General features: G+C 43.6%; 105 protein-coding genes, 1 tRNA gene, 2 pseudogenes and 1 CRISPR repeat array (2 of these 109 cut by a window edge). Of the genes and pseudogenes, 80 read left to right on the top strand and 28 right to left on the bottom strand.

Annotation, left to right across the window (positions count from 1 at the left end):
* Nucleotides 1-1,526, bottom strand: partial view of an ATP-binding protein gene (locus tag JZ784_RS14745; RefSeq protein WP_346315367.1) — the 5' portion only. It extends 1,117 nt beyond the left edge of the window; 1,526 of the gene's 2,643 nt are visible here — the first part of the coding sequence; its start codon is at nucleotides 1,524-1,526; its stop codon lies beyond the left edge, outside the window.
* A gap of 179 nt (nucleotides 1,527-1,705) precedes the next feature.
* Between JZ784_RS14745 and JZ784_RS14740 the strand changes: the two genes are divergently transcribed.
* The 4 genes from JZ784_RS14740 to rpmE all read left to right on the top strand — a co-directional run bounded on the left by JZ784_RS14740 (nucleotide 1,706) and on the right by rpmE (nucleotide 5,842).
* Nucleotides 1,706-3,856, top strand: coding sequence for an MFS transporter (locus tag JZ784_RS14740; RefSeq protein WP_346315366.1), 2,151 nt, complete (start codon nucleotides 1,706-1,708; stop codon nucleotides 3,854-3,856).
* Nucleotides 3,857-3,858: 2 nt separating this feature from the next.
* Nucleotides 3,859-4,260 (top strand): lactoylglutathione lyase, encoded by a 402-nt coding sequence (gloA, locus tag JZ784_RS14735; RefSeq protein ID WP_005008928.1) that lies wholly within the window; start codon nucleotides 3,859-3,861, stop codon nucleotides 4,258-4,260.
* A gap of 177 nt (nucleotides 4,261-4,437) precedes the next feature.
* A complete protein-coding gene (locus tag JZ784_RS14730) occupies nucleotides 4,438-5,412 on the top strand; it encodes a bile acid:sodium symporter family protein (protein WP_005008931.1) in 975 nt (324 codons plus the stop codon).
* Between the two features lie 202 nt (nucleotides 5,413-5,614).
* Nucleotides 5,615-5,842, top strand: a complete 228-nt coding sequence (gene rpmE / locus JZ784_RS14725; protein ID WP_005008932.1) for a 50S ribosomal protein L31 — start codon at nucleotides 5,615-5,617, stop codon at nucleotides 5,840-5,842.
* A gap of 144 nt (nucleotides 5,843-5,986) precedes the next feature.
* Here the strand turns inward: rpmE and JZ784_RS14720 are convergent, their stop codons facing one another.
* The 3 genes from JZ784_RS14720 to epmB are packed head-to-tail and all read right to left on the bottom strand — an operon-like array spanning nucleotide 5,987 to nucleotide 10,907.
* Nucleotides 5,987-8,149: an EAL domain-containing protein gene (locus tag JZ784_RS14720; RefSeq protein WP_346315365.1), complete on the bottom strand. Its 2,163-nt coding sequence runs from the start codon at nucleotides 8,147-8,149 to the stop codon at nucleotides 5,987-5,989.
* On the bottom strand, nucleotides 8,131-9,876 hold the full coding sequence (locus JZ784_RS14715; protein ID WP_005008934.1) for a hypothetical protein: 1,746 nt from the start codon (nucleotides 9,874-9,876) through the stop codon (nucleotides 8,131-8,133). The genes JZ784_RS14720 and JZ784_RS14715 overlap by 19 nt, the downstream gene beginning before the upstream one ends.
* 14 nt (nucleotides 9,877-9,890) lie before the next feature.
* Entirely contained in the window at nucleotides 9,891-10,907 is a 1,017-nt protein-coding gene (gene epmB / locus JZ784_RS14710; protein WP_346315364.1) for an EF-P beta-lysylation protein EpmB, read from the bottom strand.
* A gap of 332 nt (nucleotides 10,908-11,239) precedes the next feature.
* Here epmB and efp point away from each other — a divergent pair, with 332 nt between their 5' ends.
* The 17 genes and pseudogenes from efp to JZ784_RS14625 all read left to right on the top strand — a co-directional run bounded on the left by efp (nucleotide 11,240) and on the right by JZ784_RS14625 (nucleotide 33,486).
* Entirely contained in the window at nucleotides 11,240-11,809 is a 570-nt protein-coding gene (efp, locus tag JZ784_RS14705) for an elongation factor P (RefSeq protein WP_005008939.1), read from the top strand.
* Nucleotides 11,810-11,983: 174 nt separating this feature from the next.
* The gene (locus JZ784_RS14700) at nucleotides 11,984-14,083 is read left to right on the top strand and encodes a carbon starvation CstA family protein (protein WP_346315363.1); all 2,100 of its coding nucleotides are present in this window, start codon (nucleotides 11,984-11,986) and stop codon (nucleotides 14,081-14,083) included.
* 10 nt (nucleotides 14,084-14,093) lie between these two features.
* On the top strand, nucleotides 14,094-14,399 hold the full coding sequence (locus tag JZ784_RS14695) for a YbdD/YjiX family protein (protein WP_171065497.1): 306 nt from the start codon (nucleotides 14,094-14,096) through the stop codon (nucleotides 14,397-14,399).
* 191 nt (nucleotides 14,400-14,590) lie between these two features.
* Entirely contained in the window at nucleotides 14,591-15,547 is a 957-nt protein-coding gene (locus tag JZ784_RS14690; protein ID WP_346315362.1) for an AAA family ATPase, read from the top strand.
* Nucleotides 15,548-15,573: 26 nt separating this feature from the next.
* Nucleotides 15,574-16,479, top strand: a complete 906-nt coding sequence (locus JZ784_RS14685) for a DUF58 domain-containing protein (protein ID WP_346315361.1) — start codon at nucleotides 15,574-15,576, stop codon at nucleotides 16,477-16,479.
* A 2-nt stretch (nucleotides 16,480-16,481) separates the two neighbouring features.
* The gene (locus JZ784_RS14680) at nucleotides 16,482-18,515 is read left to right on the top strand and encodes a DUF3488 and transglutaminase-like domain-containing protein (protein WP_346315360.1); all 2,034 of its coding nucleotides are present in this window, start codon (nucleotides 16,482-16,484) and stop codon (nucleotides 18,513-18,515) included.
* A gap of 47 nt (nucleotides 18,516-18,562) precedes the next feature.
* Nucleotides 18,563-18,639: transfer RNA gene (locus tag JZ784_RS14675), tRNA-Val, on the top strand.
* Nucleotides 18,640-18,900: 261 nt separating this feature from the next.
* Nucleotides 18,901-19,845: pseudogene (gene cas1f / locus JZ784_RS14670) on the top strand (type I-F CRISPR-associated endonuclease Cas1f).
* A 408-nt stretch (nucleotides 19,846-20,253) separates the two neighbouring features.
* Nucleotides 20,254-23,643 carry a type I-F CRISPR-associated helicase Cas3f gene (cas3f, locus tag JZ784_RS14665; RefSeq protein ID WP_346315359.1) on the top strand — a complete coding sequence of 1,130 codons (3,390 nt, stop codon included), beginning with the start codon at nucleotides 20,254-20,256 and terminating at the stop codon, nucleotides 23,641-23,643.
* Nucleotides 23,644-23,673: 30 nt separating this feature from the next.
* The gene (gene csy1, locus JZ784_RS14660; RefSeq protein WP_346315358.1) at nucleotides 23,674-24,951 is read left to right on the top strand and encodes a type I-F CRISPR-associated protein Csy1; all 1,278 of its coding nucleotides are present in this window, start codon (nucleotides 23,674-23,676) and stop codon (nucleotides 24,949-24,951) included.
* A complete protein-coding gene (gene csy2, locus JZ784_RS14655) occupies nucleotides 24,951-25,835 on the top strand; it encodes a type I-F CRISPR-associated protein Csy2 (protein WP_346315357.1) in 885 nt (294 codons plus the stop codon). The genes csy1 and csy2 overlap by 1 nt, the downstream gene beginning before the upstream one ends.
* Nucleotides 25,836-25,862: 27 nt before the next feature.
* Nucleotides 25,863-26,879 carry a type I-F CRISPR-associated protein Csy3 gene (gene csy3, locus JZ784_RS14650; protein ID WP_346315356.1) on the top strand — a complete coding sequence of 339 codons (1,017 nt, stop codon included), beginning with the start codon at nucleotides 25,863-25,865 and terminating at the stop codon, nucleotides 26,877-26,879.
* Between the two features lie 2 nt (nucleotides 26,880-26,881).
* Nucleotides 26,882-27,496 carry a type I-F CRISPR-associated endoribonuclease Cas6/Csy4 gene (cas6f, locus tag JZ784_RS14645; RefSeq protein WP_346315355.1) on the top strand — a complete coding sequence of 205 codons (615 nt, stop codon included), beginning with the start codon at nucleotides 26,882-26,884 and terminating at the stop codon, nucleotides 27,494-27,496.
* A gap of 131 nt (nucleotides 27,497-27,627) precedes the next feature.
* Nucleotides 27,628-29,278: direct repeats of the CRISPR family, unit length 28 nt; unit sequence GTTCACTGCCATGTAGGCAGCTTAGAAA.
* 577 nt (nucleotides 29,279-29,855) lie between these two features.
* Nucleotides 29,856-30,854 (top strand): putative oxygenase MesX, encoded by a 999-nt coding sequence (locus tag JZ784_RS14640; RefSeq protein WP_346315354.1) that lies wholly within the window; start codon nucleotides 29,856-29,858, stop codon nucleotides 30,852-30,854.
* A 57-nt stretch (nucleotides 30,855-30,911) separates the two neighbouring features.
* Complete coding sequence (locus JZ784_RS14635; protein WP_005008954.1) at nucleotides 30,912-31,940, top strand: methionine synthase; 1,029 nt, start codon at nucleotides 30,912-30,914, stop codon at nucleotides 31,938-31,940.
* Between the two features lie 197 nt (nucleotides 31,941-32,137).
* A complete protein-coding gene (locus JZ784_RS14630) occupies nucleotides 32,138-32,629 on the top strand; it encodes a flavin reductase (protein WP_346315353.1) in 492 nt (163 codons plus the stop codon).
* 44 nt (nucleotides 32,630-32,673) lie between these two features.
* Nucleotides 32,674-33,486, top strand: coding sequence for a sulfite exporter TauE/SafE family protein (locus JZ784_RS14625; RefSeq protein ID WP_346315352.1), 813 nt, complete (start codon nucleotides 32,674-32,676; stop codon nucleotides 33,484-33,486).
* Nucleotides 33,487-33,813: 327 nt separating this feature from the next.
* Here JZ784_RS14625 and JZ784_RS14620 read toward each other — a convergent pair whose 3' ends face one another.
* The gene (locus JZ784_RS14620; protein ID WP_035361800.1) at nucleotides 33,814-34,275 is read right to left on the bottom strand and encodes a DUF441 domain-containing protein; all 462 of its coding nucleotides are present in this window, start codon (nucleotides 34,273-34,275) and stop codon (nucleotides 33,814-33,816) included.
* 269 nt (nucleotides 34,276-34,544) lie between these two features.
* On the opposite strand from JZ784_RS14620, the gene JZ784_RS14615 reads away from it, so the two are divergent.
* Nucleotides 34,545-35,261 carry a 16S rRNA pseudouridine(516) synthase gene (locus JZ784_RS14615; protein ID WP_346315351.1) on the top strand — a complete coding sequence of 239 codons (717 nt, stop codon included), beginning with the start codon at nucleotides 34,545-34,547 and terminating at the stop codon, nucleotides 35,259-35,261.
* A gap of 65 nt (nucleotides 35,262-35,326) precedes the next feature.
* On the opposite strand, the gene JZ784_RS14610 is transcribed toward JZ784_RS14615, so the two are convergent.
* The 3 genes from JZ784_RS14610 to JZ784_RS14600 all read right to left on the bottom strand — a co-directional run bounded on the left by JZ784_RS14610 (nucleotide 35,327) and on the right by JZ784_RS14600 (nucleotide 37,239).
* On the bottom strand, nucleotides 35,327-35,770 hold the full coding sequence (locus tag JZ784_RS14610; protein ID WP_005008963.1) for a GNAT family N-acetyltransferase: 444 nt from the start codon (nucleotides 35,768-35,770) through the stop codon (nucleotides 35,327-35,329).
* Nucleotides 35,771-35,863: 93 nt separating this feature from the next.
* The gene (locus JZ784_RS14605) at nucleotides 35,864-36,211 is read right to left on the bottom strand and encodes a type II toxin-antitoxin system RelB/DinJ family antitoxin (RefSeq protein ID WP_005008965.1); all 348 of its coding nucleotides are present in this window, start codon (nucleotides 36,209-36,211) and stop codon (nucleotides 35,864-35,866) included.
* Between the two features lie 122 nt (nucleotides 36,212-36,333).
* Nucleotides 36,334-37,239: an RluA family pseudouridine synthase gene (locus JZ784_RS14600; protein WP_346315380.1), complete on the bottom strand. Its 906-nt coding sequence runs from the start codon at nucleotides 37,237-37,239 to the stop codon at nucleotides 36,334-36,336.
* A gap of 138 nt (nucleotides 37,240-37,377) precedes the next feature.
* On the opposite strand from JZ784_RS14600, the gene tsaE reads away from it, so the two are divergent.
* From tsaE to hfq, 4 genes are all read left to right on the top strand, one after another.
* Nucleotides 37,378-37,848, top strand: a complete 471-nt coding sequence (tsaE, locus tag JZ784_RS14595) for a tRNA (adenosine(37)-N6)-threonylcarbamoyltransferase complex ATPase subunit type 1 TsaE (RefSeq protein ID WP_005008970.1) — start codon at nucleotides 37,378-37,380, stop codon at nucleotides 37,846-37,848.
* Complete coding sequence (mutL, locus tag JZ784_RS14590; RefSeq protein WP_346315350.1) at nucleotides 37,845-39,833, top strand: DNA mismatch repair endonuclease MutL; 1,989 nt, start codon at nucleotides 37,845-37,847, stop codon at nucleotides 39,831-39,833. Before tsaE ends, mutL begins: the two co-directional genes overlap by 4 nt.
* A 6-nt stretch (nucleotides 39,834-39,839) precedes the next feature.
* Nucleotides 39,840-40,784: a tRNA (adenosine(37)-N6)-dimethylallyltransferase MiaA gene (gene miaA / locus JZ784_RS14585; protein ID WP_346315349.1), complete on the top strand. Its 945-nt coding sequence runs from the start codon at nucleotides 39,840-39,842 to the stop codon at nucleotides 40,782-40,784.
* 94 nt (nucleotides 40,785-40,878) lie between these two features.
* Entirely contained in the window at nucleotides 40,879-41,406 is a 528-nt protein-coding gene (gene hfq / locus JZ784_RS14580; protein ID WP_346315348.1) for an RNA chaperone Hfq, read from the top strand.
* A gap of 100 nt (nucleotides 41,407-41,506) precedes the next feature.
* Here hfq and JZ784_RS14575 read toward each other — a convergent pair whose 3' ends face one another.
* Both JZ784_RS14575 and lptD read right to left on the bottom strand, forming a co-directional pair.
* Nucleotides 41,507-42,820 carry a peptidylprolyl isomerase gene (locus JZ784_RS14575; RefSeq protein ID WP_346315347.1) on the bottom strand — a complete coding sequence of 438 codons (1,314 nt, stop codon included), beginning with the start codon at nucleotides 42,818-42,820 and terminating at the stop codon, nucleotides 41,507-41,509.
* Nucleotides 42,820-45,264: an LPS assembly protein LptD gene (gene lptD / locus JZ784_RS14570; RefSeq protein WP_346315346.1), complete on the bottom strand. Its 2,445-nt coding sequence runs from the start codon at nucleotides 45,262-45,264 to the stop codon at nucleotides 42,820-42,822. Before lptD ends, JZ784_RS14575 begins: the two co-directional genes overlap by 1 nt.
* A gap of 120 nt (nucleotides 45,265-45,384) precedes the next feature.
* Between lptD and JZ784_RS14565 the strand changes: the two genes are divergently transcribed.
* The 28 genes from JZ784_RS14565 to pyrF all read left to right on the top strand — a co-directional run bounded on the left by JZ784_RS14565 (nucleotide 45,385) and on the right by pyrF (nucleotide 67,477).
* Nucleotides 45,385-46,398: a phosphotransferase gene (locus tag JZ784_RS14565; RefSeq protein ID WP_346315345.1), complete on the top strand. Its 1,014-nt coding sequence runs from the start codon at nucleotides 45,385-45,387 to the stop codon at nucleotides 46,396-46,398.
* On the top strand, nucleotides 46,398-47,087 hold the full coding sequence (gene murU / locus JZ784_RS14560; RefSeq protein ID WP_346315344.1) for an N-acetylmuramate alpha-1-phosphate uridylyltransferase MurU: 690 nt from the start codon (nucleotides 46,398-46,400) through the stop codon (nucleotides 47,085-47,087). The genes JZ784_RS14565 and murU overlap by 1 nt, the downstream gene beginning before the upstream one ends.
* 83 nt (nucleotides 47,088-47,170) lie before the next feature.
* Entirely contained in the window at nucleotides 47,171-47,803 is a 633-nt protein-coding gene (gene rsmG / locus JZ784_RS14555; RefSeq protein ID WP_005008991.1) for a 16S rRNA (guanine(527)-N(7))-methyltransferase RsmG, read from the top strand.
* A 25-nt stretch (nucleotides 47,804-47,828) separates the two neighbouring features.
* Nucleotides 47,829-48,611, top strand: a complete 783-nt coding sequence (locus JZ784_RS14550; protein WP_346315343.1) for a ParA family protein — start codon at nucleotides 47,829-47,831, stop codon at nucleotides 48,609-48,611.
* Complete coding sequence (locus JZ784_RS14545) at nucleotides 48,608-49,495, top strand: ParB/RepB/Spo0J family partition protein (protein ID WP_005008995.1); 888 nt, start codon at nucleotides 48,608-48,610, stop codon at nucleotides 49,493-49,495. Before JZ784_RS14550 ends, JZ784_RS14545 begins: the two co-directional genes overlap by 4 nt.
* A gap of 31 nt (nucleotides 49,496-49,526) precedes the next feature.
* Nucleotides 49,527-50,168 (top strand): MotA/TolQ/ExbB proton channel family protein, encoded by a 642-nt coding sequence (locus tag JZ784_RS14540; RefSeq protein ID WP_346315342.1) that lies wholly within the window; start codon nucleotides 49,527-49,529, stop codon nucleotides 50,166-50,168.
* Between the two features lie 9 nt (nucleotides 50,169-50,177).
* A complete protein-coding gene (locus tag JZ784_RS14535; protein WP_005009001.1) occupies nucleotides 50,178-50,600 on the top strand; it encodes a biopolymer transporter ExbD in 423 nt (140 codons plus the stop codon).
* Nucleotides 50,600-52,327: a lipid A export permease/ATP-binding protein MsbA gene (gene msbA, locus JZ784_RS14530; RefSeq protein ID WP_005009003.1), complete on the top strand. Its 1,728-nt coding sequence runs from the start codon at nucleotides 50,600-50,602 to the stop codon at nucleotides 52,325-52,327. Before JZ784_RS14535 ends, msbA begins: the two co-directional genes overlap by 1 nt.
* A complete protein-coding gene (gene lpxK / locus JZ784_RS14525; protein WP_346315341.1) occupies nucleotides 52,328-53,344 on the top strand; it encodes a tetraacyldisaccharide 4'-kinase in 1,017 nt (338 codons plus the stop codon).
* A complete protein-coding gene (kdsB, locus tag JZ784_RS14520; RefSeq protein WP_346315340.1) occupies nucleotides 53,344-54,105 on the top strand; it encodes a 3-deoxy-manno-octulosonate cytidylyltransferase in 762 nt (253 codons plus the stop codon). Before lpxK ends, kdsB begins: the two co-directional genes overlap by 1 nt.
* A 16-nt stretch (nucleotides 54,106-54,121) precedes the next feature.
* Nucleotides 54,122-55,105 carry a DNA polymerase III subunit delta' gene (locus JZ784_RS14515; protein ID WP_346315339.1) on the top strand — a complete coding sequence of 328 codons (984 nt, stop codon included), beginning with the start codon at nucleotides 54,122-54,124 and terminating at the stop codon, nucleotides 55,103-55,105.
* Between the two features lie 17 nt (nucleotides 55,106-55,122).
* A complete protein-coding gene (locus JZ784_RS14510; protein ID WP_346315338.1) occupies nucleotides 55,123-55,464 on the top strand; it encodes a PilZ domain-containing protein in 342 nt (113 codons plus the stop codon).
* Between the two features lie 31 nt (nucleotides 55,465-55,495).
* The gene (locus JZ784_RS14505) at nucleotides 55,496-56,269 is read left to right on the top strand and encodes a TatD family hydrolase (RefSeq protein ID WP_346315337.1); all 774 of its coding nucleotides are present in this window, start codon (nucleotides 55,496-55,498) and stop codon (nucleotides 56,267-56,269) included.
* A 44-nt stretch (nucleotides 56,270-56,313) separates the two neighbouring features.
* On the top strand, nucleotides 56,314-56,928 hold the full coding sequence (locus JZ784_RS14500) for a TetR/AcrR family transcriptional regulator (RefSeq protein WP_005009016.1): 615 nt from the start codon (nucleotides 56,314-56,316) through the stop codon (nucleotides 56,926-56,928).
* A 9-nt stretch (nucleotides 56,929-56,937) separates the two neighbouring features.
* Entirely contained in the window at nucleotides 56,938-57,486 is a 549-nt protein-coding gene (locus tag JZ784_RS14495) for a type II secretion system protein (RefSeq protein WP_346315336.1), read from the top strand.
* Nucleotides 57,476-57,916 carry a type II secretion system minor pseudopilin GspI gene (gene gspI, locus JZ784_RS14490; RefSeq protein ID WP_346315335.1) on the top strand — a complete coding sequence of 147 codons (441 nt, stop codon included), beginning with the start codon at nucleotides 57,476-57,478 and terminating at the stop codon, nucleotides 57,914-57,916. The genes JZ784_RS14495 and gspI overlap by 11 nt, the downstream gene beginning before the upstream one ends.
* Entirely contained in the window at nucleotides 57,916-58,638 is a 723-nt protein-coding gene (locus tag JZ784_RS14485; protein WP_346315334.1) for a type II secretion system protein GspJ, read from the top strand. Before gspI ends, JZ784_RS14485 begins: the two co-directional genes overlap by 1 nt.
* Nucleotides 58,635-59,612, top strand: coding sequence for a type II secretion system minor pseudopilin GspK (gene gspK, locus JZ784_RS14480; RefSeq protein WP_346315333.1), 978 nt, complete (start codon nucleotides 58,635-58,637; stop codon nucleotides 59,610-59,612). The genes JZ784_RS14485 and gspK overlap by 4 nt, the downstream gene beginning before the upstream one ends.
* A gap of 120 nt (nucleotides 59,613-59,732) precedes the next feature.
* Entirely contained in the window at nucleotides 59,733-60,329 is a 597-nt protein-coding gene (locus JZ784_RS14475) for a 6-carboxytetrahydropterin synthase (RefSeq protein ID WP_346315332.1), read from the top strand.
* Nucleotides 60,330-60,374: 45 nt separating this feature from the next.
* Nucleotides 60,375-61,088, top strand: coding sequence for a uracil-DNA glycosylase (gene ung / locus JZ784_RS14470; RefSeq protein WP_005009026.1), 714 nt, complete (start codon nucleotides 60,375-60,377; stop codon nucleotides 61,086-61,088).
* Nucleotides 61,085-62,209: an enoyl-CoA hydratase/isomerase family protein gene (locus JZ784_RS14465; protein ID WP_346315331.1), complete on the top strand. Its 1,125-nt coding sequence runs from the start codon at nucleotides 61,085-61,087 to the stop codon at nucleotides 62,207-62,209. Before ung ends, JZ784_RS14465 begins: the two co-directional genes overlap by 4 nt.
* Before the next feature lie 7 nt (nucleotides 62,210-62,216).
* Nucleotides 62,217-62,741, top strand: a complete 525-nt coding sequence (tadA, locus tag JZ784_RS14460) for a tRNA adenosine(34) deaminase TadA (protein WP_346315330.1) — start codon at nucleotides 62,217-62,219, stop codon at nucleotides 62,739-62,741.
* Between the two features lie 55 nt (nucleotides 62,742-62,796).
* Nucleotides 62,797-63,228: an SRPBCC family protein gene (locus JZ784_RS14455; RefSeq protein WP_219191332.1), complete on the top strand. Its 432-nt coding sequence runs from the start codon at nucleotides 62,797-62,799 to the stop codon at nucleotides 63,226-63,228.
* An 18-nt stretch (nucleotides 63,229-63,246) separates the two neighbouring features.
* The gene (gene cmk / locus JZ784_RS14450; protein WP_131277660.1) at nucleotides 63,247-63,930 is read left to right on the top strand and encodes a (d)CMP kinase; all 684 of its coding nucleotides are present in this window, start codon (nucleotides 63,247-63,249) and stop codon (nucleotides 63,928-63,930) included.
* Nucleotides 63,931-64,038: 108 nt separating this feature from the next.
* The gene (gene rpsA / locus JZ784_RS14445; RefSeq protein WP_005009040.1) at nucleotides 64,039-65,715 is read left to right on the top strand and encodes a 30S ribosomal protein S1; all 1,677 of its coding nucleotides are present in this window, start codon (nucleotides 64,039-64,041) and stop codon (nucleotides 65,713-65,715) included.
* Nucleotides 65,716-65,878: 163 nt separating this feature from the next.
* The gene (locus JZ784_RS14440) at nucleotides 65,879-66,181 is read left to right on the top strand and encodes an integration host factor subunit beta (RefSeq protein WP_346315329.1); all 303 of its coding nucleotides are present in this window, start codon (nucleotides 65,879-65,881) and stop codon (nucleotides 66,179-66,181) included.
* Nucleotides 66,182-66,205: 24 nt separating this feature from the next.
* Nucleotides 66,206-66,571 carry a lipopolysaccharide assembly protein LapA domain-containing protein gene (locus tag JZ784_RS14435; protein ID WP_005009043.1) on the top strand — a complete coding sequence of 122 codons (366 nt, stop codon included), beginning with the start codon at nucleotides 66,206-66,208 and terminating at the stop codon, nucleotides 66,569-66,571.
* A 225-nt stretch (nucleotides 66,572-66,796) separates the two neighbouring features.
* Nucleotides 66,797-67,477, top strand: coding sequence for an orotidine-5'-phosphate decarboxylase (pyrF, locus tag JZ784_RS14430; RefSeq protein ID WP_005009045.1), 681 nt, complete (start codon nucleotides 66,797-66,799; stop codon nucleotides 67,475-67,477).
* A gap of 373 nt (nucleotides 67,478-67,850) precedes the next feature.
* Here pyrF and JZ784_RS14425 read toward each other — a convergent pair whose 3' ends face one another.
* Nucleotides 67,851-68,759 (bottom strand): lysine exporter LysO family protein, encoded by a 909-nt coding sequence (locus tag JZ784_RS14425; protein ID WP_346315328.1) that lies wholly within the window; start codon nucleotides 68,757-68,759, stop codon nucleotides 67,851-67,853.
* Nucleotides 68,760-68,808: 49 nt separating this feature from the next.
* A complete protein-coding gene (locus tag JZ784_RS14420; RefSeq protein WP_346315327.1) occupies nucleotides 68,809-70,314 on the bottom strand; it encodes an NAD(P)/FAD-dependent oxidoreductase in 1,506 nt (501 codons plus the stop codon).
* A 155-nt stretch (nucleotides 70,315-70,469) separates the two neighbouring features.
* Here JZ784_RS14420 and JZ784_RS14415 point away from each other — a divergent pair, with 155 nt between their 5' ends.
* The 5 genes from JZ784_RS14415 (at nucleotide 70,470) to JZ784_RS14395 (ending at nucleotide 76,744) form a co-directional block, all read left to right on the top strand.
* Nucleotides 70,470-71,477, top strand: a complete 1,008-nt coding sequence (locus tag JZ784_RS14415) for an AraC family transcriptional regulator (protein WP_005009055.1) — start codon at nucleotides 70,470-70,472, stop codon at nucleotides 71,475-71,477.
* A gap of 85 nt (nucleotides 71,478-71,562) precedes the next feature.
* Nucleotides 71,563-72,708 carry a cell division protein ZapE gene (zapE, locus tag JZ784_RS14410; protein WP_346315326.1) on the top strand — a complete coding sequence of 382 codons (1,146 nt, stop codon included), beginning with the start codon at nucleotides 71,563-71,565 and terminating at the stop codon, nucleotides 72,706-72,708.
* 380 nt (nucleotides 72,709-73,088) lie between these two features.
* Complete coding sequence (locus JZ784_RS14405; RefSeq protein ID WP_346315325.1) at nucleotides 73,089-75,251, top strand: malate synthase G; 2,163 nt, start codon at nucleotides 73,089-73,091, stop codon at nucleotides 75,249-75,251.
* A gap of 78 nt (nucleotides 75,252-75,329) precedes the next feature.
* On the top strand, nucleotides 75,330-75,821 hold the full coding sequence (locus JZ784_RS14400; RefSeq protein ID WP_346315324.1) for a hypothetical protein: 492 nt from the start codon (nucleotides 75,330-75,332) through the stop codon (nucleotides 75,819-75,821).
* 263 nt (nucleotides 75,822-76,084) lie between these two features.
* Entirely contained in the window at nucleotides 76,085-76,744 is a 660-nt protein-coding gene (locus JZ784_RS14395) for an SOS response-associated peptidase family protein (protein ID WP_346315323.1), read from the top strand.
* Nucleotides 76,745-76,759: 15 nt separating this feature from the next.
* On the opposite strand, the gene JZ784_RS14390 is transcribed toward JZ784_RS14395, so the two are convergent.
* On the bottom strand, nucleotides 76,760-77,224 hold the full coding sequence (locus JZ784_RS14390) for a MarR family transcriptional regulator (protein WP_005009065.1): 465 nt from the start codon (nucleotides 77,222-77,224) through the stop codon (nucleotides 76,760-76,762).
* 474 nt (nucleotides 77,225-77,698) lie between these two features.
* On the opposite strand from JZ784_RS14390, the gene JZ784_RS14385 reads away from it, so the two are divergent.
* A complete protein-coding gene (locus JZ784_RS14385) occupies nucleotides 77,699-79,219 on the top strand; it encodes a TerC family protein (protein WP_005009067.1) in 1,521 nt (506 codons plus the stop codon).
* A 325-nt stretch (nucleotides 79,220-79,544) separates the two neighbouring features.
* Complete coding sequence (locus tag JZ784_RS14380) at nucleotides 79,545-80,276, top strand: hypothetical protein (RefSeq protein WP_346315322.1); 732 nt, start codon at nucleotides 79,545-79,547, stop codon at nucleotides 80,274-80,276.
* A gap of 1 nt (nucleotide 80,277) precedes the next feature.
* Here the strand turns inward: JZ784_RS14380 and thiM are convergent, their stop codons facing one another.
* The 3 genes from thiM to JZ784_RS14365 all read right to left on the bottom strand — a co-directional run bounded on the left by thiM (nucleotide 80,278) and on the right by JZ784_RS14365 (nucleotide 82,859).
* Nucleotides 80,278-81,165, bottom strand: a complete 888-nt coding sequence (gene thiM / locus JZ784_RS14375) for a hydroxyethylthiazole kinase (RefSeq protein WP_346315321.1) — start codon at nucleotides 81,163-81,165, stop codon at nucleotides 80,278-80,280.
* Between the two features lie 75 nt (nucleotides 81,166-81,240).
* Nucleotides 81,241-82,407 (bottom strand): hypothetical protein, encoded by a 1,167-nt coding sequence (locus JZ784_RS14370; protein ID WP_346315320.1) that lies wholly within the window; start codon nucleotides 82,405-82,407, stop codon nucleotides 81,241-81,243.
* A 188-nt stretch (nucleotides 82,408-82,595) separates the two neighbouring features.
* Complete coding sequence (locus JZ784_RS14365) at nucleotides 82,596-82,859, bottom strand: hypothetical protein (RefSeq protein WP_346315319.1); 264 nt, start codon at nucleotides 82,857-82,859, stop codon at nucleotides 82,596-82,598.
* Nucleotides 82,860-83,546: 687 nt separating this feature from the next.
* Here JZ784_RS14365 and pepN point away from each other — a divergent pair.
* The 3 genes from pepN (at nucleotide 83,547) to JZ784_RS14350 (ending at nucleotide 87,250) form a co-directional block, all read left to right on the top strand.
* Nucleotides 83,547-86,156, top strand: a complete 2,610-nt coding sequence (gene pepN / locus JZ784_RS14360) for an aminopeptidase N (RefSeq protein WP_346315318.1) — start codon at nucleotides 83,547-83,549, stop codon at nucleotides 86,154-86,156.
* Between the two features lie 312 nt (nucleotides 86,157-86,468).
* Nucleotides 86,469-86,684 carry a hypothetical protein gene (locus tag JZ784_RS14355; RefSeq protein WP_005009083.1) on the top strand — a complete coding sequence of 72 codons (216 nt, stop codon included), beginning with the start codon at nucleotides 86,469-86,471 and terminating at the stop codon, nucleotides 86,682-86,684.
* A gap of 116 nt (nucleotides 86,685-86,800) precedes the next feature.
* The gene (locus JZ784_RS14350) at nucleotides 86,801-87,250 is read left to right on the top strand and encodes an RDD family protein (protein ID WP_346315317.1); all 450 of its coding nucleotides are present in this window, start codon (nucleotides 86,801-86,803) and stop codon (nucleotides 87,248-87,250) included.
* 53 nt (nucleotides 87,251-87,303) lie between these two features.
* Here JZ784_RS14350 and JZ784_RS14345 read toward each other — a convergent pair whose 3' ends face one another.
* Both JZ784_RS14345 and JZ784_RS14340 read right to left on the bottom strand, forming a co-directional pair.
* A complete protein-coding gene (locus JZ784_RS14345; RefSeq protein ID WP_005009096.1) occupies nucleotides 87,304-87,750 on the bottom strand; it encodes a universal stress protein in 447 nt (148 codons plus the stop codon).
* A 97-nt stretch (nucleotides 87,751-87,847) separates the two neighbouring features.
* Nucleotides 87,848-88,291 carry a universal stress protein gene (locus tag JZ784_RS14340; RefSeq protein ID WP_346315316.1) on the bottom strand — a complete coding sequence of 148 codons (444 nt, stop codon included), beginning with the start codon at nucleotides 88,289-88,291 and terminating at the stop codon, nucleotides 87,848-87,850.
* A 263-nt stretch (nucleotides 88,292-88,554) separates the two neighbouring features.
* Here JZ784_RS14340 and JZ784_RS14335 point away from each other — a divergent pair, with 263 nt between their 5' ends.
* From JZ784_RS14335 to JZ784_RS14325, 3 genes are all read left to right on the top strand, one after another.
* Complete coding sequence (locus JZ784_RS14335) at nucleotides 88,555-89,550, top strand: alpha/beta hydrolase (RefSeq protein WP_346315315.1); 996 nt, start codon at nucleotides 88,555-88,557, stop codon at nucleotides 89,548-89,550.
* A gap of 86 nt (nucleotides 89,551-89,636) precedes the next feature.
* The gene (locus JZ784_RS14330; RefSeq protein ID WP_005009106.1) at nucleotides 89,637-89,981 is read left to right on the top strand and encodes an SMR family transporter; all 345 of its coding nucleotides are present in this window, start codon (nucleotides 89,637-89,639) and stop codon (nucleotides 89,979-89,981) included.
* Complete coding sequence (locus JZ784_RS14325) at nucleotides 89,981-90,541, top strand: TetR/AcrR family transcriptional regulator (protein ID WP_346315314.1); 561 nt, start codon at nucleotides 89,981-89,983, stop codon at nucleotides 90,539-90,541. The genes JZ784_RS14330 and JZ784_RS14325 overlap by 1 nt, the downstream gene beginning before the upstream one ends.
* A gap of 60 nt (nucleotides 90,542-90,601) precedes the next feature.
* On the opposite strand, the pseudogene JZ784_RS14320 reads toward JZ784_RS14325, so the two are convergent.
* From JZ784_RS14320 to JZ784_RS14305, 4 genes and pseudogenes are all read right to left on the bottom strand, one after another.
* Nucleotides 90,602-91,774 (bottom strand): annotated as a pseudogene (locus JZ784_RS14320) (benzoate/H(+) symporter BenE family transporter); the annotation flags it as partial.
* Between the two features lie 132 nt (nucleotides 91,775-91,906).
* Nucleotides 91,907-92,557, bottom strand: coding sequence for a leucine efflux protein LeuE (gene leuE, locus JZ784_RS14315; RefSeq protein ID WP_346315313.1), 651 nt, complete (start codon nucleotides 92,555-92,557; stop codon nucleotides 91,907-91,909).
* 69 nt (nucleotides 92,558-92,626) lie between these two features.
* Nucleotides 92,627-93,616, bottom strand: a complete 990-nt coding sequence (gene tal / locus JZ784_RS14310; RefSeq protein ID WP_005009112.1) for a transaldolase — start codon at nucleotides 93,614-93,616, stop codon at nucleotides 92,627-92,629.
* An 89-nt stretch (nucleotides 93,617-93,705) separates the two neighbouring features.
* Nucleotides 93,706-94,596 (bottom strand): LysR family transcriptional regulator, encoded by an 891-nt coding sequence (locus JZ784_RS14305; RefSeq protein WP_346315312.1) that lies wholly within the window; start codon nucleotides 94,594-94,596, stop codon nucleotides 93,706-93,708.
* Between the two features lie 130 nt (nucleotides 94,597-94,726).
* Between JZ784_RS14305 and aceI the strand changes: the two genes are divergently transcribed.
* Together aceI and JZ784_RS14295 are read left to right on the top strand one after the other, a co-directional pair.
* The gene (gene aceI, locus JZ784_RS14300; RefSeq protein ID WP_265464977.1) at nucleotides 94,727-95,152 is read left to right on the top strand and encodes a chlorhexidine efflux PACE transporter AceI; all 426 of its coding nucleotides are present in this window, start codon (nucleotides 94,727-94,729) and stop codon (nucleotides 95,150-95,152) included.
* A gap of 226 nt (nucleotides 95,153-95,378) precedes the next feature.
* Nucleotides 95,379-96,506, top strand: coding sequence for an OmpW family outer membrane protein (locus tag JZ784_RS14295; RefSeq protein WP_346315379.1), 1,128 nt, complete (start codon nucleotides 95,379-95,381; stop codon nucleotides 96,504-96,506).
* 58 nt (nucleotides 96,507-96,564) lie between these two features.
* Here JZ784_RS14295 and JZ784_RS14290 read toward each other — a convergent pair whose 3' ends face one another.
* Complete coding sequence (locus tag JZ784_RS14290; RefSeq protein ID WP_346315311.1) at nucleotides 96,565-98,106, bottom strand: acetyl-CoA C-acetyltransferase; 1,542 nt, start codon at nucleotides 98,104-98,106, stop codon at nucleotides 96,565-96,567.
* A gap of 240 nt (nucleotides 98,107-98,346) precedes the next feature.
* Between JZ784_RS14290 and JZ784_RS14285 the strand changes: the two genes are divergently transcribed.
* The 6 genes from JZ784_RS14285 (at nucleotide 98,347) to dnaX (ending at nucleotide 105,464) form a co-directional block, all read left to right on the top strand.
* Nucleotides 98,347-99,738: a 3-oxoacyl-ACP reductase gene (locus JZ784_RS14285; protein ID WP_346315310.1), complete on the top strand. Its 1,392-nt coding sequence runs from the start codon at nucleotides 98,347-98,349 to the stop codon at nucleotides 99,736-99,738.
* 156 nt (nucleotides 99,739-99,894) lie between these two features.
* The gene (locus JZ784_RS14280) at nucleotides 99,895-100,749 is read left to right on the top strand and encodes a MaoC/PaaZ C-terminal domain-containing protein (protein WP_346315309.1); all 855 of its coding nucleotides are present in this window, start codon (nucleotides 99,895-99,897) and stop codon (nucleotides 100,747-100,749) included.
* 79 nt (nucleotides 100,750-100,828) lie between these two features.
* Complete coding sequence (locus JZ784_RS14275; protein WP_346315308.1) at nucleotides 100,829-102,088, top strand: serine hydrolase domain-containing protein; 1,260 nt, start codon at nucleotides 100,829-100,831, stop codon at nucleotides 102,086-102,088.
* Nucleotides 102,089-102,168: 80 nt separating this feature from the next.
* Nucleotides 102,169-102,615, top strand: coding sequence for a copper resistance protein NlpE N-terminal domain-containing protein (locus JZ784_RS14270; protein ID WP_346315307.1), 447 nt, complete (start codon nucleotides 102,169-102,171; stop codon nucleotides 102,613-102,615).
* Nucleotides 102,616-102,668: 53 nt separating this feature from the next.
* Nucleotides 102,669-103,082, top strand: coding sequence for a hypothetical protein (locus JZ784_RS14265; protein WP_346315306.1), 414 nt, complete (start codon nucleotides 102,669-102,671; stop codon nucleotides 103,080-103,082).
* A gap of 261 nt (nucleotides 103,083-103,343) precedes the next feature.
* Nucleotides 103,344-105,464 (top strand): DNA polymerase III subunit gamma/tau, encoded by a 2,121-nt coding sequence (gene dnaX / locus JZ784_RS14260; RefSeq protein WP_346315305.1) that lies wholly within the window; start codon nucleotides 103,344-103,346, stop codon nucleotides 105,462-105,464.
* Here dnaX and JZ784_RS14255 read toward each other — a convergent pair.
* The 3 genes from JZ784_RS14255 to JZ784_RS14245 all read right to left on the bottom strand — a co-directional run bounded on the left by JZ784_RS14255 (nucleotide 105,457) and on the right by JZ784_RS14245 (nucleotide 107,557).
* Nucleotides 105,457-105,906: a thioesterase family protein gene (locus tag JZ784_RS14255; protein WP_346315304.1), complete on the bottom strand. Its 450-nt coding sequence runs from the start codon at nucleotides 105,904-105,906 to the stop codon at nucleotides 105,457-105,459. The genes dnaX and JZ784_RS14255 overlap by 8 nt on opposite strands.
* Nucleotides 105,907-106,164: 258 nt before the next feature.
* Nucleotides 106,165-106,371, bottom strand: a complete 207-nt coding sequence (locus JZ784_RS14250; protein WP_346315303.1) for a hypothetical protein — start codon at nucleotides 106,369-106,371, stop codon at nucleotides 106,165-106,167.
* Between the two features lie 25 nt (nucleotides 106,372-106,396).
* The gene (locus tag JZ784_RS14245) at nucleotides 106,397-107,557 is read right to left on the bottom strand and encodes an iron-containing alcohol dehydrogenase (RefSeq protein ID WP_346315302.1); all 1,161 of its coding nucleotides are present in this window, start codon (nucleotides 107,555-107,557) and stop codon (nucleotides 106,397-106,399) included.
* Nucleotides 107,558-107,673: 116 nt separating this feature from the next.
* Between JZ784_RS14245 and JZ784_RS14240 the strand changes: the two genes are divergently transcribed.
* From JZ784_RS14240 to JZ784_RS14225, 4 genes are read left to right on the top strand one after another with little or no spacing between them, the layout of a single operon-like run.
* Nucleotides 107,674-108,195, top strand: a complete 522-nt coding sequence (locus JZ784_RS14240) for a low molecular weight protein-tyrosine-phosphatase (RefSeq protein WP_346315301.1) — start codon at nucleotides 107,674-107,676, stop codon at nucleotides 108,193-108,195.
* A gap of 10 nt (nucleotides 108,196-108,205) precedes the next feature.
* Nucleotides 108,206-109,234, top strand: coding sequence for a UDP-N-acetylmuramate dehydrogenase (gene murB / locus JZ784_RS14235; RefSeq protein ID WP_346315300.1), 1,029 nt, complete (start codon nucleotides 108,206-108,208; stop codon nucleotides 109,232-109,234).
* Between the two features lie 26 nt (nucleotides 109,235-109,260).
* Complete coding sequence (locus JZ784_RS14230; protein WP_346315299.1) at nucleotides 109,261-110,385, top strand: YdcF family protein; 1,125 nt, start codon at nucleotides 109,261-109,263, stop codon at nucleotides 110,383-110,385.
* On the top strand, nucleotides 110,385-111,425 hold the full coding sequence (locus tag JZ784_RS14225; protein ID WP_346315298.1) for an alpha/beta hydrolase: 1,041 nt from the start codon (nucleotides 110,385-110,387) through the stop codon (nucleotides 111,423-111,425). The genes JZ784_RS14230 and JZ784_RS14225 overlap by 1 nt, the downstream gene beginning before the upstream one ends.
* A 70-nt stretch (nucleotides 111,426-111,495) precedes the next feature.
* Here JZ784_RS14225 and JZ784_RS14220 read toward each other — a convergent pair whose 3' ends face one another.
* Both JZ784_RS14220 and JZ784_RS14215 read right to left on the bottom strand, forming a co-directional pair.
* Complete coding sequence (locus tag JZ784_RS14220) at nucleotides 111,496-113,166, bottom strand: FMN-binding glutamate synthase family protein (RefSeq protein ID WP_346315297.1); 1,671 nt, start codon at nucleotides 113,164-113,166, stop codon at nucleotides 111,496-111,498.
* A 533-nt stretch (nucleotides 113,167-113,699) separates the two neighbouring features.
* Entirely contained in the window at nucleotides 113,700-114,701 is a 1,002-nt protein-coding gene (locus JZ784_RS14215) for a WYL domain-containing protein (protein WP_346315296.1), read from the bottom strand.
* Nucleotides 114,702-114,938: 237 nt separating this feature from the next.
* Between JZ784_RS14215 and JZ784_RS14210 the strand changes: the two genes are divergently transcribed.
* Nucleotides 114,939-115,343: the 5' end (the start) of a circularly permuted type 2 ATP-grasp protein gene (locus JZ784_RS14210; protein WP_346315295.1), read on the top strand. 1,158 nt of this gene lie beyond the right edge of the window; 405 of the gene's 1,563 nt are visible here — the first part of the coding sequence; it begins with the start codon at nucleotides 114,939-114,941; its stop codon lies off the right edge, out of view.

Below are 115,343 nucleotides of genomic sequence, written 5' to 3'. Positions count from 1 at the left end.
GCAATCAGCTGCATATAGGCTTGTTCATTATTTTCATTGCGCTGCAGCGTATCGGTGAAATCGGCGCGGATTTTAAAAACACTGCCTAGCTCGGGTTCAAGCTCTAAAATCTCATAATAAATTTCAGGCTCTGCTAATAAGACTACCTTGATATCTAAAGGAATGGCTGCCGGTTCAATAGAAATACTGCCGGTTAAAGTCAGCATATGCTCTAAAGATGATAATTTCAGCTGACCTGATTTTAGGGCGCGTTTTAAGCCTTGCCATGCATAAGGCTGTTCCAGCAGCTGTTCAGCCTCCAGCATTAAAAAGCCGCCATTGGCTTTGTGCAGCGCGCCGGGGCGGATTAAGGTAAAGTCTGTGGTGATGGTGCCATTTTGGGTTAACTGTTCAACATGGCCCAGCAGGTTGTAATGTGTTGGAAAATCATCAAAGATTACCGGCGCGCCTGCATTCGGCTTGTGCGTAACGACAATGTTGGCTTGGTAGCGTGAAGGCACGCGGCTGAATACACCCGGGGTAAAATCATCTTCTTCCTGCTCTAAGACAATTTCCACGTTATTGATAATGTCTTCTGCATAATATTTCAGATAATTTTCCAGGCCTTCGACATCATTATATTTGTTTTGCATTAAATCAATGCGCGGTAAAACAACCTGTTTGGCGATATCGCGATTCAATAGCTGCACCTGATCGCGGGCGTCATCTTCCAGATCGCCTAAATGCAAGCCAAGCCGTTCCAGCTTTTTGTTCATGTAGCGGATATTGGATGCGATGGCCGCACGGTCTTTGTTGTTTAAGGCGTTGATTTCATCTTTAGACATTTCTTGAATTTTATTGTCTTTCAGATGCACAGGAACAAAGCAATGCTCATCATCTTGTGAAATCAGTTTTAAATCCAGCTCTTCCCCTTCTTTTGTCAACTCTACCAGAGCTTGCTGCTGCACATCTCCAGTCTGCTGGCGGATTAACTCGATACGGTTATGATAGGTTTCTGCCGTAAATCGGCGTTCCAGCTGTTTTAAAATAATTTGCCACGTTTGATGCAGAGCCGCCTGAAATTTCGGCGCTTGGCCGGTAGGAAGCTGCAGGGCAATGGGCTGGCGTGGAAATTTAAAATTATAAACGTACACCCAGTCATTTGGCGTTTTCATGTTTTTTGCATGCTGCTGCAGCAGGCGCTTGACCATGGTGCGCTTGCCTAAGCCCGCTGTGCCGACTGCAAAAATATTGTAGCCTGAATAAGGTAAAGCAATGCCTGCTTCAACTGAGGCGCGGGCGCGGTCTTGACCTAGAAAATCATTTAAAGGCTTAATGCGCTTAGTGGATGTTGGAATTTTTTTTAAGTTTGTCGGATGCGTCAGCTGTTCGGCATTCAGTTTTGTTTTGCTTAAAGTCGTTTGAATTTCAGGGCAATCAAACACACTGTGCAAGATTGGCGCCGATTGAACATGAGTTTCGCTGTTGTTTTGTTCTGAAAGTTGGGTGGATAGTGAAGATTGAATATTTTCGAGTTTTTGCGGCACTGTTAAATCCAAAACAAATAAATGACGGCAGAATTTAAAGGTATACTGGATTCATCCGAAAGATCAAGCAAGCGCAATGCTTTTCTCGATAAATAAAACGATGATTGCGTAAATTTAGTTGAAACAAATGCTATTAAGCGTTTGAATAGCAGCAATTGTATTTAGACAAAAATAATGTGATGACAACGCAATCTTCCGGATGGAAATCGGCATTTACAGCATTTTTAGACCGCCGTGCATTAATTATGCTCTTTTTGGGTTTTTCTGCAGGTATTCCGATTCTGCTGATTTTCTCCAGCTTATCGCTTTGGCTCGGCGAAGCCGGTATTGATAAGAGCGCCGTGACTTTTTTCAGCTGGGCTGCATTGGGCTATTCCTTCAAGTTTGTCTGGGCGCCATTAATTGATGAGCTGCCGGTCCCATTTTTGACTAAAACTTTAGGCCGTAGGCGCGCTTGGCTGCTGATTGCGCAGTGTTTAATTATTTGCGCCATTTGCATTATGGCGTTTTCAGACCCGTCTTTAGGGCAAAACTACTTGTATCAAATGGCTGCTGGCGCCGTGTTATTAGGGTTTTCTGCAGCGACGCAAGATATTGTGATAGATGCTTACCGTATTGAATTGGCGGAAACCGAAATGCAGACGGTTTTAGCATCGACCTATAATGCGGGCTACCGGATCGGCATGATTGTTGCGGGTGCAGGCGCGTTATTTCTAGCGGCTTATTTAGGAACAGCCAAAGGCAATTACATTTATGAAGCATGGAAAACGACGTATTTAGCCATGGCTGGGGTCATGCTGGTCGGTATTTTTACGACGCTGATCATCCGCGAACCAAAAGTAGAACGCATTCATAAAGATTATAAGCGGGCGGACTATTACCGCTTGGTTGCTGTGTTCTTTGCCGCAGTGATCAGTTTTGTATTGAGCTATATTTATTCAGGTACAGCTGTAGATGCGCTGAAAGAACAGCTGGGCATAGAGGACTCATTTCTGCTGTTCTGTTTTGAGGCGGTTCGCTTTATTGGCTCAGGCGCTGTAGCTTTAGCTGTCGGCGCATCCCTGGTGAAAATGGGTGCGGTCAACCAGCACATGGCTTATGAAACATGGGTCAATCCTATTGCAGATTTCTTTAAACGCTACGGCATAAAGCTGGCATTGGTGTTGCTGCTGCTGATCGGTTTTTACCGTATTTCGGACATTATTGCGGGTGTGATTTCTAACGTTTTTTATCAAGACTTAAACTTTAGTAAAGAGCAGATTGCAGAAGCGGTTAAAGTCTACGGTGTGATATTCAGCCTAGTGGGCGGGTTCTTAGGCGGCTTGCTGGCGCAGCGTATGAATATTATGAAACTGATGTTTGTAGGCGCAGTGCTGGCGAGTTCTACGAACCTGATTTTTATTGGTTTGGTGAAGTCGGGTCAGCTTTTAAATGATGTTGAAATTAGTGCCGGCGGGCAAAGTTATACCGTTCATCCAGACGAAACAGGTGCATGGAAAATTAAAGTGCCTATCGACAATTTAAAAACGGCGCAAACGATTCAGGTCAAGGCCAGTTTTCAGCAAGACAATGCCGCGCCTGTAACGGTGGCAATGCCGTATCTCAATGGCGCAGATGCCAATCAAATTTTGCTGCTGCCTGTGACTGCCGATAACGTTATCAATGCCAATGAGAGCCAAAACAGCATTGTTGTGCGCGGACAGTTTGCGCATACGCTGCAAGACAATCAAAAGCTGCAAGTGCTGCTGGACGGCAAGCCTTTTGAGGCAGTACTGGATAAAGACGGTATTTTCAGCGCCGCGATTCCAGGAAAAGATCTTGCATCTTCCGCAACCCAAAAAGTGACGGCGCAGCTTCTAAATGGCCAGCAAGTGCAAGCGAGCATAGATCGATCTTATAATGTAAATACTTCGGCTAATATGGCAGGTGTGCTGGATATTGATATTCAGCCCATTAATTTAGCGGCTGCTGATCAAGGTCAAATTGAACTGAAAGGCAAGGTAATTAAATCTTACAGTTCGCTTTGGCTGTATTTTGCCATCATTGTCGATAACTTGGCTTCGGGTTTGGCCGGCGCTGCCTTTATTGCTTTCTTATCCAGCTTAACCAGTGTGTCATTTACTGCGGTGCAATATGCAATTTTCAGTTCTTTAATGACTTTAACCCCTAAGATTTTAGGCGGTTATTCGGGTACTATCGTCAGCAATATCGGTTATCCCAAATTCTTTCTGATGACCACTTTAATTGGCATTCCAATTTTATTGCTGGTGGTTTGGGTAGGAAAATTATTGCGTGATCACAACGCACAATTGAACGGAAAAGGTGAATAATTATGCGCATGCTGCATACCATGTTACGTGTAGGCAATTTAGAGCGTTCGTTGCAGTTCTATACTGAAGTACTCGGTATGGCTTTACTTCGTAAGCGTGATTATGAAGAAGGCCGTTTTACCTTGGCATTTGTCGGTTATGGCGATGAAGACAGCCATACGGTTTTGGAATTAACGCACAACTGGGACACAGACCATTATGAGCTGGGCAATGCCTATGGTCATATTGCCATTGCGGTCGATGATGCCTACAAAGCCTGTGAGGAAATTAAAGCGCGCGGCGGCAATGTGGTGCGAGAAGCTGGGCCAATGAAAGGTGGAACCACGGTCATCGCATTTGTGGAAGATCCTGATGGTTACAAAATTGAACTGATTCAGCAGGATGAGCAAGCGCGCAATAACTGATCAGTAGATCAGATTGGGTCCATTATAGTTTTACTAAATATTGAACATTGACTCTGAAAAGTAGCTTTATTGCCGCAGCCCAGTAAGATAGAACCTACCAAATGGTAAATTTATCTTACTGGGTTTTTTCTTGTTTGAAGATGACTGGTTTATTTAAAAAAGATACAGGACGTAGACATGCTTAAAATGCTGGCGCTTGACCGCTTTACAATCCTTTTATTCGTGATGGTGATTTTGGCCACCTTTGTCCCTGTTTCCGGGCATGCCGCAGATATTTTTGGGGTGATTACTACGGCCGCGATTGCAATCCTGTTTTTCCTGCATGGCGCTAAATTATCCCGTGAAGCCGTTGTTGAAGGGTTGATGCATTGGAAGCTGCATGCACTTGTCTTTGCTTTCACCTTTGCCATATTTCCCATTTTAGGGCTGGCGGCCAGACCAGTGCTGGTGCCGATGCTGGGGCAGGAGCTGTACTGGGGTTTCCTGTTTATGTGCTTCTTGCCATCCACAGTGCAATCATCAATCGCATTTACTTCAGTTGCGCAGGGCAATGTGGCCAGTGCAATCTGCAGTGCCTCTTTTTCAAACTTAGTGGGGATGTTTATTACTCCAGTTTTGGTCAGCCTTTTTATTTTAGGTGAATCCAAGCATGACTTTGACCCCACAGCATCTATTATTCAAATTACGCTGCTGCTGCTGGTTCCATTTGTGCTGGGTCAGATTTTACGTCCCTATATTTTTCCTTATCTGAAGGCTATGCCTAAACTTGTGAAAGCTTTTGATCAGGGCTCAATTTTGATGGTGGTGTATGGAGCGTTCAGCAGCGCGGTAGTTGCGGGGCTATGGCAGCAAGTCAGCGGAACAACACTGGCGCTTTTAATTCTGGCGTGTTCTGTGTTTTTAACTATTATTATGCTGCTGGCGCTGTATATTCCGCGCTGGCTGGGCTTTAACCGCGCAGATCAAAAAGCAGTTTTCTTTTGCGGCTCAAAGAAAACTTTGGCGAGCGGTGTGCCTATGGCGCAAATTTTATTCATTGGCCAGCCGTTGGGAATGATTGTGCTGCCAATTATGATTTTCCATCAGATTCAGTTGATGGTTTGCGGAGTCATTGCCAATTATTGGGCGAAGCAATCTTCGGGCGAACTGTAAGAATAGTTCGCTTTATCCGGATTTATTTCGTATAATATCGCCCACTTGTTGTGCTTAGCTCTGACGGCATCCGTCTCGGTGGGCCAAAAGAATGGTCTGTTATGGTGTTGATCTGCTGTTTTAACGGCACTTCCTCCTTTATAGGAGAGTGGTCAATTGCGATGACAGCAAAACCTTCTTAAACTTTATGGAGTAATCGACGATGCGCGCCGATATTCACCCAAAATACGAAAAACTAGTTGCTACATGTTCATGCGGTAACGTAATCGAAACTCGTTCAGCGCTTGGTAAAGAAACTGTTTACCTTGACGTATGTTCAGCTTGCCACCCATTCTATACTGGTAAACAAAAGAATGTGGACACTGGCGGCCGTATCGACAAATTCAAACAGCGTTTTGCTGGTATGTCTCGTTCTATCAAACGCGACTAATCCTCAAAATGAAAAAAACGGGCTTTTGCCCGTTTTTTTATACCTGAATTTAAGGCAGTAAGTGAAAAGGCTGAATGATGAATCATTCAGCCTTTTGCTTTAGTTGATTTATTTAATGTGAATAAAGTTTGACTAGATCTGCGATTATTGATCCTGCACATCAATAAGATGATCGAGTTTTTTCTGGAAGTAATCCCCTTGAATAAAGCGGGCATCGACATTCCATGCGTTGGCAAACAATGTCATGTCATTCAGTTCACGCAGCATAATTTGTGACGGCCGGATTTCCTGATAGGCCGCAATTTTTGCTTTCAGCTCTTCACATTGCTTATCTGAATTGAGCATTTGCGTCAGGCTTTGATGCAGCGTGAGGTGATGGATATCTACTTGGCGCAGTAAAGCCTCGCTGAACATTGAATGGCCAAAGTCACGCAGTGAAATTTCAGCGCCATTTTTGCGTAATTCCTTAATGGCTTTTTGTGCATCTGCAATATTTTGATCTATATCCAATTCGGAAAATTGCAAAATCAGTGGGTACTGTAATTTGCTTCTGATAATTGTAATGAGTTTAGAGATAAATTCAGGGAAGGTGCGGTCTTGCAGCAAAACTTCCTTATTCAAATTAATAATTAATTTGGCATCTGGATATTGGGTGATGAAATTATGCAACTGCTTGCAAGACTCTACAAGGATCCAGCGGTCTAATTTAATTGATAGTTCTGTATCTTCAGCCAGTTCACGCAGCGTGGCGATATCTTTCCATTTATTTTCAAAGATAAAACCGCTGGTGACTTCATATGTGTAAAGATTTACGTCTTCTTTGTCATACAGCTGCTGATATTTGAGATGGATTTCCCCGCGTTCTAGACAAGTGCGCAAGGCTTTTATAACAGCCGGCTCATTCAGAATCACTGCAGGTGCTTCAACTTCCGGTTTCGTGAAATTAATATTGAGCGGTATGTCTACTTCTGCTTTAGGCTTAATTTCAGGTTCCTGAATTGAAAATTGCAGTTCAGGTAAAGACAGGTCTAGTTCCGGCGCCGGCTGATTTTTTGGCAAGGCTGTAGAAAATGCTTTGGCAACATATTGGTCTAATTGCGCTTCGTCCCGTATGTCGCCCTCTAAAACGGTATAGCCAATACGAAGATTCAGTGGATAACTGTCATTATTTACCGTAATCAGCTGCGGTTTGGTTAATGAGTTTAAGCCAATGAGTTTTGAGTCAAGTTTAGCTTTGGATTCTGCTTGGAATAAACCTGCATGGATGCCGCTGTCTAATTTGAATAACGGCGCATTGGTCTGCTCTTTGAGAAAGCTATTGATCCCTTTAAAATAGGCTGAGAACGTATTCCAGTCGGCCTGCAGAATGCTTTCATCACATGAAGCTAGCGAGAAGGTGACTAATGCATTGATATCCGATGGCTGTTTGGTCATTGTACGGTTCAGCAACTGATAGGCATTGGCTTTGGCTGGCACTTTATCCCCAGAGGATTGAGCTGAGCTTTCATGGCCGATATCAATTGTAATTTGCAGGGCATCATCTTCAGTTGCTGGAATAAACTCAATTTTAAGCGGGTTTTTTACAGTGCTGCGGTTGTTGAGGGAATGGAGTTCAAAACGGCCAAAATCAAATTGGCCTTGATTAATTTTTTTAAAGCGTGTTTTGAAATCATTAAGATCCTTAGGCTGAAGGATATCCAGCAGCGGCAGACCAATGATGTCGTCATTTGATTTGAAGCCAAAGAGTTTCAAATATTCATCATTCGCTTCAAGATGTATGCCTTCTTGGATTACCGCAACAGCTTTATTGCTGTCTTCTACAAATGACTGGGCTTGGATTTGCGCTGTTTCCAATTCATCCATTAAATGCTGCTGGGTTTGCACTAGGCGGCTGAAGGAAAGCGCACGGATAAAGCCAATATAGAAGTGATCCAGATTTTCTAAACTCAGAATATCGTAGATTCCCTTATGCACATAATTGGCGTACTGGGCTTCGCTGTAATCGTCAGGTTCAATGAGGATCAGCGGCAAAGCAGGCTGTTTGGACAAACGGATTAAACTCATCGCCTGATCATATTTCAAATCATAAGCGCGCCCGAAAATAACCAAATCCCATGGTAAATTCAGTTGTTTTTCAAAATTTTGAAGGTCATCCAGCAGGGTGGCTTGAATTTGATGCTCACTGGCAGTCAAAAGGTCACGGATTTGGTTATAACGTATCTGATTATCATCGATAATCAGTAAACGTGTTTCCGTGCGTTTTAACTTTTTAGACAGTAATGGATTTCTCACTTCAATGCTTCCCATAAATCATGATTCTTGACTTCATTGACTTGTTTATTAATAAAGTCTTTCACAGTACTTTCCTGCTGATCATTTAATAATTCGTATTCAAAGCGGATAAAGCTTTGCGTGATCAGCTGTGCTTTCGTTAAATAAACTTTCAATTCTTCATTGCCTAGGCGCAAATGAATGGTTTGTTTTTCTCTAAATAGGTGAGAACCCGGTAAAATTAAGGTAGTGGCAACTTGATCCAGCTGGGACGTCTGCACCAGCAGTGCAGGCTGATAATTATGCGTATTCCGGTCTGTACGAATGTGCGCAGCGCAAGGGTACATATCTTGTGTTAAGACTTCTAAGCCAATCTCCAGACTTTTATCTGTAGATTGTTTGATCCAGCGGATCACACCGCCGCGCCATTGGCTTTGCGCATTTTCCTGCACCAGAATAAATTCACCGGTTTTAAGCTGCGCGGGGGTTTCGCCTGTCCATTTAATGCGGTAGCCATTGACACTGATATCCAAGACTTCGGCGGAGTGAATCTGCTTTGCTTCTCGGTCCAATGCTTTGGCATTGGACAGGGACGCCTGCATATTGCTGTCCATGGAATTTACAAAACTGGATTCATTGTGAATATTGTAGTTTGCTTCCAAATCCAAAGTTTCATGCAGGTTTTTGCCTTTGGATAAATAGAAGTGAGCCACAGATAGGCCAAAACAGATATTGATTTGCGCTGAGTATTCATAACGCTCATGGCGGCGTTCAGTATTATTGGTCAGTAAGTTGTGAATATGGAAATGCAGCGCGGGTGTTAAGAACAGCTTTTCATTTTTAGATAAATACTGTCCAGTTTTTGTTTGGGTTTCTGTTAAATGATCCAGCAAATTCTGTGTTGAAATATAAATATTTGGCTGATAATGGCCTGGCTGATGTGTATTAAACACAGGCGGATGATCTTTCGTTGTATCCACGGCATACCGTGAAAGTGTGGTTTCTTTCGGTAAAATTTGGATTAATTTGGCCCAGTCAGCGCTGCACAGGAACAAGCCTTGAATTTCAGCGGGGCGGATTTGATTGGTATTAAAAATATCCAGCAAAATCAGCTGTGAATAGGCTTGTGCAATTGTTGAAATTTGGTGCTGTGTACCTAAAATTTGATTGAGATTGCTTTGGTAGAAATTGTGCTGAATCGCGCAGTCAATCAGCTGATGTGTTGCCAGCCATTGCCCTGGCATAGGGGTTGTATAAAGCATTTGCTGTTGATACAGCAGCATGGTGAGCTGTTGAATAGCGTAATAGATGGACGCCATTCGAGCAGTCTGAAGGCTTTTTTTATGGCCAAAAGAGAAAATTGAAAATTTTTGCTGGTTCAGCTGCTGTTCACATCGTTTTGCGATATCAATATAAATTTTCGCAAAATGGCTGCGCAGCAGCATGGCCAGCTCAATAATCTGATCATTGCGGTCGGTGGTGATTAAGCCCTGATTGGCAAAATGCTTTTCTAAGCTGGTTAAAATATTTTCAAGCGTGGGATGCAGAATTTGAATGAGGTCAAAACGGAGCATTTCCTGGCATTTCAATTCAGAAATTTCCAGCAGCGCATTGAATAGAGATTTAGATGAAGTTCCCAGCTGCAAAATAGATACGCCAGTAAGCCATTCTTGCAAGCCTTTAGCATGGGTCGGACAAAAACTCAGTTTATCCAGCTTGAGTTCTGTCGGATTCTGAAAAATATCTGAAGTATGCTTAGTCATCTTTATTATTTAACTCAAAAAGTTGAAACCCCAAAAAGCGGTGTTTTGTTTTTTTCGCCCGCAATTTCCCGCACTAGCTTAGGTACCAAATAACCCGGAAGTCTGGCTAAAACTTCTGCATAAATTTGGCTGATGTCCTCTGGCGTACGATCAAAATGATGAGCGCCTTTAACTTTATCAAGAACATGTAAATAATATGGCATAACGCCAGCATCAAATAAGCGGTAGCTTAAATTGACCAATACATCAGCAGTATCGTTTACCCCTTTCAACAACACTGCCTGATTCAGTACAGTGATTTGTTCCTTGGCTAATTGGGATAATTTGCTGCAGGTAAAATCATCTAACTCAGATGCGTGATTTGAGTGTACCACTAGAATAATGCGCAGCCTACTGTTTTTTAATATGGAAATCAGCTCTTCGTCGACACGGTTGGGGATTACAATCGGAACACGTGAATGAATTCTCAAAAATTTTATTTGAGGCAGTGTCTCTAGGCGGTCAATCCAGAGTTTTAATTTCCGATTTGACAAAGTTAAGGGGTCACCGCCGCTTAAAATCACCTCATTAATGTCAGGCTGGCTTTGAATGTAGCGCTGAATGTTTAGCCAATCTTCACTTTTTGGCAGATTTTCCTGATAGGGGAAATGGCGTCTGAAACAATAGCGGCAATGGACTGCACATGCGCCAGTCAGTGTCAGTAAGAAACGCGATTGATATTTATGCAGCACACCGGGCTGTTGGTTAGCCTGCTCTTCGCCCAGCGGGTCTGTCACATAGCCTGCATGATCTTCGAGTTCTAAATGATGGGGAAGAACTTGCAGCAGCAGCGGATCTTGCGGATTGCCAGCCTGCATTTTTGCGGCGAAAGCGCGGGGAACACGCAGTTTGAACTGTTCAGATGCGAGAAGAGCGCCTGACAATAATTGATCAGGTGACAGCTTTAGCGTCTCCAGCAGTTCTAAAGGGTCAGTAATTAAGTCGCTGAGTTGAGATTGCCAGTTTTGCTCTTGATACAAATAGTTTATCATGCCACGTGTTAAATAATGCTAGGTTAGGGATTGCAGGCAATTCGTAACACCTAATAACGCGTTATTAGGCTAAATTGTCTCGATGGAGGCGTGAGATTAGTGAATGGCCTTGCCATTGTCAAAATTTCCGCTTTTACATAGATAGTTTACCTGCAAGCCGAAGGCGCAGGGGTATTTTTTACGTTGCTTCGCTGCGTGTTGCTCATTTAGAATACTAAACATCACAATACGCGCATTGCTTACAGTTAAAAGCCAACTGCTGCAAAGCTAACGAATTAGCAGAATTCCTTCGCATTCATAGATTAAACTAGTAAGTTTGGAGTGTGCCAGTCATGGCCTATTATTCTACAAATGATTTCAAGTCAGGCCTTAAGGTTATGCTTGACGGAAACCCATGTTCAATCATGGAAAATGAATACGTAAAACCTGGTAAGGGTCAAGCGTTCAACCGCGTAAAATTGCGCAACCTTCGTTCTGGCAAAGTGCTGGAAAAAACGTTTAAATCTGGCGAATCTTTAGAAGCTGCAGACATCCAAGAAGTAGAAATGAACTACTTGTACAATGATGGCGAAATGTGGAACTTCATGGATCCAGAATCATTTGAACAGATTACCGCTGATAAAACAGCAATGGGTGATGCTGCTAAATGGTTAAAAGACGATTCTAACGAACTTTGCACAATTATGTTATTCAATGGCGTTCCATTGAATGTAAGCGCGCCAAACTTCGTGGTATTAAAAATTGTTGAAACTGATCCAGGTGTTCGCGGCGATACTTCTGGCGGCGGCGGCAAACCGGCGAAATTGGAAACAGGTGCTGTAGTGCGTGTTCCATTATTCGTACAGCAAGAAGAAAGCGTTCGTGTAGATACCCGTACTGGTGATTATTTAGAACGTGCATAATGGTTTAGAAATAGACTATTATCGAAAGGGATGATGAAAATCATCCCTTTTTTTATGCCAAAGTATTAGATGAAAAGTAAAATATGAGGAGTAGAGTCGCAAGGGAAGAAACAGCAGTACCTCGAACAAGAAAAAATTAAAGCTGATTTATGCAAACAGATATGAGGGATTGAAATGGAATCTATTCAACAGAAGTCCGGGCCAGTGTCAAAACTGCTTTGGATTCTTGTCGCAATTGTAGGTGCAGTTTCCTTTGGGATACTCGCAGTCAGCCGCGGAGAGCATGTGAATGCCGTGTGGCTCATCTTGGCCGCAATCTGTGTATACAGCATTGCATACCGCTTTTACAGCTTATTTATTGCCGAAAAAGTTTTTGAACTGAATCCGCGGCGTTTAACGCCTGCACACCGCTTAAATGACGGCTTAGATTATGTGCCGACCAACAAAAGTGTGCTGTTTGGGCATCACTTTGCTGCTATTGCCGGCGCAGGGCCATTGGTTGGCCCTATTCTCGCCGCGCAAATGGGCTACTTGCCGGGTACGCTCTGGCTGTTGATTGGTGTGGTTTTAGCCGGTGCAGTGCAGGATTTTTTAGTACTGTTTATTTCAACGCGCCGTGATGGCCGTTCACTGGGTGAAATGGCCAAGCAGGAGCTGGGTTCCTTTGCCGGCATCATTGTCATGCTGGGCGCATTGGGCGTAATGATTATCATCCTTGCTGTGTTGGCATTGGTGGTCGTGAAGGCCTTAACCAACAGCCCTTGGGGTGTATTCAGTATTGCTGCTACCGTGCCGATTGCCATTTTCATGGGCATTTACATGCGTTATTTGCGCCCTGGTAAAATTGCAGAGGTTTCCATTATCGGTTTTGTGCTGATGATGGCTGGCATTATCTATGGCGGTGACGTTTCACAGCATCCATACTGGGGTCCATTCTTTACACTGAGCGGTACAGAGCTGACCTGGTGGCTGATTGGTTATGGCTTTATTGCTTCAGTATTGCCGGTTTGGCTGCTGCTTGCGCCGCGTGATTATTTATCTACATTCTTAAAGATCGGCGTGATTGCAGGTTTGGCGGTCGGCATTATGGTTGCAATGCCAATGCTGAAAATGCCGTCAGTGACGCATTTTGTGGACGGCACTGGCCCTGTATTTGCCGGTTCGATGTTCCCATTCCTGTTTATTACCATTGCCTGCGGCGCGATTTCGGGTTTCCATGCACTTGTTGCTTCTGGTACCACGCCTAAACTGGTGAATAGCGAAGCAGACATCCGCATGATTGGCTACGGCGGCATGCTGATGGAGTCATTTGTTGCGATTATGGCGATGGTCTGTGCAACTGTGCTTGAGCCGGGTGTATATTTTGCCATTAATGCGCCGGCAGCAGTATTGGGCACAACTGTGGAATCCGCCTCAGAGGCGGTGCGAAATTTAGGGTTTGTAGTTACTCCAGAAACGCTTAGCTTGCTGGCCAAAGAAGTGGGTGAACACTCAATTCTGTCGCGTACAGGCGGCGCGCCGACTTTTGCGATTGGCATGGCGCATATCATTACGGAAATTTTCAATGACCGTTCAATGATGGCGTTCTGGTATCACTTTGCCATTTTATTTGAAGCATTGTTTATTTTAACTGCTGTAGATGCCGGTACACGTGCATGCCGTTTCATGGTGCAGGATACTGTGGGCATTGTGATTCCAGCAGTGAAAAACTCTCACAACTTCTTTGGCAATTTGCTGGGGACGGCAGTTGCAGTTGCTGGCTGGGGTTTCTTCGTTTATCAGGGCGTCGTTGATCCGCTGGGCGGCATTAACAGTTTATGGCCGCTGTTTGGTATCGGTAACCAAATGCTGGCTGCTATGGCATTGATTTTAGGTACTGTCATTCTGTTTAAAATGAAGAAAGAAAAATATGTCTGGATCACGATTATTCCGACCATTTTCTTATTCATTACCTGTATGACGGCGGGCTGGCAAAAAATCTTCCATTCAAACCCGAAAATTGGTTTCTTGGCGCAGGCAGACCGTTTCAATGCAGCGATTGCTAAAAATGAACTTTTGGCTCCGGCAAAAACCATGGCTGAAATGCATACGGTTGCATTCTCTAATCAAATTAACGCCGTACTGTGCGGCTTCTTTATGATTGTTGCGGTTGTGATGGTGATTGCGGCGATTGGCGTGATCCGCAGAGCTTTGGCTAGCCCAGTGCCAACGGTGCATGAGTCAGAAGCGGTTTACCGCGATCCTGAAGATATTGTCGCATCAAATCAGCATTAAGCAGGAGATGGTGATGAATCTAAAATTTGCAAAAAGTGGAAAAACGGTGATTTACAACATCATCAAAATGACCATCATGTCGCAAAAGGATTTAATCCTGAATCCGAAAAACTGGTCACGAATTGCCACTTTGTGGCAGCGGCTGCAGCAGAGTTTCCGTCTGATGGTAGGTGTTCCAGATTATCAAAATTATTTGGAGCACATGAAAAAGCATCATCCGGATTTAGAAGCGATGGATGCCAAAACTTTTTACCGCTACTGCGTGGATGCGCGTTACCCATCTGCAGGCGGCGGCATGAAAAAATGCCCTTGCTGAGCAGTATTTAATGAAATGCGCCCTTCGGGGCGCTTTTTTTTGACCGGAAACTTCATGAAAAAGACTGAGTGCAATAGGTGTTCATCAGGTGTTTAACACTTTGCTGATAAAGCGCCGCGTTTAAAATTTTGAGTCTGATTGAAAACCCTGTATGTTAATCATAGATTTCAACTTTTTATTGGGGAATAAAATTGTTTTGGGAAAAAGAAAGAGTAAAAGAAGCGCCGCTTGCAGATGAAATTGATCAGCAGAAACTGGCGTCGTTTTATCCCAAAATTAATGAATTTTTAGAGCAGATCAATCTGATTATTTTGGATAAAAATCAGCAGACCAAACTGGCTTTATGCAGCCTTTTTGCAGGCGGGCATGTGCTGTTTGAAGACTTGCCTGGATTAGGCAAAACCACCTTAGCCAGCAGTTTAGCGCATTTGGCAGGTTTGAAATTTCAGCGGATTCAATTTACGAACGATATGCTGGCCAGTGATGTCATTGGCATCAATATGTTTAATCAGAAAGAGCATGCCTTTGAATTTAAGCACGGACCAATCTTTACTCAAATTTTGCTGGCCGATGAAATCAACCGCAGCAGTCCCAAAACGCAAAGCGCTTTGCTGGAAGCCATGGAAGAGGGCATCACGACTGTAGACGGCGTAAGTTATGCTTTGCCGCAGCCATTCTGGGTGATTGCAACGCAGAACCCGTTATTTCAAAGCGGTACTTACGCCTTGCCAGAATCACAACTGGACCGCTTTCTAATGCGGCTGACACTGGGCTACCCATCGCGTCAGGCTGAAAAAACTTTACTGCAGCAGGGTTCAAGGCATGAACTGATTGCACAATTGCAGCATGTATTTCATGAGCAGGATATTTTGGATTTGCAGCAGCTTGTTCTGCAGATTTATACATCAGATGCCGTGCTGGAATATATTTTAGACTTGGCTGAAGAAACCCGTAAAGGCAGGCAAGGGCTGTCCACCCGCGGGGTGCTTGCTTTAAAGAAAGCGGCACAGGCGTATGCCTTGATCGAACAGCGCAGTTTCGTTACGCCTGACGATGTGCAGGCCGTATTTCAAGCTGTTTCGGCTCACCGCATTGGTCTGAGTGAAGCAGAAACTGCCAAAATCATGCAGCAGGTCAGTGTGGCTTAAGCGGCCTGTATTTAGGGGGAATTGCATTGGCATCGGCATGGCAAAATTGGCTGTCAAAGCGCTTTAAAATTGATCAGGAAAAGCAGCTGAAGCAAAGTGATGTATTGGTATTTATTTATCAGCAGGGTCATTTATTTTTGGTATTGATTTTGATTACTTTTATTGCCGGAGTAAATTACGCCAATAATTTAATTTTAGGATTTTGCTTTTTAATCAGCGCTGTATTGTGCGTGAGCTTTTATCTGACTTTTAAGCAGCTGCATGCTTTAAAGATTGAAATACACTACTATGAAGTTGGGCAAGTGGGTGAAGCACTGCATTTAGACCTGTTTTTCAGTCAGGAACAAAAGCAGGCCAGATATCTATGGATCAGTGTGGAAGGGCAGCTGCATCAACTACAGATCAATGAGTTGAAACAACTTTTCAGGCTGAGGTTTTTGCCTGCAGAGCGCGGCCAGTTTAATTATCCGGTGATTCAGATTTGGTCAGTCTACCCATTTGGATTGGTCCGCGCATGGACGTATTTATACTTGCAGCAGGTGAGCTGGATTGCGCCAAAAGCTGCAGTGAGCGCTGCAGAAAATAAAAACATGCACCCGCGTTTTGAACAAGATGTAGATGAGTTTCGAGAGCTTAAGGACTATCGGGATGGCGAGTCCTTGCAGGCGGTTGCATGGAAGCATGCGGCGCGCGGGCAGGGCTTATATGTGAAGGTATTTGAACAGTATCAGGATCAGCGCCTGGTCGAAATTCATTATGATCACATGCCGAGTCCATCACATGAAGAAAAACTAAGTTTAATGATGGGGCTGGCAGAACAATGCGAACAGATGCATTGCGCATATTCTATTTTTTTGCCCAATGCACAATTGCCAAGCGGCACCGGTGAGAAACAGCTGATGCAGGCCAAACTTCTTTTAGCGCAGGCGTAGCAATGATTGCATATTCAGTCCGAATTTCGATACTTATCAGCCTGGCGCTGCTGTTATCAGCGCAAATGCTGTATATCCCTGCACCCTTAACGGCGGTGCTGGGAATCGTTTGGATTTATCTGTTTTACGCGGCAATCAATAAAAAGCCGCCAATCAAAAAAATATGGACACTGCTGCTGACGTTGACTGCATTGGCCAGTATTTATTTCAGCTATCAGACCTTTGTTGGAATTGAGCCGGGTGTTTCAGTTTTAACCACTTTTTTATTTGCAAAAGCGCTTGAAACAAAGACGCGGCGTGATGCTGTTATTCTGTTTAATTTTGCTCTATTTGTCAGTGCCAGTTCTTTTTTATTCAGTCAGTCTTTTGCTATGGCTACAGTGGTCTTGCTGAGCTTAATGAGCAATTTTACGGGTCTTTACCGTTTGCAAACCAGCGCGTTTGAACCTGATCAAAAAGCCTCTTTACAGAATTTGAAACAAGACCTGAGCCATGTCGGCAAATTTATTGCTTATGCGCTGCCATTTTTTGTTTTGCTGTTTATGTTTTTTCCGCGCCTGCCGCCGCTGTGGCATATTGCAATTCCGCAGAATAGAGCAGTGACGGGGATCAGTGACAGCATGTCTCCTGGAGATATTGCGCAGCTTTCACAGTCCAGTGCATTGGCTTTTCGTGTGGTGGCTGATCTCAGCCGGCTTCCTGCCCGCTCAGAATTGTATTGGCGCGCTTTGGTTCTGGATGAGTATGATGGGCTGCGCTGGACCAGCAGCTACAGCAATCAGCAGCTGATTGAGCCGTCAGACATTCAGCAAAAAAAAGCAGGGAGCAAAAAAAAACATCAGGAAAGAGCGGGGCAATTTGAATACCGGTATTTAGCATCAGACCCACGTGTAAACTGGATCATGGGGCTTGAAAAATCGATACCGTTAGAGAGTCAATATCAGCTGGGACAAGATTGGCGCATCACGCCACAGCGGCAAAATATTAAGAATGATCCCATTCAGTTGATGTGGATAGGCGCTGCAGATCTTCATATTGAAAATGAAATACAGCGGCAATGGCTCAATAAGCGCAATACGCAAATTGCCGAAAATTATGATTTGAAAGCGCAGCAATTGGCAAAGCAGCTGTATGAACAAAGCGGCTATAACCCGGAACGCTATATTCAGCATGTGCTGGCTTGGTATAAGCGCAATGGCTTCGCTTATACCTTAAACCCTGGGTTTTTGGGTAAAAACCGTGTAGATGATTTCTTATTTGGTACTCGTAAAGGTTTTTGCGAGCATTATGCATCCAGTTTCGTGATGCTGATGCGCTACGCAGGAATACCTGCCCGTGTGGTGACCGGCTATCAAGGCGGGCAGCCGGCGCCAGATGGCAAAAGCTGGGAGGTGAGGCAGCTGGACGCGCACGCATGGACGGAAGTGTGGATCAATGATCGCTGGCAGCGATTTGATCCGACCGCGATTATTGCGCCAAACCGCATAGATATCGGTATGCAAAGTTATATGGAAGAAGATCAGAGTATTTATAATGGCGCTCATTCAGAGCTGTCATATCGGCAATATGTCATGCTGACTAAACTTCGGATTTGGAGTGATTATGCAAGCTATCAATGGCAGAGCAAAGTTGTAGGCTATAATGCGGAATCACAGCAGAACTGGTTTCAAAAAATAGGTTTAAATTCTATATATTCAGGGGTGATCAGCTTAATTGTTGCTACATTATGTTTGATTTTACTTTATTTTACTTATATTTATTGGCAGGTGAAAAGGAATAAACCTGAGCTGGAGCGTGCAATCGGCCAATTTAATTCTAAACTGCCATTGGCGTTAAGAAAGCAAAATGCTGAAACTTTTTCGCTTTGGATGAGCAGATTATCGCGGCTGGCTTCAAGTGATGAGCAGGTTCATTTTCAACGTCTGGGACAAAAAATTGAGCAATATCGGTATATGCCGCATGGACAGCGGAATGTTGAGCTCAAAGAAATAAAGCGCTTGCTTAAATCTTGTGCAAATGCGCTTAAGAAGTTATAAAACTTCTTGTTTAAGCAAACATAATTGAATATGATTCTACCCATCCTAGGTGTATAGCTCAGTTGGTTAGAGCGCTACGTTGACATCGTAGAGGTCTCCAGTTCGAGTCTGGATATACCTACCAAGATTCGTTGATATTTCAACACATTAAAGCCCACTTAAAAAGTGGGTTTTTTGTTTTTTTGGAATTAATTGTTGTAAGTTTTTCGGCTTATTTTGCACTAAATATTTTGTAGTTATTCTACTAAAGCCTTTACTAGGAATTCTAAAGCGATACATTACAAAAATGTATGCGTCATAAATTGACGTGATACTGTTTTAGTAGAATTGCATAAGTCGTTGAATTTTTTATAATGAAAAAAACAACTTCCGAATATAAATAAAAATGGAACAACTGAATCCATCCGACTTAAAAGCCATTCTTCATTCTAAAAGAGCCAATCTTTATTATCTTGAGCATTGCCGTGTTATGCAAAAAGATGGGCGGGTCTTATATCTCACCGAAGCAAAAAATGAAAATCAATACTGGAATATTCCGATAGCCAATACTACTGTAATCATGCTTGGAACAGGTACATCCATTACTCAAGCTGCAATGCGGATGCTTGCAAGTGCTGGGGTTTTGGTGGGCTTTACAGGTGGTGGTGGAACGCCCTTATTTATGGGAAGTGAAATTGAATGGTTGACACCGCAAAGTGAGTACCGACCTACTGAATATATGCAGGGGTGGATGCAATTTTGGTTTGATGATGCCAAACGGTTGGAGGTCGCAAAGCAATTTCAGTTGGCTCGAATCGAATTTATCCGCAAAATTTGGGCGAAGGATCGTGATTTAAAAGAATATGGTTTTCATATCGATGATCAGGACATTCAAAGTGCGCTCAATGGTTTTGAAAATAAAATTCCTCATCTCAACAAAGTTGGAGATTTACTCCTTGCTGAAGCAGCGACGACCAAACAACTTTATAAAATTGCAGCGACTCGGACTGGTTTAAAAGATTTTAGTCGTAATCCTGAACAAGGGGATTTAGCCAATGATTTTTTAAATCATGGAAATTATTTGGCCTACGGTTTGGCTGCAACGACTCTATGGGTTTTGGGTATTCCGCATGGTTTTGCAGTGATGCATGGTAAAACCCGTCGTGGGGCTTTAGTTTTTGATATTGCTGATTTAATTAAGGATGCTGTGGTTCTGCCTTATGCTTTTATTTGCGCAAAGGAAAAGATGTCTGAGTAAGAGTTTCGTCAGCAGATTTTGCAGAAATTTACCGAGCATAAGTGTTTGGATGAGATGTTTGATCAAGTTAAGAAAAATGCTTTAGAATTGTAATAATTTTAACTTTTTTGCTATTTATAAAATTATATATAATATGGTTGTTATTTTTTAAAGGTGGTAGTATTTTACTCAATATTGAAAATTGAGGAGGATTCCTATGCTTAATCGGAAGTTTTGGATGGTTGTTGCTATGTCTGTTGTTTGGTCTATTAATTTTTCTTTAACACTTAGTCCACAATTTAACTTGAACATTACATTGAATGAGTAAATTATGGATATAATGCGAAAATTAAACTGCCATGTAGGCAGCTTAGAAAATATTGGATATGATTTTATAAATCTAATATGTCTTGTTAGTTCACTGCCATGTAGGCAGCTTTGTATACGGGTTGTATTAAGAGTATCTAATACAATCCGTACATTCACACTTTTCAAGATGTTTATCTTGTGTGGTGCTGAATTATGATCGTAACCTTCATTTCGCAATGTGAAAAGAAAGCCATTCCACGTACACGTCGTGTTTTGGATGCCTTTGCAGATCGGATTGGTGACAACACTTGGCAGACCGTGATCACGGAAGATGGTTTGATTGCGGTGAAAAAGCTACTACGTAAAACCGTGACTAAGAGTACGGCAGTGAGTTGTCATTGGATACGAGGACGACGTAGAAGCGAGTTGTTGTGGGTGGTTGGGAATAGGAATAAGTTTAATAGTGTGGGTGTTGTTCCTGTAAACAGTACAAAGAAAAAATTAGATCAGAATAAGTGGGAAAATGATTGGCACTATTTACCTTTGATTAAAGCATTGGTTGCCGTGTCTGCTTTATTGCATGATTGGGGCAAAGCAACTGTTCTATTTCAGCAAAAGTTATTAGATAAAAATAATCAATTCAAAGGCGATCCAATCCGACATGAGTGGATTTCCTGTTTATTGCTCAATGCCCTAGTGCAATCATCAGGCAATATTGAGTCTGATAATGCATGGTTAAATCTACTGATTCAACAAAATTGGGATGAGAATACCTTAAAGCAAACTATTAACCAAAATCTTGATCAATCCAAAGCTTTAGATCAACTTCCACCTTTAGCACAATTGGTGGCTTGGCTAATCGTTTCACATCATCGACTGCCTGATTTACGAAAAGAACCCCGCTGTAAAGAATATGCGAGTATCAATAAAGATACGCTGTCGAGTTTATTAAAAAGTATAAAAATCGATTGGGGCTATCAAAATAAGTTCGATGAAAAAGAATATCAGCAACGCTTAAAACTGTGTTTTCAGTTTGAACAAGGCTTATTGACCAAGTCCTTAAAATGGACAAAGGAAATAAAGAAATGGGCGACACGCTTACAGCAACAATCTGAACATGTTCCACAAATTATTGCGGACGGCAGTTGGCGAGTAATTTTACATCATGCTCGCCTATGTTTAATGTTGGGAGATCATTATTATTCATCATGTAATGCTGACAAAGATTGGAAAACTGATTTAACGCTGATTGCAAATACCGATCCCAAAACCAAGCTAGCTAAGCAATATTTGGATGAACATTTGGTGCATGTGAGTGATACAGCATTGCGTGTAGCGCAATCATTAAGCCGATTGGCTGATGAGATGGAGCCTGCTTATGATATTCAAAAACTGAAAAAGAAAAGCCTTGAAGGTTTTGAATGGCAAGACCAAGCCGTTAAAGGTATTCAAAATTTTATTCAAAAAAATGAAGGTTCTGCTGATCAGGGATGGTTTATTGTCAATATGGCAAGCACAGGCAAGGGAAAAACTATTGCCAATGCCAAAATTATGCAGGCATTATCGAAAGATCAGTCCTTACGGTATGTGTTGGCGTTGGGTTTACGTACGCTTACGCTTCAAACAGGTGACTCTTATCGTCATGATATAGGTCTAAGCAATGATGAACTTGCAGTCTTGATTGGTTCTAAAGCAGTACAAGAGCTACACCATAAAAATAATGTGAAACAGCAAGAAGTCGAAACAGATGTTGAGGAAATTGGTTCAGAATCTTTAGAAGAGCTTTTAGGAAATGAACTGGATTATGAGTCGATGCCTCAAGCCGATTTTATGAATGTATTGTTTCCTGAAAATCAGGCGGAGCGAAATAAGGCATTTTTATATAAACCCGTTTTAGCTTGTACGATAGACCATATTATTTCTGCAACAGAAACTAAGCGTGGTGGAAAATATATTTTACCTAGCTTGAGATTGTCATCTTCAGATTTAGTGATTGATGAAGTTGATGATTTTGGTGGTCAGGATTTAATTGCAATCGCTCGTTTAGTGCATTTAGCTGGGATGTTAGGTCGCAAAGTGATGATTTCCTCTGCCACGATTCCACCTGCATTGGCTGAAGGTTTTTTTAATGCATATCAACATGGTTGGGCGCTGTATAGTGCTTTTAAAAAATTAAAACAAGCCTATGTTGTTTCAATGTGGGTGGATGAGTTCAAAACTCAAATTCAAACAATTGAGGTTAAAGATCAGACTCAAATTATTCCGAGCTATCAATATGCACATGATAAATTTGTGAAAACCCGTGCTGATGCTTTGGCACAACAAGTGCTTAAACATAAGTTTTATATTATTGAATGTGAAGATTTAGTTTCCTCCAAGCCTGTAGATCGTTTAGATGAAAGTTTGCAAAATCAATATTTTGAAAGAATTAAGCAACATATTGAACAGTTACACTTAGATCACCACACAGTGGATGCTAAAACAGGTAAGAAAGTTTCTTTTGGCGTGATTCGAGTAGCCAATATTCCGCCATGTGTCGGTTTAACTCGTTATTTGCTCAACGCTGAATGGTCTGAAAATATTTCACCACGAGTGATGGCATATCATAGCCGTCAGGTATTGTTATTACGAAGTGAGCAAGAGCGACATTTAGATGAAGTGTTAAAACGTAAAGAAAAACAAGGTGAACAGCCCAAGTCATTTTTAGATAAAGACAATGATGGCATTATTCGTCAGCATTTAGATTCAACCGATGATGAACATGTCATCTTTATTTTAGTTGCGACACCTGTAGAAGAAGTTGGGCGAGATCACGATTTTGATTGGGCGATTGTCGAGCCATCATCTTATCGTTCTATTATTCAGTTAGCAGGTCGTGTGTTACGTCATCGAAAATTGACACAAGATATTGAAAAACCCAATATTGCTTTGATGCAATACAATTTAAGGGGTTTAAAAAATGCCAAAGTGGCTTTTGAAAAGCCTGGTTTTGAAGTGAATTCTGATAAAGGTAATTTTAGGTTAGAAAGCAAAGATTTAAAGCAATTGCTAGATCGAAATATTTTAGATGTTGGAATTAATGCAATTCCTCGTATTCAAGCCAATCAACCTTTACAAGCGACTAAGAAACTTGCGGATTTGGAACACGCAGTCATGGCTGATGCGCTCACATCCTATAGTAAAAAAGGTGCAAAACCGTTAAGTGCTTGGTTGACACAGAATTGGTTTTTGACGGCTTTACCACAGCGCTTTAATCCGTTCCGGCAGAGTTCGCCAAATATTCAACTCTTTGCGACTTGGCAAAATGACAAGCTTACATTTTGTGAGAAAAATGATCTAGGCGAATATATTGCTCGTGATGGGATTTATCGCATCACTCCTGTGGAATTAAATGAATTTGAAAAACAAAGGCTTTGGTTAGATCGCAATTATTACGACATCTTGCGTTGTATGGCAGTTGAAAAACTTTCAGAAAATGAAGATATTGAAGCAAAGATAGAAAGACTTTCAAAACGTTATGGGGAGATCATGTTGCCTGAATATGATGAGAATAAACATTTGATATATTCAGAACAATTTGGCTTAGTGGTTTTAGATAAATAATAGGAATTAAAAAATGAGTAGAGGGAGTGTATGACTGCAAATATTCTAAATTTTTTAAATGAGCGCAAAGAGCTATGGTTAAAAGATCGTTTAAAGAAAGCTGAAAATGACACTGAAATTGCTGAATTACAACAGCAAGCAAATGATAAATTTAGTTTGCAGGAATGGCTACCTGATGCAGCAAAGCGAGTAGCTCAACTTTCTATGGTGAGCCATCCGAGTAAATTTAGTCATCCTAGTGCAAGGACATCAAGTGTTATTGCTCAAGCAAAATATGCTAAAGATGGTTACTGGCGTAGTGGCAATGTAGATTACCCATTAGATGTCTTTGGTAATGCAGCAGCTATGGACGTTTATAAATTTCTATCGCTTGATTTAACTGAAAAAACTACTGTCTTAGATGGATTTGAGCACAGTGATAAACCCCTTAAAACCCTGATTCAGCAAGCTTCATTAGATTTTGACACACTACGTCAGGCATTTTTGGTCATCAAAAATGGAGATGACTCTAATAAAACAGATCATTTTATTAAACAAGTGTACTTCCCGATTGAAGATGGTAAATATCATTTGTTATCTATTTTGACACCGTCTGGATTGATTACCAAATTAAAGCAACATATTGATGTAATGCGCTTTTCCGAAGTTACCAAGCAAGCAAAAGAAAATCGTAAAAAAAATGAGCATGGCCCTCAAGGTTTTGCGGATATTTATGATCTAACAGTGACTGCGTATGGTGGAACACAACCACAAAATGTCAGTGTTTTAAATAGTCAAAATGCGGGTAGAGCATATTTATTGCCAAGTTATCCGCCTACATTTGAAGAAAGAAAGGTGAAACTTCCAACATTTGATTTTTTCGAACAATGTTTATATTCAATGGTTTTTAAACAATATGTTGAAGAGTTACAGGTTCTTATTAGAAAAGATTTAGATAGTACAACTGGCAAAAGAAAAAATACTTATTTGATACGTAATGATATTAATAAAACACTTCGCAAAATTATTGAACAAATTTTGTTTAAAGCATTTTGTATCCGTAAATATAAAAAGGAATGGTCAAAGGGGGATTCATATAAAAAATTACCTTTGTATCAACGTATTTGGTTAGATGATTTTTATGAAGAACAGCGTGAAATTGAAGAGGGATGGTTCGAAGATGTTAGCCATCATATATCAAAATGGATTATTGATGTTTATGTAGATAAAGAAATTGTTGAAAACTCTTATATGTTAGGTAGCGGTGAGATATTAGCTGTTAAAGAAATCGTAAAAGAATTGCTTGAAGAAGATAAGGAGTTTTTCTAATGCGTCATTTTTTATTGATTCCGCATCTTAAAATTCATAATGCCAATGCAATGAGTAGTCCTTATACCATTGGATTTCCTGCAATGACAGCTTGGTTAGGAGCAGTACATGCAATTCAACGTAAATTAAATGCAAAGAACTATGATGTTGAATTGACCAAAGTCGCGATTAGTTGCCATGAGTTTGATTTACAAACTTATAAAGGGCAAGGAGATTTTGTACATTCGATTGTAGGTACAGCAAATCCTTTAGATAAAGATGGCAATCGTCCCGCATTTATTGAAGAAGCGCGTTGTCATTTGGAAGTTTCTCTTTTAATTGAAATTGAAAATACAGACCCTGATGAAAAAGAAGCCTTTTTAAATTTGGTGAATCAATGTGTAAACAGTATGAAGTTTGCAAGCGGAGATGTACTGTCAGTCAAAAAATGTGAAATTTTGGTTTTTGATGAAGATGGAAATGTAGATAAGGAACTACGTCCAATTCTCAATAAACTGATGCTTGGGCATGTCCTAATTGAACGTCGTGATCTCGTCATTGAAAGTATGAATGAAGGCAAAGATGCCTTAGACGCGGTATTGGATTATTTAAAAGTGACGCATCGTTCAGTTGTCGATAATGATGACAAGGTTACATGGACTTCTCAACGAAAAACTCAAGGTTGGCTAGTTCCAATTGCAGTGGGATTTCAAGGCATTTCAGAGTTGGCACAAGCAAAAAATCAGCGTGACTCAGTTACACCACATCGCTTTGCTGAAAGTGTGTTGACGTTGGGCGAATTTAAAATGCCATACCGTATAGAAAGTATTGATCAACTTTTATGGCAATATCATGTTGATCTTGAAAATAATTTGTATCTTTGCCAAAACTCTAAAACAAACTAACTTGATATTGAAAAGGGAATAAAACTCATGGCTAAAAATGAAAAAGCAGTTGCAAGTGTACTTGCATTTGAAAAGAAACTCGTTCCATCTGATGGATATTTTTATGGGACGAGCTGGGAAAACCGCGCTGAAAAGGCTACTTTAAAACTGATTGCAAAATCTGTTCGCGGTACGATTTCAAACCGTCTAAAACCAGCAGTTGCAGGTGATCCACTTAAATTAAATGCTGAAGTTGAAAAAGCAAATTTACAAACGGTAGATGCATGTGCTTTAGCTGAAAATCAGGATACTTTAAAAGTAGAATTCACGTTGAAAGTCTTAGGCGGAATAGAGAATCCATCTGCTTGTAATAATGAAACCTTTTTAGATTCTTATCAAACTACTGCTAAAAACTACATTGAAAAATATGGTTTTACAGAACTCGCAAAACGCTATGCATTTAATATTGCCAATGCACGTTTTTTATGGCGCAACCGTGTAGGTGCTGAAAAAATTGAAGTTGTGGTGCAAGTGAATGGTCAAGAAACGATAACGTTTAATGCCTTAGATTACCCATTACACCAATTTGAAAATGCAGATGAAAAAGTACAAGGTTTAGCTGATCAAATCGCACAAGCACTTAGAGGCGAAATGCCTTATCTTTTGATCAAGATAGAAGCTTATGCCTTGGTCGGTAAAGCTCAAGAAGTTTATCCAAGTGAAGAATTGGTACTAGATAAAGGTAAGGGTGCAAAGAGTAAAATTCTTTATCAGGTTAATGAAGTCGCAGCAATGCACTCGCAAAAAATAGGTAATGCTTTGCGTACAATTGATACTTGGTATCCTGAATTTGATAATAAAAATACTGCAATCGCCATAGAACCTTATGGTGCTGTAACGAATTTAGGGAAAGCTTATCGCACACCTAAAGATAAAAAGGATTTTTTCACTTTATTTGATAAATACGCTCTAGGTGAAACTTTAGAAAATGCTGAACAGGAACATTATGTCATGGCTGTTTTAGTACGGGGTGGCGTCTTTGGGCAAAGTGGAAAGGATGCTTAAGTATGAAATTTTATCAGGAAATTACGCTGATTGATCAAGCTGAAATTTCCCCGTATTTCATTTGGACAAAGCTTTATACACAGTTGCATATTGCTTTAGCTGAACTTAAAGATGCCAATAATAAGGTCAATATTGGTGTTGCTTTTCCTCAGTATATTTTTGAAGAAAAAGTAGGAAACCAAAAAGCAAACATTAATTTAGGGAAGAAATTACGCTTATTTGCATCGTCTGAATCTGATTTGAAAAAATTAGATATACGAAAATGGCTAGAACGTTTAGAAGATTATGTACATATTACTTCTATTCGAGAAGTACCTAAAGAGATTAAAGGCTATGCAATCTATAAACGTAAACAAGTGAAAACCAATGCTCAACGTTTAGCGCGCCATCGTGTAAAACGTGGTGATATTGGTTTTGATGAAGCATTGGCTCGTTATAGCAATGTAGTGACTACAACGGCACTACCTTATATAGAGCTGAAAAGTTTAAGCAATTCGACAGCTGAGGATGAAAAGCGTTTTAAATTGTTTATTGAAAAGCAATCTGCGACAAAATCTGAATCTCAGGTTTTTAGCACTTATGGTTTAAGTTTGACCTCATCTGTACCCGAATTTTAACCCAATATTTTTCTACTCTTTAACAGTATAATAAAATCAATAGGTTATGATGGTGGTTTGAAACTTGGGTCTTTTATAGATTTTAAGGGTTAAGCCACTGTTATAGCTTTATTTTTTTGCTATGAACTAACGTTCACTGCCATGTAGGCAGCTTAGAAATTCTGGACTGGCTCAGGCTTTTTTGCAGAAACGTTCACTGCCATGTAGGCAGCTTAGAAATAATTAACCCGACAAAACAACATAAGCCCTAGGTTCACTGCCATGTAGGCAGCTTAGAAAGTCACGACCAGTCGAGGGAATCTAAGGATTTTGTTCACTGCCATGTAGGCAGCTTAGAAAATAGGTTTCTTACTTAATTGCCACAATTCTAAGTTCACTGCCATGTAGGCAGCTTAGAAATGTAGATGCATCACTTGTCGATATAGACAGTGGTTCACTGCCATGTAGGCAGCTTAGAAAATAAACCTTACGTGCATACCGTTTAGAACGTTGTTCACTGCCATGTAGGCAGCTTAGAAAAAGCATGTGAAAAGCACCAAGTTCTATAGATTGTTCACTGCCATGTAGGCAGCTTAGAAAGACACGGGAACCTTTAATTTCTGCAGAAGTCTGTTCACTGCCATGTAGGCAGCTTAGAAAAACACCATAAGCATCCACAATTGGAGAAAGTGGTTCACTGCCATGTAGGCAGCTTAGAAAAACCCCAATTTTCGTTTTTTGCGTAAAGTTTCTGTTCACTGCCATGTAGGCAGCTTAGAAACAAATCTTAATGCACCTTTTCCAAACTCAGAAGTTCACTGCCATGTAGGCAGCTTAGAAAACCCAAGAAATCAGGAATAAATGAAACGTCAGGTTCACTGCCATGTAGGCAGCTTAGAAAGCACCACCGGCACGCGCCATAAATCGCCCTATGTTCACTGCCATGTAGGCAGCTTAGAAACCATAGAACGAAAATTATCATTCTCAGCTTTGAGTTCACTGCCATGTAGGCAGCTTAGAAAAGCAAACAATACAGTGACTTATAAAGATAAAAGTTCACTGCCATGTAGGCAGCTTAGAAATAAGCCATCCTGCATATTGCCCCAGTCAACATGTTCACTGCCATGTAGGCAGCTTAGAAAGCATCAGGTGGAGAAGAAACATTAGGTACTGCGTTCACTGCCATGTAGGCAGCTTAGAAAGTTGTAAACTTTTCCTGTATTTTTGGAATACTGTTCACTGCCATGTAGGCAGCTTAGAAATGAATGATGTACCTGAGGTCAGAGAAATTTTTGTTCACTGCCATGTAGGCAGCTTAGAAACGGCTAAAAATATGGACAAAATAACCATATAGGTTCACTGCCATGTAGGCAGCTTAGAAAAATGAAATAGTTTGGGACAAGCATGAAATAAAGTTCACTGCCATGTAGGCAGCTTAGAAATGCTGACATTGAAACGAGTGGGTCTGCAACGAGTTCACTGCCATGTAGGCAGCTTAGAAATAATAAATGCAAGACTTCAAGAAAATGTATGCGTTCACTGCCATGTAGGCAGCTTAGAAAATCCTGCGGCAATCTGATGAAGATACGTCATGGTTCACTGCCATGTAGGCAGCTTAGAAATGAGATTCTTGGCGGCTTTAAAGCGGGCACTGGTTCACTGCCATGTAGGCAGCTTAGAAAAAACAAAAGTTCAATATTTCCCTGAACACCACGTTCACTGCCATGTAGGCAGCTTAGAAATGCATATCGCCGATAATCATTGCTGATGAAACGTTCACTGCCATGTAGGCAGCTTAGAAATTTTTAGCTAGGATCCTCAACGGTTTAGTTAGGATGGGCATCTATCAGTAAATATTAGCCTTAGATCTCTCATGCTTTCACCATTTAGATAAAATGAATAAGGATGAAGATCTTGAAATTTTCTAAGTTTAAAGTGAGTTTCATTCACTGTTGAGCATTTCTCAGGTTTTATAAAACAACTGCTGTTCTTGCCCCAATAGCAAAATAAAATGCCTTAGCGATGAATTTTTAAGCCAAATATAGAATTTGATTGAGGCGCTTAACTGTCAAATTTCCAGATGAATTATTTAGTTTTTATTTGATTTTATTTTTAATAAATCACTGTATTTTATGGGTATTAGTGAAATATTAGAAAGATTTTCTCAATAATTTTATTTGGGGTTATAAGAATTAATGTACTAAAGATCTGCTAGCCAGCTTTCCTAATGAATATCCCGCGTTGATGCGATGAAATTCAATTAGTGAATTTTATTCATCTTCACGTTAGATTAAATCATTTTTATTCATCTAGTTGTTCGGCTATAAATATATGCATTCAGAAATTTTAACTTCTCTTAAAAAATTTAGGGTGCATCACAATGAGTCAGGAATTTACTTGTTCGATTAAAAGTGTACGTTTCGATGAAAACTATCAACCTGCTGACAACACACGCCTTACAACAAACTTTGCCAACTTAGCTCGTGGTGAACATCGCCAAGAAAACTTACGCAGAACTTTGGAGATGATTAACAACCGCTTTAACACTTTGGCGAGTTGTGACAATCCAAATGCTGACCGCTATTCACTTGAAATTGACATCATTTCAGCAGAGCTTGATGTTGAAGGAAATGGCAAGACCTTTCCTTTTATTGAAACCTTGAAAAGTACCATTATTGATCATAAAACCAATGAACGCATAGAAGGCATGATCGGCAACAGTTTTTCTTCTTATGTACGTGATTATGACTTCAGTGTGGTATTGCCGGAGCTTGGTTTTAAAACCAATGAAAAGCCTGAAAACTTTGGTGATTTACATGGCAAGCTCTATCAGCATTTAGTCAATTCAGAGGTTTTTAAAGCAGAATTTAAAAAACAACCTGTGATTTGCCTGAGCGTTTCGACTTCAAAAACCTATTACCGCACAGCGAATGTTCACCCGGTGCTTGGTGTGGAATATAAAAATGATGAATATTCACGTACCGATGACTATTTCAAAAAAATGGGTCTAAGCGTCCGCTATTTCAAACCTGAAAATGCAACTGCGCCATTGGCATTCTATTCAGCAAACAACTTACTGACGGACTATACCGATTTTGAGTTAATCAGTGCGATCAGCACCATGGAAAGTTTCCAAAAAATTTATCGTCCTGAAATTTACAATACCAATTCAGTTGCAGGTTTGGTTTACCAGCCAAGCTTGAATTTTCAGGATTTTTCATTGACCCGCATTGTTTATGACCGTGTAGAACGCAGTCAATTGGCGGTAAAACAAGGCAAATGGACGGAAGAAAACTTTATCAAGCCGTACAAAGACATCCTTGAACAATGGGCCGCAAATTTTGCTGCTGAAAATACAAAGCAAGAACACGCTGCTTGATTCACCGAATAGATTAAAGAACACCGTTTTACAAAAGATTGAGATAGAAGATTAGACATGGCCATTTTACTCCCAACATCAACAGCAGGCAGCTTACCGAAACCATCTTGGCTGGCGGAACCGGAAAAACTTTGGTCACCTTGGAAACTGGAAGGTGAGCAACTGCTTGAAGCGAAGCAAGATGCTTTGCGTTTATCTTTGCAAGAACAGCAGCATGCTGGCATTGATATTGTCAGCGATGGTGAGCAAACCCGTCAGCATTTCGTAACAACATTCATTGAGCATTTGGATGGTGTTGATTTTGAAAAGCGTGAAACGGTGCGTATCCGTAATCGTTATGATGCGAGTGTGCCGAGTGTGGTGGGTGCAGTCAGCCGTCAAAAGCCTGTTTTTGTGGAAGATGCAAAGTTTTTACGCAGCCAGACTACACAGCCGATCAAATGGGCTTTGCCTGGCCCAATGACCATGATTGATACTTTGTATGACGGTCATTACAAAAGCCGTGAAAAACTGGCGTGGGAATTTGCCAAAATTCTTAATCAGGAAGCCTTGGAATTAGAAGCCGCCGGTGTAGACATTATCCAGTTTGATGAGCCTGCCTTTAATGTGTTTTTTGATGAAGTGAATGACTGGGGCGTTGCAACTTTGGAGCGGGCGCTTGAAGGTCTGAAATGTGAAACTGCGGTGCATATCTGCTATGGCTACGGCATCAAAGCCAATACAGACTGGAAAAAGACCTTAGGTTCAGAATGGCGCCAATACGAAGAAGCCTTCCCTAAACTGCAGCAATCGAAGATTGATATCATTTCACTTGAATGTCAAAATTCACGTGTGCCTATGGATTTGATTGAACTGATTCGCGGTAAAAAAGTTATGGTCGGTGCAATTGACGTTGCAACTAATCAGATTGAAACTGCGGAAGAAGTGGCCAATACATTGCGCAAAGCGCTTCAGTTTGTCGATGCCGATAAGCTTTATCCTTCGACCAACTGCGGTATGGCGCCATTGTCACGCGAAGTGGCGAGAGGCAAACTGAATGCCTTGAGTGCGGGCGCAGAAATTATTCGTCAAGAACTGACCGCCTAACTTTATGCTGAGTACGCATCATCCTTAAAATGCGCAGGGTTATATTGGATTTGATTAAATTTCACAGTAACCCTGACTTCAAACTTGAAGTTGCCTCATTTTCTACTCGGAACACATTCAGGTGATATGCCTGTGTGATGAACTTGCATAATCAGGTGATATCACAAAAAACGACGCTTTAATTTTGGAACAGCATCATGATTCAATCAACAGACTTTAAAAACGCAATGTCTTTGCTCACCAGCGCAGTCAATGTTGTGACGACAGCAGGAATGTCTGGCCGCTATGGATTCACTGCCTCTGCTGTATGCAGTGTTACCGATACGCCTCCGACCTTGCTGGTCTGTATGAATCAAGCATCGAGTTCCCATGCGCATTTTGTTGAAAATAAGATTCTCACCGTGAATGTTTTGGGCGCACAGCATGAAGACCTGTCCAAAGCATTTTCATCGAAAATGACGGCTGAAGAGCGCTTTAACCACGCCGCTTGGACTGAATTGGAAACGGGTGCGCCTATTTTAAAGGATGCTTTGGTGAGTTTTGACTGTCAGATTGAGCAAATTCAAGCAGTCGGCACACATAGTGTTTTTATGTGCCGTGTGGTCGCAATTCAGCAAAGTCAACAGGATGAAAGTTTGGTGTATTTTAATCGCGCTTACCATTCGGTAGGTCAAGTGGAAATCGCCTAAACGCATTTTGTTCAATATCAAATTCTTTAATAAGTAAGTATGCCGTGGAATTAATTATTTTTTTAGCAATAGGGGCATTGGCGGGATTTGCTGCTGGGCTCTTTGGTGTGGGCGGCGGGCTGATCATCGTGCCGCTCTTGTATGTGGTGTTTACACAGATGGGCTATGGTCCTGAAATTGTGATGCATTTAGCTTTAGGCACTTCGCTCGCAACGATTATCGTGACCTCGATCAGTTCATTGATGGCACATAATAAAAACGGCGCCGTACTTTGGCCGGTATTCAAAAATTTAACGCCGGGTTTGGCGGTGGGTTCATTTTTAGGAGCGGGTGTTGCAGGATTGCTGTCGAGTGCAAAGCTGCAGCTAATTATCGGCATATTCGCCCTTTGGGTGGCATATGGCATGTTCATGGGGGCCAAAAAAATGGTCGAGCAGATTCGAGTCCTGCCCTCAGCAGCGAAGCAAGTCTGTGCCGGCACTGGGATTGGCATTGCATCTGCCATTTTTGGCATCGGCGGCGGCAGTTTAACAGTCCCTTATCTCAGTCATTATGGCGTGCGCATGCAAAAAGCTGTTGGCACATCAGCTGCATGCGGTTTATCCATAGCAATTGCCGGGGCAGCGGGCTTTATGTTTTTTGGCGCGCAAGAGAAGGTCGAAATTGCAAACAGTATTGGCTATGTTCATATTTATGCGTTCTTAGGGATTAGCAGCATGAGTTTCTTTACCGCAAAGTTAGGCGCTAAAGCGGCACATGCGCTATCACCGCAAATGCTGAAAAAATGTTTTGCGGGTTTATTAACTGCAGTCGGCTGCTACTTTATTTTTCAAGGCGCGCTGACAGTGAGCGTATAAGTAATAACCCTAAGGGAGAACAGCCTTAGCGCCAAGTTCAGCCGCCTGTCAAAGCAGATTGACGCTTTGCGCCCAGTGAGATTGTGTTCATTCATCCTAACAATCAGCTTAAGATGTTTGTGCGGGCATCATCGCCAGAAATCCTGCTTCAGCATACAGCGTGCGAAAAAATATTCGAATACAGCACGCTGTATTTCTAATGCTTCGATAGCTGGCTTTGGCAATTTCGTTCAGCCGTTCTCAGCCACTATGGCCAATTCAATGTTTAGGCGCTGCTTAATTTTATGGCCGCAAAATAAGTTGTGAATAGTGTGCTTTGCGGCTTTATTATTGCCCTGAACCAATCAGTAGGGATAATATTCCGGCAGCAATCAAAGGGCCGACAGGTACGCCGCGCAATACGGCTACGCCAGCCACAGTGCCAATCAGCAAGCCCGCCACAATATCGGGCTGATTCGACATCAGCTTCACGCCGCGTCCGCCCAGCCAAGCCACCAATAAGCCAATAGCAATGGCCAGCAGCGACTTCCAGCTGAGAAAGGATTTCAATATGGCGTCACCTGGGATTTTGCCGCTGGCAATGGGGGTGAGCACGCCAATGGTTAAAATAATGATGCCAATATTTAAGCCATGCTGCTGCAGGTAAGGGAAGAATTCATTTAAAGGGGTGATGCGGAACACGATCAGCACCCCCGCGGCAATGGACACGGCAGAATTATGGCTGAATATCCCGCAGGCCAATAAAATCAATAGAACAATCAGGTTTAAATCCAGGCTGGACAGGTTCATCACGCGTACTAAATTTTGCATTATTGATGGGATTATAGCGGATTTCACCGCTTTAAGCCGATGCATTGGCGAGCCGGGCCAGAAGTTCAGGTATACAGTGATCAGGCCATACATTCATCCAGATTGCGCTTTATATATTTTCTATTGCACAAATTAAGGGTTCGCCAGCCGTTTTGCGGCTGATTCACAGCATAGATAAATACGGTCCAAGATTGGGTTTCTGATCACGATACATTAGAATGAGCTGTGATTTTTTGAGATGTGCTTTTATGTTGTTGGAAAAAATGCTGCAATCGCAAGGTTTTGGTTCACGGAAATATTGCCAGCAGCTGATTAAGAGCGGCGCAGTTCAAATCCATGGCGAGGCGGTCGATAATCTGAAATATAAAGCTGATCTGAAGCAGCTGGAATTTTCGGTATATGGCGAAAGCTTTGAATACCGTGAAAAAGTTTATATCGCCTTAAATAAACCGCAAGGTTATGAATGCTCACATCAGGCCACGCACCATTTCAGCGTATTTGAATTGTTTGATGATGTGCTGATGAACCGCGGCTTGCAGTGTGTAGGCCGTTTGGATCAGGATACAACGGGCCTGCTGCTGCTGACGGATGACGGGCAGTTTTTGCAGGCGCTGACGCATCCTAAAAAGCATGTGGCAAAGGTTTATCAGATGCATACTGCAGATCCAGTCACGGCAGCGCAAATCGAGCAGCTGGAACAGGGCGTAGAACTGCGTAATGAGGCGGGTGTATTTGCTGCAACAGATGTGCAGAGCCTGGCTGATAGGCAGCTGCAAATGACCGTTCATCAAGGTGTTTATCATCAAGTTAAGCGCATGCTGGCGGCGGTAGGCAATAAAGTTGAACAGCTGCACCGTGCGCAAGTTGGCCAGCTGAATTTGAGTCATTTGGACAATTTGCCGCAAGGCGAATGGGTGTATCTGTCCTCAGAACAAATTGAGTTGGCTAAAATCCGAGAAAACTGATTCAAACATGAAAAGCGCAGCTGCATTTTCAGCTGAGCTTTTCATAGCAGGTGGAGGGGGCCGGTTTACTTTAAAAAGCAGTGGTAAGTTTGAAATTCATCATCTTTCACAAAGCCCATGGATTCATATAACTGATGCGATTGATAATTGCTTTTTTGGGTTTCCAAGGTAATGCGCAGCGCATTTTCATGGCGCGCAAATAAAATTGCGGTATCAATCAGCTGTTTGGCGGAGCCTTGGCGGCGGTAAACCGGCCGCACATAAACATCATCTAAAATATAGTAAGTTGAACAGGCGACAGAAGAAAAGCCAAGGTAAAGAAGGATAAAGCCGGTAAATACATCATCTTTGATATGGATGAAAAACACACTTTGCTGATTGTCGAAGCGCTGTTTTAAAAATTTATAGGATAAATCCAGATTGGAAGATGCGCCGTAAAATTGGCGGTATTCATCAAATAATACGGCCAGCTGGGTCAAATCCTGTTCTGATGCGCGTCTTACAATCATTGTTGTCTCCATGCATTTTATTATCTCTTTGCATGAAGCATAACCAAAATTCAGAAGTTGATGATTTTTAAATTGTTTGTAAATGCGACAGTGTTAACTTTTGTCACTTTCACCCAAAATGGCATTCAGCTCTTCAAACAAATCGATATGTTCATCATCCAGCAGCAGGTCAGTTTCTGATGCATCTGCCTGTTCAGTATCAATCAGATCGGGCTGTACAGATTTGGCATCCTGCTGCTTCAGTTTTCGCAGCCGAATCAGCTGTTCTAAATTAATGTTCTGATTTTCGATCGAGAAGGGGATAGATTTTGTCAGTACAACTTGTTTGAAAAAAAGGCGAACCGCTTGGGCAGGCGTAATCCCTAATTGCTTAAATACAGCAAAAGCTTGTTTTTTCTCTTGGGAGTCCAGACGGATTTGATAAACTTCGGTTTTTCTCATAATTTTAGAAAGCTTTAAATTACTTAACTTTTCGCATTTATTCTAATCAAAAATCATCAAATTTCAATAGCTAAACGCAGAAAATCTGAAAAATTGTAATGACATCCATATTACAGTGTAATTTAGAGGGCCAATTCCATTTTTGAGCTGAATTGCAGTGCTTCGAAAGTGACAGGATCTTTAAATTCAAGATGTTTTGCCAATAACTGCAATGGTGATGTGAAATCATCATCCGCTTTATGTGCGATTTTGGGATAAAACGGATCATTTTTGATTGGCAAGCCCAAATGGCTGAGATGGACCCTTAGCTGATGCTGCTTGCCTGTATGCGGTTTTAGCAGGTATTTGGCCCACAGCTGATTGTGCTCCAGCAGCTGTATTTCTGTTTCACTGTTGGGGGTGCCTTCACATACCTGCATGGTGTAAAACGGCTGCCCCTTGTCCATATTCAGCCGAACTGTTTGCGGAAATTGAAGACCCGAATCGTAGGGCGCAACCGCATGGTAGGTTTTTTGCACTTGCCGGTCTGCGAACATTTGCTGGTAAATGCCGCGCGTTTCAGGCCGCTTGGAAAATAAGACCACTCCAGCAGTTTCACGGTCTAGGCGGTGAATTGGGCTAAGCTGCTCATTGCCCATTTGGTTTTTCAGCCTGACCAGAAGGGTTTCTTGCACATATTGCCCGGTCGGACTGATGGTCAAAAAATGCGGTTTATCAATCACCAGCAAATCATCATTTTCAAATAAAATGGCATGTTCGAAGGGCACATGAATTTCGCGCTTCAGAAAACGGTAATAAAATACGTGGCTGCCAGCCTGAAATGCGCTGTCTATCCGCAGCTGTTGCCCTTTGGCATCATAGATCAAGCCATCCATAAAACGCTGCTGCCATTCGGCCGCTTCAATATGCGGGAACTGCAGGCACATGTAAGCGAAAACTGTCTGAATGGATGACGGGGAAGGCTTTAAGAAAACTTTACTGGCGCTGACGCCATGCAGCATGGGCGGTGTAAAGTCGGCAGGGTGCATAGCAGGCATTGGATCACTTTGACTGGATGAATTGAAGCCGCCAGATTGTAAAAAATACACAATCTAACGCCAAGAAATAGGCTTTTCAAGCTGTGCGATGCTATCATATTTGCTCTTTAAGTACATGTCGTGAGCAGTATGCAGCACTCATTTAATCTGACTTTAAATAATGAAGAAGATACCAAAAACCTGGCTGAAATTTTGTCAAAGAATTTCACAGCGGGTGTCATTTATTTAATTGGCGATTTAGGTGCAGGAAAAACCACGCTCACGCGTTATTGGCTGCAGGCTATGGGCCACAAGGGCGCGGTAAAAAGCCCAACCTATACCTTGGTAGAGCCGTATAATATTCAAGGCAAAGATATTTTTCATTTCGATTTATACCGCCTCAATGATCCTTATGAGTTGGAATTGATGGGCATCCGTGATTATCTGGAAACTGCCGATGCGCTGTTTTTATTTGAATGGCCATCCAAAGGCGGTGAAGAAATACCGCAGGCCGATTTAGTGATTAATATTGAAAAATCTGAAGACGATTTAATCCGTATTGCAACATTAAATTCATCTTCTGAGTCTTTACAGCAGGCTTTAGAGAAGCATTTTGTATGATGAATGATGTCAGCGCCCGCCGCATCCGAACGCTCGATCCTGCCTTAGCCAACCAGATTGCTGCCGGTGAAGTGATTGAGCGCCCAGCTTCTGTGGTAAAAGAGCTGCTGGAAAATGCCATTGATGCAGGTGCAACCGAGCTGATTATTCGGGTTGAGCAAGGCGGCAGCACGCTGATTGAAATCATTGATAATGGCCGGGGGATACATTCAGAAGATTTGCCCTTGGCAGTGATGCGCCATGCCACCAGCAAAATACAAACAGCTGATGATCTGCAGGCCATTGTCAGCTTAGGTTTCCGCGGTGAAGCTTTGGCATCCATCGCCGCTGTATCGCGCCTGACTTTAATCAGTAGTCAGGATGAAGACGGCGTGGGTTATCAGGTCGAAGTTAACGGTACTGCATTTGATCATCAGGAAATTCAAGCCGTTGCTTCTGCCAAAGGCACGCAGATTCGGGTTCAGGATTTATTTTTTAATGTCCCGGCGCGCCGTAAATTTTTAAAGAAGCCCGGCACCGAATTTGGCCATATTGAAGAAATCGTCCGCCGTCTGGCGCTGACGCATTTTGATATCCGCTTTGTTTTAGAGCATAACAGCAGCATCAAGCTGAATTTGCCTGTTGCTGACAGCGGCGAACTGCGGTTTCAGCGTGTGCAGCAGATGCTGGGCCGCCAATTCACTCAAAATGCCTATTGGATCGATGCAGACAGCATCAATATGAGTTTAAGCGGCTGGCTGGGGCATCCTTCAGATGCGCGTGCGCAGGCCGACTTGCAGTATGTTTATGTGAATGGCCGGATTGTGAAAGATAAAACGATTTCGCATGCGCTGCGGATGGCTTATGAAGGGATTTTGCACGGCCACCAGCATGCTGGCTATTTGCTGTTTTTGGAAGTTGATCCAGAAAATATTGATGTCAATGTGCATCCGACCAAACATGAAATCCGCTTTTTGAATCAGCGGGAAGTGCATGAATTTGTACGCCATTATGCGAAAGCGACTTTATCGCAGTTCCAGACTGCCTCGGCTGAATTGGCATCTGCAATGAAGCAGGATGATCAAGCGCCTGTACAGGACGCTTTTCAGCCGCAGCCGCGTTATCAGGAGCAGTTCCTGCTGCATAAAGCTGCGGAATCTGCCGCAGCGCCAGCTCAAGAAACACCTCTACCGGATGGCCTAAGTGATTTTAATTCGGTGCAGCCGCAATCTGTGTCTTATCTGCAGCCTTCAGCTTCAAATCATGCGGCTGGCTATGCATCCGGCTATTCTTCACAGTATGCCGGTTCGCAAAAACTGAATAATGCGCTGCAAAGCTACTTGGCGCCGCTGCGGGATGCCTCGGCAGATAGCCTTCAAACCGAGTCATTAGAAAATCACATCGCGGCGAAAGTAGATGAGCATCCTTTAGGCATCGCGATCGCTCAGCTGCATGGCATTTATATATTGGCGCAAAACACCGAAGGCCTGATTATTGTTGATATGCATGCGGCGCATGAGCGGATTGTTCTGCAGCAGATGAAAGCGGCATGGGATAAGCCGGAATTTTGGACTTCACAGCAGCTGCTGATTCCGAAAGTGGTGCCGATCAGCCGCATGCAGGCTGCGCGCATTGACGATTTAAAAGAGCAGCTGGCGCGCTTAGGGCTGGATATAGATCAGTATGGCGATGAGCAGGTGATCGTGCGAGGTGTGCCCGCTATTTTGCATAAGGCGGATTTTGATGCCTTGATTCCTGAATTGCTGCATGATTTAGATCCGAATGATCAGGCACAGGGCTTGCTGCAAAAACGCGACCAGATTTTGGCAGGCATGGCCTGCCATGGCGCTGTGCGCGCGCACCGCATTTTAAGCCTTTCAGAAATGAATGCTTTGCTCCGGCAAATGGAGCAAACCGAATTTGCCAGCCAATGCAATCATGGGCGCCCAACATGGCGCGCCTTTCCATTGGCACAGCTTGATAAATTATTTGCTCGGGGAGAGTAGCGTTACATGTCAAATCAACTGCCGGTCATCAATTTAATGGGGCCTACTGCAAGCGGGAAAACCGCTTTGGCATGTCAACTTTATGAACAGGGCAATTTTGAACTGATTTCCGTCGATTCTGCGCTGGTATTCAAAGATATGGATATTGGCACAGCAAAGCCTACGCAAGAGGAACAGGCGCGTTACCCGCATCATCTGATTGATCTTATCAGTCCATTGGAGGTGTATTCAGCTTCACAATTTGTCGATGATGCCAGTGCGCTGATTGAGGATATGCATTCGCGCGGCAAAACCCCTATTTTAGTCGGCGGAACAATGCTGTATTTCAAGGCATTGCTGGAAGGATTGTCTTCCAATCTGCCTGGCACAGATTACGCGGTACGGGCCGAAATTGAGGAAAAAGCGGCGCAGGAAGGCTGGGAGGCTGTGTATGCTGAACTTTGTCAAGTCGATCCTTTGGCTGGCCAAAGGTTTAAAATGAGTGATAAGCAGCGGATCACCCGAGCTTTAGAGGTCTTTAAGCTCACAGGCGAACCAATTACAAAATTGCAGGCTGAGCAGCCTAAAAATTTACCATATAAGTACAATTTTCATAATTATGCTTTGATGCCTGATCGATTAGAATTGCATAAGCGCATAGAAAAACGATTAGAAATTATGTGGGAAATCGGATTTTTAAATGAAGTGAAAGGCTTGATGAAAAAATACGATTTAGATGAAAATCTTCCTTCCATGCGCTCCGTTGGCTATCGGCAAGCACTCGATTTTTTGAAAAAAAGTGATCAAACTGGTGAAAAACAGCGGGAAATGGAGGATAGAGCGCTCTTTGCAACACGACAACTTGCTAAACGTCAATATACTTGGTTAAGATCTTTGCAAGAAAAGCATAAATTTACTACATATTTTACTATCGAGCAGGCTCAAGAAGACTTGCGAAACTGCCACGGATAAAGCAAAATTTAGCTACTGCCTTTTTTATAATTTTTAATTGAAAAATAAAGGTAGTTTTGCGCTGATTTTTTAATTTTTTTTTTGGAGTTATAACATGTCTAAAGGTCAAACTTTACAAGATCCGTTCTTAAATTCTCTCCGTAAAGAACGTATTCCAGTTTCTATTTTCCTTGTGAACGGTATTAAATTACAAGGTCACATTGAATCTTTTGACCAATATGTGGTTTTACTGAAAAACACTGTAAGTCAAATGGTTTATAAACACGCCATTTCTACTGTTGTTCCAGCCCGTAATCCGCGTCCTGCTGGCGCTCCTGCTGGTGCTCAAGGTGCAGGCGGCTTCGGCGGTGCTCAAGGTCAAGGCAGCGGCTTTGGCGGCGGTCAAGGCGGCGGCTTCGGCGGTCAAGGCGGCTTCGGCGGTCAAGGCGGCTTCGGCGGCCAAGGCGGCGGCTTCGGCGGTCAAGGCGGCGGCTTCGGCGGTCAAGGCGGCTTCGGCGGTCAAGGCGGCGGCTTCGGCGGTCAGGGCGGCTTCGGCGGTCAAGGCGGCTTCGGCGGCCAAACTTCTGGTTTTGACGGCGAAACTAAATTTGAAGATTCTCAAGATGACGAAAATAATCGTTAATTAAGAATTTTAAAAAAGCCTCTTTTTATAAAGAGGCTTTTTTTTGCTTTTGAGAAGATCATAAAAAACCAGCTGATCAGCTGGTTTTCTATCAATCACCTTAAGGCTTATTCTTTTTGCGGTCTAGGCTGGCATCTTTAATGTCTACAAATGCATTGTTGCGGATTTCCCGCAGCCAGCTGTCCAATTCCGCATCAAATTGACGTTCACCCAGCAGCTGCCGCGCCATGCGCTCTTGATATTCTTTGGTCATATCCTGCTGGCGGGTATCAGTCACTTGAAGAATGTGCCAGCCAAACTGTGATTGGAATGGTTCACTGATTTGACCTTTCGGTGTATTTTTCATTTTATCATCAAACTCTGGAACCATCATGCCCGGTGTAACCCAGCCCAAGCTTCCGCCATCACGGGCAGAGCCGGGATCGTTTGAATATGTCGATGCCAATACAGCAAAATCTTCACCTTTTTGCAGGCGGCTGTACAGGCTGTCAATCATTTGCTTCGCATTTTCAGGGCTAACAACTTCAGAGGGCTGAATCAGGATATGGCGCGTTTGATATTGCGGAACGATGGCTTTCTGGTCACCGCCTTTACGCTCTACCAGTTTTAAGATATGAATGCCGTCACGCACAGGAATCAGCTCAGTCGTTTGACCATCCTGCAGCGGGCTTACACGGGCAGCCAGCTCGGCAGGAATATCAGACAAGCTGCGGAATCCCATGTCTGCACCTTCAACTTTGATAGTGCCGGTAGAGAACTTTTTGCCGATTGCCGCGACATCATTGCTGTTCGCAAGCTCAGCTTTTACCTCTTTTGCCACTTTTTGAGCGGCGGCTTCATTACCTGAAATGCGGACGTGCAGAACATGCGCTTGATTGCCAATCGCTGCTTGGCCTTGCGGTGAATTTAAGAAGTTTTTGACATCTGCGTCACTGATTTGAATGCGCGATGTTACGATTTGCTGGCGCAGGCGTTTGATGGCTAAATCTTCGGCAATCTGGCTGCGTAATGATGCATAAGTATTGGGCGCAATTTTATCCAGTTTTTGCTGGAAAGCTTCTAGGCTTGGTGAGCCCGAGTCTTTTGCAACTTTTAATACCGCCTCATTTAAGCTTTTTTCATCGGGCTTAATGTTGTAGCGCTTGACTTGTTCGAGCTGCGCCTGGCGGATAATGAGCTGTTCTAGCGCTTGCTGCTGCAAATACTGTTCTGGCGGTACGGTTTTCTTTTGCGCTTCAAGCTGGTGTTTGAGTTCGGCAATGCTCTGTTCTAAATCACTGCGCAGAATTACGCTATTGTCCACAACAGCAATAACTTCATCTTTAGGTTGAGCAGCAAAGGCTGGCAATGATGCAGAAAGGCAAAGAGCAAGTGCTGTCGCTTTAAAAACGCGTTTTAACTGTAGTGTGTTCATTAACGTTCTGTCCAATTTTGATTGATATTATTAAAGCCTAATACTCGGGTTTCCAATAAAGATGCAAGTTTATTGTTGAAACCGCCTAAGCCCTTCAGAGTAAATTCTGCCATGATCGCGCGTTTTGGCTTTACGCTGTCATCATTGACATTGTCCAAATCATTATAATAAGAGCGGCCATAGACTGATAAGCCCCAGCAGCACGATTCATAGTTGACGCCAAGCAGGTATTCACGGGCGACATTGTTGTCCAAGTCGTACTGTGCATGACCCACCAGCCGCCAATTGTTGTGTACGGGCTGAATGAAGGATGCAACAGCTTGATCGTAGCTGTCTTGACGATTTGGCAAGTACCGGCGGTTAAAATAGCCGATATTGTAGAGGTTGCCCTTATCGCCTGTGTAATACAGCTGTACATCACGCTGCGCATTATCGCCGTTGGACATCCATGCGCCGTTTGCACTGACTCTGAAGCGTTCAGACAGCTGGCTGGATACGTTAACCACAGGGCCTGTGCGGCGCTCGCGGTCAAATTCATCGGACGTATTATTGAGTGTTACGCGGCGGTCTTCAAAGTAGAAGCTTTGCCCCACGCTGGCTTTCAGGCGTTCCAGTCCAATGCTGTCAAATAGGCTGTAGCTGAGGCCTAGAGATGCAAAGTTGTTGTCTTCTAAGCGGTCATGGCCGTAGAAACGGTTCGGGCTGAACAGCTGGTCATAGTTGATGGACGCTGTGGTTGTGTCAAAGTTTGGGCTGCTGTCCTGATTTTTATAAGGCGCATAGGCGTAGAACAGCCGGGGGGTTAAGGTCTGCAGGAATTTTCCATCTTTTTCAAATGTCAGGCCGGTATCCAGCGTGAACTGCGGCACAATCGTGGATTTGCGCTCATTTGAAGAGTTGATGTTCTGCGCATTAATGGTGTCCTGATCATAGAAGGTGTTGATGCTGCGGACAGAGACTTCAGGAATGACAAAAGACCACGGCGTAAGGTAATTGTAGCGCACTGCGAAATCATTGTAGATGCGCGTGCCGCTAGGTTCAGCGCTTGTGCTGTTGAAGTCGGAAATGTCTTTCTTAAAATAAGCGGTATCGTGATTAAACTCGTACTGCAGGCCTAAAGGGCTGCCATGCTTATAGTTCAGGAGGAATTGCGGCAAACGGGCATAAGGGCGGTCTTCGTCTTTGACGGTATTATCCAGCGTTTGGAAATTTTCAACTTTCAGCTGCGCTTTAAGGCCGGGGATGCCGTTTTTATAATTGAGTTCCCACGCGCGGCGCAGGTTCAAGTCGGTTTTTGAATTCGGGTTATTGTTTAAGTCGGTAAAATAATCTTTATCCGATGCATAGTTGAAATCTATGTTGGTGCTGAACTGCTGGTTAAGATCCCATTTGTGCAAAATGTGCAAATCTTTACGGTCTTGGTCGTCATATTTTTTATCTGAAGGCAGGTAGCCGCCCCAGATCATGCCTTCACCGTAGTTTTCCGTTAAGTAGCGGAATTCGCCTTCCAGCATTGGGCCGCGGGCACTGATAAAGCGCGGTGTAAGGGTAGCATCATAATTCGGCGCAAGATTCAGATACACCGGTACGCCAAGTTCGATCCCGCCGTCATTGGTGAAGCCGAAGCTTGGCGTTAAAATGCCTGTAGTGCGGCGGTCATCAATAGGGAAGTTGAAATACGGCACAGCCATCACGGGAACATCTTTTACATACAGTTTTGTTCCTATGGTCTCACCGCGGCCGGTTTCCTGATTCAGCTTAATGGTGTTGGCTTGAATTTTCCAAGTCGGCTTTTCATCCGGAGGACAGGTGCTGTAAGTGGCATTTTTCAGCTCGACCGTCTGTGCGGATGTGCGTGAAATTTTTTCTGCGCTGCCATGCGCATGGGTTTGCTCAGCAATGTACAGGCTGTTGCTTAAATCACCTTGCTGTGTTTTTAGATTGTAATTAATCGAGTCGCTTTGTGAGAGCAGGCCGGCTTGCGCCATTTGAACATGGCCTGATGCATTGGCGTAAGTTTGGGTCTTATCAATTTTAATTTGGTCAGCGCGGATTTGACGGCCTTCTTGATCAATAATGACATTGCCTTCAAGAATTGAGTCTCCATTGGGGTCAAAGTGGCCGTAATCGGCAGTGACGGTGGACGTCGCCTGATCTGAAGGCACGGCTTTGACATCCGGTGCAATGGGCGTGACCCATGCGCCTTGGCAATACGCTGAACTGAGCTGATGTCCTGCACGCTGCTGCGCTTCGGGTGAGGATTTGTCTACATAATATTGTTCAAAAAAGCTTTGACCTGGATAAGCTTCCGAAATCGTTTGTTTTAATTGCTCTGCGTCATTTTCCGCAGACGCTGGCGATGCCGCATAGCTTGATACTGAGCTGCCGCAAAGAAGGGTTAAGATCGCAGTCGCTAAAGGATTAAATTTAAACTGATGCTTCATTTGTCTCATTAACCAAGAATGCTTTATCGCAATTAATTATTGTCGCATCATAGAGAAAAAGTTGATAAGTAGCTACACTTAGCACTTTAAAAACTCAGCCTGTATTAGAATTTATTGCAAATGAATACACAACGTGAACAATCGATACAATCATGGATTGCATCTGTACTTGGTTCGGATCAATTTGAAACTCATTTTTTAGCAGGCGATGCAAGCTTCCGTCGTTATGCACGAATCAAATTGAATAATAAAACATTTATGCTCATGGATGCACCACCAGAAAAAGAAGATTGTGTGCCTTTTGTGACGATTGACGAATTTTTTGATGCTAATGGTGTGCGCGTGCCGCATATCGTGGCCAAAGACTTAGAGCAAGGCTTTCTTTTGTTAGAAGATTTTGGCGATGTTTTGCTCTCGGCACTGCTAACTGATGAAACAGTAGACAATCATTATGCGCAAAGTTTTGCTCAATTGATTCAATTGCAGTCAATTGATGGAGTTAATCATTTTCCGGAATATTCGTATGAAAAGCTGATGTCTGAAATGGCATTGCTGATAGATTGGTTGCTGCCATCGTTGCAGATCAAGCCATCGGATGAGGAAAGCGCTTTAATTAAGCGTACTTTTGCCATTCTTGCGAATGCGGCATTGGCGCAGCCGCAAGTGATTGTGCACCGTGACTTCCACAGCCGAAATTTGATGGCGCTGGCAGATGAAAAAGAGCAGGGTGTCATCGATTTTCAGGATGCCGTGATTGGCGCAGATACTTATGACCTGATTTCCATTACCCGAGATGCTTATGTGCAGTGGAATCCTGAACGCGTCTACAGCTGGTTCCAGACCTTCTATAATTTGCTGCCTGCATCTGCCAAAGAAGGCCGTGATTTTGAGCAATTCAAAAAAGATGCAGACTTTATGGCGATTCAGCGCCATATTAAAATTTTAGGCATTTTTGTGCGTCTGTTTGAACGTGACGGCAAGTCGGGCTATTTGAAAGATTTGCCGCGCGTGATGTGGTATCTGCTGGAAGAAAGCAAGCCGTATGCAGAATTACAACCGTTTATGCAGTTTATCCAAGCTAAAGTATTGCCAAAATTTGAAGCCAAATATGGCGCTTATGAGGTTGCAGCATAATGAAAGCGATGATTTTAGCGGCAGGGCTGGGCAATCGCATGCGTCCGCTAACATTGTATAAACCGAAGCCTTTATTGGAAGTGGGCGGAAAGCCGCTGATTGTCTGGCATATCGAAAAGCTGAAAGACATTGGCGTGACTGAAATTGTGATTAATTCGGCTTGGCTGGCGGATGTACTGATTGGCGCATTAGACGATGGCTCTCAGTTTGGTGTGAATATCCGCTGGACGCGTGAAGCGGAAGGCTTGGAAACGGCTGGCGGCATTATTAATGCATTGCCGCTGCTGGGAACTGAGCCTTTTATTTTGGTCAATGGCGATGTATGGACAACGTTTGATTTCGCCTCGCTGCTGGATGTGCGGCTGGAGCAGGATCTAGCGCACTTGGTTTTTGTTAAGAATCCGCCGCAGCATGAAAAAGGTGATTTTACCTTATCTGCGGGGCGCGCTTATACCTTTGATCAAGCGCATGCAGGCGAGCCTTTAACTTATAGCGGCGTCGCAGTGATTCATCCAAAAATGTTTGACGGGCTGGAACAGGGCAAGCGTCCATTAGCGCCGCTTTTAAAGCAAGGCATGCTGGATGGGAAAATTTCAGCGGAAAAAATGCAGGCTGCCTGGGTGGATGTTGGCACTCCTGAGCGATTAAGTGCGCTGGATCTCCAGATTCGTGAAGGGATGTACGCTTAAGTGCATATTCGCTAAACACATCCTGCTGTGACAGGCAGGATAAATCGGTATACTTCCATCTAACTTTTTCGAGACGTTATTGTATGCACACGTTTTTTAAAGAACTTAAGCAAGGCAGTCAAGCGTTAGGTTTGGAACTCAGTGATGATGTTTTAAATTTATTGCTCAAGTATCAAGATGCTTTGGTGCTGTGGAATAAAGCCTATAATTTGACAGCAATCCGTGATCCGAAAGAAATGCTGGTGAAGCACCTTTTGGACAGCTTGAGTATTTTAAAAGACTTGCCGCCAGGCCGTCTTTTAGATATTGGCACAGGCGGCGGCATGCCAGGCATGATCATTGCGCTATGCCAGCCGGAACGCCAATGTGTTTTGCTGGATTCGAACGGCAAAAAGATCCGGTTTTTGAAGCAGTTTATTGCTGACTTAAAATTAGAAAATGTTGTTGCTGTGCAAACGCGTGTCGAAAATGAGGACAGCATTAATGAGCTGGGCAAGTTTGATGTCATCACCAGCCGCGCTTTCGCCTCTTTGACGGACTTTATCAACGCATCCATTCCATTCATGCATGATCAGAGCATTATTGCATCAATGAAAGGGCTGATTCCAAGTGAAGAAGTCGATGCATTTAAAGATCAATTCAGCTGCGATATTATCGAGCTGAGCGTTCCGCGCTTGGATGAACAGCGTCATTTGCTTTTGTTGAAACGTATTTAATTATTTCTAAGGATTGGGGTTTACCATGGCACAAATTATTGCGATTGCGAACCAGAAAGGTGGTGTCGGTAAAACTACAACCGCAGTAAATTTGGCTGCATCTTTAGCCGTGCTGAAAAAACGCGTGTTGCTTGTGGATATGGATTCACAAGGCAATGCCACGATGGGTTCAGGCATTCAGAAGAATGAGCTGCTGTATTCCGTCACAGATGTACTATTGGGCGAGATGCCGATTGAAACAGCCATTACCCGTGCGGAAGTTGGCTATAAGGTTTTAGGCGCCAACCGAGAACTGGCGGGCGTTGAATTGGCAATTGCAGAGCAGGAAGGCCGAGAGTTCATTCTGCGTGAAGCGCTGCAGCAGATTGAAGATAAGTTTGATTATATTATTGTGGACTGCGCGCCGAGTTTAAGCTTGATTACAGTCAATGCCTTGGCTGCTGTAGACAGTGTGCTGATTCCAATGCAATGTGAGTATTATGCGCTGGAAGGCTTGGCGGATTTAACCCAAACCATTGACCGCATTCAGCAAGCGTTGAATCCAGATTTGCAGATTATGGGCGTGCTGAGAACAATGTTTGATGCGCGCAATGCGTTAACGCGCGATGTGTCTTCAGAGCTTGAACAATACTTTGGCAAAAAATTGTACGACACTGTCATTCCGCGCAATGTGCGGCTGGCGGAAGCGCCTGCACATGGCTTGCCGGTGATTTATTTTGAAAAAAGTTCAAAGGGTGCAGTTGCCTATCTAAATTTAGCGGCTGAGATGTTAAAAAAAAGCAAAGGAAAGAAAGGAAGTAACGCATGACCACAAAAAAACGCGGATTAGCAAAAGGCCGTGGTTTGGATGCCTTACTTGGTTCCATCCAAAAAGAAAAATTACAATTGGAAGCGCAAGCTTTAGATCATGGTCAGCTGAAGCAAATTGATGTGCATTTACTGCAGCGCGGTGAATATCAGCCGCGCCGCTTTATTCATGAGCAAGATTTACAGGAATTGGCGGCATCGATTGAAAAGCATGGCGTGATGCAGCCTATTGTCATCCGCCCAATCGATGATGAAAAGCATCCCTATGAAATCATTGCCGGTGAACGCCGCTGGCGCGCTGCGCAATTGGCGGGCTTAACCGAAGTTCCAGCCATAGTCCGCGATTTGAGCGATCAGGTCGCCATTGCATTGGCGTTGATTGAAAATATTCAGCGTCAAGATCTGAATCCAATAGATCAGGCGATGGCGCTGCAACGTTTTCATGAAGAGTTTGGCTTAAGCCATCAGGAAATTGCCGATACCGTTGGAAAAGCGCGCACCACCATCAGCAATTTATTGCGCTTATTATCCTTGGCTGAGCCAGTTAAAGATTTTATGCAGCAGAGTCTGCTGGATATGGGGCATGCCCGGGCAATTTTGACGCTCAAAGCGAAAGATCAGCTGAAAGTTGCTGAGCATGTCATCGAAAAAAGCCTGTCAGTGCGTCAAACAGAGCAGCTGGTGCGTGATTTGAATGCGCCCAAGCAAACTAAAGAAAAACAAGCAGCATCTGCAGATATTCAGCAATTGTCACAGCGCCTGTCTGACCGTTTCGGTGCAGATGTCAAAATAGACCATAACAAGCAAGGCAAAGGCAAATTGGTGATTAATTACCATTCTTTGGAAGAGCTGGATGGTATTTTAAATATTTGCTTAGCTGATTAATTTTAAATTTCGATTTATTGGGGAAAATCAAATGTGGGAATTAGTCAAGGCTGGCGGATGGCTTATGCTGCCGCTGGTTTTATGTTCAATCTTTACCATCGCGATTTCAATTGAGCGCTTTATCCGCTTGAAAAAAGTGATGGTGCTGCCAGCCGCTTTGCTGATGAATCAAAATCAAACAGCAGAGCAAGTTGTAGAAAAGCTGAAGCAAGATCAAACCTTGCAGCGCAGTACTTTGGGGCGTGTTTTCGCCGCGGGTTACCGCAGTAAAAATCAGCCTGAGCAGTTTGCCCGTGCGCAAATGGAAGTCACAGCATCGCAAGAGATTGGCTATTTGGAAAAGAATATCAATTTCTTAGGTACGCTAAGTGCAGCCGCGCCGCTGCTGGGTCTGCTGGGTACGGTCATGGGCATTATTGAGTCATTTTTAATGATTGATGTCGGGACGAACAGCGATCCGGTATTGATGATGCCGGGTATTTCTAAAGCGCTGATTACAACAGCTGCAGGGATGTTTATTGCGATCCCTGCACTGTTTGCTCACCGCTATTTTCAGCGTTTGGTGCAAGAGTATGTTGCAGAATTGGAACAGCAGGCAACACTGTTTCATGCTGCGCTGTATTACCAAAACAAGACTGATGAAGCATTACAAGATTTGCAAAAAGCAAGCTGAGGCGGTCGAATGAAATTTAAGCGCAGGCAGGTTGAAGATATACATATTAACTTAACGCCAATGATCGACTGCTTATTGTTTATCTTGGTGTTTTTGCTTCTTTCGACCACTTTTAGCCAAATGAGCCGAATGAACCTGACGCTGCCGGATGCACAAGGCGTGCCGCCAAAGCAGTTTGATCAGAAAATAGAGGTTGTTGTCGATTCTTCTGGGCATTATTCTGTAAATGGCCAGTCGCTTTCCAGTAAAGAGGCATCCGATTTAAATACGGCAATTAAACAGATTTCCAATGATCGCCGTGATTTAATGTTTATTATTGCCGCTGATGCGAAAGCAACCCATCAGGATGTGATCCGTGTTATGGATGTAGCAGGCCAGCTGGGCTTTGTGAATGTAAATATCAGTACGAAAGTACCGACTCGAGGTTATTAGTGAAGCACGATGTAAAAGTTTATCTGCGCCTGCTGGGTTATTTAAAACCTTTTTGGGGCTTGGCGATATTTGTTGTAATTGGTTTTGCAATCAATGCGGCAACAGAAGTATCCGTCGCTAAGCTGCTTGAAAAGATTATTAATGCGATTCAGCACCGTGATCAGGGTTTTACATCGTTATTTCCTATATTGGTTATCCTCTTAATGTTCTTCCGCGGGCTGGGAACATTCATTGGCGGTTATTATACAGCGGTGATTTCACGGAATTTGATTTTTAATATCCGTCAAGAAGTCTTTGCTAAGCTGATGCGCCTGCCTTCTCAATATTATCTGGATAATTCCAGCGGCCACATCACCGCGAAGATTATGTACAACGTTGAGCAGCTGACAGCGGCCTCGACCGAATCGCTGCGCACCATTGTTCAGCAGGGTTTAATTACCTGCGGTTTGGTGGGTTATCTGATTTACAGCAATTGGCGCTTAACTTTAATTATTCTGATTTTTGCGCCTTTGATTGGTTTGCTGATTCGCAAAGCGTCTAAGCGCATGCGCAAGCTGTCGAGCCAAGTGCAGGACACCATGGGTGATGTCAACCATGTGGTGCAGGAAACTGTCAATGGCAATGTCGTCGTTAAGGGTTTTTCGGGACAGGATTATGAGCAAAAGCGCTTCTATGACAGTTCAATGGAAAATTTGCGCCGCGGCATGAAAATGGTGGTGGTGCAGCAGCTGAATAGCCCGATTGTGCAGCTGATTATGTCGATCCCTTTGGCAATTGTAATGTACATCGCGCTGCGTCCTGAAATTATGCAGGATACTTCAGCTGGGCAGTTTGTGGCATATATTACGGCTGCAGGCATGCTGAGCAAGCCGATTAAAGCCTTGACCGATGTGAATGAAAAGATTCAGCGCGGCATGGCAGCGGCGCATTCCGTATTTGAGCTGCTGGATATGCCTGAAGAGAAAAATTCAGGAACATTGACGCCTGTGCTGAAAGGCAATATTGAATTTAAGGCTGTCAATCTGGTTTATGCAGATGGCTATCATGCATTGCATGATTTTAATTTGATCGTGAATGCGGGCGAAACCGTGGCCTTGGTTGGACGTTCCGGCGCAGGCAAAACTTCTTTGGTGAATTTGCTGCTGCGCTATCAGGACATCAGCAGCGGCCAGCTGACACTGGACAATATTGATATTTATGATATTGAAATCAATAATCTGCGTCAGCAAATTTCGATGGTGAACCAGCAGGTTGTGCTGTTTAACCGGACGGTCCGCGAAAATATTGCTTACGGTCAGCTGGAAAATGCCACTGATGAACAGATTGTTGCGGCGGCTAAATCTGCTTATGCGCATGAATTTATTATGAATCTTCCTCAGGGGTATGATACGCCGCTGGGTGCGCAAGGGTTGAATTTGTCGGGCGGCCAGCGCCAGCGCATCGCTATTGCGCGGGCAATTTTAAAAGATGCGCCAATTTTAATTTTGGATGAAGCCACCAGTGCGCTGGATAATGAATCTGAATACTATATTCAGCAGGCTTTTGATGCGGCAATGCGAAATCGCACTACGGTTGTGATTGCGCACCGTTTGTCAACGATTGAAAATGCTGACCGCATTGTGGTGATGGATAAGGGCCGAATCGTAGAGCAAGGCTCGCATGCAGAGCTGATGGAAAATCGCGGCGCCTATTATCAGCTGCATCAGCGCAATTTTGAGGAACAGTAAATGTCTGTGGTGCAATTAATTCAAAATGCTTGGAATAAGCAGGCTAAGTGGTTAATTGTGCTTCGTCCGTTATCATGGCTGTACTGCGGCGGGTTTATGTTGAATAAAAGCCTTTATAAGGCTGGTTTAAAGCAAAGCTATACCGCCCCTGTGCCGGTCATGGTAATAGGCAATATCACCGTGGGCGGCAGCGGTAAAACGCCGTTGCTGATTCATCTGGTCAGATATCTGCAAAACCGCAATGTGCGTGTGGGAGTGATCAGCCGGGGCTACGGCGGCAAAGGCCCGTTTCCAGCTTACGTTGGCTTGGATTCGGATGCAGACACTGCAGGCGATGAGCCTGTGCTGATTGTTCAATCTACAGGCGTGCCTATGGCTGTTGGGCCAAATCGGCAAAAAAGCATAGAGCTGCTGCTGTCTAAGCATGCTTTAGATTTAATCATCTGCGATGACGGCTTGCAGCATTGGGCGCTTGAGCGTCAGCTGGAGTGGATCGTGCTGGACAATAACCGGGGCTTGGGCAATGAAAAAATACTGCCTGAAGGTTATTTGCGTGAACCGAAAACCCGCCTGCAAGGCAGTACGGTGATTGAGCATGCCGCGCAGCCGAAGATGCCATTAAATATGCATTTGACTGCGTCGGCGCCGTATTTGCTGAATGAAGGCATGGTCAAAGACTTTGATGCGAACTCGGATTTTTATGCCGTTGCGGGCATCGGCTTTCCGCAGCGGTTTTACAATACATTGGAAAAAATGGGGATTCAGCATTTTCAATGTCATGAATTTCCAGATCATTTCGAATACGAAATTGAAGACTTGCAGTTTGAAGACAGCAATCCGATTATTACCACAGAAAAAGATGCGGTAAAAATTTTACCGCTGCTCAAGCAGAATCCAGACTTTCAGCGTGAAATTTGGGTTGTTCCTGTTGATGCAGTGCTGTCATCAGCATGTTATGAAACATTGCATCAGCAGCTGAAACAGTTGGGCATCCAATTTGATGAAGGCTTAAATTGATGAAACATATTGTTATTCCAGCGCGTTTTTCCAGTTCCCGCTTGCCAGGTAAGCCTTTGCTGGAAATTCATGGACGCCCGATGATTTTGCGTGTCGTCGATCAAGCGAAGAAAGTACAAGGTTTTGATGATCTATGTGTGGCGACAGATGATGAGCGTATTGCTGAGGTTTGCTGTGCAGAAGGCGTTGATGTTGTTTTGACATCGGCTGACCATCCATCAGGCACAGACCGCTTAAGCGAAGTTGCCCGGATTAAAGGCTGGAATGCTGACGACATTATTGTCAATGTGCAGGGTGATGAGCCTTTGCTTCCTTCATTATTGGTGAAGCAGGTTGCCCAATTGCTTGAAGATCAGCCGGCTTCATCGATGTCGACTTTATGTGAGCCCATACATAGCTTAGATGAGTTTTTGCGTGACAGTATCGTCAAAGTGGTGATGTCCAAGCACAATCAAGCGTTGTATTTTAGCCGCGCAACCATTCCTTATGACCGCGATGGTGCAAAGTTAACGGAGCGTAAGCTGCATGATCACGCGTACCGTCATCTCGGTTTATATGCCTACCGCGTGAAGCTTTTGCAGGAATATGTCACCTGGGATATGGGGCTGCTGGAAAAATTGGAGAGTCTGGAACAGCTGCGTGTTTTAGAAAATGGCCATCAAATTGCCATTGCTGTGGCTGAAGCGAATTTGCCGCCGGGCGTAGATACGCAGGCTGATTTAGACCGGTTGAATCAAATGGATGTTTCTAACTTCGAATAAAGGGCGGCTTCCATCCATGGCAAATGAAATTAAAGCGCAAGTCTACCCTTGGCAGCAAACGGTCTGGGATACACTGACCGGCCGTTTCCCTAAATTGGGCCATGGCTTGCTGTTTTATGGCAAAAAAGGCTGCGGCAAGCATGCGTTTGCACATTACTTTTTGGCCTGGGTGCTGTGTTTAAACCGTCATGAAAACAATCAGCCTTGCGGCGTCTGCGGCAGCTGTCTGTGGCTGAAATCAGATACGCATCCGAATTATGTGCATATCACGACAGATGAAGACAATAAAAAGCAGAATGCTAAAATAAAAATTGAGAAAATCCGCGATTTACTGCCTTTTGTGCAGCAGACGGTAGATGGCTGGCGTGTGGTGGTGATTGAGCCTGCAGAAGCATTAAATACCGCTTCCGCCAATGCGCTGCTGAAGACGCTGGAAGAACCGGGTGACCGTACTGTCATTATTCTGCTGGCGGATCATTATTTGAAATTGCCTGCAACCATCCGCAGCCGCCTGCAGCACTTTGCTTTAGACCGGATCAGCGCCGGCCATGCAGAAGCTTATTTGCATGAAAATTTGCCGGACAGTGATTTGCAAATGCATCAGCTGCTGATGAACCTGTCGAATCAAATGCCGCTGCAGGCGGTAGAATTGGCGCAAAGTGAATGGCTCAATTTACGGCAGGATTTTGTGAATGACTGGCTTAAACTGGTGCGACAAAAAAGTATGCCGGTGGCGATTGCGACCAAGTGGAATAAAGCGCTGAACTTTAGTGATTTCAGTCAAATGTTTGAATACTTGTTGTCTGATTTGATTTGTGTCAAGCTAAATCAGGCAATAAAAAATATTGATTTGAATTTTAATGATCTGCCTGATCAGTATGATTTAGAATCATTATTTGGCATTTATGCCGAGCTGCAGCAATCCAAAAAGTTTATCGAACAAAACGTACAAACTAACTTAGTTCTGGATCAGCTGTGCATTAAATTGATGAATCTTTAAAAATAAGGGGAACGACAATGCAGCCACGTATGGGCGGAATCATTCAAGCGAACATTCCGGATGTGGAAACATTATTTGCCAGCTATATGCCCTATGTGGCCGGTGGCGGCCTTTTTGTTCCTTCTCAGCAGGCGGTAAAAATGGGGGATGAAGTCTTTGTACTGACGACTCTGCCTGAACAATCTCAAAAAGTTCCTTTGACAGGTAAAGTCATTTGGATTTCTCAAAAGCAAAATGGCATTAAACCTCAAGGCTTTGGCATTCAGCTTGCCGGCGAAAAAGGCATTTATTTCAAATCTGAAGCAGAACGCATGCTGGCAGGGCTTAAAACTGAAGGCCGCAGAAGTTACACTATGTAGAGTTACACCTTACTCAGCATAGGTACTTATTGTGTTTACAGATACTCATTGTCATTTAACATTGCTTGATCTAACGCCCTATGGCGGCGATTTGGATCTAGCGCTGGAACAGGCTCGCAAAGCGGGTGTCTCCCGGTTTATGAGTATCTCAGTGGATTTGGATGATCATATCCAGCTGGCGGCGACCGCTGCCCGCCATGCAGATGTGGGATATTCTGTCGGGGTGCACCCTTGTGAAGATCCTGCCACTATGGCGCGGGCAACGACTGATTATTTGGTGGAGCTGGCGCAGCCTGAAAAAGTTTGGGCTTTGGGTGAAACGGGGCTGGACTATTTTCACAGCACGGATTTTATTCAAGAGCAGAAAGAATGTTTTGCCCGCCATATTCATGCTTCGCAGACTGTCAAAAAGCCTGTCGTTGTGCATACCCGCGCAGCAAAGCAGGATACGGTAGATATTATCCGCGCGGAAAAATCTACCCACGGCATTTTGCACTGCTTTACGGAAGATTGGGAAACCGCAAAAGCCGTACTGGATTGCGGCTATTACATTTCTTTTTCAGGCATTGTGTCCTTTAAAAATGCGCAAGACTTGCGTGATGTTGCCAAGCAGGTGCCGCTGGACCGTGTGCTGATTGAAACGGACAGCCCTTATTTGGCGCCCATGCCTTATAGAGGAAAGTCTAATGAACCAAAATATGTTCCCTATGTAGCCAAAGCCTTAAGTGATGTATATGATAAGTCACTAGAAGAGATGGCTTTAATCACAAAGCAAAACTTTGAAAACCTTCTCAATTTAAAGTGAATCATTTGAATTGATATAAGCGCAGAAGAGAGTATAGGGTGAAGATGGATCGTCAGGCTCAGTTTCGAGCACGAGAAGCGTTGATTTTTCAAGTTGCAGAGCAGCTTCTTTTAGAAAATGGTGAATCTGGAATGACGCTGGATGCACTGGCTGCAGAGCTGGATCTGGCTAAAGGAACTCTCTATAAGCATTTTCAGAGTAAAGATGAGCTGTATATGCTGCTGATCATCCGCAATGAACGCATGCTGCTGGAAATGATTAAAGATACCGACAAGCAGTTTCCTGAGCACTTGGCTTTCTTCATGCTGCATCATTTGCATCATCCGGAGCGTACAGTGCTGTTTCACCAAATTGAAGAACGCCTTGCGACAACGGGTGTGGGCATACAGATGCTGTTCAGCGAGCTGTATCAAGTGCGAAAGCACCGGCTGCGTTTGATTATCCGCATGACAGAAAGCTATTTGGAATCTATTCACAGTTCAATGTCGGTACGTGACTATTTGGCTTCGATCTGGTCGCTGACGCATGGCGCTGCGGCTATTTTAAACTCCAGTTTTTATCAGCGCTATCTGGGGTCACGGGATACCCTAAGAGTGGCTTATATCGATCAAGCCTTGGCATTGCCCAAGCAGATCAGCGCCGCGGCTCAATTTGCTTAAAGGCATGCTATGAATACTCAGCCATCATCAATGCGGGGCTTCACTTTAGTCGAATTGATGGTGGTTATTGTAATTATGGGCATCATGGCGTCATTGGTCATGATGAATATTGGCGGTACAGATCAGCGCAAGGCCATGCAGGCGCGTGAAGTATTTCTCATGGACGTGCAGAAAATTCTGCGTGAATCCAATGATCAGTCCCGAATTTTGGCGCTGAATGCGCAGGCGGCAACAGATGTAGCAGCTTTTCAATATGATGTAAGGGAATATCTGCCCAAGCAGAACACAGAAAGCTTATTGAATCAGAATAATAATTGGCAAAACTACAAAGATTTTCCTATGCGGCTATTGCCTGAGCATGTCACTTTCAGTATTCAGCCTTTAGAACGCCGTTATGAAAATGCCAATAACAGTGAACTCTTGAATCAGAATGCGCCAAAGCTGATTTGGCTGGGCAATGGGGAGGTTAAACCTGTACGCATTCAGTTTTATTTTGAAGAGCGTCCTGTGGGCAATGAAATTGAGATTGACCATCTGGGAAAAATAAATGAAAGCTGAATGTGCAAAGCAAGATTCTTTGACCTGTGCCGCGGTACAGCAGCGCAGTGCCCGAAACTGTACAGGCTTTACACTGCTGGAAGTGATGGTCGCGCTGGCAATTTTTGCAACTGCGGCTATGGCTTTAACCAATGTCGCAATGCAATACACGCAAGCCACTGCAAATGCTGTTTTAAGAACAAAGGCGCAGTTTGTTGCACTCAATGAAATTGCAAATATGGAAATGAACCGCGATTGGATGACTGGAACATCTTCCAAGCAAGTCACACAGCAGGGAGAAAAGTGGCAAATTGATAAATCTGCACAGGCGACCATCAGCCCTAATGTGCAGCGCATTGATGTGCAAATCAGTTTAATGAATGCAGAAACGAACAAAGTTGAGTCGGGTATTGCCACTTTGGTGTTCTTTAATCAGAAGGCCAAAGCTTGATGCAGCCGAAAAATAAAATAAATCAAACCCTATCTTCAGGTTTTACATTGGTTGAGCTGCTGGTGGCGGTTGCGATTTTTGCGGTGCTGTCTGCATTGGGCTGGAAAGTTTTTGACTATATTGCCAAAGTCAAAGAGCGCAATACAATGCATGAGGTGCAGCTGTCGCAGGTGCAGGAAGCTTATCAGCAGATTTTGCGGGATACCGTACAGGCTGTGCCGCTGACGGCTAATATGAATGGCAATATTCAGCCAGCGCTGGTGCTGCAAAATGGCCGTTTGAGTTTTAGTAAAACCGGGGTAACGGATCCTTTGAATCAAGGTATTGCACCTGATGAACGCATTGAATATGCATACCGCGCAGAAGAAAAAAAACTCTATCGGCTCAAGTACAGCAATTTAAATCAGACAGGGCATGATCAGCCAGATTCCAGTGTGCTTTTGGCAGATGCAGAGCAGTTTGAAATAACCGCGCTGAACCCGAATGAACTCAATAATTGGCCTGATCCATTGGCGGATTTGTCGCAAGCCAGCGCACAGCAGCATTTTCCGCGGGGCTTAAAAATTAAGCTCAAGGTGAATAATGTGGAATATGAGTGGCTATTTAGCCTGTTGAATACGGATTTCCTTCAGAAAAGCAGTGTGGGGCAGGAGAGTGGCAATAATGGCAGCGCTGGCGATTCAAGTCATGCAGGCGGTACTCAAGGAGCGTCTGCGCAATGAAGCTCAGCTGCAGAAAGGCATCCAGTCCGCATCGGCAAAGCGGTATTGCCTTATTGACTATTTTGGTCATGGTGGCCTTGGCGACAATTTTGGCGGCCGGCATTGCAAAGCATCAAAGCAATACGGCAGAAGCGACCGCTTATTTAATGCGGCAAAATCAATCGTTGCTGTATGCGAAAAGCGCAGAAGTTTTTTTTGCAGAAATGCTGAAAGATGATGCTGAAAATGCTGGCGATGTCGATTCTCTGCAGGAGAATTGGGCCAAGCCGATGCCTGCTTTTCCTGTGGATGATGGCTATGTTTCCGGTGTGCTGGAAGATCAATCCGGTAAATTCAATCTGAACAGTTTGCTCAAAGCGGATGGCAGTGTGAATGAAAATGCCAAAAAATGGTTTGAAAAAATATTGGTAAAAGCGGGATTGCCTGCGCAGCTCAGTGAAGCGGTGATTGATTGGCAAGATGCAGACGATGAGCAGACGGGCTCAATGGGGGCGGAGTCAGGCTATTACCGAGGACTGCAAAATGCACCGATGCCGCCAAATGCAAAATTCCATCGTATAGAAGAACTAAAGCAGATCCGCGGCTTTGAGGATGGCAAATATAAATTAATAGCCGCCTACATTAGCGCCTTGCCAAACAATGAAACCAAAGTGAACATCAATACTGCGCCTGCATTTTTATTGGCGAGCATGGATGAGAAGCTGGATGCGCATGCTGTTCAGCAGTTGCTGGATAAAAAAAATGCAGCCTTGGAAAAATTTAATAACACAGCTGAGCTGTGGCAAGCTGAGCCTTTTTCATCAGTATCGGCAGAAAATAAGGCGATTGTCGGTGACTTGCTGGGTGTGCAGTCCAATTACTTCACGGCTAAAATTGAAATTGAACTTAGCGGCCGGAAACGTCAATTCAGTTCAGAACTGGTGAGAAAAGATAAGGATGTTTATGTGGCTTACCGGAGCATGGCGCCATTCTAAATAGGCTTCGCAAGCCTCATGCATTTTACCAATTGCATTGAACTGTAAAATTAATGCTCAAGGTTTTAGTTTTGCTTTATAATCCCGATAAATTCACAAGTTTTAATTGAATTACGGCATATGTTAATTCGTAAGTTATTTAAGTTTGAAAATGCTCATATTGTGCGTAACTGCACTTCAGACCGCTGCAAGCGTTCAATTCACGGGCACAGCTATAAAGTTGAACTATTGCTTAAAGCTTCGAAATTAGATCATGGTCAAATGGTTTACGATTTTGGACTGCTGAAAGGCGTCATTAAAGACCTTTACGACAGTTTTGATCATGCAATCTGTTTTTGGCAGCAAGACAATGCAGGCTATATTGAGGCGTGCAAAAACTTCAGTGCGCGCTGGGTATCTTTGCCTGTGTCTCCATCGGCAGAACAGTTTTCAAGAATTTTCTTTTATTTGGCGCAGCAAGTGCTGGCATCGACTGAAACCCAAAATGGCGAAGGTGATGTTGAGGTCTATTCTGTGATTGTGCATGAAACTGATACGGGCTATGCGCAAAGTTTTGCAGAAGATATTGCTAATGAGCAAATGGGCCTTTTAAATTTAGACCAGATTGAATTTTCAGAGCAGGTGAAAGCGGAGTGGGCAGATCCTGAAATGTTTGATAAATTAATCCGCGGCATTAAATTTCAAAATCCAAGCGTGGATTTGCAAGTTAAACTTTAATGCAGCATTGCATGATTAAGCTAGAAAAGGAATTAGGTAGCAAGTATGTCTTTATCTGAACAGCAGCAGGCTCAACTGGAAAAGGTGCAGCTTGAGGCGAGTTGGAAATACGGTTTAAGTGAATTTTTGCTTAGCCCGAAAATGGATGAATTAAAAGACTTTCTTGTTCAGGAAAAAAATGCGGATAAAGTAATTTATCCACCAAGCTCATTGATATTCAATGCGCTGAATACTACGCCTATGCCGCATGTGAAGGTGGTGATTTTAGGTCAAGACCCTTATCATGGCCCAAATCAAGCGCATGGCTTAAGCTTTTCGGTGCAGAAGGGGGTTGCATTGCCTCCATCTTTACGTAATATTTTTCATGAACTGCATAATGATTTAGGCATTGAAATTCCTAAGCACGGTAATTTAACGCATTGGGCAGAACAAGGCGTTTTGCTGCTAAATGCTGTTTTGACCGTTGAAGCTGGTCAGCCGACGTCACATCAAAAACGCGGTTGGGAAGATTTTACGGACTATGTTATTGATGTGCTGAATGAGCAGCGAGAACATATTGTTTTTATCCTTTGGGGCGCGTATGCGCAGCGCAAAGGGCAGCGGATTGACTCCAGTAAGCACTTGGTGCTGAAAGCGGCGCATCCATCACCTTTGGCAGCCAACCGAGGCGGTTTTTTTGGCTGCAAGGTGTTTTCAAAATCAAATAATTATCTTAAACAACATGGCATTGAGCCTATAGATTGGCAGCTGGACGCATGACATATTCTCCCATTTCTAAACACTATCATCCGGATTTGATTGTAGAAGAAGCACAAAACGGCTGGCGCATTGTCCGCCTGAACCGTCCTAAATCTTTACATGCTTTGGATGAGTCTATCGCTTCTGCACTTTTGGAAGTATTTCAAGATCTACACGCAGATGATGCTGTCAAGGCAATTTGGCTGGATTCAACTACACCTAAAGCATTCTGCGCAGGCGGCGATGTGCGAAAACTTCGTCAGCTGGTGATTAATGATGAAGTTGAAACAGCCAATAAATTCTTTGAACAGGAATATGCTTTAGATCTTTTGTTGCATAACTACGCAAAACCAGTCTTAGTCTGGGGTGAAGGCTATGTGATGGGCGGTGGATTGGGCCTGTTTATGGCGGCGCCATTCCGTTTGGTGACGCCATACTCACGCCTTGCCATGCCGGAAATTAACATTGGCCTTTATCCAGATGTGGGAGCAACCCGTTTCTTGGCAGACCGCGGCGCAATTGGATTATTCACAGGGCTAACCGGTTCAATCATGACGGCTGCTGGCGCTTACGGCATTGGCTGGGCAACACATATTTGTGATGCACAGCGTGACAGCGTTTTGGAAAAAGTGATCAATATTGACTGGGAGCATTATCCTGCAGGTGATTTCCGCGCTATTGATGACACCTTAAACAGCATGCACCGTCCAGTAGGCCCTGGCCCGCTGCAAAATTCATTAGATGTTATTCAGAGTGTTTGCCGCGGTGTGCATTTCGAGCATGACTATGAATCGATCATCGGCTTGAGTGATGCACGCAGCGACTGGCTGCGTCAAGCCAGCGAAAATCTGCAAAAAGGTTCTCCAGCAACAGCTGCGCTGACTTGGCTCTTGTGGCAATGGGGTAAGAAAGTACATTCATGGAATGAAGTTTTTGAGCTTGAAACCCAAATTTCAGATTGGAAAATCCGCCATCCTGATTTTGTGGAAGGGGTGCGCGCGCGTCTGGTGGATAAAGACTTGTCTCCTGAATGGAAAATGGGCGCAGATTTATCACTGAAAGGTATTTTGGCGGACAATCCCCCAGTCACCAAAATTGAAAGCTGGAATGCGCTGTTAAAGCAATACGGTATTATTGACTGATACATACATGAGTGTAGAAACACAATTTAGTGATGAATACTGGATGCAGCAGGCTTGCGAGCAGGCTGCATCTGCTGCGTTAATCGGGGAAATTCCTGTAGGCGCAATTATTGTCAGCAATCATCAAATCATTGGCGCAGGTTTTAATGCGCCCATCAGTTTAAATGACCCGACAGCGCACGCTGAAATTCAAGCCATCCGTCAGGCTTGCCAATCCCTTCAAAACTACCGCTTGCCTGATGATGCAACACTGTATGTCACATTAGAGCCATGCACAATGTGTGTCGGCGCTTTGGTGCATGCGCGGATTAAGCGTGTGGTGTTTGGCGCAGTAGAACCAAAAGCCGGTTCGCTGGTCAGTGTGCGCCAGCTGCTGCAAAGCGGTTACTATAATCACGTGTTTGAATTTGAACAGGGCTGTCTGCAGGAGCAGTGTTCTGCGCAGCTCAGCGCTTTTTTTAAAATGAGGCGTGAGCAAAAAAAGCAGATGAAATTGCTAGAAAAAACGAAAAATACAGATCAGTCTGAATAATTTCAGGTAAAATAAAATGACAATATCAATTGTCAAATAACTAAGGGTTATTTTTATGAACGCGATGCAAGTCAAAAAAGAATTTAATGCACCGGTAGAAAAGGTTTTCGAATTACTGTCTAAACACGCAACTTATAATGTTGCTTTTGCACCCGTGCAAGTGGTGCGGGTAAAAGATTCCGCAGATCCTCAGCGTCCAGACGGAGTGGGCTCAGTGCGCCGCTTAGGCTTGGGGCCGGTAAAACCGATTCAGGAAGAAATTACTGTGTTGGTTCCGAATCAGCGCATTGAATATAAGATTATTAAAAATCCGCTGGTGAAGCATCATTTGGGAATTATTGAATTTGAGCCAGCGGCTGAAAATAAAACATTGGTGACATACACCATCGAGTTTCAGGCCAGAGCGCCATTTGTCAGCAAATTAGTGCTTGCACAGCTGAAATCTGCGATTAAACTGGGCTTTTCAAAACTCGCAAAAACTGTATAGGTAATGGCGGAAAAGGCAATGACAGTCAAGATTATTACAATTGATGGGCCAAGCGGTTCAGGTAAAGGCACACTGGCGGCAAAACTGGCAGCGCATTATCAATTCCACCTGTTGGATTCGGGCGCGCTGTACCGTTTGCTGGGTTTATCATTGCATAATCAGAATTTGCTGGAAAAGCTGGATTCGGAATTGACAAAATGCGCCGAAATTGCAGCAAATTTAGACATAAAATTTGTTACAACTGAATCGGGCGTTCAAGTCCTGCTGGATGGCCAAGATGTTACGCAGACCATCCGTACAGAGCGTGTTGGCGAGTTCGCGTCAAAAGTGGCTGCAATTCCTGCACTTAGAACGGCATTGCTGGCGCGTCAGCATGCTTTTGCTCAAGCTCCCGGCTTAGTTGCAGACGGCCGAGACATGGCTACATCCATCTTTCCGAATGCTCAAGCCAAGATTTATCTGACCGCTTCTGCGCAGTCACGGGCAGCGCGCCGTGTAAAGCAGTTGCAGGGTATGGGGCTAGATGCTAAAATAAACGACATTTTAGCTAATATTGAAGCTCGGGATAAACGAGATATGGAGCGCGCTGTTGCTCCGCTCAAGCCGGCAGAAGACGCTTATATCATTGACAGCTCAGCATTGAGCATTGATGAGGTATTCAGTCTGATGACAGCATATATCGACAAGCAATTAGCGAATTAAAGAATTTTACAGCAGAAGCATAGCTTGATCAGTTCTATATGGACTATGTAGACGCTTTATTAAACCGGCCTTGTCTGATCCAAGACCGCTGACTTTATCAGGTATATCATGACCGAATCTTTTGCAGCCCTCTTTGAAGAAAGCGAATTAAACCTCAACGTTGAAAAGGGTGCTGTCATCCAAGGCGTTGTAGTAAGCATCGACTCTGACTGGGTAACAGTTGACACTGGCCTTAAATCAGAAGGTATTGTTGACCGCGCTGAATTCTTAAATGAACAACGTGAACTTGAAGTTCAAGTTGGCGACACTGTAGACGTTGTTGTTGAAGCTCTTGACAACGGTATGGGTCAAACAGTTCTGTCTCGTGAAAAAGCGAAACGCGCTGAAACTTGGACTAAACTTGAAAAAATCTTTGAAGACGGCGAAATCGTTACTGGTGTTATCTCTGGTAAAGTTAAAGGCGGCTTCACTGTTGACATCGGTCCAGTACGTGCGTTCCTTCCAGGCTCTTTAGTTGATACTCGTCCTATTCGTGATACTACTCACTTAGAAGGCAAAGAGTTAGAATTTAAAGTAATCAAGCTTGATGCTAAACGTAATAACGTTGTTGTATCTCGCCGCGCTGTTATGGAAGCTGAATCTTCAGCTGACCGTGAAGCTCTTCTTGCTCAGCTTGAAGAAGGTCAAACAGTTACTGGTACTATCAAAAATCTTACTGACTACGGCGCATTCGTTGACCTTGGCGGTATTGACGGTCTTCTTCACATCACTGACATGGCTTGGAAACGCATCAAGCACCCTTCAGAGGTTGTTGAAGTGGGTCAAGAAGTTACTGTTAAAGTACTTAAATTTGACAAAGAGCGTAACCGTGTTTCACTAGGCCTTAAACAGCTTGGCGAAGATCCATGGTTAGCGATCATGAACCGTTACCCTAAAGGTTCTATCGTTAAAGCTCGCGTAACTAACTTAACTGACTACGGCTGTTTCGCAGAAATCGCTGAAGGCGTTGAAGGTTTAGTACACGTGTCTGAAATGGACCATACTAACAAAAACATCCACCCGTCTAAAGTTGTTCAGATTGGTGACGAAGTTGATGTTATGGTTCTTGAAGTTGATGAAGAACGCCGTCGTATTTCTCTTGGTATCAAACAAACTCGTGCTAACCCATGGGAAGAGTTTGCTAAAGACCACGACAAAGGCGAAAAAGTTTCTGGTACGATCAAATCTATCACTGACTTCGGTATCTTCATTGGTTTGCCAGGCGGTATTGATGGCCTAGTTCACTTGTCTGATATTTCTTGGAACGAACAAGGCGAAGAAGCTATCCGTCGTTACAAGAAAGGTGACACTGTTGAAGCGGTTATCCTGTCTGTAGACGCTGAAGGCAACCGTATCAGCCTTGGCATCAAACAATTGAACAATGATCCGTTCAATGACTTCTTGGCTGCTAACGAACGCGGTGCGCTTGTTAAAGGTACTGTAACTGCAGTTGACGCTAAAGGCGCTACTGTTAAGTTAGCTGACGAAGTTGAAGCTTCTTTGAAAGCATCTGAAATCAACCGCGACCGCGTTGAAGATGCAACTAAATTCTTAGAAGTTGGTCAAGAAGTTGAAGCGAAAATCATCAACGTAGACCGCAAATCACGCTCTATCAACTTGTCTATCAAAGCGAAAGACGAAGCTGAAGAGAAAGAAGCTGTAGCTAACTTGCGTCAAGCGTCTGCTTCTCAAGACAATGGTCCTAAGACTATTGGTGATTTGATCAAAGCTCAAATGAACCACTAAGTAAGTGCTTGAATCGTATTGTTAATGTAAGTTAATTAATACTTTTTACACAATTACTGTAAACGGTAGCGTAGTAAGTCATTATTACGCTACCGTTTTGTATTTAAACAGGTTATTATCAGGAAATAGATTCCGAGTCGCTTGATAATTAAAGAGGTCGCAGATGACTACTGAAGCACTTAATAAGTCAGATTTAATAGAGCGTATTTCTCTTAAAAACCCGCACTTAGCTGAACCGCTGGTTGAAGAAGCTGTTAAGATTATGATTGATCAAATGATCGAAGCTTTATCGTCAGATAACCGTATTGAAATTCGCGGCTTTGGCAGTTTTGCCTTGCATCACCGTGAACCGCGTGTAGGCCGTAACCCGAAAACTGGCAAATCAGTTGAAGTTGCAGCGAAAGCAGTACCGCACTTCAAGCCAGGTAAAGCACTCCGTGATGCGGTAAATGAGTCTGCTGTATAATTTTAGATTCTTTCAGGAGTGTTTATGCGTTACGTCTTAGTTATCTTACTGATTGTTCTATTTGGGTATTCACTATTTTTGGTGCTCCAGAACGGGACTGAATTGTCTGTAGATTTGCTGTTTACTCAGGTTCCGGCAATGCGTCTAGGGCTTTTGCTTCTGCTGACTTTGGCCTTGGGTATTGTGCTGGGTTTGCTGATAGGTGTTCAGATCTTTCGAGTGTTCCAGAACAATTGGGAAATTAAGCGTTTGCGTAAAGATATTGACCGCTTGCGTAAAGAGCAAATTCAAGCTGCGCAAGCGGCTGCTGCGGAAGCTGCGGCATATGCAAGACATGAAAAGACGGTCTTGGATATTCAGCCGGATGAGCAAAAGTCAACTCCTTTATAAATTTGATTTTTCTTAAAGCTGAAACAGCTTAAAGAAAATGGTTGCAGTATTTTTAAAATTTCAAGCACTTTGGATGAAAATTCAGGGTGTTTTTTTTATGGCATAAAATCTGTGGCTTAAATAAAAGTTTTCACATTTGCATGATCTTGGCAATTGGGACTTTGAGTGAACATGGTTAGCCTCTATAATGTGCTTTCTTTTTTGTCTGTTTAAAAGGGTAGTCTCTTGAGTATCATTGTTGCATTAGATGCTAAAAGCCAATTTGACGCGTTAAAAATGGCAGAGCAGTTAGACCCTGCATTATGCCGAGTAAAAGTTGGTAAAGAGCTGTTTACCCATGAGGGCTCTTCTATTGTGAAAGCTTTACATGGTGAAGGCTTTGAAGTCTTTTTAGATCTAAAATTCCATGATATTCCCAATACGACTGCGCAAGCGGTATGTGCTGCTGCGGATATGGGGGTGTGGATGGTGAATGTCCATGCTTCAGGCGGCCGTAAAATGATGGAAACCTGTGTTGAGCGTTTAAAGGCTGGCAACTATAACACTCAGCTGATTGCAGTAACTGTGTTAACTTCGATGGGCCGTGAAGATTTAGCCGACATTGGTCTGGATATTGAGCCATTTGAACAAGTTAAGCGCTTAGCAAAACTGACTAAAGATAGCGGTTTGGATGGGGTGGTGTGTTCTGCGCAAGAAGCAAAAATGCTGCGCGAGGCTTTGGGTTCAGAGTTTGCATTAGTGACACCAGGTATTCGCCCTGAGGGTTCAAGTGCAGATGATCAAAAGCGTATCGTAACGCCAAAACAGGCAATGTTGGATGGCGCAACACACTTAGTGATTGGCCGCCCAATTACCAAATCTGAAAATCCTCGTCAAACTTTAAAAGATATTTTAGCGACACTGTAAGTTTTGTTAATGATAAAAAAGCCTTTCAAATGAAAGGCTTTTTTATGCATTTTGGATTAGCTTTAATAATAGCAAAGCAAGTAAAGATTAAGGGCGGTGACCGCTGTTAAAAATAATTGAGAATTACAAAGGAATGGAACTTCCATTGAACTGAATCCAATAGAACAAAATAGCAAAAAGAAGAACAGCAGCAAGCCAACCCGGCAGATGGTGCATCTGAGGTTGATGGAATTGAAATAGGGTCGGTCATTGAGGAAGCTGTAGGAGATATTGTCAGCAGGATCGAGTTGGATTTTTAACAGTTGCGGTATTTTGTTTTACAGGATTTGTCTCCAGAGGAATATGCTCCTCTGGAGAAATTTGAATCAATAAATTAAAGCGCAGCCAATATGCTGACAGCAATGGGCGCTAAAACAGATAATATGAAACCGCTGACCATAGCATGCGGAATAAAGTCATTTCCGCAAGACTGTTTGACCATAGGCAGGGTCACATCCATTGCGGTTGCGCCGGCAGCTGAAATAGCAGAGCGCGGGTAGCGCCAGCCAATCAAATACATAAACAGGATAGAAAAAATTTCTCTGAATAAATCGTTAATGAGCGCAATGCTGCCTAAATGCGCATCTTTTAATTGAGTAATGACAATCCCGGTCATTGAGTAAAAACCGTAGCCTTGCGACAGCATAATTAAATCTTTTAAGCTGATCTCGCTAATGGCAAATGAAACAGCCAGCGCGCCTAAAATTGAGCCAATAATGCAGGCCAGCGGCACCAGCAGGATTTTCCAATTCAGCCATGAGCGGTCTAATGGTGAGTAGGCTAAATCCAAGCCGATTAAGAACATAAAGCCCAGTAGCAGATTCCATGTGCTGATATGCAGGCTTATATCAAGATGGCTGAAGAGCTCTGCTGCGCCATAACCGAATGCGAGGGAAAAAAAAGCATAGCTGATATTCAATAGGGAGCTGAGCAGCAGGTCGGCAGAAACTTTGCCTTGCATTGGCTGATAGCCAATGGCTTTGAATAATAAATAGCAGCAGATAAATGCTCCGACTGATGTGGCCAGTGCAATGCTGACCGCTGTGGTTAAAATCTGCGCAGGACTGCTGATGCTTTGTAAAGTCTGTGAAAACTCAATAGCAATGGCAATAAGCAGGAGGTAGGAAAAATAAGGCAGTATTTTGAAGCCAAATTGTTCTAATTTAGTCGGTAAGCGGCGGGCAAGCATAAAGCCCAGGAACAGGCAAAATAGCAGCTGAAAAATCAACCAAAAGGATTGCATAAAAAATCAAGCAGGTGAAGAACACCTGCCTATTATGACCATTAAATATTTATGCTGCACGTGTTCCCTTAGATTTTGTGAGCAGAAGATAATCTGCGGGATTCAGTTTTTTTGTATTGAGCCAATATTTCCAGGTATAGGTTGGCCACAGGGCAAAGTTTTTCCCGCCATCCTGCTGATACCAGCTGACACAGCCGGATTGCCATACTGTACCGCCCATCATGGTTTGCACCTGCTGATTAAACTGATCCTGCACGTGGCCTTTCACTGCAATTGCTTGGCTGTGTGTCCTGGCCACAAGATCCATCATTTGCAGAATATATTCAACTTGCGATTCAATCATAAAAACCACAGAGTTGTGGGCTAAAACGGTATTTGGCCCCAGCAGCTGGAAAAGGTTTGGAAAGCCTTTGGTGCTGATGCCATAAAAACTTTCTGCGCCATCTTTCCATGCATCTTTTAATTCTATGCCATTTAAACCCGTACAGCTGAATGACTTGAGGTAAATGCGGGGGTCGGTAATAAAGCCTGTCCCATATATGAGGCAGTCAATTTTACGAATTTTTCCATCCGGAGTGATGATGCTGTCGGCGGTCAACTCTTGAATGCCGTCTGTGATCAGCTCAACATTTTTCCGGTTGAATGCAGGAAAATATTTATTAGAAACTAAAATCCGCTTGCAGCCCATAATGTAGTCAGGGGTAAGTTTTTTAGCAATGGTTTTGTCTTTAACTTGGTAGCGGATAAAAACTTCTGCCAGCTTCTGCGCATATTTCATGGTCAGGGGTTTTACAATCGGCACAACCCGTGATTCGTTTGACCAGTATAAGCGTGCACGGTGCAATTTCCTGAACCAGTCGAATTTTGCAAAAAGCTTTTTTTCTAGGCCTTTGTACAGGCGCTCATCTCGGGGGATTACCCATGCGGCAGTGCGCTGAAAAACATAAAGCCGTTCCGTTTGCGGCGCAATTTCAGGAATGTATTGAATTGCGCTGCCGCCAGTGCCGATTGAGGCTGCCGTTTTTCCGTGCAAATCATAGCCGTGATCCCACTGTGATGAATGGAAAACTTTGCCTTTAAAAGTTTCAATTCCAGGAATTTGCGGAATTTGCGGCACATGCAGCGGACCGGAGGCAAAAATGACATATTGTGCAATCAGTGTGCTTTGATCATTTAGAGTCAGCTGCCATTGGCACTCATCTTCAAGATATACGGCTGAAAGAACTTCGCATTGCAAGCGTGCATACTGTGCAAGTTTAAATCTGGCAATTAATCCTTGAATATAATCAAAGATTTCAGGCGCTTCGGCATAGCGTTTCGTCCAGTCTGTTTTGGGTGCAAAGGAGAGTGAATACATATGTGACTGTACATCACAGGCTGCGCCCGGGTAGCGGTTTTCACGCCAAGTGCCGCCAAAATCATTGGCTTTTTCCAGGATGGTAAAATCTTGAATGCCGTTTTGCAGCAGGCGTATAGCCATTGCAATGCCGCCAAAGCCGCCGCCAATAATCGCGATTTGCGTTTTGCCAATCTTGTGATTTTCCGTATTTTCCATACAAATAGCTCTTTTATTCCTTATGATGCACAGCATAAATGAAATATATATGCTGACACTATGATTGGGCTGACAGTTAAATTGATCAAAACGGCAATTTTCAAAGCTGAATATTTATAGTACAAAAGAAAGAACTTTTATGGATTTATACTGTAATGAAGCGATCTATTCTCAGCTTGATGTATTTGGTGCAGGGCATGCGCAAAGCTGGGATAGATGTAGATGCAAAACTGCAAACGATTGGCCTGCGCATTGATGCGCTGGATGCAACATCGGTCATTCATCCAAGTCTGGAATGGGATGTGCTGAAAGTCATAGGGCAGGATGTTGCGCCGGAACAGGGCTTATTTATTGGACAGCATTACACACTGGCGGGTTATGGGCCGTTATTGATGCTTTTGGTCACAAGCCCAACGTTGCGCACCGTGCTGGATCAAGGCATTCGGTTTCAGCAGCTCACGCATTTGACCGGGCGTTTGGCGCTGGATATTGCTGATCATAAAATAGCGTTATGCTACCGCCCGCAAAATATCCATACGGAATTGGGCCTGCTGCTGGCGCAATGTGAAATATCGGGCACTTATAAATTTATCCGTGATTTATACAAAATGATGGGTCTGGCGTCTCCGCAGGTGCTGATTGATTTGCCATTTAAGCAGCCGCAAGATCCGCAGCAGTTGGCGATTTATCATGATTACTATGGTCCGCAGGTCAGGTTTGGCGCGCCCTATGCCAGTTTTTGGTTTGATGAATCCGTGTTTGATGTGAAAATTCCGTCAGCTGATCCGATTACCTTCCGATTGTATGAAGCAAAATGCATTGCAGAGTTGGAACGTTTGATGGCAGATGAGCAGGCGCCGTCATTGATTCAGCGTGTACAGGATTATTTGGAGCTGCAGACCGGAGCTATGCCCAGCATGGCAGAAACCGCGCAAGCGCTGAATTTGCCTGAGCGGACATTGAGGCATCAATTGCAGCAGCTGAATACCAGCTATAAGCAAATCCGCGAAGATATTATTAAGGACAAAGCTTTGCGGCTGATGGAATACAAGGAGTATTCAATTGAGATGATTGCGGAATTATTAGGCTATTCAGAACCTGCAGCATTTAATCATGCGTTTAAGCGCTGGTTCGGGCAAAGCCCGCGTCAATATACAAAATAGCCTAAGTTTATTAATGCCAAAGTGTTATATATTACGGTTCAATCTTCGCTATAATTTTATATAGCCCCAAATAGTATTTAATGATATGTCTGAATTACAAACTCACCACAGTACGGCTTTTACTCCAATTTCTCCCGCAGAGCGTTATGCGCAAGCGCTGGCATCTGGCCAATTTTTGCCAGATGAGGCTCAGGCTGTTGCGGTGCATGAACTGGACCGCGTATGGCAAGAGCTGATTCAGCGTTTTAAAGCTTCAAAAAAGGCCTTCCGCCGTTTCCGCCGCCAAACATCACCGCATGGCGTTTACATGTGGGGCGGTGTCGGCCGCGGTAAAACATGGCTGATGGATCAGTTTTATGAATCTGTGCCGTTCCGCCGCAAAACCCGCATGCATTTTCATCATTTTATGCAGCATGTGCACCGTGAATTGAACAAGCTTTCGGGGCAGCGCAATCCTTTAGAATTGGTTGCAGACCAAATTTATAAAGAAGCGGTCGTTATTTGCTTTGATGAATTCTTTGTTTCAAATGTCACCGATGCCATGATTTTGAGTGACTTGTTTCAAAAGTTGTTTGCCCGCGGTGTGACTTTGGTCGCCACCTCAAACATTGCGCCAGACGGCTTATATAAGAATGGCATTCACCGGGACCGTTTTATTCCCACCATCGAAATGGTGAAAAAGAACTGTGTCGTGCTGAATGTGGATGCAGGCGTAGATTACCGCTTGCGCGTATTGAAACAGGCTCAGCTGTTTAAAAGCCCTTTAACGCATGAAAATAAATTGTGGATGGCGCAGCGTTTCAGCGCATTGACGCAAACTCAAACAGTGTCTCAGGAACCGATTATCATTAATAAACGCATAGTCGAAACCATTGGCCATACAGAAGATGTGCTGTGGTGTGAATATTCTGAATTGTGCTTAAAGCCGCGCAGCCCTGCGGATTTTATCGAAATCGCCAATATTTATAATACGGTATTGGTCAGCAATGTGCCGCACATGACGGATTACCTCTCTGAAGGCACACGCCGTTTTATTTATTTGGTTGATGAATTTTATGACCGCGGCGTAAAGCTGCTTTTAACTTCGGAAGATTCAATTATTGACCTTTATCAAGGTGAAAAATTGGCCTTTGAAATTGAACGCACGCGTTCACGCTTATTGGAAATGCAATCCGATGACTATTTGAATTCAGCTCACCGTCAAATTAATGCACCAGAAAATGCAGAATAATGGCTGATGAAGCACAGCAAGGAGCGCCAAGAACTGGCGCTTTTTTTTTATGCAAATATGACTGGCGATTTTATCGACATTTGGTGTTTTTCATGGCTTAATCAAGCCTTCGAGTGACTGAAAAAGCCAATTTTGTTCAGTTTTAAAACAAAATTCTGCACTTAAGTCTAATTTCGGCATTTCAAAAACTTTATACACTGTAAAAGAGCATTCAAGCTGATGATGATGTTGCATTTCTGATCGTTATTTTATCAAGTCATGAGGGTATTTGCTTAATAAAAAATGATCGTTATTTAGTAATGTGATAGTGCTATTCAGCTAAGTATAAATAGGTATACTGGAATCTCTTGTTATAAAAAGTAGCAATATCAGGAAAGACAATGACTGCACGTATTCAAAAAGGCAAGTTAGCGATTGCTAAAGAACTTTACGATTTCATCGAAAATGAAGCACTTCCAGGTTCAGGTTTGGACAGTGAAACTTACTGGAAAAACTTTGAACAAGTCGTTGTCGATCTTAGCCCAAAGAACAAAGCACTATTGGCTAAGCGTGACGACATTCAAGCGAAAATTGATGAATGGCACCGCAACAACAAATTTGAACTCGAAGCTTACAAAGCTTTCCTTACTGAAATTGGCTACTTATTACCAGAAGTAGAAGATTTTCAAATCAGCACAGAAAATGTAGACGAAGAGATCGCATTGCTGGCTGGTTCACAATTGGTGGTACCTGTGCGTAATGCGCGTTACTGCTTAAATGCTGCAAACGCGCGCTGGGGTTCTTTATATGACGCGCTTTACGGCTTTGACGTGATCCCTGAAGAAGGCGGCGCAGAAAAAGGCAAGGGCTACAACCCTGTCCGCGGCGAAAAAGTAATTGCATTTGCTAAGAATTTCTTAAATGAAACCTTCCCATTAGCAAGCGGTTCACATGCTGATGCGACAAAGTACGCGGTAGAAGGCAAGAAACTGGCGGTAACGCTGAAAGACGGTTCAACAACCACTTTAGCGAAAGAAGCGCAGTTCGTTGGTTTTAATGGTGAAGAATCTGCACCTGTTGAAATTGTACTTCTTAACAATGGTCTGCACGTGATCATTGAAGTAGATGCAACTAGCCCTATCGGTAAAACTGATGCGGCGGGTGTCAAAGACCTTGTTCTTGAAGCAGCGCTTACCACGATTCAGGATTTAGAAGATTCGATTGCAGCCGTTGATGCTGAAGAAAAAGTGGAAGGCTACCGCAACTGGTTAGGCTTAATGAAAGGCACGCTTTCAGAATCTATCGAGAAAAACGGCAAAACTGTAACGCGTACTCTGAATAAAGACCGTACGCACAAAAACTTGATTGGCGGTGAAACGAAACTTCATGGCCGTTCATTGATGCTTCTTCGCAACGTGGGTCACTTGATGACCAACCCTGCGATCCTTGTAGATGGCGCTGAAATCTACGAAGGCATCATGGATGCGTTAATTACACCATTATTGACGTTTGCTGACATTAAAGGCGAAAACGAAAACAAGAACTCTCGTAAGGGTTCTATGTACATCGTTAAACCAAAAATGCATGGTCCAGAAGAAGTTGCTTTTGCAGTTGAATTGTTTGAACGTTCAGAACAAGCGCTAGGCTTGCCTGCGAAAACGTTAAAAATCGGGATTATGGATGAAGAACGCCGTACATCTGTAAACTTGAAAAACTGTATCGCGCAAGCAAAAGACCGTACTATTTTCATCAACACGGGCTTCATGGACCGTACTGGTGATGAAATCCATACCTTTATGGAAGCGGGCCCATTCGTTCGCAAAGGCGAAGTAAAAGCGCAGATCTGGTTCCCAGCTTATGAAAACCGCAACGTGATGATTGGCCTTCAAACAGGCCTTCGCGGTAAAGCGCAAATTGGTAAAGGCATGTGGCCTAAACCAGACATGCTTTTAGACATGTACAAAACTAAGATTGAGCATCCAGAAGCGGGCGCAAGCTGTGCATGGGTTCCATCTCCATCTGGCGCAGTCATTCACGCGATTCACTACCATCAGTGCAATGTATCGGCTCGTCAGCAAGAATTGTTGAAAACGGAAGCATTGCCGCTAGATGACTTGTTAACTCCGCCTTTAGCAGCCGATACAAACTGGACTGAAGACGAGAAAACCAAAGAGCTTGAAAATAACCTTCAAGGGATCTTGGGTTATGTCGTACGCTGGGTTGACTTGGGTGTGGGCTGTTCTAAAGTGCCAGACATCAACAACGTTGGCTTAATGGAAGACCGTGCAACATTGCGTATTTCATCTCAGCACGTTGCAAACTGGCTGCGTCATGGCATCGTATCTGCAGCGCAAGTTGAAGAAGTGATGCAGCGTATGGCGAAAATTGTGGATGAGCAAAATGCAAACGATCCGCTTTACACGCCTATGGCGCCAGCATTCAACGGTTATGCATACCAAGCGGCGTATGATCTAGTGTTTAAAGGCGGCGAACAGCCATCGGGCTACACAGAGCCATTGCTTCATGCAGCGCGTTTAAAGTTAAAAGGTTATACCGGTGATTAATCTTCACCTTGTCTAATAAAAAAAGCCTCTTCGGAGGCTTTTTTTATATATGATGGAAATATACAAATGGAGTAAAGCATGTATTTTTGGCGCACAGATAAGCTGATTGAAGATTTAAAGCAAAATAGAGTGAGTCAAAACGAGTTTAAAAATTATTATTTGGCCAGCAGTATTATTGTGCTATTGGGCATTTTTGCTTCCAGTCAAATTGAACCGGAAGAGCTGAAAATCAGTTTTGCACTTTTTTTGATTAATTTGGGCCTATTGATCAGCTGGACCAATGCCATATTTAAAGCCAATGGAGGAGCGCAGGGGCATGCTTTTTTAAACCGCATTATTGCCCTTTATTTACCGATCATGCTGAAAACCACAGCATTTGTTATTGTTCTTTATTCACTCATTTTATTAATTTTTAACCAGTTCGAAGCTGATTTTGATGAAGCGCAATTTGCACATATCAAAACACTCATCAGTATGGCGGTTGATGTTTTTTCTTCTTTTTTGGTGTATTGGCGTATTTGTGCAGCCGTTAAGAAAATAAACAGCCCGCAGGCGGCAGTAAAAAATTAAGTTTGTTTTATAGGATTTCATCAAGCATGGTTTTGGGGCCATTTGACTGACATTAAAAGCGATAGACTGTATGCACTGAAGCGATTGCACCCAAAAGAATGACATTGCCGTGGCGGTGCATGCAATGCTAAGCCCCGCCGTTTAACAAGGCGGGCTTTTACAGTTTGAAATTGAGCGGGATATTGTCGTTGGCTTGAAGCTCATCAGATACAGAATCATAATATCCGTCTTATAATGAAAATCCCAAAATCAATTTTTTCATCATGTGTGCAAATTTCAAACCTCTGACATTGGCGCAGCTTGAAGCTTTAGGGCTAACTGAAATTCCGTTTGAATATTCAGATGAAGTCTACCCGAATTATGAAATGCCTCTGCTGTTTAGTTCCAAGCAAGGGCTCGAGTGGCGCAAAGTGCGTTTTGGCATGATTCCTAAATGGGCCGATGATTTGTCGATTGCACTGAAGACTTATAATGCGCGCAATGAAACACTGATGCAAAAGCCGACATTTCAAAATTCGATTCAGAAATGTAAATTCGGTGTCATCCCAGTTTCCGAATTTTATGAATCCAAATATATTGATAATAAGCCTCAGCGCTGGAGTGTCCGGCGTAAAGACGGTAAAGCCTTCTATATTGCGGCGCTATATGAAATTTGCCAAAAGGGCGAAGATATTATTCGATCGGCAACGATGATTACGATGGACGCTATAGACCATGCCATGATGAAAGAGTTTCATGAGCCGGGTAATGTAAAGCGTTCAGTCATCGTGATTCCGCATGACCGGCTGGAACAGTGGCTCAGCTGGAAATCATCCAATATTCAGAGTTTTGTAGACGGGTTTCCCGTAGAAGAATTTGAATGTGCTTATGCGCCTAAAATAAAAATCGAAAAAATCAGCCCCCAACTGAATTTTTTCGATTGATATATCGACTGTATATTAACGTGAAAGATTTTTAAAAATGTGTTTTAAACTTTCAATCATTTTTTCAATTTGAAGCGGTGTCAGGCCTTCAAAAGACTGTTCCAGCACAACATTCATTAAGTCGTTAATTTTTTGCGTCATTAGGTGGCCTTTTTCAGTCAGCACCACACGAGTAATGCGCGCATCGTCTTCACAAGAGTAGGTGTTGACGAAGCCTTCATCTTTGAGGCGGTAGACAATTTTTGTCGTGGTCGACATTTTGGATACCACCATTTCAGAAAGATCTGAAACACTGGCATTTGGTTTGGATTTCAGCGCAAGCAATATGCGCCGTCTTGAGTTATCTACACCGTATTTCTTCAAAGCGTGATCGACATTTAATACGTATTGAGCATGCACTTGCGTGACCCAATAATATGGAAAGTCTTCTAAATTAAAGTCGTCACCGGATGGTAAGAATTTTGCATATTTTTTCGTCATTTAAAGTCCCCAATTTTCTTGTAATTTTATTTTAACGAGTCGACATTTTATGAAAAATAATGGTGCAATATCAATAGATTTTTATCAAATATAATCAAAGAAGGAAAATCTATCATTGGGATTTCCTTTTGTAATATTTTAAATAAATCAAAACTGCTGTGAACCATTGATCATGGCGGTCTCTATTGATCTGTTTTATCTGTGAATCTGCCTCTAATTTTATGATGAGATCAATGAGAAACCTTGCTAGCTGTAAATCCTGAGATGATTGGAATAAGCCCTCTAGGTGCAGATCTAAAAATAAAGGAAGGCGTAGAGGAAAAAACACAAAAAAACGATACAAAAATCAAAGTTTGTGCATAATGAAGTGTCTTTAGTTGAAAAGGTTTTTTTTATGGATCCCTCGCCGAGCGTAGGTCTATCTGTTTTTCTTCAAAAAAGTTATTCAATGCACTGTTTTGGAGATGTTTTTTAATGGAATTTTTAATGGACCCGGGTTTATGGGTCGGCTTAATCACTTTAATTATCCTTGAAATTGTTTTAGGTATTGATAACCTGGTATTTATTGCAATTTTGGCTGAAAAACTCCCGCCAGAACAGCGCGATAAGGCGCGTGTTGTTGGCCTTTCCCTCGCACTTTTTATGCGATTGGGCTTATTGTTTGCCATCTCTTGGTTAGTCACATTGACCAAACCGCTTATTACCGTCTTTGATTGGACATTCTCAGGCCGAGACCTCATTTTACTATTCGGCGGCTTATTCTTAGTCTATAAAGCTGTCACTGAATTGCATGAAAAAATAGAAGGAAAGCCTGAGCTCAAAGTTGCGACAAACGTTGTATATGCTGGCTTTACAGCAGTCGTTGCGCAAATTGTGGTTTTGGATGCGGTATTCTCTCTGGATTCGGTCATTACCGCCATTGGCATGGTGGATAATATTTATGTCATGATGGCTGCGATGATTGCCGCTATGGCCGTGATGCTGCTTGCCTCTAAACCGCTGACAAGCTTTGTTAACCGTCATCCAACAGTTGTCATTTTGTGCCTGAGTTTCCTGCTTTTAATCGGCATCAGCCTCATTGCGGAAGGTTTTGGTTTCCATATTCCAAAAGGCTATATCTACTCAGGTATTGGCGTGGCTATTGTGATTGAAGCCTTTAATCAGTTTACCCAGCGGAATGTGGCAAAGCATGAGTCAAAAATTCCGCTGCGTCACCGTACTGCCGACAGCATTTTAAAGCTGATGGGCGGTAAAATTGAAACTGCAGACAATCCTGAGCATCAGCAGGCGCAAGAAGCTTTTGCCGCAGAAGAACGCTACATGATTGGCGGTGTTTTGACTCTGGCAGAGCGTTCAGTGGCGTCAATTATGACCCCGCGCAGCCAGATTTCTTGGGTCGATCTGAATGATTCGCCAGAGAAAATCCGTGAACAGGTGCTTTCAGTGCCGCATAGCTTATTTCCAGTCTGCCGCGGCAGTTTGGATAAAGTCATCAGCATTGTCCGCGCGAAAGAGCTGCTGGATGTTTTAGATGATGAAGATGAGCTGAAAAACCTGATCAAAAAGCACCGTCCAATTTATATCTTTGAAAAGATGAAAGTGATTGATGCGATTAATACACTGCGCACGTCGAAAGGTTCTTTGGTCATGGTCTCGGATGAATTTGGCAATGTTCAGGGCTTGATTTCGCCGCTGGATGTTTTTGAGGCAATTGCAGGCGAGTTTCCTGATGCAGATGAACAGCTGGATTTGGTCAAGCTGGGCGAGAAGGAATGGAAAGCCTCCGGGATGCTGGATCTATACCAGCTGGAACTGGAGCTGGGCATGCTGGATTTAGTCGAAGATGATGCTGGCTATATAAGCGTGTCTGGCCTGATTTTAGATAAGATGCAGGGCCATGTCGAACTTGGCACTGTGCTGAATTACCAAGGCATTCAATTTAAAGTGACCGAAATGGAAGGCAACCGGATTAAATCGGTGCATATCCAAGCTTAACGCTTAAATACGCCTTGTCGCGCGTATGAATTTGCAGATGCCGGCTTATTCAAGAATAGGCTGGCATTCTGATGACTAAATTGCATTGACCTGAAAATTGAATTTTATTCAAAGGCGAGCGTTTACTTTTTGATGCGGATTCGAGTATAAAGTTTGCATCAATCTGAATAGATGCATTTAATTATAAAATTGGATTGAGCTTCTGTGTGCATTTCAGGTGCTCATCTTCTTGGCGAAGCGTGCGGAATAAAACCGCTATATGACATAAAATGCTGTGCTGATGCATTGCGGATAATGAATAAAATAATAATTTGGAATTTCTCTAATGAAAATTAAAGAAAGTGTGATTGATTTCGTTCAGTTGGCACAAGAAGAACAACATCTTCAATTTCAGAAAATTTGGGCTTTAGAGCAGCTCATATTTCCAACCTCCACCCTTGAACAGCTCTACAGCTGTCTCTACGATTCAACTGCAGTCTCTATTCCAATTGTGCAGTATTTTCATCGCGGAAAGCTGGTGGGGCAGAATATTATTTCCATCTTAAAACTGGAAATGAATGAGCAAGCCATTTTCATTATCAGTTCAAGAGCAGGCTTTTTAACTGAATACAGGGGCCGCAGCCGCAGTTTGAATTCAGCCATACGCGTTGCGCTGAATTACCGTATGCGCAATCCATTCACGCCCTTATGGTTTGTGACGACGCTTATGCAGCCCAAAATCTACACCTTATTTACATCGCGTTCAGTTAATTTTTTTCCTCGCGCAGGCCGGAAAATGCCGAAAGCGCATGCTGATATATTGAATTTGATGCAAAGCCGCTATTCCGGGGCAGAGGTTCGAGGTGAGAATATTATTGTTCATCCTTGCAACATGCCTAAAGTCACGCCTGAACAATTGGTTCGGCTGCGCAACCGTGCAAATTCGCATAATCAGTTTTTTTTGCAGCATGTGCCTGATTATTTTGATGGCAAGGGGCTGATGTGTGTTTGCCGTTTAGACTTCAGCACGATTTGCGAAACCATTTTCAATTTGGCTGCCGACCGTAAAGTCAAGTGAGTCAGCCTTCTAAGGGCAATATGCTGAAATCACTGTATTGCAATAAATCTTCCTCATTCAAGGCATAAATTTCATCTAAAAAGGCCACATTGAAACTGCCGACAGTATTGGCGCGTTCATATGCTTTTTTGCCTGCAATGGCAAAGTGAATATGGGCAGCCATGGCGCCAGCAGTAATGGTGCTGCTCACTGCGCAATAAGCAGCTGTTAAGGCGCCTAAGGCGCAGCCGGAAGCGGTGATTTTAGGCTGCAGATAAGAGCCGCCATTGATTTGAATCACGGCATTCAATTCTTTAGACAAAATAAAATCGGCTTCGCCAGAAATAGCAATACATTCGGCATGTTCAAATAAATGCTGCGCCTGCAAATAAATTGATTCGCTGCTGATGGTGCTGTCTACGCCTTTAGACTGAATCTGGTTGCCTGCCAGTGCGCCAATTTCTGATGCATTGCCGCGTATGACTGAGGGCTGATACTGCAGTAAATTATCGACCATATCCGAACGCCATTTTAAGACAGGGCCGTAACCTACAGGGTCGAGCACCCAAATTTTTCCGAGGCTTTGCGCAGTTTGCGCTGCAATTTGCATAGCCTGCATTTGCTCTGAGGTGGGCGTGCCTAAGTTGAGATTAATCGCGCTGGCAATGCTGGCAAAGCTTTCGGCTTCAAAAGGGTTGTCGATCATTGCGGGCGATGCGCCGGCGGCCAATAATACATTGGCGACATAATTATTCGCGACGCCATTGGTGATAATATGCACCAAGGGCTGCTGTGTTTTCAGTTCAGTCCATGCATCAATCACTTGCTGCAGCAAAGGAGCAGTTAAGTCTAGAAGGCTGCTGTGCGCTGTTTTGAGAATGGTGCTGTTCAGCTGTTCAGATCGGTTCATTTGGCGTTCTCCCTTTCACGGCTGAAAGATGAAATATCTAAGAGTCAGTTTTGCGCAAAAGCAAATGCGCGGCAGTTAGCGGGTAAAATAATGGTCTTGATGCTTGCAGCTGCGGCAAAACAGCGTTACATGATTATCTGCATCATAATCCACGTTTAATTCATCTGATCCGCAATGCATGCAGCGTTTTAAAGCATAAAATTTAAGGCGCGGCTCAACTTTTTCCCAAATTTTCCAAATCGGCTGCACGAATACAGATTCATCGCAGTTTAAAAAGCGGAAGAATAAAACTTCAACCATTTTGGACATCTGCAGCTGCGGCGGATGAGGCAGGGTCGATGTCACCCATTTTTCTTCCAGGCTGCGTTCGCGGTATTGCTGGACTGTCTTCTTTAATAAATTGGTGTTGATGAACTTTTCATTGCGCGGCTGCAGCAGCTTTTGCTGATGCAGGTAATCCAGCGCGGTTTGCATTAAATAAAAAATTTGACCGACGGCAAGGCTGTCCAGCAAGCGGTAACACAATGTTCTGAAGCTGTTATTGCCAGAAATTTGCACTTGCCAAAGTTTGCAGTAAAACTGAATGAACTGCACAATTTTTTCATACAGCACTTCATAGATGGCATCTTTAACTTCATCTGAACTTTTGAAAGGAATCCCTTGCGATAAATTTTCATAAAACCATAAGCGCAAACGGTGCGTGATGCTGTATAAGCTGGGTTCTGAATAGCCGTCTAAACGCACATTAATATAATATTGGCCAGATTCAGAGGCATCATCTTTCAGTGTCAAGATATGCTGATCAATCATGCGTTTCATGAGGCTTTTTTGATACAGATAATTGGGCGAAATTGGGGCGTATTTGATTTTTTCCCAATCTATAAACTCGTCATGCCGCGAGTTTTCAAAAACCTGATCATCTAAAATGGATAACAAAAACAGCTTCTGGATAAAACTCAATTGCGTCAGTTCAAATTCTATAAAGTCTTTATCTTTGCCCTTGATTTTCTGCTTGTAGCTTTCCTGATGCAGCGCTTCTTTGATCAGTTTCTTGCGGTTGCTTTGGCAGGCGGCGCAATGGCAATTCAGCGTTTTATCCTGATAGACCTTGTGTTCGCAATAGCTGCATTCATGGTAGTTCAGCTCTTGGTCAAACTGTTCTGCTTCCACCCAATACATAGATGCGCGGCACAAAGGGCACTGTGTACTTTCATCTAATTTCTTTTGGAGAATTTGAAGCATATGCGCAGCATCTTTGAAGGGGATAGCATTTTATTATACACAGCAAATCTATTTCAGCGGGCTGATTCATCTCCGAGAAGTGATGCCGCATAAAAAAGAGCTGAATGCATCAGCTCTTGGGTGGGTTGAATGAGGGCAACTTCTGTACAGCGGCTAGCCGCTATGTGTAAAGGCGGCTGGTTAAAAGCTCAGTATGCGGCTGGGCATGGTAAAGATTCATCCTCCTGTCCGATAAGCTTTGCATTAATTAAAGCTCGCGCCTTTTTACTCGTGACTCTTTTTGAGCCTAAGGCATCATAGCCGTTGATGATGGCGCTGACTTCAAAGGCCTGCAGGGGAATGCCTTCACATGTCATAAACATTGCGATGACTTTGTGATCGATATTTGCAGCATCAAGCGCTTGCAGGGTCTTGATGTTTTCAACGCGGACGATATGGTCTTTTAAATACATCTTACACCTCTTTTTATACTGATTTAGTTTTATAGTGAACTTGGCACATTTATATACAAGCAATAATCGTGCACAAAATGTATGGCTTTGGAAAGATTTGTAGGAATTTAATAAAGTGTGAAAAGTGGACTGCGCAAACCTAGTTTTATTAAAGCCGGGAAATGGCTTTGGCAGCCAGAGGAGTCCGTTGAGTGTGAATGCTGAAAACTCTTAAAATTGCGCCATCTTTTGATTTTTTCAGCTGTGCAGGCGGTGCAGTGGAACTGTGCGCCTAATTGCATCTGCTGGCATTAGCCGGATTCAGCTGATTTAAAATGGTTGAAATGCAAATGGCCTGTCATCTGCCAGTGCGATGCTTTTATTTATATCGCCTTAACGCAATGGCTGGAAAAATGGGACGCCTGAAAATCACAATACATAGCATGCCCTAATGTTTGAAAATAGTGCACTGGCGGCGTAAAAGCGGGCACGCATCACAGGCTTTAGATTACCTAATGGGTTCTTGGATAAATTATAAGCCAGAAGAGATAATTAACTGACCCGGTGAATTGAAAATCACGGTTTGAGTCCCATATAAAAAACAAAGTAAATGCGCAGACAGCTTGAAAAACTTGTCGTATGATCAAGTCATTCACAATTTTTGATAAGAAATAGCTGTCTCGGCTGAGCAAAGGATCAGGACATTATATGAATATTGCAGCAAACCCTGTGGTCGAAGCAGACCAAACTGTTTATCTAAAAGATTATCAAAAACCGTCTTTTCTGGTTGATTCGATTGAGCTGGATATTCAAGCTTTTGATGACCGCACTCAGGTAAATGCAAAATTAGTCATGCAGCGTCAGACTGCAGGTGATTTGATTCTGCTGGGCCGGGATCTGGAGTTGAAATCTATTGCAGTCAATGGAAGGGTTCTTTCAGAAACTGAGTATTTCTTAGATGCTGAACAGCTGGTGATTGCCAATGCGCCAGATCAAGCCGTGATTGAAACGCAGGTCATTATTCACCCCGAATCCAATACCCAGCTGGAAGGCTTATACAAAGCCAGCAGTGATTTGTTTGTCACGCAAAATGAGCCTGAAGGTTTCCGTAAAATTACGTTCTATCCTGACCGCCCAGATGTACTGTCTGTGTTCACAACGCGTGTAGAAGCCGATAAAAAATTCCCTGTGCTTTTGGCCAACGGCAACCTGATTGAAGCCGGTGAAGCGGGCGAAGGCCGCCACTATACGGTTTGGCAGGATCCAACAAAGAAACCCAGCTATTTATTTGCCTGCGTGATTGGCGATTTGGCCGTGATGAAAGATCATTATGTGACTTCGGAAGGCCGCAATGTCGCTTTAGAAATTTACGCCGAAGAAAAAGACATTCCAAAATGCCGCATTGCAATGGATGCGTTGAAGCACTCGATGCAATGGGATGAAGAGCACTATGGCCGCGCTTATGATCTAGACAATTACATGATTGTGGCGACCAGCGCATTCAATATGGGTGCAATGGAAAATAAAGGCCTGAACATTTTTAATACTTCCTGTGTGCTGGCTGATGAAGAATACACTACAGATGCCGCAATCATGCGCGTGCAGTCGGTGATTGCGCACGAATACTTCCATAACTGGACAGGCAACCGCATTACCTGCCGCGACTGGTTCCAGCTGTGCCTTAAAGAAGGCTTGACGGTTTTCCGCGACCAGTCTTTCTCAGAAGATTTGCAGTCGGCGGCGGTACAGCGTATTGATGATGTTGCCGTGCTGAAAGCGCATCAGTTTCCAGAAGATTCAGGCCCGCTTTCACATCCGCCGCGTCCTGACCACTTTGTCGAAATCAACAATTTCTATACAGCAACAGTCTATGAAAAAGGCGCAGAAATTAACCGCATGATGTCGACTTTGCTGGGCAAAGAAAAATTTAGACTCGGGACTGATGAATACTTTAAGCGTCATGACGGCCAGGCGGTTACGGTAGAAGACTGGGTGGCCGCTTTAACAGCAGGCTCAGGGGTAGACCTTGCAAGCTTCCTGATCTGGTATAACCAGCCGGGCACGCCAAAACTTGAGGCGAAAGGTGAATATGATGCAGCCGCTCAAACGTACCGTTTAAGCTTCAAGCAAAGTTTAAAAGCGCATCCGAAATATCCGAACTTGAAAGCTGTGCCAATTCCTGTCGCTTTGGCGCTGTTCAATGCCGAAACTGGCGAGCAGCTGACGCTGAATGCTGAAGCGCTGTTTGAAAATGGCGTGAAAGATGGCGTGTATCTCTTCGATCAAGACCAGGCCGAGATTGAATTTACCGGTGTCACTGTGAAACCGGTTGTTTCATTGCTGCGCAATTTCTCTGCGCCAGTGAATCTGGATTTCAATTATTCAGATGATGAGCTTGCATTCCTCATGCAGTATGAAACCAATGGCTTTAACCAATGGCAGGCCGCGCAGACATTGCTGGACCGTATTCTGCTGAATGACCATGCCGCTGAAATTTATATTCAGGCCATGAAAAATACCGTGCCTGACTTAATTCAAAAAGATCCATTATTGGCATCGCGTATCTTTGATGTGCCTTCAGAAGGTTATTTGGGCAGCCGCATTGATGAAAACTACAATCCGGCAGTGATTCAAGAAAAGCGCAATGCCTTGCTGGAACTGCTGGCGCGTGAATTTGGTTCATTCTGCAAAGAAACTTATTTAGAACTTGATCCGGACAGTCAGAAAGAATTTTCTCAGGCAATGGGCGTGCGCGCGCTGAAAAATATCATGCTGAGCATGATGGCGCGTCAAGGCGATACAGAGGCATTTGATCTGGCTCATCAGCAGTATCAATTGACTGGCAATATGTCTGAGCGCTTAGGCGCATTGCGCGTATTGGTGTGGAATGATGCGCCGCAGGCAAAAGAGACTTTGGCAGACTTTTACGACCGCTTTAAAGATGAAGCGCTGTCTTTGGACCAATGGTTTATGGTGCAGGCCGCGCATCCAAAAGCTACGGCAGCAACATTAGCATATCTGACTGCGCATGCAGACTATGATTTGGGTGTGCCAAACCGCATCCGTTCAGTCAGTGGCGGTTTAAATGCCAATCCTGTGAATACCTGGAGCTTTGGCGTCCAGCACTTTATTAATTTGGCGAAATATTTAGACGAAAAAAATCCGATTGTCGGATCGCGCCTGCTGCAGGCATTGTCACGCTGGTATACCTTGGCAGAACCGCAGCGCAGCGCAGTAAAAGCGGAACTTGAGGCGCTTAAACCGCAAGTGAAATCTAAAAACGTTTCTGAAACTTTAAACAGCATGCTCAACGTCTAAGCTGTTTATGCAAAAAAAGCCCTTCACCATAAAACAGGCTGAAGGGCTTTTTTATTTGATGATGTCCGCCGCATCTGAGGATTCGATTTGGCCATGCATACGGACGCTGAGCCTTTGCTGCAATCGGTTTAAGCGCCGGAAGTGTTAATCACAACTAACGAAATAATCCTGAATTATGTGAAAAGTGTTAAATAAATCACAGAAATGGAGTAAAATCATTGCTCCGGTTTTTAATTATTTAGATTATTAACAGATAGGCTGATTGATGCATGGTGTGCAGCAGGCAGTCCATGTTATTAAGCTGAGGCAGTCATGTTAGTTAAAGTTGAAGATGGTTTTTATTTAAACTCTCAACATATTATTGCAGTTCGAATTTCTAAAAGTGCGCAAGATGGCGCATTTATCGTGGCTGTAGAATACACGCCAAATAGCGCGCAGCATACGGGACTCTATGAAAAGCATTTTACGAATGGCATAGAGGCGGAAGTATATCTGCAAAATTTGCATCAAACGATCAGCAAATCATAACTGCATGGCAGTTTAAACCCCTCAGCAGAGGGATTTTTGCTTTCAGCGCTGCGAATAGCTCGAGTATTCAAGAAAATTCGGGTAGATTGGAAAAATAACAAAAACAGGATTAAAAAATGCTGGATTCAGATGTTGAATATGCAGGATTTTGGTCGCGTGCCGGCGCTTCACTGATTGATACGGTCATTGTGCTGACAGCAACATATCCTTTGCTGTGGCTGGTTTACCGTGGAGATTGGGACCGTATTTTTGCTACGGGCCTGTCAGAGCAGCCGCAAATGCTGTGGATGGATATTTTTATCAATTATATTTTGCCTTTTGCCTATACGGTTGCAGTTTGGCTGCTGTGGTCAGCATCGCCGGGCAAAATTCTGATGGGAATGAAAATTGTTGATGCTCAGAGCGGCAAGAACATTAATCTTAAGCAGTCGATTATCCGCTATATCGGGTATTTCCCCGCGATGATGGTTTTTATGATCGGCATTTTCTGGATTGCCTTTGATAAAAGAAAGCAGGGCTGGCATGACAAAATGGCCAATACGGTTGTCATCCGCAGCAGTGAGTAGCATGCGGCGCCATAAAAAATCCCTCCAGAGAGGGATTTTTAGCATTCATGCCATTAGATTTTGACAATCAAGACAGGAATAGGGGATTGAGTCAGCACATTTTGCGCGACGCTTCCCAGCATCATCTTTTTGATGCCTGTACGGCCATGTGAACCCATAATAATGAGATCGGCGCTGACTTCATCTGCAATTTGAATAATGCCTTCAGATGGAGAAACTCCATGAATCAGTTTGACATCGACTTCAATGTTATCGCGGACAAACGATTGCTTGATTTCTTCTAAGCGCTCTTTGGCTGTTTTTTCAGCCTGCATAAAATAGTCAGTGATCGCTGGAGCGACTTTGTAAAAGTCGACGCCTACAAAAGGGTCTACTGCAATCACACTCATAATCGTGACTTGGCTATTCAAAGATTTCGCTAAAGCCAAAGCTTGTTCTACGGCAGCGTAGGAAATTGGAGATTCATCTATAGGGACAAGAATATGCTGATAAGTTGTCATGCGCTGCTCCTCATGATTTAAGTTTTAAGCTTTTTGGTAATTTTTAGAGATAATTTTTTGCATAGCAAAAGCCCGCCAAAAAGGCGGGCTGTGATCATTAAGACTTAATGATTAGGACAGGCAATTCGGTATTGCGCAGCACGTCTTGTGCAAAACTGCCAAGCAGCATTTTTTGGAAGCCTTTACGGCCATGTGAACCCATCACAATTAAATCGGCCTTAAGTTCAGATGCCGTTTCTGCAATGCCTTCAGCAGATACTTGGCCTTTAATGATTTGAGTTTCAGCATCTACGCCTTCAGCCTTTGCGATTTCCAGCGCATCCGCGAGTGATTTCGTTGCATTTTCATGCGCCTGCACAAAATATTCTTTCATAATGGCCGAAGAATAATAGAAATCTGCATCAGTAAATGGATCTTCAGCCACCAAACTGATTAAAGTCAGTTTGCTGTTAAAGGCTTTCGCAATTTGAGCTGCTTTTTTGACTGCAGAAAAAGAGATTTGAGAACCGTCAACTGGCACTAAAATTTGATTATATGACATGGGAGAAGCTCCAAAGATATTGTTATGACCTTATGCTTAATTGATAGCATATTGTGCGGCAGGGTTCAATTTAATATTATGAAAAAGATTGTAAATTCATTAAATTAGAATTAATTTTTGGATGAAAATGCCAAAAAACTGTCAAATAAAATTGACTGCGGCGATTGGTTTTAATAAGTTTTTCATGAAAACAAAGACTTGTATTTTTTAGCAGATTCAGGCAAATAGCATATCAAAATCGATTTATTTTTGAGGATGGGCTGATGCATTCAAAAATCGTGATGGCGCTGTTTAGCAGCAGTTTAATGCTGAATTTAACAGCATGCCAAAACACCCAAAGCGGTACAAAGTTCATTGCCGGTGTTTTTAATGCATCCACCAATATTCAGAAAAAATTTATCGATAAGCATGCTCCGAAAGATGTGCTGGTCTACAACAATATTCAGTATATGGCTAATCCGAATTTGCATATGGACGTATACCAGCCTGAATATATTGCAGAAATTGGCGCACGCCCAACCGTGGTATGGATTCATGGCGGCGGCTGGATTTCCGGTTCAAAAGAGCATGCAAGAGGATATTTTAAACTTTTAGCATCAAAGGGTTATAATGTTGTCGCTGTTGAATATCAGTTTGCGCCCGATGCGGTTTATCCAACTCAGCTGCATCAAATTAATCAGGCTTTATCTTATCTTCAAATGAATGCTGCTCAATATCATATAGATGCCAGTAAGCTGTATTTGGCAGGCGATTCAGCAGGCGCCAATATGGCCAGCCATTATGCGGCTTTTGTTTCGAATCCTGACTATGCTCAATCACAGAATTTTCAGCCAGCAATCAATAGAAAACAGCTGCAGGGCTTGATTTTGCATTGCGGCATTTATGATTTAAATCATTTTGTAGAGACAGCGCCAGATGAAATTCGATTGCTGGAATGGGGCATTAATAATTTAGTGCAGGCGTATACAGGCGAACGCAAAAATGATGCGGAATTTTTATCCAGCATATCTCCGCGTCAGCATGTTAATCAGAATTATCCGCCTGTATTTATCAGCGGGGGAAATAAAGACTTTTTAACCGCCTCGCAATCGCTGCCCTTTGTTGAAACGCTGAAAGCCAATCAAGTGCCGGTTACCGAAGCTTTTTATCCGGACTCGAAAGAACTGCTGGTGCATGAGTATCAATTCATGATGAGTAAAAAAGCCAGTCAGCAAACTTTTGATAGGACCGTTGAATTTTTAAATCAGCTGACGCCGTGATTGGCAGATAAGCAAGATGCGCTTGCATAAATTCTATAAATGCGTAACATACCTACCAAATGGTATGTTTTATTGGTCGAAGGTTTATGAATTCTGTGTACATGGCTTATGGCATGCTGGCTTTGGCCATTATTTCGGAAGTTACAGGCTCAACATTTTTAGTAAAGTCTGAAGGCTTTAGCAAAATAGGGCCTTCAATCGTGGTGGTGATTACATTTTGCATCGCCTTTTATTTGCTGTCTCAGGTTATTAAAGTGATTCCTCTGGGCATTGCCTATGCGATTTGGGCGGGTGTCGGCATTGTATTAACAGCGCTCATTGGTTACTTTGTTTTCCGTCAAAGTCTGGATGCAGCCGCGCTGATTGGTATTGGCTTAATTGTCTCTGGAGTTATGGTCATTAATCTTTTTTCAAATGCAGCAGGTCACTAATGGAAAATGCCCATCAGCGTAAAAAGGCGCCTGAATTAATCCGTCAAAAAATTTTGGAACATACGATTCAATTGGCCTCTGAGAAGGGGGTATCCGGTGTGTCTATTCAGGCGGTTGCTGATCTGGCTGGCGTAACCAAAGGTGGAGTGTTTCACCATTTTTCCAATAAGCAAAAATTGCTGGATGCGATGGTGCATGAAGTTTTATTTCGGCTGGATCAAGCCATAGATGTATATATGCAGAATGATCCAGAAGCTATCGGCAGCTTTACCCGGGCATATATTTACTTTACGCTGCAGGATGATCATTCAGGGATCGGTGCGCTCTGGTCTGCTATATCCATGACCATGCTGACAGATCATGCCTTTAACACGAATTGGCTGCAGTGGCTGCATGGGCGTTTGGCGCGCCATCAGCAGACAGACAGCAGCATGGAGCTTCAAATATTGCGTTATGCTGCGGATGGGGTGTGGCTGAACGTTTTTGCCTGTTCAGAAAGCACGCAGGAGATGATGCGCATGCGGCAAGAGCTGCTGCACCGCACTTATATGAAACAGTAAAATAAAAAAGCATCGCTTAGTGATGCTTTTTTATTTGAAGCTTTGCGGATTGACTGCGTTTTATTTCTTGAATTTTAAAATGCAATGTACGGCAAAGCCGAAGATCAGTCCCCAGAATGCGGCGCCAATCCCAAAAAATTGAATGCCAGATGCGCTGAATAAGAAGGTAAGCAGCGCGGCTTCACGTTCAGACGGCTCATGAAAAGCAATGGCAATGTTGTGGCTGATGGTTCCCAGCAGGGCAATGCCCGCCAGCGCTGTAATAAAAACAGCGGGAAAAGACATTAAAAAGCTGGTGAGTGTCGCCGCGAAGATGCCCATGACAATATAAAAGAAACCGCAGCTCATGCCGGCTATGTAGCGTTTAGCCGGATCGGGATGCACTTGGTCATCCAGGCTGATGGCCGCGCTGATGGCCGCAATGTTGACGCTGTAGCTGCCGAAAGGGGAAAAGATGGCCTGCGCCGTGCCTGTCCAGCCGATCAACTGATTCACATTGGGCTGATAGCCGTAGCTTTTGATCATTGCGAGGCCCGGCAGATACTGTGATGCCATGTTAATAACGAATAAAGGCAAAGCCAGTCCCAAAATGGCTGAACTGCTGAAGGCAGGAGAAACCCAAACCGGTTTTGCCATGGCGATTTGAATGGCCGGCATGCTGAATTTTAAAAATACTGGACACAGCGCAATGCCTGCGATTACGGTAATGACAATGCTGTAGCGTGGCCAAAAGCGTTTTGACAGAATATAGGCTGCCAGCAATGAAAGAATAAAGGCCCATTCATTTTGCATGCTGGCAAATAAGGAAATGCCGAATTTCAGCAGCACACCCGCCAGCATGGCGCTGGTTAGACTTTGCGGGATGTAAGATAGAACTCTTTGGAAAATGCCTAAAAAGCCTAGGGCTGCCGTTAATACGCCGCAAACGAAAAATGCGCCAATCGCCTCATTCAGGCTGTAGCCGCTGCCAGTCGCCAAAATTAAAGCCAGCCCTGCGGTAGACCATGAGGTCGCCACTGGGTATTTAAATTTCCACGATAAAAGTAAGCCGCTTAAACCTATGGCTAAACCGAGCGCCCAAAACCAGGAGGTGATCTGTTCAGTAGAAGCACCCAAGGTCTGTGCGGCTTCAATCACCAAAACCGCAGAAACACTGATACCGACCAAAAAGGTAATAAAACCTGCAAAGACTGCAGGCACAGAAAAGTCATTTAGAATTTTTTGCATAATCCATTGCTGCTGAAGCGCCTACTATTGGTTGAAAAGCGTAATAATCATACGCGATTCATATTTTTGCTGAAAGGCTGAAAAATTATTCCGGCGCTTATATTAATTGAGTATTTCTATAAAAACAGAATCATTGATTTAGAGAGAAGATGTTGCAAGCTTTAACCCAAAACCGCAAAACAGCAATCCGACGGAAGCGACACAGCATGCGGTCAGTTTCAAGCGGTTGCTGAAGTACGAAGCGAGTTTGGCGCCAGAAAAAATCAGCACGGTTAAATAACTCATGCTGATGATTTGCAGAACAATGGCTAAAGCCGTAAAGGTGAGCGCTGGATATGGATAAGCCGGGTCTACAAACTGCACAAAGAATGACAAGTAAAATAAAATCGCTTTAGGATTTAAAATACTGATAGTGAGCGCGGTACGGAATGGGTGCAGCTGTTCCAGAGATTCCTGTTTCTGCAAAAGCTGCTCAGGCGCGGCAGTGGCTGTCCATGTTTTATAGGATGCCAGCAGCAGTTTAATGCCCAGATAGCTTAAATAGGCCGCGCCAATCACTTTCAGCAAAATAAACAGCCATGGAAATGCGTGCAGCAATGAGGCCGCGCCCAGCGCTGTCAAAATGATCAGAATCATATCGCCAGTATAGACGCCAAAAGCGCTGATATAGCCTGCCTTAACGCCATAGCGTGAGGCAATGGTCATGACATAAATTGAGTTTGGGCCTGGCAGCAGCACAATTAAAATTGTCCCAATAATATAGGTGGTTAAATCGGTGATGCCGAACACGCCAAACTCGCATAAAAAAGCTGATGGGGCATTATAGCCGCATCAGCCTATAGAAAAAGATGAAATTTATTAAGCTTGAATTTCTGCATCAAGGCCGAAAGATTGGCGCAGCAGTGTACTTAATTGTTCACGGGCTTTAATAAAGCCATCAATGCCGCCTTGCAACAGCTGAAAAGACATCAAGTCATGTTCCAGCTGCGCTTTAAATGACGCCTTATCCAGTGAGGCAATAGGGTGATCTGTATGCGGCTGCGCGTGATCATCAGAGAGCTGCAAATCAACTTGCTGCTGATCCTGCTCCAGCTCGGCAAGCAAGTTCGGCGATACGGTCAATAAATCACATCCGGCAAGGCCCAGCACCTGTGCTGTGCTGCGGAAGCTGGCTCCCATAATTTCCGTTTTAATGCCGTTTTGCTTGTAGTAATGATAAATCTGTTTGACTGAGAGTACGCCAGGGTCTTTATCAATCGGATAGCTGTCCACATTTTCAGCTTTTTTATACCAGTCTAAAATACGGCCCACAAAAGGTGAGATCAGCGTGACGTTGGCTTCTGCACAGGCCTGCGCCTGATGCAGGCCGAACAGCAGGGTTAAGTTGCAGTTAATGCCTTCCGCTTGCAAGGCCTTGGCGGCTTGAATGCCTTCCCATGTTGAAGCGATTTTAATTAAAATGCGCTTTTGATCGATACCGTACTGTTTATAAAGCGCAAGCAATTCTTTCGCTTTGGCAATGGTTGCCTCTGTATCATATGACAGGGCCGCATCGACTTCAGTGGAAACCCGGCCTTCAATCAATTTTAAAATTTCAACCCCAAATTTGACGGTCAAAATATCAATAGTGCGTTCAATTAATTCATCGCCTGCATAACCTTCTTCTTTGGCTTGAGCAAAAGCATTTTCAATCAGTTCTTTATTTTCAGTCTGATTGGCTGCCGCGGTAATAAGCGAAGGGTTCGTGGTTGCATCCAAAGGACGAAATTTTTCAATTGCAGATAAGTCACTGCTGTCTGCAACTATCGTCGTCATGCTTTTTAATTGGTTTAATGCAGATTGTGTCATTGATATCTAATTCTTAAAGTTATTGCCTGTACGTTCTTTTATATCACAAACTTGATTTAACCCAAGCGCCTTGCATAAACCCATCGTTGCTAAAATGTATTTTTTCGCAGATTTCTGATGTGATTAATCAAAAAACGAGCAGCTGCGCCTTGCTGGCTTTCACGATTCCAGACTAAATCGACAAAGTATTCAAATTTTGGAGTGAAGTCTGTGAAGTTTAAAATTTTCAGCTGCTGTTTCAGCAAGGGGTTTTCATTCAGCATGGCTTCGGGCAGCACGCCCCAGCCTAGGTTTTGCAAAATCATGGCGCAGGCAGAATGATGATTATCCGTGCGCCAGTAATTTTTTGAATAAAGCAGTTCGGGCTTAATGCTGCGGTCGCGGCTGGCCACCACAATTTGACGGCTCTGCAGAATTTGCTCAAAACTAATTTTTGCATACTGTGCAAGTAAATAATCTTTGGATGCGACCGGAACCAGAGCCTGGCGCTTAAGCTCGATAAACTGCTCATTACTTTCCAGCTGTTCTCGTTCAAACATCAAGGCAAATTGAGCTGTTCCATTAACCAGCATTTTTTGTGCATCTTCCTGCGGCGCGGTGAAAATATTGATTTGCAGCTCAGGAAACTGTTTTTCCAGCGCCGCGATATAATCGGTCCAATGGGTGTGCAGCAGTTCAGAAACCACCACAATGTTTAATGCAGACTCTAGGCCAGAACTAAGCGCCAAAGCATGCTGTTTCCATTGGTTCATTTCAATCAGCAATTGTTCAGTCTTTTCAAATAGCGTGATGGCCTGTGCAGTTGGAGCAGGTTCACGGCCAGCACGGTTGAAAAGTTTGAGGTCTAAATCAATTTCTAAATTGGCGATGGACATGCTGACGGCAGAAGGGACTTTTCCCAGTTTGCGCGCTGCGGCTGAAAAAGATCCTGTCTGCATGACTGTTTTGAAAATAAGGAGCTGTTCTTGATTGATGTTCATGGGCACCCTGCAGTGGCTATGCATTCATGTGCATCTAATCTATCAAATATATTGAAAGAATCTAACTGGATTAATCAATTTAATGAAAATAAAATGCATCACATATTAATGATCTAGAAGAGAGTCTAAAATGTTGATTTCCAAGAGAAGGATTATTCATGCGCTAAGCTATGAGATCATCCTGTTGGTGATCATTGCTATCGCGCTCAGTTTTATTTTTGAAGTTCCGATGGAAGTGACTGGCACATTGGGAATTGCAATGGCGCTTACTTCTGTGATTTGGAACATGATTTTCAATAATTTTTTTGAAAAATTTGAAGCAAAAAGAAAGTTAAAAAGAACTGTTGGCGTGCGTATGCTACATGCTATTGGTTTTGAAGGCGGGTTAATGCTGGCGACGATTCCGATGGTGGCGTATGCCATGGAAATGAGTATTTGGCAGGCTATTCTGCTGGATTTCAGCATGACCATGTGCATTTTAGTTTATACATTTATTTTCCAATGGTGTTATGACCATTTAGAAGCACGCTTAGGATATCAGCCTAAATATCAATAAATTTCATGTAAAAGCAACACAATGGCCCAAAATGACATGCTTGGGTTTTTGTGGATATAAAAACCATTCCTTTTTTAACATAAGATAAAAAATGTAAACAAAAAATAAGCGTAATTATCCACTTAGTGTGATGGTTATTCTAAAAATAAATTTGTTTATGAATTCATCATGTCGAAAAAGGAATGAGACAATGAAATTAGGCTTAGTTGCTGTGCCATTAATTTTAATGGGTGTAACACAGGCAGGGGTCGCAGCCACACAGGGGAATTTTAAACGCTTTTCGGTTTCTGCAGGCTGGCTGCATGTCATGCCGCAAGGAAAAGCCAATCCATTTAATATTAATACGGCAGTAGCAAATGGAACGACTTCAACCGTTGGTGCAATTTCAGCAGGAGCGTTTCTTAACTCAATTAATCCAAACGCAAAATTAACAACTGGAGAAAATGCCAAAGAAATTCTGAATATGGTCTTTGATAATCCAAAGGATCCAGATACAGGAGAATATATTATTGATCCTGATACTGGAAAGCCTGTGCCATCAATGGGGCAGCTATTAGGTTTTGCCGACGAAAATAATATTGTTGCAAGTGAAATTACTGGTGAAGCAACAATTGATGGTCTCGAGCAATGGACACAGGGTGGAACTGGCTTGGAAGCAGAGGATGTAGATACCTTAGGCTTAACCTTAAATTACTATATCAATGATAATGTGTCATTGCAGTTGATTGGAGGGATTCCTCCCAAAGTAGATATCAAGGGTGTAGGAGAAATTAAAGCACCTTTATCTGGATTTGCTGTTCCTGGAGACGATGTAAAGCCTATCACAGGTGATAGGCTGGATCTATTGCAGGATATTCCTATTACAAATCTGGGAAATAAGTCTAAAGCTGCAACTGTACGTGCGTGGACACCTGCATTGGAAGCACAGTATCAATTTGGTAAAAGTGGTGTAAATAAATTTAGACCGTATGTGGGTGTTGGTCTGATGTATGCTTATTTTAATGACATTAAGCTAAATCCTGAGATTCGATCAGATTTGGAAGCTGCGGGTCATATGATTCAAAATGTTTTAGATAATAAAGCAGGGGCAGCGCTAGATGGCAAAGTATCCTCTGGAGCAATGCGTGTAGACGTTGATGCTGATGATGCAATTGCACCAATTATTACCGCTGGTTTTACTTATGATTTGAATGACCATTGGTACGGTGTGGCGTCAGTTTCTTATGCTAAATTGAATAATAAAACTACGATCAATGTTGTGAATGAATCTACAGGCCAACAATTGATTCATGGCACCACTAAAATTGATATTGATCCTTTAATTACTTATGTAGGTGTCGGATACCGCTTCTAAACATCAATACGTAAAAAACCGCTCATCAGAGCGGTTTTTTACTTTCAAGCATAAAGGATTATTTTTCTACAATCGCAGTCACACCTTGACCGCCAGCCGCACAGATCGAGATTAATACGCGGCCTGAACCTTTTTGGTTAATCAGTTTTGCAGCTGTAGCTAAAATACGTCCGCCCGTTGCAGCAAATGGATGGCCTGCAGCCAAAGATGAACCATTCACGTTTAACTTAGTGCGGTCAATTGAACCTAAAGGTGCGTCCAAACCTAAGCGGTCTTTACAGAATTTAGGGTCTTCCCACGCTTTAAGCGTAGACAATACTTGAGAAGCAAATGCTTCGTGAATTTCGTAGTAGTCGAAGTCTTGAAGCTTAATGCCAGCACGGTTAAGCATACGCGGAACTGCATAAGCAGGCGCCATCAGCAAACCTTCTTTTTTACCTACAAAATCTACCGCCGCTGTTTCTTGGAAGCTTAAGTAAGCCAAAATTTCATGGCCATTTGCTTTCGCCCATTCTTCAGAGGCTAAAAGCACGCAAGATGCGCCGTCAGTTAAAGGCGTAGAGTTGCCGGCAGTCATTGTGCGGCCGTCGCCTTTACCAAAAACAGGCTTTAATTTCGCCAGTTTTTCGACTGAAGATTCAGGGCGCAAATTATTGTCGCGCTCTAAACCAAGGAATGGCGTAATCAAATCATCGAAGAAACCTTCTTCGTAGGCTTTAGCCATTTTTTGATGTGAAGTCGCAGCCAGCTCATCTTGCGCTTCGCGTGGAATACCCCATTCAAGCGCTGTAATGGCTTGATGGTCACCCATTGAAAGACCTGTGCGCGGTTCGCCATTTTTAGGCGCATCCATTAAATCTTTCAGATTGATTTTAGTTAAAGCTTTTAAACGGTCTTTACCAGTTTTCGCAATGTTCAATTCAAGCAAAGCTTTACGCAGGCCGTCACCGAAAGCGATTGGCGCATCAGAAGTGGTATCTACACCGCCAGCAACACCGACTTCAATTTGACCCAAGGCAATTTTGTTGGCAACAAGGAAGGCCGCTTGTAAACCGGTGCCGCAAGCTTGCTGAATATCGTAAGCAGGTGTTTCAGGAGCAAGTTCAGTATTTAATACACACTCGCGAGTCATGTTAAAGTCACGGCTATGCTTTAAAACTGCGCCAGCAACCACTTCGTCTAAACGCTGGCCTTGCAGGTTGAAGCGTTCTACTAAACCATTTAATGCTGCAGTAAACATGTCTGTATTTGATGCAGTGAAATAAGCGCCATTAGAGCGGGCGAATGGAATGCGGTTGCCGCCAATGATAGCAACGCGACGGACAATGTTTTGGCTCATGGTTTTATCCTGTTGAACAGAAGTTTGAGTTGTTTGTTTTAAAGCTGTATTTGATGGCACTGCAGTTGTCGAAGCTGGGCTCTTGCTGGAGCTGCGTGCAGACGCTGCGCGAGGGCGGGCCGGCTTAGCTGCAGCAGCTGCTGACTTTGCCGCAGGCGCTGGTTTTTTTGCTGTGCGCGGAGCTGTGGTTTTTGATGGTTTTGACACAGCGGGTTCAGCAGAATTTTCGGCTGCTGGATTTTCTTGAGTTGTTTTGCTCATAAGGCTTTTCCAAGCATGTAAAAGTATTTCTGGACAGTACATTAACATATTCAATGAGGGGCTGAATTGACTAGAATGACATTGCAGAAAGCTTTCAGGTCAAGTCATCAAAACTGCAACTCAAGTATTATTCTAACGACACTGATGGATCTATTGAAATATAAGTCACTGACATCATATTGAAGTTAAAAGGATATCTTCAAAGCCATCAAAAAATTAATTTATTCGAGAGATACAAACATGACTGACCAATACCAAGCTTTCTCAAAATCTCCAATTGGTAAATTTGTCATCAAAAATTTAGGTTTGCCTGCACCGACTTTCCTAGAGCGTTTTGAGTCTGCTACTCCTGTGGTAAAAGGTGCGGTACTTGTAGGCGCAGCGTCAAACAGTCCGCTGTCTGCATCTATTGCGCAAGTGTTGGCCAATATTCATGCAAATGCTTATGCAGGAAACAATCCTGAACTTCAGCAGGCTGCGGCCAAAGCAGGTTTAAACCTTGGCGCCTTCAATGAAGGCGACAAAGAATCTAAATTTAAAGTCGTGGTTTTTGATGCGTCAGGCATTGAAAATTCTGAGCAGCTGCATGAGCTGTACGCATTTTTCAATCCAATTGCGCGTCAAATTCAGGCGTCTGGCCGCGTAGTGGTTGTCGGCACAACACCAGAAACTGCGCCTACGGTAAAACAGGCCATTGCACAGCGCGCATTAGAAGGCTTTGTGAAGTCGGTCGGTAAAGAGTTTAAAAAAGGCATTGCGGCTAATCTGGTTTATGTTGATGCTGGTGCTGAAGCAAACTTAGAGTCTGCACTTCGTTTTACGGTATCTCCGCGTTCTGCCTATGTTTCAGGTCAAGTCATCCGTGTCTCTAAAGCAAACACTGTAGATGTGGATTGGGCAAAACCGCTTGCGGGTAAAACGGCTGTTGTCACTGGCGCGAGCCGCGGCATTGGCGAGGCGATTGCACATGTGCTTTCACGTGACGGCGCACATGTGATTTGCCTAGATGTACCGCAGCAGCAGGCAGACCTTGACCGTGTCGCAGGTGAAATTGGCGGTTCAACACTAGCCATTGATATTACCGCTGCGGATGCCGGTCAAAAAATTAAAGATGCCGCAGCAGCGCAGGGCGGTTTGGATATTATTGTGCACAACGCCGGCATTACCCGCGACAAAACTTTGGCCAATATGAAGCCGGAACTTTGGGACTTGGTGATTAACATTAACTTGTCTGCCATTGAGCGTGTAAATGATTACTTGCTGAATAATGACGGTTTCAATGCGAATGGCCGTATTGTCTGCGTATCGTCTATTTCAGGTATTGCGGGCAATTTGGGTCAAGCCAACTATGCTGCCTCTAAAGCTGGCGTGATTGGTGTGGTGAAGTTTACTGCGCCGTTGCTTAAAAATGGTGTAACCATTAATGCCGTTGCTCCTGGCTTTATTGAAACGCAAATGACAGCAGCCATTCCATTTGCAATCCGTGAAGCGGGCCGCCGTATGAATTCAATGAGCCAAGGCGGCTTGCCAGTGGATGTTGCTGAAACGATTGCTATGTTTGCATCTACAGCATCTACCGGTTTGAACGGCAACGTGGTTCGCGTGTGCGGTCAAAGCTTGTTAGGGGCTTAATGAATCCCTCTTAAAATTCCCTCTCCTTTAAGGAGAGGGTTAGGGAGAGGTAAAAACTTACTATAAAGGGACATGGGGCTACCCTCATCCCAGCCTTCTCCCAGAGGGAGAAGGGGATTTTAAAACATTGAAATAAAAACTTCTCAAAGGTTCAGTATGAATACTCGCCATTTCAGTCAGCTGCCAAAACCTTATTTGGCTTATCCAAAAGTCATTCAAGGTTTGATTTTTAAAAAGCCGAAAGGTGAAAAAGTTCTGCCGCAAGTTGAATATGTGGTGGATTCATTTCAAGCCGATGCAAAACATCTCAAAGCCTATAACGAAGTGTGCGGCTTTAAAAATAATGGCTATATTCCTGCCATCTATTTAGCTGTGCTGTCACAGAGCCTGCAAATGCACATGATGACGCGGGAAGCGTTTCCGTTTGCTGTTTTAGGTTTAGTACATATCCGCAACCAAATCAAGCAGCACCGCAAAGTGGGTGTGAATGAGCAGCTGAGCCTATCCTGCAAATTCGGTGAATTGAAACCGCATGATAAAGGCGTGCAGTTTGATTTTATTACCACTGCAAAAGTAGGCAATGAAGTTGTTGTAGAAGCTTTAACAACCTATTTAGCGCGTCAAAAAACCAATGGCGGCGCTGGCGCCAAACCTGCGGAAAGCAAAGTGCCTGAATATCAATTGGCTGCAACTTGGGATGTGTCTGAAAATAGTGGCCGCCGCTATGCGATGACCTCAGGTGATTTCAACTTAATCCACATTCATGCCGTGACGGCAAAAGCCTTTGGTTTTAAACAGGCCATTGCGCATGGCATGTGGAGTAAAGCAAAAGCCCTATCTAATTTGAATTTGCCAGAGGCGTATGAAGCAGACGTTTGGTTTAAATTGCCGATGTACTTGCCGTCTAAAGTTGAATTTTTAACGGCGGAACAAGGCAAAGATACCGCGTTTCTGATTCGCAATGCGAAGAGTCAAAAACCGCATGTGACTGGTTCAGTCAAAGCGCTGTAAGAGAAAAAACTAAGCCTAAATCAGAGATGATTTAGGCTTTTTAAATGTAATAATGCGGGAAATAAATAAGGCCAAGGATATGGATATTCAGCAGATCAAGCAGTTTTTTTCAGCAGATGCCAGCAACTATACAGGCGCTGTTGATGAGCGTTTTGCCGACTTGGCGCATTTATTCAGCAAATTGCAGGATTCCAGAACCGCATATGGCGGAGCCGCTCTAGCCGTTTATTTCCAAGGCCAAAAAGTTGTCGATATTTATACGGGGCAAAAGTCTGCAAGTGAACTGTGGCAGGCGGATACACTGTCGATTTGCTATTCGACAGGCAAAGGCGTATTAGCCACTTTGGCGCATATTATGGTGAGCCAAGGACTTGTGGAATATGACCTGCCGATTGCGCATTACTGGCCTGAGTTTGCGCAAAATGGCAAGGCGCAAATGACTTTGCGGCACATTTTAAGCCATCAAAGCGGTTTATATGATGTACGCAATAATATTGCTGAAGCCACGGAAATGGCAGACTGGCACCATATGCTGGATATCATGGCAAAAGCCAAACCGCGTTTCAGCTTTGGGGAAGACTTGGCTTATCAGCCTTTAACCTTTGGCTGGCTGGTCGGCGGGGTGTTGGAGAAAGCATCAGGGCAGACTTTAGCGCATTTAATGCAGCTGTATCTGGTAGATCCTTTGGCATTAGATGGCGCATATTTTGGCGTACCCAGCGATCAGCTGCATCGGGTCGCGCGGCCATTGCTAAAACCTAAGAATGATGCACACCAAGCGGCTGACAAAAAGCAGGCTGCAGTCCGTAAAATGTCGGCATTCGACAAGCTTATTGAGCTGAGCGGACAAAACCCTCAGGACTTTCAAGATGCCATGATCCCCAAAGGCATGAAGAAATTCAGCTTTTTCAGTGACGAAGGCATTCAGGCAGTTATTCCAGCAGCGAATGGGGCTTTTACAGCAAATAGCTTGGCTAAAATTTATGCCATGATGGCCAATCGCGGCGTTTGGGATGGTCAGCAGCTGATTGATGCGGAAACTTTTGCCAAGCTGAGTGAAGTGCAAAGCCGCAAGCGCGACCGGATTATGCCAATCCCGATGCATTGGCGTCTCGGCTATCACCGGGTATTAAGCTTAGGAAAATCATCCAAGGGTTTTGGGCATATTGGCTTTAATGGCTCAGGCGCTTGGTGTGATCCGGAACGCCAGCTGAGTTTTGCGTATACCCATAATTTTGCGACAGGTTCACTCACTGGGGATTATCGGCTATGGACATTGACACAAGAAACTTTAAGATGCGCCGATAATATTTTAACAGGACATAAAGGCTGGTTTTAAGGTTGAGATAAGGTACGCTGCGGGCGCGGCTGCTGAGATTTGTGATACTGTTGCGCCAGAAATTTGAATGCAGTTGTATTATGAAAAAAACCGTTTTTATTCCATTGATGGCAACAGGTGTTTTGCTTGGCTGTCAGGAGGCGAATCAGTCACAGGCCAAAGATGCATCCGCCATAGAGCAAAAAATGCAAAAACCCTTGTGGGCTGGGAGTTACAGCGGAACGACACCATGCATGAGCTGTGCTTCCCGTTGTGAAGACTGTCCTGGCATGGCGGTCGATTTAGTTTTAAATCAAGATCAGACTTATGAACTGCGGCGTGAAAGCTTAAGCGGCCATAATGCAGTGGAAGTGCTGAAAGGCCGAATGCATTTTAAAGATACGCAGCAAACTCAATTAGAATTGCTGAATGTAAAAAACCGCAATCTTATTTGGGTCGATATAGAAAGCCAAATGCTGGAAATCCGTGAAGATCAAACAGCGCAGCCTTATGTCGCACAAGATGATTTTCTGCTTGAGAGAACTTAAAATATTGTTCATATTTAACGCGAATCTAAGTGTTTTCAATCGAGGGCAGTGTATTGAAATCTTATGTGGAATTCCGAACAGACTTATTTCCCCCTTGTTCTGAAAATACAGATGAATGGGAAGGGGCGGTTTGGGGCCGATCTTTGGCTATTTACTTAGATGAAAAATTAAAACAATCGGGAATACCAAGTGCGGGAATTTGTGCAGAAGATTGGGGGTATATTGTAAATTTTGGAGCACCTTTTGATTCAAATATTTGGATTGGATGCGGTAAATATGAAGAATATAAAGATGGCTATTTACTGATAATTGAACCCAAAAAAGCCATAATTAAAAGATGGTTTAAGCCAAATATCGATTTGACTCAGCAATTGGAACAGCTGACCGATGCTTTAAAGCAGATTTTAGAAGCAGAACCTTTAATTCACGATATTAAATGGTGGACGGCAGAAGAGTTTGAAAAATAACTTTGGAATAGCACCCTTAAAACTTTATATGTATACGGTACGTCAAAGATTTGCACTAAAGACGGTCGGTGACTCGAAAATTGGGACAGCTTTGCTGATGAGGCAAAAAATTATTTTCAGTAAAAGCGCACCGAAACGGCTTTAACAATTTGAAAACAGACCGGTCAGAAAGGATAGTAGCCAAAGACTCTGCAAATTAAGAGTTTTCATTCACTCTTAGCCAAAAAAACAGTATCCTTATGCATGTGAAAAGGAGCATACATGTATCAAGTACTTGCGCGAAAATACCGTCCCCGCAATTTTAATGAATTGGTTGGTCAAAACCATGTGTCCCGTGCCTTAACCAGCGCGCTGGAACGTGGGCGCCTGCACCATGCCTATTTATTTACGGGTACACGCGGTGTCGGTAAAACCACAATTGCGCGTATTTTGGCGAAGTGCTTGAACTGTGAAACCGGTGTAACCTCAACGCCGTGTGAAGTATGCGCAACGTGCAAAGCAGTCAATGAAGGCCGTTTTATCGACTTGATCGAGATTGATGCGGCATCGCGCACCAAAGTTGAAGATACTCGTGAATTACTGGATAACGTCCCGTATGCGCCGACGCAAGGCCGCTTCAAAGTCTATCTGATTGATGAAGTGCATATGCTATCCACGCATTCTTTCAATGCGTTGCTGAAAACCTTGGAAGAGCCGCCAGAACATGTGAAGTTCCTGTTTGCGACGACTGATCCGCAAAAGCTCCCAATTACTGTAATTTCGCGCTGTCTGCAATTTACACTGCGTCCATTGGCCGTAGATGAAATTACATCGCACCTGACGGCAATTTTAGAAAAAGAAAGCATTTCGGCAGAGCAAGATGCCATTTGGCAAATTGCTGAATCTGCACAAGGCTCTTTACGTGATGCATTGTCATTGACGGATCAGGCAATTGCCTATGGACAGGGCGAAGTTCTTCATCAAGATGTCAAAGAAATGCTGGGTCTGATTGACCGAACCATTATTTATGACTTGATTGCGGCCATTCAGCAAAATCAAAAAGAACGCATCAGCGAATTATTGCTGCAATTTAGACAGCAAGCTTTAGATGTATCTTTAGTATTGGATCAGCTGATTTCGACCTTGCATGAATTGGCGATGCTGCAATACCTGCCGAATTTAAGCCTAAAATACAGCGCAGAAATCAATGCCAAAATTATGCAGCTTTCGCAAATGGTCTCTGCGCAGGATCTGCAGCTGTATTATCAAATTGCCTGCAAAGGCCGCGCAGAACTGCAAATTGCGGTGACGCAAGAGCAGGGTTTTGAGATGTGCGTGCTGCGCTTGCTGGCATTCCGTCCTATGCAGCCCAATGAGCGTTTAGTGTCGGCACCGCAGGCTGTACAGCAAAATAATGCTCCTTCAGTTCAAGCGCCAGTTCAGGACAGTATGCAGGCGCCTGTGCCTGCCGCATTGAATCAGCCTGAACAGCTGTCATCTCATCAAAATGTACAGATCGAAGATCAGCAATCTGCAGGCCCAATGGCGTCAGTGCCAGCAGTTTCAGAAATCGATGAAGAATATTATTCAGATGACGATGAATTTGATGACCAGCATCATCAAACTGCATCTGATGATCCATCTTCAGATGATTTTTTAGATGAGCCTGTGCCGCCGGAGGCGCCAGCTGCTGCAGCTGAACCACAGCCAGCGGCAGATCAAATTGTTTTTGATGCCGGCAGCGGTGATGCACTGTTTGGATTGGAACCTGAGCAAGACGAAAAAGATCAGCGCGTGAATGCGCAAGAAAGCTCAGATGACTTACTGTTTGAGGCCATTGCGCCTTTAGATGACATGACGCTGCACGTTACAGATACATCTGAAAACGTAGCAGATGTGATTGAACAGCCTTTGCAAAACGCTGAGGCAGTTACTGAGCATCATGCAGCAGCGATGGATCCTGAATTATCAGAATCATCCAACCTTATGCCGCAGGATATTTTGAAGCTGCAGCCTCAGCAGCTGGAAGGCGAGTGGACCGTCGATAAGTGGGAGTATTGGTTCAGAAGCAGTGAATTATCGCCAGCCTTGCAGGAGCTTGCGCAGCATGGCTTGATGATGGGTGATATTGGCGGTGTTTCAACTTTTCATGTTCCAACGCAATATGAGCGTTTGGTGACGCAAATGCAGCATTTGCTTGAACAGGCGCTGCATACGCAATGGCCGTCAACACGTTTTGATGTGAAATATGAAGAGCTGGAGCAGCTGACGCCTTATGCACTGCAGCATGAACGCAAGGGAAAAGCTTTTCAGCGCGCTTCAGAACTTTTACATCATGAGCCGGTGGTGGATTCGCTGCTCGCGGCCTTTGACGGCAAGCTGGAGAATATTCAGCTTAAATAAGCTCGGCAGCTGGCGATAAATATTCATGCAAAGCATCCCGCATTTCGTTTGGAATCGGGGTGCTTTTTCGTGTTTGGCGGTCTACGAAAACATGTACAAAACTTCCTTGTGCCGCGGCATCATTTTGTCCTTGTTTAAAAATGGAAAGGTCATAAGTCAAGGATGAATTGCCAATTTTAGCGATGCTGACACCCACTTCAATGACTTCTGGGTAGCTCAATTCCTGCATAAAATTACAGGATGAATTGACCACTAAGCCAATAATCGGTGCGTTTTGAAGCTGAAAGCCGGCTTTTTGAATGAGCAGGGCATTGGCCGCAGTATCAAAAAAGCTGTAATACATAATATTGTTCACATGGCCGTACATGTCATTGTCTGACCAGCGGGTTTGGATCGGAAAAATGAACTTAAAGAGATGTTTATTTCTTACAGGCGGTTTCATATTTTTGGCTAAGTTGCGCTCTTCATTCAGTTGTACTGAATTTTATGCAGCCATTCAATAGCAAGATTGAGAAGTTCTTCATAAAAAAGCTATTCAAATAAATTGAATGCCTGTAAGGAGCAAAGGGTTAAAGTATTGATTAAAAACGATAGCGAATACCTAGATAAATGAAACCAGATTGATTTCGATTTTTCTGCGGCCTTCTAAAAGAATATCCCATGGCGCCGTTGACGTAAGCCAAGTTTGACCAAGGACATTTCATTGGGCTGCAGTGCAAAGGCGGGCATAGCTGAAAGAGGCTGTTCCAAAGCAGTTTTTATTAATATTGACATCAACGCCAGCAATTGCAGCTGGCGTGAACGCATCATCTACTTTCATTTTTCCAAGTTCAGGCTTAAGTAAATTTCCTATAAGGTTTCTGATTTTTATAAAATAGTAATGAATAATTAAGTGTTTTAAAAACAATCAAAATTCATTTAATAATTACACACTATTCATATATCGATGAATAAATATGCAAAGCATCCTCTTTTTTTAAGGCCCGCGGGTTATTTTGCAGCAGGCGGGTTTGCAGCAGCGCATCATCCGCAAGCTGTTCCAGTGTATTTTTAGGCACATTGAGCTGATTCAGCTTCAGTGTTAAGCCGCTGCGGTCCAAATGATTCTGCATATGGTCAATAAATAAATCACATAGGCCATCGGTACAGCCAGTGCTGTGCGGGTCAAGCCATTGCATCAGTTCTGCGTAATGCTGTTTAGCCGCAGGCGCATTGAATTTCATAACTTCCGTCAGTACCAGTGCATTGGTATGGCCATGCGAAAGGTGGAAGTGCCCGCCTAAAGGATAAGCCAAAGCATGCACAGCGCCTACAGGCGCATTGGCAAAGGCTTGGCCTGCCAGCATGGAACCGACCAGCATGTTCTGGCGGGCTTCCATATCGCTCTTGTTTTTCAGCACCAGCGGCAAGTTCTTGTTCAGCAGGCGAAGCGCCTGTTTAGCCAGCATATCAGCATAGGGGTTTTTCTTGATTTTTGAAGTGTAGGCTTCTATGGCATGCACCATGGCGTCAATGCCTGTCGCTGCAGTAATGTGTGCGGGCAAATCTTCAGTAAAGCTGGCATCTAAAATGGCCACATCGGCATAGAGCACTGGCGAAACAATGCCTGTTTTGGTGGTTTCGCCAGTCGTTACAATTGAAATTGGCGTGACTTCGGAGCCCGTGCCAGCCGTTGTCGGGACCAAAATCAGCGGCAAGCGCGGATGTTTGACATTGCCGACGCCGTATAAGTCCTGAATTTGCTGTTTTTGCTCAGGATGGCTTAAAACGGCAATGATCTTTGCTACATCCAGAGAGCTGCCTCCGCCAAAGCCGAGAATTAAATCTACTTTTTCTTTTTTGGCAAATTGCACTGCATCCAGCACGATGCGTTCTGCAGGGTCAGCCTGTACATTGGAATAAATAGAGTAGTCCTGTTGATGCGATTCTAAAATTTCTAAAATAGGCAAATGCAGCTGTTGCTGGATCATGCCTTGGTCGGTGACGAGCAAAACACGTTTGGGGTTAAATGCATTGAGCAGGGTTTTGAGTTCAAGAATTGAACCGAGTCCAGAAATAATGCTGCTGACGGTTTGAAACTGAAAATTACTCATCGTTTTATCCTTATTTTATATACCTAAATGAACATTATTCTTGAGACTTGATATAGGATTCAGCTGTTAAATAACTTAACATAAGATGCTTGAAATAAAAGTACATTGAGGTTGTTATGTCATCCAAAACGCCCTATAAGGTGTTGTGTGTGTGTTTAGGCAATATTTGCCGTTCTCCGACAGCGGAGATCGTACTCAGACATTATTGTGATGAAGCAAACTTAAATGTGATGATTGATTCCGCTGGTACCAGCAATTACCATCCGAATAAAGCGCCTGACAGCCGCAGTCAGCTGCATGCAAAACAACGCGGCTATGATTTATCTGCCTTGCGCGCCCGACAGCTGATTCACCGTGATTTTGTTGAATTTGATTTAATTCTTGCGATGGATTATGAAAATTTAGAGAACATTCAGCAATTGATGCGTCAGGCACAGCAGGAATTTGGCGCCTCAAGGATTCGCGCTGAAATTTCACTGATGAGCCAGCATGATCCTGATTATCCCCAGCAGGAAGTGCCTGACCCGTATTATGGCGGTCAAGAGGGATTTGAGCATGTGCTGAATCAATGTGAATCCAGCAGTCAGGCTTGGGTGCAAGTCTTTCAGAAACAATTTAACCCGCAATCGGAGCAATAAGGTTTAAGTTATGAAGATTCAAACACAGGTACAGCTTAAGCCTTTTAATACGCTCAGTTTAAATTCGGTGGCATCGCACTATACCCAAATTAAAAATACAGATGATCTGCTCGGCGCTATTGATTACGCTGAACAGCAGAGTTTAAATCTATTGATTTTGTCTGGCGGCAGCAACATGCTCTTGCCAGAGCATATTCATGCGCTGGTGATGCATATGGATATTCAGGGCATTGACGTTGCAGCGGAAGATGCGCTGAGTACAACGGTGCGTGTGGGCGCAGGGCAAGTTTGGCATGACTTTGTATTATGGACGACAGCGCATGATATGTTTGGCTTGCAGAATTTAGCTTTGATTCCGGGCTTAGTCGGTGCATCTCCTGTGCAGAATATTGGCGCTTATGGGGTAGAAGCTGGCGAGTTCATTCAGTCTGTGCATGTGTATGATCGTAATGAGCAGACTTTTATCGATATAGATGCATCTGACTGCAAATTCAGCTACCGCCACAGTATTTTTAAAGATGACCCAAACCGCTATATCATTACGCATGTGTCGTTCAAGCTGCTGAAAAAAGCGGATTTGAAGCTGAATTATGGCGATTTGAAAACTGCTGTAGGAGATAATTTGACGGCTGAAAATTTGCAGAATCAAGTTATTCATATCCGCCAAAGCAAATTGCCGGATCCTGCAGAATACCCAAATGCAGGCAGTTTCTTTAAAAATCCAATCATCAGTCAAAAGGCATATGACCAAATTGCGCTGCAATTTCCAAGTTTGCCCCATTATCCTCAGCCAAATGATCAGGTTAAAATCGCGGCTGGCTGGCTGATTGATCAGGCGGGCTGGAAGGGTAAAAAGCTGAATATGGTGGGCATGTTTCATAAACAGGCGCTGGTTCTGGTGAATTATGATAACGCTGCGCTGCATGACGTGCGCGCCGCGTACCATGCGGTACAGCAAGATGTATTTGCAAAATTTAATATCGCACTCGAGCCAGAACCTGTACAGTTTGATGAAAATGGTATGATTTGCTCACACTAAAACGGCGGATGGCATCAGGAAAAATGATGAAAAAAACACATTGGATGGTTCGATTGGTGCAAATAGCCGCTGTGCTGTTTGTGCTGTTGGCCTGCCTGATGGTTTTTATCTACACCCCGTTTTATTCTCAGCTGATTGTGAAAGGCCTGAATTATTTTGTTCCGGTTGAAGTGAATGAAGTTGCTGCAAAAAGCCAAAAATTGGCGGCGCTGAGCGATCAGGACAGCTATGAACCGGGTTCTGACATGTGGATTGCGCGTCAATCCTACTTAACAGTCATGGAAGAAGCGATCCAGTCGGACAACTCTCAGAATTTGACTTTAATTCAAGCGCGCTATAAAGCGCTGCAAGCTTTAATTGAAGATGATCAGCAAAAAGAATTGGATAAAAAAGAGAAGCCGGCTGTGCCGCTGCTGGCGAGTTCTGCATCAGAAGCAAATATAGAAAATCCTCCAGACGCTGCGCAAAAAGTGAAAGAGCTGCTCGAACTGAACAGTTCTGCAAATCAAGAATTGATGGCGCAATATGTTGATTTTCTGAAAACACACAAGGTGGAACAGCCTGCATCTGAACCGGTTGATGAGCAAATTTTTAAAGACATTGCTTTAATTCATGATCAAAACCAGCAAAAGACAGAAGTGAAGTCTGCACCTTATGCCATAGTTGTATTGGGCGGCGGTTTAACTTTAGATAAAAATGGCAAAGATATTGTAGTCAACAACTATACCCGGCTGCGATTGGAAACCACACTGGCCGTAGAAAAAGATTATCAATTGCCGATTGTATTGAGCGGTGTAGAAGCCCCTTATATGCAAAGCTGGTTAAAACAGCATAATGTTGATGCAAAATTATTAGAAGACCGCAGCATGAATACCTGTGAAAACACCCGATTCAGTTCATTGCTTTTGCAGAAGAAAGGCGGCGCGCCGACGGTGATCTTAATTACAGATCAATACCATATGCCGCGAACACGGCGTTTATTTGCTTTGAATGGCATTGAAACGATTCCTATTGAAGCGCCGATGCCATCTGAAATGACCCGCTGGCAGCCCAGTGAGAAAAATTATGATCATAGCCGGCGCGCAAATTATGAAATGCTGGCAACCATGCGTGATATGTGGTTTGGCTCTGAATGCCGTGAGGTGCCTTAATGGCTGATATCCCATTTTTGAATCCATCCATTTTAAAGCAGCTGGATCTGCCTGTTCCCAGCCGGGAAACCACTCCCTTATTGCTGGAAGCGCTGAATTTGAATCAGCCTTATACGCCTTCTTTGGAAATACAGTCATACCGCCGTCTGTATGCATTAGACAGCCTAAACTGCGAGCATTGGCAAGGCTATATAGAAATGCCGATGTTTAAGCTGCATGTACAGGTTTTTCAGCCGAAATTTGAATCTGCAGATGAAAAAATAAAAGGGACGGTATTTCTGCTGCATGGCTATTTAGAACATAGCGGCATTTATCAGCCGATTATCCGTGAAATTTTAGAACAGGGCTTTAGTGTACTGACCTATGATTTGCCGGGGCATGGCTTAAGCAATGGCTCACCTGCCAGTATTCAAAATTTTGATCACTATCAGCAAGTGCTGCATGCTGTGCACCAATATGTCCGCCTTGCGGATCAATTGCCGCAGCCTTGGCTGGGGATTGGCCAAAGTACGGGAGGTGCTATTTGGCTGCATCATTTGCTGGAATTTGCGGAACGCCGTGAAAATCCGTATGTGAACCGTGTGCTGCTGCTGTCACCGTTAATCCGCCCGGCAAAAACGGCTTGGTGGCATAATTCGGTTGGCCTGGGCATTATCCGCAGAATTAAACGGGAAGTGCCGCGTCATTTTAGGCGCAATAATCATAACCCCGAATTTTTACGCTTTGTCCGCTTAAAAGATCCGCTGCAGCCGAGAATGATGGGGATGGATTGGATCCTCGCCATGTCTAAATGGATGCAGGAGATGGAAGAGCGCCCCGCTTGCCGCATTCCAGTATGGCTGGCGCAGGGCGCGCAGGATCAGACTGTGGATTGGCGCTATAACATTGAGTTTATCCGCCGCAAATTCCGTTTGCAGACACTGTTGATGCTGGAAGAAGGTTCTCATCAGCTGATTAATGAACGGGCGGATATCCGGGCTGCGCTCACGGGCTTAATTCCTGCATTTTTGCATGCGCACAGCGGCAAAGGCTATTATTGATATGCCTGCTATGGCGTTAAGCAATAAAAAGCAGCCCATCGGCTGCTTTTTATTGCTTGGTGATAATGACTCAAAACTTATCTGCAGAGGCTAAGTTCCACATTCGGAAATAAAAATTCTCGGCATCCTTATTTTCACAATCCAGCAGTTCGCCGGGCTTTAACCAAAAATGCAGCTGCGCATAGTTTTTAATTTCGCGGTCGTTAATCCGCTGCGCCAAATGATGCGCTTTGATATCGGCAGGGTGTTTCAGTCCCGAAGAGGCTATCAATTCAGATAAACCATGCATGGTGTTGCGGTGGAAGTTAAAGACCCGCATCGCCTTAGACGGCACATCAATGGCTTTTTGGCGGTCTTTGTCCTGTGTGGCGACGCCTACAGGGCACTGGTTAGTGTGGCAGCTTTGCGCCTGAATGCAGCCGACGGCAAACATGAAGCCGCGTGCAGAGTTGACCCAATCTGCACCGATGGCCATGGTGCTGGCAATGTCAAAAGCGCTGATGATTTTGCCGCTGGCGCCGATTTTAATTTGATCGCGCAATCCAGCCCCAACTAAAGTATTGTGTACAAATAGCAGGCCTTCGCGCAATGGCGTACCGACATGATTGATCAATTCAACGGGCGCAGCGCCAGTGCCGCCTTCGGAACCATCGACTACAATAAAATCAGGCACAATTTGGGTTTCAAGCATGGCTTTAACAATGCCCATAAATTGCCAAGGCTGACCAATGCAGAGTTTAAAACCGACGGGTTTGCCTAAGGATAATTCACGCAGCTTTTGAATAAAGTGCATCATTTCAATTGGCGTGGTGAAGGCGGAATGGCTGGAAGGGGAAATGCAGTCATGTTCGCGGCTGACGCCTCGAATTTTTGCAATTTCAGCAGAAATTTTATTTTTAGGCAAAATGCCGCCATGGCCGGGTTTCGCGCCTTGCGACATTTTAATTTCAATCATTTTGACCTGCGGCAGTTTAGCCTGTTCTGCGAAACGTACAGGATCGAACTTTCCATCGAGGGTGCGGCAGCCAAAATAACCGCTGCCGAGTTCCCAGACGATATCGCCACCATGTTCTAAATGATAAGGGCTGATGCTGCCTTCGCCAGTGTCATGATAAAAGTTGCCCAGCTTGGCACCCTTGTTTAAGGCGCGGATGGCATTGGCGCTTAAACTGCCGAAACTCATCGCGGAAATATTAAAGATGGATGCGCTGTACGGCTGACTGCATTGAGAATTGCCAATGGTAATGCGGAAAGTATCGGTGTTTGCAGGCGGGCAAGGAGTAATTGAGTGGGTCATGAAGCGGTAATCTTCCTGATACACATCAATGATTGAGCCAAAGGGCTTGTCGGCATTTTCGTTTTTGGCGCGCTGATAGACAAGGCTGCGCTGCATGCGCGAAAAAGGCAGGGCATCTTGATCGGATTCGATAAAGTACTGGCGGATTTCTGGACGGAATTCTTCAAAAATAAAGCGGAAATGCCCGATAATGGGGTAATTTTTTAAAATAGAATGCTTATTTTGCAGGACATCGTATAAGCCTAACAGGCTGAGCAGTGCTGTAATGACCCAGATGCTATTGAGCAGTGTTTCAGGGAGGAAATAATAAATATAGTGCGGTTCATAACCCACATGAAAGGTGGTGATCAGCAGTGCAATAAAAATACAGGCGAACCAAATAGAATGGCGGGAAAAAAATGTATTCAGCAATTTATGGCGAATAGCTTGTGATGTATCTGGCATTATTATCTAACTTTCTGACGCTGATGATCAGACTATAAATGCGCCAAGATAAAAAATGAAGCAGAAGCATCCGCTTGTTAACGCAATGCAACAATTTTCAAGGTAAACCATGCATTTAGCTTAAAAATTGATCCGAGTGCTTTATGGCTAATTTGAATGATAAAATGAGTTAATCTGCTAATAAAAAAAATTGTTAAATAATGCAAATCTTATGATTTCACAGCCGCAGAAAAATCTCTTACATTAAAAATACTTTCATAGTTAAGAGGATTCCAATATGACGAAAAAATCCATTCGCTATAACAATGCAGAATTGGCTTGCCGATGCATGCAATGAATATAGCGGCTGAACTTAGCATGCAGACGGCAGTGCGGGTACACGCGCTGTTGCTGCATTTCACAAGGCGCACTGTAAAAAAATCATAAAAACTACTCTAAGAAATTATCGTCCCGCACTGTTGGGACTTTTCTTATTTCTGCAGCGCAAATCAAGGCATTTGCAGTTCTGGGACGGCATTTTTTCCAGCTGCATATTAATGAGGTTCAATTTGGCGGACTGCATCTGAGACCTCTATAGGCTCAATCTTAAGAATTCGGTTGCCAAAGCTGCGCAGCCACCATACCAGCTGTGAAGTATAGGGGACTGTGGCAGAGACACTGCTAAGGCCCTCTTCACGCTTTTCTATGATCTGATCTTTGCTGAGCTGTGTTTCCTCAAAATAATAGGCTTCTTGATCTTTCATCAGCAGTTTTAAATGCACATTTTCTGTCGGCTTGCTGAAATCGACACGGAAGCCCAAGGCTCCGGATTCAATATACGCATCAATATCAAAATTAACAGGGTGCAAGGCGCGGGAATTCAGTACATTCGCTGATTTAAAACGGTGCAAGGCAAAGGTTTGAATATCTGTTTTGTCATGCCTTGTGCAGACCAAATAAATAATTGCACCTTTTTGCACCAATGCCAGCGGGTTTAAAATATAAGTTTTTTCTTCACTGGCTGGACCGCGCCCCTGATAAATGCATTCCAGCTGCTTGTCTTGAAGCAAGCCTTCATAAATGGCCTGTTGCGCATTTTTTTCTACCAGCGGCGGTATTAAAGGCTGTGTTGCAGGCACAATCCGGACACGGTTAATCCATTGGCGGACATTATTCTGTGTCGAAAGGCTGTGGCGCGCTAAATCAAACCATGGGTTCATTTCTTCAATGAGGCTGGGCGGCAGCAAATGCTTTAAATGCTCTTCCACCATCATAAAGGTGACGGCCTGTGAGCTGGTCATGTGCGGCAAGCTCTGAATCGGCGCATCAGAACGCCAGCGCCAGCCCTGAGGCGACGTTTTGCTACTTTCAATCGGAAAACGCTGCGAGATTTGATTTAAATCACGCTGAATAGTGCGCAGGCTGATGTCTATGCCTTCACGGACTAAAATTTCCTGCAATTCACGGGTACCCATCCATTTTCCGATGGAGAGGCGTGAAAGAATTTGCCACTGTCGATAGAGGCTATTAGATGTTTCTTTTTCTTGTGAGGGCATAGTCGATGAAAGCGTTCAGGTAATTTGAAAATTGGTCGTTATACACAATATGAAATCTATAAATCCAGCGCAAGCATTTCATCAATTTTTAGGTCTATATTTTGAAACATGTTGGTACAGCAATGCACTTGCAGCGCAAATTGATTTGATTAATAAATAGACGAAGCGCCAGCCAGTTTGAGTGGCATGCTAATTGCTTTATCTAACTTACAATTAAGAACAATGAATGAGGTTGGTATGCTGAAAGAAAATCAAGATACAACTTCCAGCGCTGCATTAGAAGCGTATGCAGCCGATACAGCCACAGGCCGTATAGGGGCGGATTTAACTTTAACCCAAGACTCTGCGGCTGCAAAATCATACGCGCTGTTTGAGCATTTAAAATCCAGTTTTTTTAATGAAATGCGCGATGATCAGGCAATTTGCGGTGAAGCTTGCAGCCGAATTGAGCATTGGCTGTCTCAGCATACGATAGATGAATTAAATGAACTGAATTTGCGCGCTAAAGAACATTTTTTATATGAGGGGATTACATTTACTGTTTATGGGGATGAGCAGGGTGCGGCGCGCACCATTCCTTTTGATTTAATTCCGCGTGTGATTGCAAAAAAGCAATGGAATACAATTGCAGCGGGCAGCGCC

This window comes from Acinetobacter sp. CWB-B33 (assembly GCF_039655955.1).
GTDB lineage: Bacteria > Pseudomonadota > Gammaproteobacteria > Pseudomonadales > Moraxellaceae > Acinetobacter > Acinetobacter bouvetii.
Note: the sequence above shows the minus strand (reverse complement) of the source record. Positions and strands in the feature narration are given on the sequence as shown.

Excerpts from the sequence above, each read along its gene's own strand:
- JZ784_RS14740 (WP_346315366.1), top strand. The coding sequence starts at position 1,706 with ATGACAACGCAATCTTCCGGATGGAAATCGGCATTTACAGCATTTTTA.
- gloA (WP_005008928.1), top strand. The coding sequence starts at position 3,859 with ATGCGCATGCTGCATACCATGTTACGTGTAGGCAATTTAGAGCGTTCG.
- JZ784_RS14730 (WP_005008931.1), top strand. The coding sequence starts at position 4,438 with ATGCTTAAAATGCTGGCGCTTGACCGCTTTACAATCCTTTTATTCGTG.
- rpmE (WP_005008932.1), top strand. The coding sequence starts at position 5,615 with ATGCGCGCCGATATTCACCCAAAATACGAAAAACTAGTTGCTACATGT.
- JZ784_RS14720 (WP_346315365.1), bottom strand. The coding sequence starts at position 8,149 with ATGGGAAGCATTGAAGTGAGAAATCCATTACTGTCTAAAAAGTTAAAA.
- JZ784_RS14715 (WP_005008934.1), bottom strand. The coding sequence starts at position 9,876 with ATGACTAAGCATACTTCAGATATTTTTCAGAATCCGACAGAACTCAAG.
- epmB (WP_346315364.1), bottom strand. The coding sequence starts at position 10,907 with ATGATAAACTATTTGTATCAAGAGCAAAACTGGCAATCTCAACTCAGC.
- efp (WP_005008939.1), top strand. The coding sequence starts at position 11,240 with ATGGCCTATTATTCTACAAATGATTTCAAGTCAGGCCTTAAGGTTATG.
- JZ784_RS14700 (WP_346315363.1), top strand. The coding sequence starts at position 11,984 with ATGGAATCTATTCAACAGAAGTCCGGGCCAGTGTCAAAACTGCTTTGG.
- JZ784_RS14680 (WP_346315360.1), top strand. The coding sequence starts at position 16,482 with ATGATTGCATATTCAGTCCGAATTTCGATACTTATCAGCCTGGCGCTG.
- cas3f (WP_346315359.1), top strand. The coding sequence starts at position 20,254 with ATGATCGTAACCTTCATTTCGCAATGTGAAAAGAAAGCCATTCCACGT.
- csy1 (WP_346315358.1), top strand. The coding sequence starts at position 23,674 with ATGACTGCAAATATTCTAAATTTTTTAAATGAGCGCAAAGAGCTATGG.
- csy2 (WP_346315357.1), top strand. The coding sequence starts at position 24,951 with ATGCGTCATTTTTTATTGATTCCGCATCTTAAAATTCATAATGCCAAT.
- csy3 (WP_346315356.1), top strand. The coding sequence starts at position 25,863 with ATGGCTAAAAATGAAAAAGCAGTTGCAAGTGTACTTGCATTTGAAAAG.
- cas6f (WP_346315355.1), top strand. The coding sequence starts at position 26,882 with ATGAAATTTTATCAGGAAATTACGCTGATTGATCAAGCTGAAATTTCC.
- JZ784_RS14640 (WP_346315354.1), top strand. The coding sequence starts at position 29,856 with ATGAGTCAGGAATTTACTTGTTCGATTAAAAGTGTACGTTTCGATGAA.
- JZ784_RS14635 (WP_005008954.1), top strand. The coding sequence starts at position 30,912 with ATGGCCATTTTACTCCCAACATCAACAGCAGGCAGCTTACCGAAACCA.
- JZ784_RS14630 (WP_346315353.1), top strand. The coding sequence starts at position 32,138 with ATGATTCAATCAACAGACTTTAAAAACGCAATGTCTTTGCTCACCAGC.
- JZ784_RS14620 (WP_035361800.1), bottom strand. The coding sequence starts at position 34,275 with ATGAACCTGTCCAGCCTGGATTTAAACCTGATTGTTCTATTGATTTTA.
- JZ784_RS14615 (WP_346315351.1), top strand. The coding sequence starts at position 34,545 with ATGTTGTTGGAAAAAATGCTGCAATCGCAAGGTTTTGGTTCACGGAAA.
- JZ784_RS14610 (WP_005008963.1), bottom strand. The coding sequence starts at position 35,770 with ATGATTGTAAGACGCGCATCAGAACAGGATTTGACCCAGCTGGCCGTA.
- JZ784_RS14605 (WP_005008965.1), bottom strand. The coding sequence starts at position 36,211 with ATGAGAAAAACCGAAGTTTATCAAATCCGTCTGGACTCCCAAGAGAAA.
- JZ784_RS14600 (WP_346315380.1), bottom strand. The coding sequence starts at position 37,239 with ATGCACCCTGCCGACTTTACACCGCCCATGCTGCATGGCGTCAGCGCC.
- tsaE (WP_005008970.1), top strand. The coding sequence starts at position 37,378 with ATGCAGCACTCATTTAATCTGACTTTAAATAATGAAGAAGATACCAAA.
- mutL (WP_346315350.1), top strand. The coding sequence starts at position 37,845 with ATGATGAATGATGTCAGCGCCCGCCGCATCCGAACGCTCGATCCTGCC.
- miaA (WP_346315349.1), top strand. The coding sequence starts at position 39,840 with ATGTCAAATCAACTGCCGGTCATCAATTTAATGGGGCCTACTGCAAGC.
- hfq (WP_346315348.1), top strand. The coding sequence starts at position 40,879 with ATGTCTAAAGGTCAAACTTTACAAGATCCGTTCTTAAATTCTCTCCGT.
- JZ784_RS14575 (WP_346315347.1), bottom strand. The coding sequence starts at position 42,820 with ATGAACACACTACAGTTAAAACGCGTTTTTAAAGCGACAGCACTTGCT.
- lptD (WP_346315346.1), bottom strand. The coding sequence starts at position 45,264 with ATGAAGCATCAGTTTAAATTTAATCCTTTAGCGACTGCGATCTTAACC.
- JZ784_RS14565 (WP_346315345.1), top strand. The coding sequence starts at position 45,385 with ATGAATACACAACGTGAACAATCGATACAATCATGGATTGCATCTGTA.
- murU (WP_346315344.1), top strand. The coding sequence starts at position 46,398 with ATGAAAGCGATGATTTTAGCGGCAGGGCTGGGCAATCGCATGCGTCCG.
- rsmG (WP_005008991.1), top strand. The coding sequence starts at position 47,171 with ATGCACACGTTTTTTAAAGAACTTAAGCAAGGCAGTCAAGCGTTAGGT.
- JZ784_RS14550 (WP_346315343.1), top strand. The coding sequence starts at position 47,829 with ATGGCACAAATTATTGCGATTGCGAACCAGAAAGGTGGTGTCGGTAAA.
- JZ784_RS14545 (WP_005008995.1), top strand. The coding sequence starts at position 48,608 with ATGACCACAAAAAAACGCGGATTAGCAAAAGGCCGTGGTTTGGATGCC.
- JZ784_RS14540 (WP_346315342.1), top strand. The coding sequence starts at position 49,527 with ATGTGGGAATTAGTCAAGGCTGGCGGATGGCTTATGCTGCCGCTGGTT.
- JZ784_RS14535 (WP_005009001.1), top strand. The coding sequence starts at position 50,178 with ATGAAATTTAAGCGCAGGCAGGTTGAAGATATACATATTAACTTAACG.
- lpxK (WP_346315341.1), top strand. The coding sequence starts at position 52,328 with ATGTCTGTGGTGCAATTAATTCAAAATGCTTGGAATAAGCAGGCTAAG.
- kdsB (WP_346315340.1), top strand. The coding sequence starts at position 53,344 with ATGAAACATATTGTTATTCCAGCGCGTTTTTCCAGTTCCCGCTTGCCA.
- JZ784_RS14515 (WP_346315339.1), top strand. The coding sequence starts at position 54,122 with ATGGCAAATGAAATTAAAGCGCAAGTCTACCCTTGGCAGCAAACGGTC.
- JZ784_RS14510 (WP_346315338.1), top strand. The coding sequence starts at position 55,123 with ATGCAGCCACGTATGGGCGGAATCATTCAAGCGAACATTCCGGATGTG.
- JZ784_RS14500 (WP_005009016.1), top strand. The coding sequence starts at position 56,314 with ATGGATCGTCAGGCTCAGTTTCGAGCACGAGAAGCGTTGATTTTTCAA.
- JZ784_RS14495 (WP_346315336.1), top strand. The coding sequence starts at position 56,938 with ATGAATACTCAGCCATCATCAATGCGGGGCTTCACTTTAGTCGAATTG.
- gspI (WP_346315335.1), top strand. The coding sequence starts at position 57,476 with ATGAAAGCTGAATGTGCAAAGCAAGATTCTTTGACCTGTGCCGCGGTA.
- JZ784_RS14485 (WP_346315334.1), top strand. The coding sequence starts at position 57,916 with ATGCAGCCGAAAAATAAAATAAATCAAACCCTATCTTCAGGTTTTACA.
- gspK (WP_346315333.1), top strand. The coding sequence starts at position 58,635 with ATGAAGCTCAGCTGCAGAAAGGCATCCAGTCCGCATCGGCAAAGCGGT.
- JZ784_RS14475 (WP_346315332.1), top strand. The coding sequence starts at position 59,733 with ATGTTAATTCGTAAGTTATTTAAGTTTGAAAATGCTCATATTGTGCGT.
- ung (WP_005009026.1), top strand. The coding sequence starts at position 60,375 with ATGTCTTTATCTGAACAGCAGCAGGCTCAACTGGAAAAGGTGCAGCTT.
- JZ784_RS14465 (WP_346315331.1), top strand. The coding sequence starts at position 61,085 with ATGACATATTCTCCCATTTCTAAACACTATCATCCGGATTTGATTGTA.
- tadA (WP_346315330.1), top strand. The coding sequence starts at position 62,217 with ATGAGTGTAGAAACACAATTTAGTGATGAATACTGGATGCAGCAGGCT.
- JZ784_RS14455 (WP_219191332.1), top strand. The coding sequence starts at position 62,797 with ATGAACGCGATGCAAGTCAAAAAAGAATTTAATGCACCGGTAGAAAAG.
- cmk (WP_131277660.1), top strand. The coding sequence starts at position 63,247 with ATGACAGTCAAGATTATTACAATTGATGGGCCAAGCGGTTCAGGTAAA.
- rpsA (WP_005009040.1), top strand. The coding sequence starts at position 64,039 with ATGACCGAATCTTTTGCAGCCCTCTTTGAAGAAAGCGAATTAAACCTC.
- JZ784_RS14440 (WP_346315329.1), top strand. The coding sequence starts at position 65,879 with ATGACTACTGAAGCACTTAATAAGTCAGATTTAATAGAGCGTATTTCT.
- JZ784_RS14435 (WP_005009043.1), top strand. The coding sequence starts at position 66,206 with ATGCGTTACGTCTTAGTTATCTTACTGATTGTTCTATTTGGGTATTCA.
- JZ784_RS14425 (WP_346315328.1), bottom strand. The coding sequence starts at position 68,759 with ATGCAATCCTTTTGGTTGATTTTTCAGCTGCTATTTTGCCTGTTCCTG.
- JZ784_RS14420 (WP_346315327.1), bottom strand. The coding sequence starts at position 70,314 with ATGGAAAATACGGAAAATCACAAGATTGGCAAAACGCAAATCGCGATT.
- JZ784_RS14415 (WP_005009055.1), top strand. The coding sequence starts at position 70,470 with ATGAAGCGATCTATTCTCAGCTTGATGTATTTGGTGCAGGGCATGCGC.
- zapE (WP_346315326.1), top strand. The coding sequence starts at position 71,563 with ATGTCTGAATTACAAACTCACCACAGTACGGCTTTTACTCCAATTTCT.
- JZ784_RS14405 (WP_346315325.1), top strand. The coding sequence starts at position 73,089 with ATGACTGCACGTATTCAAAAAGGCAAGTTAGCGATTGCTAAAGAACTT.
- JZ784_RS14400 (WP_346315324.1), top strand. The coding sequence starts at position 75,330 with ATGTATTTTTGGCGCACAGATAAGCTGATTGAAGATTTAAAGCAAAAT.
- JZ784_RS14395 (WP_346315323.1), top strand. The coding sequence starts at position 76,085 with ATGTGTGCAAATTTCAAACCTCTGACATTGGCGCAGCTTGAAGCTTTA.
- JZ784_RS14390 (WP_005009065.1), bottom strand. The coding sequence starts at position 77,224 with ATGACGAAAAAATATGCAAAATTCTTACCATCCGGTGACGACTTTAAT.
- JZ784_RS14385 (WP_005009067.1), top strand. The coding sequence starts at position 77,699 with ATGGAATTTTTAATGGACCCGGGTTTATGGGTCGGCTTAATCACTTTA.
- JZ784_RS14380 (WP_346315322.1), top strand. The coding sequence starts at position 79,545 with ATGAAAATTAAAGAAAGTGTGATTGATTTCGTTCAGTTGGCACAAGAA.
- thiM (WP_346315321.1), bottom strand. The coding sequence starts at position 81,165 with ATGAACCGATCTGAACAGCTGAACAGCACCATTCTCAAAACAGCGCAC.
- JZ784_RS14370 (WP_346315320.1), bottom strand. The coding sequence starts at position 82,407 with ATGCTTCAAATTCTCCAAAAGAAATTAGATGAAAGTACACAGTGCCCT.
- JZ784_RS14365 (WP_346315319.1), bottom strand. The coding sequence starts at position 82,859 with ATGTATTTAAAAGACCATATCGTCCGCGTTGAAAACATCAAGACCCTG.
- pepN (WP_346315318.1), top strand. The coding sequence starts at position 83,547 with ATGAATATTGCAGCAAACCCTGTGGTCGAAGCAGACCAAACTGTTTAT.
- JZ784_RS14355 (WP_005009083.1), top strand. The coding sequence starts at position 86,469 with ATGTTAGTTAAAGTTGAAGATGGTTTTTATTTAAACTCTCAACATATT.
- JZ784_RS14350 (WP_346315317.1), top strand. The coding sequence starts at position 86,801 with ATGCTGGATTCAGATGTTGAATATGCAGGATTTTGGTCGCGTGCCGGC.
- JZ784_RS14345 (WP_005009096.1), bottom strand. The coding sequence starts at position 87,750 with ATGACAACTTATCAGCATATTCTTGTCCCTATAGATGAATCTCCAATT.
- JZ784_RS14340 (WP_346315316.1), bottom strand. The coding sequence starts at position 88,291 with ATGTCATATAATCAAATTTTAGTGCCAGTTGACGGTTCTCAAATCTCT.
- JZ784_RS14335 (WP_346315315.1), top strand. The coding sequence starts at position 88,555 with ATGCATTCAAAAATCGTGATGGCGCTGTTTAGCAGCAGTTTAATGCTG.
- JZ784_RS14330 (WP_005009106.1), top strand. The coding sequence starts at position 89,637 with ATGAATTCTGTGTACATGGCTTATGGCATGCTGGCTTTGGCCATTATT.
- JZ784_RS14325 (WP_346315314.1), top strand. The coding sequence starts at position 89,981 with ATGGAAAATGCCCATCAGCGTAAAAAGGCGCCTGAATTAATCCGTCAA.
- tal (WP_005009112.1), bottom strand. The coding sequence starts at position 93,616 with ATGACACAATCTGCATTAAACCAATTAAAAAGCATGACGACGATAGTT.
- JZ784_RS14305 (WP_346315312.1), bottom strand. The coding sequence starts at position 94,596 with ATGAACATCAATCAAGAACAGCTCCTTATTTTCAAAACAGTCATGCAG.
- aceI (WP_265464977.1), top strand. The coding sequence starts at position 94,727 with ATGTTGATTTCCAAGAGAAGGATTATTCATGCGCTAAGCTATGAGATC.
- JZ784_RS14295 (WP_346315379.1), top strand. The coding sequence starts at position 95,379 with ATGGGTGTAACACAGGCAGGGGTCGCAGCCACACAGGGGAATTTTAAA.
- JZ784_RS14290 (WP_346315311.1), bottom strand. The coding sequence starts at position 98,106 with ATGAGCAAAACAACTCAAGAAAATCCAGCAGCCGAAAATTCTGCTGAA.
- JZ784_RS14285 (WP_346315310.1), top strand. The coding sequence starts at position 98,347 with ATGACTGACCAATACCAAGCTTTCTCAAAATCTCCAATTGGTAAATTT.
- JZ784_RS14280 (WP_346315309.1), top strand. The coding sequence starts at position 99,895 with ATGAATACTCGCCATTTCAGTCAGCTGCCAAAACCTTATTTGGCTTAT.
- JZ784_RS14275 (WP_346315308.1), top strand. The coding sequence starts at position 100,829 with ATGGATATTCAGCAGATCAAGCAGTTTTTTTCAGCAGATGCCAGCAAC.
- JZ784_RS14270 (WP_346315307.1), top strand. The coding sequence starts at position 102,169 with ATGAAAAAAACCGTTTTTATTCCATTGATGGCAACAGGTGTTTTGCTT.
- dnaX (WP_346315305.1), top strand. The coding sequence starts at position 103,344 with ATGTATCAAGTACTTGCGCGAAAATACCGTCCCCGCAATTTTAATGAA.
- JZ784_RS14255 (WP_346315304.1), bottom strand. The coding sequence starts at position 105,906 with ATGAAACCGCCTGTAAGAAATAAACATCTCTTTAAGTTCATTTTTCCG.
- JZ784_RS14245 (WP_346315302.1), bottom strand. The coding sequence starts at position 107,557 with ATGAGTAATTTTCAGTTTCAAACCGTCAGCAGCATTATTTCTGGACTC.
- JZ784_RS14240 (WP_346315301.1), top strand. The coding sequence starts at position 107,674 with ATGTCATCCAAAACGCCCTATAAGGTGTTGTGTGTGTGTTTAGGCAAT.
- murB (WP_346315300.1), top strand. The coding sequence starts at position 108,206 with ATGAAGATTCAAACACAGGTACAGCTTAAGCCTTTTAATACGCTCAGT.
- JZ784_RS14230 (WP_346315299.1), top strand. The coding sequence starts at position 109,261 with ATGAAAAAAACACATTGGATGGTTCGATTGGTGCAAATAGCCGCTGTG.
- JZ784_RS14225 (WP_346315298.1), top strand. The coding sequence starts at position 110,385 with ATGGCTGATATCCCATTTTTGAATCCATCCATTTTAAAGCAGCTGGAT.
- JZ784_RS14220 (WP_346315297.1), bottom strand. The coding sequence starts at position 113,166 with ATGCCAGATACATCACAAGCTATTCGCCATAAATTGCTGAATACATTT.
- JZ784_RS14215 (WP_346315296.1), bottom strand. The coding sequence starts at position 114,701 with ATGCCCTCACAAGAAAAAGAAACATCTAATAGCCTCTATCGACAGTGG.